The organism is Pseudomonas prosekii (genome assembly GCF_900105155.1).
Classification (GTDB): Bacteria; Pseudomonadota; Gammaproteobacteria; order Pseudomonadales; family Pseudomonadaceae; genus Aquipseudomonas; species Aquipseudomonas prosekii.
This window is the reverse complement of the sequence record NZ_LT629762.1, coordinates 2,705,001-2,817,396: the sequence shown is the minus strand read 5'-3', so window position 1 is coordinate 2,817,396 and position 112,396 is coordinate 2,705,001. Positions and strand designations below refer to the sequence as shown.

Genomic DNA, 112,396 nt, shown 5'->3' with positions numbered 1-112,396 from the left:
TCTTCGGTTACCTGATCTGGAACTGGCGGCGCCTGAGCGTGGTGCTGACCTATTTCGGCTGGGAGTTGGCGCGGCTGGATAACGAACCCAAGGTCTTTCCGGAACGTCGTCGTGCGCAATTTCCGACTGGCGACCGTTTGCAGGGCCAAGTCATGGCACTTGAACAAGCCATGAGCCGGACCCGCGATACCCGGCGCTTCATCGCCGATGGCCTGGAGTATCTGCCGGTGGCCACGCTGATCAGCGATCCCCAAGGCCGGATCCTGCTCGGCAACCGCAACGCGCGAGATTTGTTCGGCGGCGATCTGGTCGGTGATGAGGTGCTTGAGCGGTTGGCTCAACTCGGTCATCCCGAGTTGCTCAGCGGTTCACGGCCAGCGTTGGCGAACCTGGCGACAGTTGAGTTCAGAGACATTCAGGGCCGGAGCTTGCGTCTGGAACGCGCGGCATTACTGCCGGTCGATGGCGAAACGCCGATCGGCTGGCTGCTGAGCCTGACCGACCTGAGTGTCGAGCGCGATGCCGAAGAGCAACGGGGCGTGCTGCTGCGCTTTTTGTCCCACGACCTGCGTGCACCACATTCGGCGATCCTCGCCCTGCTCGACGTGCACCGTCAGCAGATGGGTGGCGACACGCCGTTGTTCGAGCAGATTGAACGCCAAGTGCGTCGGGCGCTCGACCTCACGGACGGTTTCGTGCAATTGGCCAGGGCCGAGTCTGAGGCTTATCAGTTCGTGCCCAGCCTGTTTGCGATGGTGGTGCTGGATGTCTTCGATCAAGCGCTGAGCATCGCGCAGCTGAAAAGCATCGAGCTCGTCCATGATCTGCAGGACGAGGCGCAGGAAAGCCTGATCATGGCCGATCAAGGTTTGCTGACCCGGGCGTTGTTCAACTTGGTGGAAAACGCCATCAAGTACAGCGCCAGCGGCACGCTGATCCGTTTGCAGGTTCGCTGCGTCGATGGCTGGTTGATTTGTGAGCTGATCGATCAGGGCAAAGGCATCGGCGCCGAAGAGCTGCCGGAGTTGTTCAGCCAATACCGGCGCTTCTCGTCCGCTCAGGGCATTGATGGTATTGGCCTGGGATTGTCGATGGTCAAAGCAGTGGTCGATCGCCACGGCGGTCGCATTGAGTGCGCCAGCGAGATTGGCAAAGGCACGCGTTTCAGTCTGCATTTCCCTCTGATCGAGGAGTAAATCGCGGGCATAAAAAAACCGGCTATATCAGCCGGTTTTTTTACGTCCGAAAAAACTTATGCACCTTTTCCGGCGTTTTATGAGCTTAGGAAATATGTATATAAATCATAAGCCTACAAGCATAAATGGCTGTTTTCGGAAGAAACGGTACACAGGTTATCCACAGAATCTCAGACAGCCACTTGATCGGTTTCAACCGGGGTTTGTGGCGCCGGTGGCAGCGAGCCCATGTCGCGCTGCATTTGTTCGTTCCAGGCCTGGACCCGGTCGTTCAGCGCAGCCACGGCGCGCGGCCCCGTGCCCTCGGCGTACATCGGTTCGCCGATGATCACGGTGATCACACCCTGCTTCTTTGCCCAACCGGTTTTCGGCCAAAACTTGCCGGCATTGTGTGCAATCGGCAGCACCGGAAGCGCCGCGTTGACCGCCAAAGCGCTGCCACCGCGCGAGAACTTGCCGACAGTGCCGTACGGCACGCGCGTACCTTCCGGAAAGATCAGCACCCAAACGCCGTCCTTGAGTAACTCGTCGCCCTTCTTCGCCACATGCTTGAGCGCAGCTTTCGGGTTATCGCGGTCGATGGCGATCGGTCGCAGCATCGCCATGGCCCAGCCGAAAAACGGCACGAACAGCAAAGAGCGTTTGAGCACTTGGCTCAGCGGTTCGAAATAGGCCGAGAGGAAAAACGTTTCCCAGGTGCTCTGGTGATTCGACTGAATCACGCAGGGGCGCTCGGGCACATTCTCCGCGCCTTTGATTTCGTAGCTGATGCCCAGAAAAACCTTGCTCAGCCACAGTGCGCAGCGGCACCAGTACACGTTGATAAAACGATAACGCGCCTTGAACGGCAGAAACGGCGCGATAAAAAAGCTCAGGCTGCACCAGAGCAAAGAGCTGGTGCCCAGCAACAGATAAAAGAGGAAAGTTCTGATGGCCTGCAGTATCGACATGGTGACGTTTACCGTGCGGGCTCTGCCCGTCTATATAAAGCGCAATCCCGATCAATCCTTGGTCAGGAATCTCGAAACGCTCTAATTGTGGATAAGTTCTGCGGCAATCGCCGCCAGATCGTCAAAAATCAAGGTGCCTACCGGCAGGGTCTTGCCCTGAGTCTTTTCGCCTTTTCCGGTTTTAACTAAAACTGGCTGAGAATCGACGGCTTTGGCGGCTTCCAGGTCACCGAGAGAATCGCCGACGAACCATAAGTTTGTCAGCGACACGTTGTAATGAGCGGCAATGGTTTTCAACATCCCGGGTTTTGGCTTGCGGCAATCGCAGCCATCGTCTGGCCCGTGCGGGCAATAGACGATCAGCCCGACCTCGCCGCCCTGCTCCGCTACAAGCGAGCGCAAGCGCTCGTGCATGGCGTCCAGGGTGGCGATGTCGTAATAGCCGCGAGCGATGCCCGACTGGTTGGTAGCGATGGCTACCGTCCAGCCGGCCTTGCTCAACTGCGCGATGGCTTCGATCGAGCCGGGGAGCGGAATCCACTCCTGCACCGACTTGATGTAAGCGTCGGAGTCGTAATTGATCACCCCGTCCCGATCGAGAATCAGCAGTTTCAAACAGTCTTACCCCAGCAGCGAAATGTCGGCAACGCCGAGGAACAGCCCACGCAGACGCGACAGCAAGGCATAACGGTTGGCGCGCACGTTGGCGTCGTCGGCGTTGACCATGACGGCTTCGAAGAACGCATCGACCGGCTCGCGCAAGGCCGCCAGGCGAGCCAGCGATTCGCTGTACTGACGCGCCACCGCCATTGGCTGGACAGCTTGGTCAGCCTGCTGGATCGCCGAATACAGCGAGAACTCGTTGGCGTTGTCGAAGTACTTGGCTTCGACCACCGCCGGCACCGAGCCTTCGAACTTGCTCAGCAGGTTCGAAACGCGCTTGTTCACTGCGGCCAGTGCTGCAGCTTCCGGCAACTGACGGAAAGCTTGCACCGCTTGCACGCGCTGATCGAAGTCCAGCGCCGAACCCGGCTTCAAGGCACGTACCGACAGATAAGTCGCAACATCGACGCCTTCGTCTTCGTAACGTGCACGCAGACGGTCGAAGATGAATTCCAGCACCGAATCGTTGAGGCCCGCCGCTTTGATCTTGCCGCCGAACGCCGATACCGCAAATGCGACTGCGTCGTTGAGGTCGAGCTCAAGCTTCTTCTCGATCAGGATGCGCAGCACGCCGAGGGCTGCACGGCGCAGGGCATACGGGTCTTTGCTGCCGGTTGGCAACATGCCGATACCGAAGATCCCAACCAGCGTGTCGAGTTTGTCAGCGATTGCCACGGCCGCACCGGTCAGGGTGGTCGGCAGTTCAGCGCCAGCGCCGCGCGGCATGTACTGCTCGTTCAGCGCCAGTGCGACTTCTTCCGGCTCGCCGTCATTCAGCGCGTAGTAGTAACCGGCAACACCTTGCATCTCCGGGAACTCGCCAACCATTTCGGTCGACAGGTCGCATTTCGACAGCAGGCCGGCGCGCGAGGCCCAGGCTGCGTTGCCGCCAATGCGCTGAGCGATGAACGCGGCGAGTTTGGAAACGCGTTCGGCTTTGTCGTAGACGCTGCCGAGTTTTTCCTGGAACACCACGTTCTGCAGGCGCAGGTTGAAGTCTTCGAGTTTCTGCTTCTTGTCTTGCTTGAAGAAGAACTCGGCGTCGGTCAGGCGTGGGCGAACCACTTTCTCGTTACCGGCGATGATCTGCTGCGGGTCTTTGCTTTCGATGTTGGCCACGGTAATGAAACGTGGCAGCAACTTGCCGTCGGCATCCAGCAGGCAGAAATACTTCTGGTTGTCCTGCATGGTGGTGATCAGCGCTTCTTGCGGCACGTCGAGGAAGCGTTCCTCGAACGAGCACACCAGCGGCACCGGCCATTCAACCAGCGCAGTCACTTCGTCGAGCAAGGCTGGCGGCACGATGGCCGTGCCTTCCTGCATCGTCGCCAGTTCTTCGGTGCGTTTGCTGATCAGTGCGCGACGCTCGTTGGCGTCGGCCAGCACGTAGGCGCCACGCAGGTCGGCCAGGTAGTTGGCCGGCGCGGTGATGCGCACGCTTTGCGGGTGATGGAAGCGGTGACCACGGGAATCGCGGCCGGACTTCTGTGCGAGGATCGTGCAATCGATGACCTGGTCCCCGAGCAACATCACCAGCCATTGGGTCGGACGGACGAATTCTTCTTTGCGCGCACCCCAGCGCATGCGCTTGGGGATTGGCAGGTCGTTCAGCGAATCTTCAACGATGGTCGGCAGCAGGCTCGCGGTCGGTTTGCCGGCGATGCTCTGGCTGTAACGCAGTTTCGGACCGCTCTGATCGATTTCGCTCAGGTCGACGCCGCACTTCTTGGCGAAACCCAGGGCAGCCTGGGTCGGGTTGCCGTCGGCATCGAACGCAGCCTGACGCGGCGGGCCGTCGAGGTTGATGCTGCGATCCGGTTGCTGGGTGGCCAGCGCGGTAATCAGCACAGCCAGACGACGTGGCGCGGCGTAGACAGTTTTGGCTTCGTAGCTCAGGCCAGCGGCTTGCAAGCCTTTGTCGATACCGGCGAGGAACGCGTCGGCCAGGGTGTTCAGGGCTTTAGGCGGCAGTTCTTCGGTGCCCAATTCAACCAGGAAATCCAGAGCACTCATTGTGCAGCCTCCAGCTTAGCCAACACTTCATCACGCAGATCCGGGGTCGCCATCGGGAAGCCCAGCTTGGCGCGCGCCAGCAGGTAGGCTTGCGCAACGGAACGCGCCAGAGTGCGCACGCGCAGAATGTATTGCTGACGCGCAGTCACCGAGATTGCCCGGCGCGCATCCAGCAGGTTGAAGGTGTGGGACGCCTTCAAGACCATTTCGTAGCTCGGCAACGGCAGCGGCTGGTCGAGTTCGATCAGGCGCTTGGCTTCGCTTTCGTAGAAATCGAACAGCTCGAACAGTTTCTCGACGTTGGCGTGTTCGAAGTTGTAAGTCGATTGCTCGACTTCGTTCTGGTGGAACACGTCGCCGTAGGTGACTTTGCCCATCGGGCCGTCAGCCCACACCAGGTCGTAGACCGAATCCACGCCTTGCAGGTACATCGCCAGACGTTCCAGACCGTAGGTGATCTCGCCGGTCACCGGGTAGCACTCGATGCCGCCCGCTTGCTGGAAGTAAGTGAATTGCGTCACTTCCATGCCGTTGAGCCAGACTTCCCAGCCCAGACCCCAGGCGCCCAGTGTCGGCGATTCCCAGTTGTCTTCGACGAAGCGGATGTCGTGGACCAATGGGTCCAGGCCAACGTGCTTGAGAGAGCCCAGGTACAGTTCCTGGAAGTTGTCCGGGTTCGGCTTCAGGACTACCTGAAACTGGTAGTAGTGCTGCAGACGGTTCGGGTTTTCGCCGTAGCGGCCGTCAGTCGGGCGACGACTGGGCTGCACATAAGCGGCGTTCCAGGTTTCCGGGCCGATGGCGCGCAGAAACGTGGCTGTGTGGAAAGTGCCGGCGCCTACTTCCATATCGTAGGGCTGAAGTACCACGCAACCTTGCTCGGCCCAGTATTGCTGGAGGGCGAGGATCAAGTCTTGGAAGGTACGCACGGCTGGCGTAGGCTGGCTCACGAAATTCACCTGTTTCTTGGGCTGCGATTTAAAGAGCGGGAGTATACCCGATTCGTTGCTGCGCACGCCCCCTGGAGCCTTATGCCACGCTGCTTTTGGTGTTCCGAAGATCCGCTGTACATGGCATATCACGATCAAGAGTGGGGCACGCCGCTACGCGATGCGCAGGGATTGTTCGAGTTGCTTTTGCTCGAAGGGTTCCAGGCCGGCCTCTCATGGATCACCGTGTTGCGCAAACGCGAGCGCTACCGCGAGGTGCTGTTCGGCTTCGACGTGCAGCGCGTGGCGCAGATGAGCGATGCGGAAATCGATGAATTGATGCTCGACCCCGGGATCATCCGCAACCGCCTCAAACTCAATGCCGCCCGGCGTAATGCCCAGGCCTGGCTGGCGCTGGAAGATCCGGTGGGGTTTCTCTGGTCGTTCGTCGATGGCAAGCCTGTGATCAATCATTTCAAGGATCGCAGCGAAGTGCCGGCCGTAACGCCGACTGCCGTGGAAATGAGCAAAGGCCTGAAGAAGGCCGGTTTCACGTTCGTCGGCCCGACCATTTGCTACGCGCTGATGCAGGCCTCGGGCATGGTCATGGACCACACCCAGGATTGCGATCGCTACGCGACGCTGGCGAACGGCGGTTAGAATGGCCGCCTTCGGACACCGCACAAGATCAGGAGTGACCTGTGGATAAGTTTAAAGGCGCCTTGCTGGTAGGCGCTCTGCGGCTGTTTGCCCTGCTCCCGTGGCGAGCCGTGCAGGCAGTCGGCGCAGCCATTGGCTGGATGATGTGGAAAACCCCCAACCGTTCCCGCGACGTGGTGCGGATCAACCTGGCCAAGTGCTTCCCGGACATGGACCCGGCCGAACGCGAGCGCCTGGTCGGCCAGAGTCTGAAAGACATCGGCAAGTCCCTCACCGAAAGCGCTTGCGCGTGGATCTGGCCGGCTCAGCGTTCGATTGATCTGGTGCGCGAAGTCGAAGGCCTCGATGTGTTGAAAGATGCCTTGGCGTCCGGCAAAGGCGTGGTCGGCATCACCAGCCACCTCGGCAACTGGGAAGTGTTGAACCACTTCTATTGCAGCCAGTGCAAACCGATCATTTTCTATCGTCCACCGAAGTTGAAAGCTGTCGACGATTTGCTCCGCAAGCAGCGCGTGCAGTTGGGCAACCGCGTGGCGGCCTCGACCAAGGAAGGCATCCTCAGTGTCATCAAGGAAGTGCGCAAGGGTGGTGCAGTGGGCATTCCCGCTGACCCGGAACCGGCCGAATCCGCCGGGATCTTCGTGCCGTTCTTCGCCACGCAAGCGCTGACCAGCAAGTTTGTGCCGAACATGCTCGCGGGCGGCAAAGCGGTCGGGGTGTTCCTGCATGCGCTGCGTTTGCCTGACGGCTCTGGCTACAAAGTGATTCTCGAAGCGGCGCCGGAAGCCATGTACAGCACGGATACCGAGACCTCCTGCGCGGCGATGAGCCAAGTGGTCGAGCGTTATGTGCGGGCTTATCCGAGCCAGTACATGTGGAGCATGAAGCGTTTCAAAAAACGTCCACCGGGCGAAGAACGCTGGTATTGAAGAACTTGGCACACTCTGTGGATAACCCAAACCTGTAGGAGCGAGGCTTGCCCGCGAAGGCGTCCTTATGAACGCCAACAGCTTCGCGGGCAAGCCTCGCTCCTACACGGTCCGGGTTATCCACAATTGTTCACGCAAGGGCGCAGAAGATGTCCGAACACCGCAAGTCATTCCGCATCAAGATCAGCCACGAGAGTTTCGGCGAGTGTCTGGGACAGACCCGCAATCTCTCGACCACTGGCGTTTACGTGCAGCATCCGCGCCTGTCGGCATTGCCCACCGGCGCTGTGGTTTATGGGCAGGTGCAGGATTTACCCACAGGTGCGCCGCGAGTGCGCATGGAAGTGGTGCTGGTGGATGCCGAAGGGATTGGCCTGCGGTATCTCTGATCAGAGCGCCTGACGGTCGAGTTTTTTCAGGAAAACCGTCATTTCCTTTTCCGCTTGTTTGTCGCCGTGCGCGCGGGCGGCTTCCACGCCTTGCTCCCACGCCTGCCGCGCGGCGGCGTGATCGGCGAGCGCCAAGTGTGCCTTGCCCAGCAGCTTCCACGCCGCCGAATATTTCGCATCGAAATCGACGCAACGGCGGAAATGCTCGGCAGCCTTGGCGTTCTCTCCCAAATCCAGATAACCCTTGCCGAGACCAAAGCGCAGCAATGCGTTATCCACACCCTTGGCGAGCATTTTTTCCAGTGACTCGAGCATGGTTGGCACCTTCAGGTTATGTGGAAAGGTTGAGATTGCCTTCGCGGGCAAGCCTCGCTCCTACAGGTTATGAGTCGTTCGCATAATGTGTGTACGACTCGACCTGTAGGAGCGAGGCTTGCCCGCGAAGAGGCCTTCGGGTCAGAAAAAGCTCAACCCCACATGAAACAGCTTCTCCACATCGCGAATATGCTTCTTGTCCACAAGGAACAGAATCACATGGTCGCCCGCCGCAATTACTGTGTCGTCGTGGGCGATGATCACGTGTTCATCGCGAATAATCGCGCCAATCGTGGTCCCCGGAGGCAAGCCGATATTGCCGATGGCCTTGCCAATCACCTTGCTCGACTTCGCATCGCCATGGGCAATCGCCTCGATGGCTTCCGCCGCACCGCGCCGCAGTGAGTGCACGCTGACGATATCGCCACGGCGCACGTGCGCCAGCAACGTGCCGATGGTCGCCAGTTGCGGGCTGATGGCGATATCGATGTCGCCACCCTGGATCAAATCCACGTAAGCCGGGTTGTTGATGATCGTCATCACCTTCTTCGCGCCCAGCCGTTTGGCCAGCAGCGAGGACATGATGTTGGCTTCGTCATCGTTGGTCAGTGCGAGGAAGATATCGGCGTCGGCGATGTTCTCTTCCAGCAACAAATCGCGGTCCGAAGCGCTGCCCTGCAACACCACAGTGCTGTCGAGCGTGTCCGAGAGATAACGGCAGCGCGCCGGGTTCATCTCGATGATTTTCACCTGATAACGGCTTTCGATGGCCTCGGCCAAGCGCTCGCCAATCTGCCCGCCGCCGGCAATCACAATGCGTTTGTAGGTTTCATCGAGGCGGCGCATTTCGCTCATCACCGCACGAATATTCGCCTTGGCGGCGATGAAAAATACCTCGTCGTCCGCCTCGATCACCGTATCGCCCTGCGGCAGGATCGGCCGATCGCGGCGAAAAATCGCCGCTACGCGGGTTTCGACATTCGGCATGTGCTCGCGCAATTGCCGCAGTTGCTGACCGACCAGCGGCCCGCCGTAATAGGCTTTTACCGCGACCAGTTGCGCTTTGCCTTCGGCGAAGTCGATCACCTGCAACGCGCCGGGATGCTCGATCAGGCGCTTGATGTAATTGGTCACGACTTGTTCCGGGCTGATCAGCACATCGACCGGAATCGCTTCGTTGTTGAACAGACCGCCGCGCGTCAGGTACGCCGCTTCGCGTACCCGGGCGATTTTGGTCGGGGTGTGGAACAAGGTGTGGGCGACTTGGCAGGCGACCATGTTGGTTTCGTCACTGTTGGTCACCGCGACCAGCATGTCGGCGTCGTCGGCGCCGGCCTGGCGCAGCACTGTCGGGAACGACGCGCGGCCCTGCACGGTGCGGATATCGAGACGGTCGCCGAGGTCGCGCAGGCGTTCGGCATCGGTGTCGACCACGGTAATGTCGTTGGCTTCGCTGGCCAAATGTTCCGCCAGCGAACCGCCGACCTGCCCTGCGCCAAGGATGATGATTTTCATCCGGTCACTCCCTTGAAAATCCGGTTAACCGCGCGCGGCGGCAATCTTGATCAGTTTGGCGTAGTAGAACCCGTCATGCCCGCCCTGCTGGGCCAGCAATTGGCGACCATGCGTTTGCTTGAGCCCGGCCGTGGTCGCGAGGTCCAGCTCCCGCGCGCCCGGCGTGCGGGCGAGGAAGGCTGCGATGACTTCGGTGTTTTCGGTCGGCAGCGTCGAGCACGTCGCGTAAAGCAGAATGCCGCCGACTTCGAGCGTCAGCCACATCGCGTCGAGCAATTCGCCTTGCAGCACCGCGAGCGCGGCGATGTCGTCGGGCTGGCGGGTCAACTTGATGTCCGGGTGACGCCGGATCACCCCGGTCGCCGAGCATGGCGCGTCGAGCAGGATGCGCTGGAACGGTTTGCCGTCCCACCAGGTCGCGGTGTCGCGGCCATCGGCAGCGATCAATTCGGCGCTCAGGCCCAGGCGCGCGAGGTTTTCGCGGACGCGCACCAGGCGTTTCGCTTCGAGGTCCACCGCCACCACGCCGGCCAGCGCAGGCTCGGCTTCGAGGATGTGGCAAGTCTTGCCGCCGGGCGCGCAGCAGGCGTCGAGCACGCGTTGGCCCGGCGCGAGGTCGAGCAAATCAGCGGCCAATTGCGCGGCTTCGTCCTGCACGCTGATCCAGCCTTCCGCGAAGCCCGGCAAGCTGCGCACGTCGGCGGCGGCGTCGAGGATGATGCCGTCGCGGCTATAGACGCACGGGTTGGCGCCGATGCCCGCTTCGCTGAGCAACGCGAGGTACGCGTCATGGCTCTGATGACGACGGTTAACCCGCAGAATCATCGGCGGATGCGCGTTGTTCGCCGCACAAATGGCTTCCCACTGCTCCGGCCAGAACGCTTTCAGGGATTTTTGCAGCCAGCGCGGATGCGCGGTGCGCACTACCGGATCGTGTTCCAGCTCGGCCAGCAGCGCTTCGCTTTCGCGTTGCGCGCGACGCAGCACGGCGTTGAGCAAGGCCTTGGCCCAGGGCTTTTTCAGCTTGTCGGCGCAACCCACGGTTTCGCCAATGGCGGCGTGCGCCGGGACGCGGGTGTAGAGCAATTGATAGAGCCCGACCAGCAACAACGCCTCGACATCGGCGTCCGCTGCTTTGAACGGTTTCTGCAGCAACTTGGCCGCCAGCGCCGAGAGACGTGGCTGCCAACGCGCGGTGCCAAACGCCAGGTCTTGAGTAAAGCCGCGATCGCGGTCTTCAACCTTGTCCATTTGCGTCGGCAACGAGCTGTTGAGCGAGGCTTTGCCGTTGAGGACAGCGGCGAGTGCCTTGGCGGCGGCCAGACGCGGATTCATTGAGCGTCCGCCACTTGGCCGAGCACGGTGCCGACGGCGAATTTCTCGCGGCGGCTGTTGAATAAGTCGCTGAAGTTCAGCGCCTTGCCGCCGGGCAATTGCAGACGGGTCAGGCACAGCGCCTGTTCACCGCACGCGACGATCAAACCGTCCTTGCTGGCGCTGAGGATTTGCCCCGCTGCGCCCTGCCCTTCGGCGAGTTTTGCCGCCAGTACTTTCAGCGCTTCGCCGTTCAGCGTGCTGTGGGTGATCGGCCAGGGATTGAAGGCGCGGACCAGACGTTCCAGCTCAACCGCCGGACGGCTCCAGTCGATGCGCGCTTCATCCTTGTTCAATTTGTGTGCATACGTGGCGAGGCTGTCGTCCTGCACTTCGCCTTCCAACGTACCCGCAGCGAGGCCGGCAATCGCCTGCAGCACCGCTGGCGGACCGATTTCGGCCAAACGATCGTGCAGGCTGCCGCCGGTGTCTTCGCCGGTGATCGGCGTGCTGACTTTGAGCAGCATCGGCCCGGTGTCGAGGCCCAGTTCCATGCGCATCACGGTCACGCCGCTTTCGCTGTCGCCCGCCTCAACGGCGCGCTGGATCGGCGCCGCACCGCGCCAGCGTGGCAGCAGCGAGGCGTGGCTGTTGATGCAACCGAGGCGCGGAATGTCCAGCACCACTTGCGGCAGGATCAGGCCGTAGGCGACCACCACCAGCAAATCCGGCTTCAGCGCGGCCAGTTCAGCCTGGGCGTCGGCGTTGCGCAGGGTCGGCGGTTGCAGCACCGGGATGTTGTTTTCCAGAGCCAGTTGCTTGACCGGGCTCGGCATCAGTTTTTGCCCACGGCCCGCCGGACGGTCCGGCTGGGTGTAGACCGCGACGATCTCGTAAGGGCTGGCGAGCAGGGCCTTGATGTGTTCGGCGGCGAATTCCGGGGTGCCGGCAAAGACGATGCGCAGTGGCTCAGTCATGGAAGCTCTCGATTACAAAGCAGTCTGAAAAGAAAAAGGCTTGCCGCAGCAAGCCTTTGAAAGGAGGGCATCAAGCGTTCTGGCGATGGAGCTTTTCCAGTTTCTTCTTGATTCGGTCGCGCTTGAGGTTGGACAGGTAATCGACGAACAACTTGCCGTTAAGGTGGTCGCATTCGTGCTGGATGCACACCGCGAGCAGGCCTTCGGCGATCAGTTCATACGGTTTGCCATCGCGGTCCAGGGCCTTGATTTTGACCTTCTGCGGGCGATCGACGTTTTCGTAGAAGCCTGGCACCGAGAGGCAGCCTTCCTGATATTGCTCCATCTCGTCGGTCAGGGTTTCGAACTCGGGGTTGATGAACACCCGAGGCTCGCTACGGTCTTCGGAAAGGTCCATCACGACGATACGTTTGTGCACGTTGACCTGGGTCGCGGCGAGGCCGATGCCTGGCGCTTCATACATTGTTTCAAACATGTCATCGACCAACTGACGCACTTCGTCGTCCACTACGGCCACAGGTTTGGCGATAGTGCGCAGGCGCGAGTCGGGAAATTCGAGGATGTCTAAAATGGCCATAAGCTTAATTGCTGCACATGTGAGGTAAAGTCGGGTCGATGGCCTGGCGGGTCCGAGGATGCAGGCTACCGTTGTAAAACGTAGCTTCTTTTGAAGAAGCGAGCCACGGGGGCTCTGGCGTTTTACGCGAACGCACATAATAAAGGGATTCACCGCATGAGGAAATCACTACTCGCCTTGCTCCTTCTGGCCTCGGCTGGTTTGGCGCACGGGCAAGTGCAACTCAGGGAAGGTTTTCCGCAGCAATACACAGTGGTACAGGGCGACACACTTTGGGACATCTCCGGCAAATTCCTTCGTGAACCGTGGAAATGGCCCGAACTCTGGCAGGTCAATCCACAGATCCAGAACCCCAATCTGATCTATCCCGGCGACTTGCTGACCCTGACTTACGTCGACGGCCAGCCGCGCCTGACGCTCAATCGCGGCACATCGCGCGGCACCATCAAGCTCTCGCCGCGTGTGCGCAGCAGCCCGGTGGCCGATGCGATCCCGAGCATTCCGCTGCAATCGATCAACAGTTTTCTGCTGAGCAACCGCATCGTCGACAAGGTCGAGGACTTCGACACCGCGCCTTACATCGTCGCCGGCGATGCCGAACGAGTGCTCAGCGGCACTGGCGACCGGATCTTCGCGCGCGGGCATTTCGACCCGAATCAGCCGGTTTACGGGATCTTCCGCCAAGGCAAGGTCTACACCGATCCGCAGACCAAGGAATTTCTCGGGATCAACGCCGACGACATCGGCGGCGGCGAAATTGTCGCCACCGAAGGTGATGTCGCGACGCTGGCGCTGCAACGCACTACCCAGGAAGTGCGCCTCGGCGACCGTTTGTTCAGCGGCGAAGAACGCGCGATCAATTCGACGTTCATGCCCAGCGCACCGAAAACGCCGATCGACGGCTTGATCATCGATGTGCCGCGCGGCGTCACGCAGATTGGCGCGATGGACGTGGTTACGCTGAACAAGGGCCAGCGCGACGGTTTGGCCGAAGGCAATGTGCTGGTGGTGATGAAAACCGGCGAAACCGTACGTGATCGCGTGACCGGTCAGCCGCTGAAAATTCCCGACGAACGTTCAGGTCTGCTGATGGTTTTCCGCACTTACGACAAGCTCAGTTATGGCTTGGTCCTGACCGCGTCGCGCTCGCTGGCGGTGATGGACAAGGTGCGCAATCCTTAGCAGGCTTCACAAGTTACCAACAGAGTTATCCACAGCTTATTCCCGGTTCGACGGGGCTCATAACGATCAAGGATGATCCATGACTATCGCTGTTGCTGCACCGGTTTCGCCTGCGGAACTGGAAGCTCGTCTACGCCTGCACCGCTTGCCCGATCTGGGCCCGGTGCGTTTCAAGAAACTGCTCGAAGCCTTCGGCTCGGCCTCCAAAGCCATCAGCGCACCGGCCAGTGCCTGGCGCTCGCTGGGCTTGCCGGCAAGCTGCGCCGAGGCGCGGCGCGCGGAGGATATTCGCGACGGCGCCTATCACGCATTGGCCTGGCTAGAGCGTCCGGGCCAGCATTTGCTGATGTGGGACCAACCGGACTACCCGGCGCTGCTCGCGGAAATCAGCGATGCGCCGCCGCTGCTGTTCGTCGCTGGCGACCCCGGCATCCTCGATAAACCGCAACTGGCGATGGTTGGCAGCCGCCGCGCTTCGAGACCGGGAATGGACACGGCGGCGGCGTTTTCACGAAGTCTGGCCGGTGCCGGTTTTGTCATCACCAGCGGCTTGGCGCTCGGCATCGACGCCGCCGCGCACCAAGGCGCTTTGGACGTTGGCGGGCAAACGGTAGGGGTGCTTGGCACGGGACTTGAAAAGTTTTATCCACAGCGCAATCGCCGCCTCGCCGACGCGATGATTGCCAGCGGCAGCGCGGTGCTTTCCGAATTCCCTTTGGACGCCGGCCCGACCGCCAGCAACTTCCCCCGGCGCAACCGGATCATCAGCGGTCTGTCGCTCGGCGTGCTCGTGGTCGAAGCCAGCGTCGCCAGTGGTTCGCTGATTACTGCGCGGCTGGCGGCGGAACAGGGGCGCGAGGTTTATGCGATTCCGGGCTCGATTCATCACCCCGGCGCCAAGGGTTGCCATCAACTGATCCGCGACGGCGCGATGTTGGTGGAAACCATCGAGCACATCCTCGAAGCCTTGCGCGGCTGGCAGCAATTGCCATTGGCCATCAACGCTGCGCCGGCGATTCATCCGTTGCTGATGCTGCTGCACGCGGCGCCGCACACCAGTGAAGCGCTGGCGCACAGCAGCGGTTGGGCGCTGCCGAAAGTGCTGGTGGCGCTGACCGAACTGGAAATGGATGGCCGGGCGGTGTGCGAAAGCGGTCGCTGGTTTGCGCGGGTGAGCTAGGTTTTATAAGGAGAATCGGTAAACTGCGCAGAGCCTTATTCCGGAGAGTTTTTCATGGTCAACAGTTGGCGTGTGCAGCAAGCCGCGCAAGCAATTCGCGCAGGAGCGGTAATCGCCTACCCGACCGAAGCCGTCTGGGGTCTGGGTTGCGACCCGTGGGATGAAGAAGCGGTGGCGCGTTTGTTGATGATCAAGGGGCGGGCGGTGGATAAGGGCCTGATCCTGGTGGCCGACAACATTCGCCAGTTCGACTTCCTCTTCGAAGACTTTCCCGAGCTGTGGATGGACCGCATGGCCAGCACTTGGCCGGGGCCGAACACTTGGCTGGTGCCGCACCAGAACCAGTTGCCGCAATGGATTACCGGGGTGCACGAAACCGTGGCGCTGCGCGTCAGCGATCATCCGCTGGTGCGCGATTTGTGCGCATTGGTCGGGCCGCTGGTGTCGACATCCGCCAACCCGCAGGGCCGCCCGGCAGCGCGCACGCGGATTCGCGTCGAGCAGTATTTCCGTGGGCAGATTGATGGGGTGTTGGGCGGCAATCTCGGTGGGCGCAAGAACCCGAGCGTGATCCGCGATCTGGCGACCGGGAATGTGGTACGCCCGGGCTGAGACCGCATTGAGCCTATCGCGAGCAAGCTCGCTCTCACAGGAGATTTGTGATCAACACATAATCCATGTGGGAGCGAGCTTGCTCGCGATGGCGTCCGTCAAGGCAACAAAACCGTCGAACCCGTCGTGCGCCGCGCCGACAATTCGCTCTGCGCCTTCGCCGCATCGGCCAGCGAATACTTCTGGCTGATGTCGACTTTCAGCTTGCCGCTGCTGATCATTTCGAACAGCTCATCGGCCATGCGCTGCAGGTTTTCGGCGTTGTTCGCATAAGTCGCCAGGGTCGGCCGGGTCACGTACAGCGAACCCTTCGCCGCGAGAATCCCCAGGTTGACCCCGTCCACCGCGCCCGACGCATTACCAAAACTCACCACCAGACCGCGCTGCTGCACGCTGTCCAGCGACGTCAGCCAAGTGTCCTTGCCGACGCCGTCGTAGACCACCGGGACTTTTTTCCCGTCGGTCAATTCCAGCACCCGTTGTGCGACGTTTTCGTGGCTGTAATCAATCGTTTCCCACGCGCCGTTGGCCTTCGCCAGCGCGGCTTTCTCGGCTGAACTGACCGTGCCGATCAGCTTCACGCCCAACGCCTTGGCCCACTGGCACGCGAGGGAACCGACGCCGCCCGCCGCCGCGTGGAACAGAATGGTTTCGCCGCCCTTGAGTTCATAGGTCTGGCGCAACAGGTACTGCACGGTGAGGCCCTTGAGCATCACCCCGGCGGCTTGTTCGAAGCTGATGGCGTCCGGCAACGCCACCAAGTTGGCTTCTGGCAACACGTGGATTTCACTGTAGGCGCCCAACGGACCGCTGCCGTAAGCGACGCGGTCGCCGACCTTGAAGCGGGTCACTTCGCTGCCCACCGCTTCGACAATCCCCGCGCCTTCGGAGCCCAGGCCCGACGGCAAGGCTGGCAGCGGATAGAGGCCGCTGCGGTAATAAGTGTCGATGAAGTTAAGACCAATGGCCTTGTTGGCGACGCGCACTTGCTGCGGGCCGGGCTCGGCGGGTTGGTAATCGACATACTCGAGCACTTCGGGGCCGCCATGGGCGCGGATCTGGATACGCTTAGCCATTTGCCTTCTCCATTCGTCGTCGTTGTGAAGCTGCCTATCGGACTCCTTAGCTTGATCTTCGTCAACTGCGGCGTGCCCGCGTGCAATGTTATGCTACGCGCCCATTTGCGCCGGCCCCCGCTCCCATGGAGCGCCGCGTAGTTTTGCCCGATTCAAGGTGATGACATGACGACCCGCACCGACGCCGTAAAAGCCTACCTGCTTGACCTGCAAGATCGCATTTGCGCCGCTCTGGAAACCGAGGACGGCGGCACGCGTTTCGTCGAAGACGCCTGGGCCCGCCCCGCCGGCGGTGGCGGTCGGACCCGCGTGATCGAAAACGGCACGGTGATCGAAAAGGGCGGCGTCAACTTTTCCCACGTCTTTGGCAGCGGTCTCCCACCGTCCGCCAGCGCCCATCGGCCGGAACTGGCCGGGCGCGGTTTCGAAGCCCTCGGCGTGTCGCTGGTGATTCACCCGCACAACCCGCATGTGCCGACGTCTCACGCCAACGTGCGCTTTTTCATCGCCGAAAAAGAAGGTGAAGAGGCCGTGTGGTGGTTCGGCGGCGGCTTCGACCTGACGCCGTATTACGGCAATGAAGAAGACTGCATCCACTGGCATCGCATCGCCGAACAGGCCTGCGCGCCGTTCGGGGCCGACGTCTACCCGCGCTACAAAGCCTGGTGCGACAGCTATTTCCACATCAAGCATCGCCACGAACCGCGCGGCATCGGCGGGCTGTTTTTCGACGATTTGAACGAGTGGGATTTCGACACCAGTTTCGCGTTCATGCGCGCCATCGGCGACGCGTTCATCGACGCTTATCTGCCGATCGTGCAGCGGCGCAAGCATGCTGCGTTCACCGCGCAACAGCGTGAGTTCCAGGAATTCCGCCGTGGCCGTTACGTCGAATTCAACCTGGTTTACGACCGTGGCACGCTGTTCGGTCTGCAATCGGGCGGACGCACCGAGTCGATCCTCATGTCGCTGCCGCCGCAAGTGCGCTGGGGCTACGACTGGAAAGCCGAGCCGGGCAGCGAAGAAGCGCGGCTGACCGAGTACTTCCTGCAAGATCGCGATTGGCTGGCTGAGGCCTGAACGAGGGAATCTGATGGATCGTTATGTTGTTTTCGGTAACCCGATTGGCCACAGCAAGTCGCCGATGATCCATCGTCTGTTTGCCGAGCAGACCGGCGAACAGTTGGACTACAGCACCTCACTGGCGCCGCTCGACGACTTTTCCGACTTCGCCAAGGCATTTTTCGTCGAAGGTCGTGGCGCTAATGTCACCGTGCCGTTCAAGGAAGACGCTTATCGTTTGGCCGACAGCCTGACCGCCCGCGCGCAACGGGCGGGCGCGGTGAACACGTTGAGCAAACTCGCCGACGGCTCGCTGCTCGGCGATAACACCGACGGCGCCGGGCTGGTGCGCGATCTGACGGTGAACGCCGGGTTCAGCCTCACGGGCAAACGCATTCTTGTGCTGGGTGCCGGCGGCGCGGTGCGCGGGGCGTTGGAACCGTTGCTGGCGGAACAACCGGCGTCGCTGATCATCGCCAATCGCACGGTGGAAAAAGCCGAATTGCTTGCGCAATTGTTTGCCGATCTGGGGCCGGTTTCTGCGAGTGGTTTTGATTGGTTGCAGGAGCCGGTTGACCTGATTATCAACGCGACGTCCGCCAGCCTGTCAGGCGATGTACCGCCGATTGCCGGAAGTCTGGTCGAGCCGGGTCGGACGGTGTGCTACGACATGATGTACGGCAAAGAGCCGACCTCGTTCTGCTGCTGGGCCCGGGAACAAGGCGCGGCAGTGGCGATGGACGGTTTGGGCATGCTCGCCGAACAAGCGGCGGAAGCGTTCTTCGTGTGGCGCGGCGTACGCCCCGACACCGCGCCGGTGCTGGCCGAACTGCGCCGACAACTGGCCGCATAACCCTGCCCTTGTAGGAGCGAGGCTTGCCCGCCAAGAGGCCGTGTCATTCGATAGAGATGTCGGCTGAAATATCGCCTTCGCGGGCAAGCCTCGCTCCTACAAGGAGTGGTGGTAATTCAGTCCTCAAACCGGATCGGGCATTTGTCCGGGCCTTCCAACTTGCGCAGTTCCTCCACCACCGGTGGTCGCGCCCCGCGCAGGGTCAGGCTGCGATTCTGTTTGAGCAGCCGCCGCGCTTCCTGGTGCAACATCTCCACTCCTGAATAGTCGATGAAGTTGATGTGCTGCGCCTCGATCACCACGCGGGCGCCGTGCATCCGCTGCAGGCGCACTTGCAGGTAATGGCTGGCGCCGAAGAAGATTGAACCGCCGACACGCAAAATATCTTCATCGCCATCGCGCCAGTGCTGCACGCGCGGCTGCGACGTGCGTTTGAGGTAGAAAAACAGCGACGCCAGCACCCCGGCGTAAATCGCCGTTTGCAATTCCAGCAGCAACGTCGCGACACAGGTCAGCGCCATCACCACAAATTCGGCGCGGCTGACCCGTAGCAAGGCACGAATGGCGCGGTGGTCGACCAATCCCCATGCGATCAACAGAATGCTCCCGGCCATCGCCGGGATCGGAATGTGCGCGATCAAACCCGCGCCGAAAATCGCAAACAACGCCACCCATAACGCCGAAAACACCCCGGCCAGCGGCGAGCAGGCGCCCGCCTCGTAGCTCAGACCCGAACGCGTGAATGAACCGGCGGACAGCGAGCCGGAAAAGAACGCCCCGACAATGTTCGATAAACCCTGGGCGCGGACTTCCTGATTGGCGTCGAGCAATTGCTGCGAGCGCGCCGACAACGAGCGGGCAATCGACAGGCTTGTCACCAGCCCGAGCATGCCCACCGCGACCGCGCTCGGCAGCAGACGCAGGATCAATTCCAGGTCCAGCGGCACCGCGCTGAAGGGCGGTAAACGCCCGACAAATGCGCTGACCAGATGCACGTGGCCAAACATCGACGGCCACAGCCACACCAGCAAACCGCTCAGCACCAGCGTGAGCAACAACGTCGGCCAGCGCGGCAGAAGCATTTTCAGCACGATGCCGACGCCAACTGTGGCGATCCCCAACACTAACGAAGGTTTATCCACAGCCCCAAGGTGGGTGATCAGGGTCATCAGGCTGTTGAGCGCCGTGGCTTCGTTCGGCAGGTCGAGACCGAGCAGATTCGGCATCTGCCCGATGGCAATCACCACGGCGGCGCCGAGGGTGAAACCGAGCACCACCGAATGCGACACGAAATTCACTAATGCGCCGAAGCGCAGCAGACCCAGCAACCACTGGAAAATACCCGCCAGCAGCGTCAGCAACAGGATCAGCGTGATGTAGTCCTGCGACGCGGGCACGGCCAGTGGGCTGACGCTGGCGTAGAGGACGATGGAAATCGCCGCTGTAGGACCGCAGATCAGGTGCCACGACGAGCCCCACAAACAAGCGATCAACACCGGAATGATCGCCGCGTACAAGCCGTATTCCGGTGGCAACCCGGCGATCAGGGCGTAGGCGATGGATTGTGGCAGCGCGAGAATCGCGCCACTGAGGCCAACGATCGCATCGCGGCCAACGCTGGCGCGGGTCTGGCGCGGCAGCCAGCTCAGAAAAGGAAAGAGTGAATGGCGGCTGGGGAATGCCATGGGTCCTCTCGGGTGGGAGTTTGCGCAAGGGTAGCAGGGTGAGAGGGGTATCAGTTGGACCGCCCCCTCACCCTAACCCTCTCCCCAGAGGGGCGAGGGGACTGACCGTGTTGTTCTCTGGAGCTACATCGACCTGAAAGCCTGAGTCGAACTCAGGATTCGAAAGGCGCAGCCGTATAGATCTGAATGTCCGAGCCGAACTCAGGATTTGAAAAGCGTGGAGATCTGCTCCCTTTCCCCCTCTCCCCTCTGGGGAGAGGGCTGGGGTGAGGGGGCGATCTCCAGCCATACCAAAATCCAGGATCACCCAATCAAAGCTTGGCCTTCACCGCCCCCAGCGCGTCTTTGCCATCCAGCGTTTTCACGCCGTCCAGCCACTTGTCGAGCACCGCCGGGTTGGCCTTGATCCACGCCTTGGCCGCTTCGGCGTTGCTGATTTTCTTGTTCACCACCTCAGCCATGATGCTGTTTTCCATGTCCTGGGTGAAACTCAGGTTGGTCAGCAGTTTGCCAACGTTCGGGCACGCCTGTGCATAACCTTTGCGGGTCAATGTATAAACGCTGCCGGTGTCGCCGAAGTACTTCTCGCCACCCTTCAGATAATGCATTTTCAGTTGCACGTTCATCGGGTGCGGCGTCCAGCCGAGGAAGGTCACGAACTTCTGTTTCTTAACCGCGCGGGACACTTCTGCCAGCATCGCCTGCTCGCTGGACTCGACCAGTTTCCATTGGCCGAGCTCGAAATCGTTCTTTTTGATGATGTCCTGCAGCGAAATATTCGCCGGCGCGCCAGAGCCGATGCCGTAGATCTTCTTGTCGAACTTGTCGGCGAATTTGTTCAAATCGGCGAAATCATGCACGCCGGCGTCCCAGACGTAATCCGGCACGGCCAGGGTGAACTCGGTGCCGTCGAGGTTTTTCGCCAGTTGCGTGACATCGCCATTCGCCACGAACTTGTCGTAGAAGCCCTGCTGCGCCGGCATCCAGTTACCCAAAAAAACGTCGACCTGGCCGTCCTTGAGCCCGCCAAAGGTGATCGGCACGGCGAGCGTATCGATTTTGGCCTTGTAGCCCATGCCGTCCAGCAGAAACCCGGTGATGGCGTTGGTGGCGGCGATGTCGCTCCAACCCGGGTCAGCCATTTTCACCGTCTCGCAGCTCTGATCAGCAAACGCCGAAGCGCTGCCCAGAGCCAGCAGCCCGACCGTCACGACTGTGGATAACGTTTGCATGGACTTCCCCTTCACATTATTGGTTTTGGCAGGGTTGTGGATAACGTGCTTTGCGCTCCAGATCATCGAGGTCGATGTGGTTGCGCATGTACTGCTGACTGGCGTCGACCAGCGGCTGGTGATCCCAGCTCTTCAGCTTGCCGATGGTCAGGGCCTCGGCGACGAAACGCCGGCGCCGTTGGCTCTGCAGCACTTGTTGATGAATCTGCGGAATGTTCCATTTGGCCCGCGCCTCGGCGAGAAACTCGTCGAACAACGGCCGATGCGACTGGCTGAGTTCTTCCTGTTCGCGCGGGTCGTTGTGTACGTCGAAGAGTAGGCAAGGGTCGTCTTCGCTGTAGATAAATTTGTACGCGCCGCGCCGAATCATCATCAACGGGCTGATGGTGCCTTCGGCCATATACTCGCCGAACACTTCGTCATGCCCGCCCTGCCCTTGCAGATGCGACACCAGCGAACGGCCATCGAGCGGCAAGCCCGGCTCCAGTGAACCGCCGGCCAATTCAACAAACGTCGGCAACAGGTCGGCCGTCGAAACCGCAGCGCTGACCCGGCCCGCGCCGAACTGCCCTGGCGAGCTGATCAACAGCGGCACGCGGGCGGCCATTTCGAACCAGTGCATTTTGTACCAGAGGCCACGCTCGCCAAGCATGTCGCCGTGGTCGCCGGAGAACACGATGATCGTGTCGTCGATCAGCCCGGTTTCCTCAAGCGTTTGCAGGAGTTTGCCGACGTTGCTGTCGATATAGCTGCACGCGCCGAAATACGCGCGGCGCGCATCGCGAATCTTATCCACAGGCAATGGCTTATCCCACAGGTCGTAAACCTTGAGCAGGCGCTGCGAGTGCGGGTCGAGTTCGGATTGCGGCGGCGTCGTAGGCAAAGGGATGTCGGCGTCGTCGTACATATCCCAGAACGGCTTGGGAATGGTGTACGGATCGTGTGGGTGAGTCATAGACACGGTCAGGCAAAACGGCTGATCGCCATCCTCGCGGATGTGATCGAACAAGTATTGCTGCGCTTTGAACACCACTTCTTCGTCGAAATCCAGTTGATTGGTGCGCACGCACGGCCCGGCTTGCAGCACCGAGGACATGTTGTGGAACCAGGTCGGGCGCACGTCCGGTTCGTCCCAGTTTACCGACCAACCGTAATCGGCGGGATAGATGTCACTGGTCAGGCGTTCTTCATAGCCGTGGAGTTGGTCCGGGCCGCAGAAATGCATCTTGCCCGACAGCGCCGTGCGGTAGCCGAGGCGACGCAGATAGTGCGCGTAAGTCGGGACGTCGGCGGGGAAATCGGCCGCATTGTCGTAAGCGCCGATCTTGCTCGGCAATTGACCGCTGACCAAAGTAAAACGCGACGGCGCGCACAACGGGCTGTTGCAATACGCGGCGTCGAACACCACGCCTTCGGCGGCGAGGCGGCTGAGATTCGGCAGTTTGATAGGCGAAGGACCGTAGAACGGCAACATTGGCGCGGCCATCTGATCGGCCATGATGAAAAGAATATTCTTGCGCTTCATGTGATCGCGGCATTCCATAGTGAATATTTATGCGAGAGTGCTGCCACCGAGCATGGAGGCCATGCGATTTGCGGTAAAGCCCACGCCAAGCAATGACTAGGATAAGCACAGCTTATGTATGACGCCCTCGGTGATTTGTCCCTCGACCTGCTGCGCGCCTTCGAAGCAGCGGCCCGTCAGCGCAGTTTTACCGCCGCAGCGGTGGAGCTCGGCACCACCCAACCGGCGATCAGCCAGCAGATCAAACGGTTGGAAGAGCAGCTCGGCACACGACTGTTTGATCGTATTTACCGTGGCATCGAACTGACTGAAGCCGGGACCATCCTGTTCGAGCAAGTTCAGCTCGGTTTGCAGAATATCGACGCAGGACTCACCGCGATCAGCGCGCAGCATTCCCACGAAGTGCTGCAAGTCGCCACCGATTTCGCCTTCGCCGCGTATTGGCTGATGCCGCGTCTGCACCGCTTTCACCAGGCCAATCCGCACATCGACGTCAGCCTCGTCACCAGCGAACGCAATCACAACATGCTGCGCACCGATATCGACGTCGCCGTGCTCTTCGGCGATGGCCGCTTCAAACAGGGCGAAAGTCATTGGTTGTTCAGTGAGGAAGTGTTTCCGGTGTGCAGCCCGCTGTTGCTCAAGGACCGCGCCCTGCCCTTGCCGGTGCCGGCGCTGCTGGACTTGCCGCTGCTGCATTTGCGCGGCGAGAACAGCAGTAACTGGTTCGACTGGAGCGGCGTGTTTCGCGAGTTGGGGATTACGTCTGCGCCGGCGCCGGGGCAGTTGCGTTTCGACAACTACACCTTGCTGATCCAGGCTGCGATTGGCGGACAGGGCGTCGCAATCGGTTGGCGGCACCTTGTGGATAACTTGTTGGCGCAGGGTTTGTTGTGTCGGCCAATCGCCGACACGCTGATTTCCCGATTGGGTTATTACGTGGTGTTGCCGCAACGCAAACGTCGCGGCGAGTTGATCCAGCAGTTTCTCGATTGGCTGATGGAAGAGCAGGCAACCAGCGCGCAATCGCTGACCGGCCTGCCCTTTCCTTCGATTGCGGTGTGAACGTTTCTAGTAATCTGTCGCCGCGACGAAGTTCACATGTTCGCCGACGTGCAGATTCAAACGCAGTTCATCGGCGATGCCGACCGCCACGCGATTCAAGCGCTCAAGCGGTTCGGCCAGGCCCGGTTCCAGCGAGCTGCTGACCTGGCTGAAATGCTCGATGGTCAACCCGGCCACGCCACGCGGCGCGTCCACCAGCGTCCATTGCAAACCGCTGCCCTGCAGGGCTTCGAGGATTTCTTCGGCGGCGTGCAGTTGCAGGTTGTCCTCCACTTCCGGCTCGTCGAGCTCGGCGAAATCTCCTACGACAAACACTCGGGAAATACCGGCGGCTTGCATGCCGTCGATCAGCGCATCAACCGCCAGCACTTGTTCGACCGGGCCGGGGACGATGGTTTTTTCCACATGTTCGCTGCTGATTGGCAGCCCCGGCGCGTCCAACAGGCAAATCACCGCCGAACTGCCGGCGACGCTTTGCTTGACCCGTTCGGAGTCAAACAGATCACCGTTTTTGGTGCGCAGACCGGGGCGTGGCGCGAGCGCCGTCAGGTCATCGAGAATCGCGATCACTTCATGCTGGCGCCTCAGCATTTCAGCCATCAGCGCACTGCCCAAGCTACTCATGGCACCATAGAGCACCACTTTTACCGTCGGGGTTTCGGCATTTTTCATGGCTGATCTCCTTATCCCTTCTTATAAGTTGTACGTATATGGCGTGTGACCTGTAGGAATCGGCGAGGGTTCGAACGAGTTTCCGAGAGGTGCAGATGCAACAGATCACCGGCTACCACGCCCACGTTTATTTCGACGCCAGCACCATCGATCAGGCGCGCGCCTTGTGTGAGCAAGCGGCTGCGTTGTTTGCGCTGAAAATGGGCCGCCTCCACGAACGCCCGGTCGGGCCGCACCCGGACTGGAGCTGCCAATTGGCCTTCGAGCCAGAGTTGCTTGGCCAGGTGCTGCCGTGGCTGGCGCTCAATCGCCGCGGTCTGGTGGTGTTCCTGCACCCGGACACCGGCAATGATTTGCTCGATCACACTGAACACGCGATCTGGATGGGCGCGGTCCGACCGCTGAACCTGGCTATTTTCTGATCAGATTTTTTCTTCGGCTTCGCTGGGCAAATGCTCGTCGAGGTGCAGCCACGGCAAGCGGCTGTCGCTCCAGATATGCCGCTCGGCCGGGGCGTGTTCAGGGTGATCAAGGGTGGCAATGGTCACATCGATGCTCTCGGGGCTGAGCTGCGTGATCAGCGCGACTTGCGCCCCACAGGTCGGGCAGAAATATCGCACGCAACTCGCGGACGAGTCGTAGCGCGATGGCGCCCCGCCCAGCCAGGCAAAGTCTGCTGCGGGCACGGTGATCCAAGTGGTGACGATGCCGCCGCTGACCCGCCGGCAAATCGAACAATGGCAATGTGCGATGTCGTGCAGCGGCCCGCTGAATTGATAGCGCAAGTGTCCGCAATGGCAGCCGCCGCTGTGAATCTTTGCCATGTGTTTCCCTCCTGATGCGTTTAGAAAGCAGGCTCGTTCCCGCAAAACTGTGCGCGCCGCCGATTCACTGCAGGCCTGAGCCTACGCCTTGCCGTAATTGCGCCGCCTCGGCGCAGTCCGACGACCGGTGCCACAACCGCTCAATGCTTTCATCAGCGAAAGGTAGCTGAAAGCTTGGCCGATTAGGATCGCCCCACTGCCGGCAACAGACCGGTTGGCCATGCGCATCGTTCGCACGGTCCAATTAACAACAACAATGGTGATTCTGATGTCTTTCGTTACCCGCCCCCTCGCTACACCTCCGCCCGTACGCCTCGCGCTTCCCGTTCTGCGCTGACCCGACCCGGTTCGCCCATTCCCTAGCCGCGCTACGCCTGGAGTATTCCCATGCTGACTTTCCTTGGCTTCGCCATGGTCATCACGTTCATGTTCCTGATCATGACCAAGCGCTTGTCCGCGCTGATTGCCCTGATCATCATCCCGATCCTGTTTGCGCTGTTTGGTGGTTTCGCGCCGAAAATCGGCCCGATGATGCTAGAAGGCATCACCAAACTTGCGCCGACCGGCGTCATGTTGATGTTCGCCATTCTGTATTTTGCGCTGATGATCGATTCCGGCCTGTTCGACCCGGCCGTGCGCAAGATCCTCAAACTGGTCAAGGGCGACCCGTTGAAAGTGTCGGTCGGCACCGCTGTGCTGGCGCTGGTGGTTTCCCTCGACGGTGACGGCGCGACCACTTACATGATCTGCGTGGCCGCCATGCTGCCGCTCTACAGCCGCATCGGCATGAGCCCGCGAATCATGGCGGGCCTGATCATTCTGGCGGGCGGCGTGATGAACATGACGCCGTGGGGCGGCCCGACCGCACGTGCTGCGAGTGCACTGCATGTCGACCCGTCGGACATTTTCGTGCCGATGATTCCGGCGATGCTCGCCGGCGTAGTGGCGATCCTGGCGATTGCCTATTTCTACGGCAAACGCGAGCGTGCGCGCCTCGGTGAATTGCACCTGGCGGGCGATGAAGTGGATCACAGCGAGATCAGTGTTTCGCAGTTCCCGGATGCGCGCCGTCCTAAGTTGATCTGGTTCAACGGCCTGCTGACGCTGGGCCTGATGTGCACGTTGATTGCCGGCCTGCTGCCGCTGCCAGTGCTGTTCATGGTGGCGTTCAGTATCGCGATGATCGTCAACTACCCGTGCCTGCAACAACAAAAGGACCGCGTTGCGGCCCACGCCGGCAGCGTGCTGGCGGTGGTCGGGTTGATCTTCGCGGCGGGGATCTTCACCGGCATTCTGTCGGGCACCGGCATGGTCGACGCGATGTCGAAAAGCTTGCTGGCGGTGATTCCGGAATTCCTCGGCCCGTACCTGGCGGTGATTACTGCGCTGGTGAGCATGCCGTTCACCTTCTTCATGTCCAACGACGCGTTTTACTACGGCGTATTGCCGGTGCTCGCCGAGGCCGCCAGCCACTACGGCATTACCCCGGTGGAAATGGCCCGCGCCTCGATCGTCGGTCAGCCTGTGCACTTGCTGAGCCCGCTGGTGCCATCGACCTATCTGCTGGTCGCGCTGGCCGGAATCGAATTCGGCGACCATCAGCGCTTCACCCTTAAATGGGCCGTGCTGGTGTGCCTGTGCATCATGGTTGCAGCGTTGCTGATGGGGATCTTCCCGCTGTTCAGCACCCTGTAAACAGCGCGCATCCCAGCCAACGCCCCGCCTGTAGCAGCTGCCGAAGGCTGCGTCCGGCTGCGAAGCAGTCGCCACACCTGACGATGCGGTTCTTCAGCAAGACCGCGTTGAATGGATCAGCGACTGCTGCGCAGTCGAACGCAGCCTTCGGCAGCTGCTACATGAAGCGAATCGCGGCATCCCCGGCCCCATGACCACCACCCTGTAGCAGCTGCCGAAGGCTGCGTCCGGCTGCGAAGCAGTCGCCACATCTGACGATGCGGTCTTTCAGCGAGACCGCGTTGAATGGCTCAGCGACTGCTGCGCAGTCGAACGCAGCCTTCGGCAGCTGCTACATGAGGCGAATCGCGGCATCCCCCGGTCCCATGACCACCACCACCACCCTGTAGCAGCTGCCGAAGGCTGCGTCCGGCTGCGAAGCAGTCGCCACACCTGGCGATGCGGTCTTTCAGCGAGACTGCGTTGGATGGATCAGCGACTGCTGCGCAGTCGAACGCAGCCTTCGGCAGCTGCTACATGGAGCGAATCGCGGCATCCCCCGGCCCCATGACCACCACCACCCTGTAGCAGCTGCCGAAGGCTGCGTTCGGCTGCGAAGCAGTCGTTAGACCTGACGATGCGGTCTTTCAGCAAGACCGCGTTGAATGGATCTGCGACTGCTGCGCAGTCGAACGCAGCCTTCGGCAGCTGCTACATGGAGCGAGTTGCGGCATCCCCGGCCCCATGGCCACCACCACCCTTTAGCAGCTGCGGCATCTGGGTTTGTGTCGCCGCATCAAGCTGTTTTTATGACAGTTTTGTTTCAATCGCTTATTCAGCTATGCGATGCTGGCGCCCAGACCGTTAGCCAACTACAGCTTAAGTACAGAACGTAGATCGTTGCGCGGCACCGTCAATTTGCCCCTTTGGGGCGCTACCACCACAGGGGGCCCAGCATGCTGACCCTGCTCAATTTGCTATCCGCCGTGACCTTGCTGATCTGGGGCACGCACATCGTTCGAACCGGCATCCTGCGGGTTTACGGTTCCAATCTGCGCCACGTGATTGGCCAGAACATGTCCAAACGCGGGTTGGCGTTTATCGCCGGCATCGTCGTCACCGCCATGGTCCAGAGCAGCAACGCCACGGCCATGCTCGTCACCTCCTTTGTCGGCCAGGGCCTGATGGCGCTGACCCCCGCGCTGGCGACCATGCTCGGCGCCGACGTCGGTACCGCGCTGATGGCGCGCGTGCTGACGTTTGATCTGTCGTGGCTGTCGCCGCTGCTGATCTTCCTCGGAGTGATTTTTTTCCTCTCGCGCAAACAGACGCGCATCGGCCAGATGGGCCGCGTCAGCATCGGCCTCGGGCTGATTATCCTGGCGCTGCAACTGATCGTCGAAGCCGCCGCACCGATCACCCAGGCGCAAGGTGTGAAGGTGATTTTCGCCTCGCTGACCGGCGACATCCTGCTCGACGCCCTGGTCGGCGCGCTGTTCGCGATGATTTCCTATTCCAGCCTCGCCGCCGTGCTGCTGACCGCGACCCTGGCCGGCGCCGGCGTGATCAGCTTGCCAGTGGCGATTGGCTTGGTGATCGGCGCCAACATCGGCAGCGGCATTCTGGCGTTCATGAGCACCAGCATGCAGAACGCTGCGGGTCGCCAAGTGGCGCTGGGCAGCTTGTTGTACAAACTGATCGGCCTGCTGCTGATCATTCCGGTGCTCGACCCGTTGGTGCACTGGATCGACAGTCTCGATTTCAGTCCGCAGGAAATGGTCATCGGTTTCCACCTGCTCTACAACACCGCGCGTTGCCTGATTCTGCTGCCGAGCGTCGGGCCGATGGCCAGACTCTGCGCCTGGCTGCTGCCCGAGCGGCCGGAAATCAACGGCATGGCCAAACCGCGTCATCTCGATGCGACGGCGCTGGTCACCCCCGGTCTCGCGCTGGCCAACGCCGCTCGGGAAACCCTGCGCATCGGCGACCTGATCGACAACATGCTCGAATCGATGCTCGACGTGCTGCGCGGCAAACAGACCGCCGTCACTCAGGAAATGCGTCGCCTCACCGATGATGTCGAAGCGCTCTACAGCGCGATCAAACTGTACCTGGCGCAGATGCCGCGCGAAGACCTCAGCGAGCAAGACAGTCGGCGCTGGGCGGAAATCATTGAGTTGGCGATCAACCTCAAACTCGCCAGCGACCTGATCGAACGCATGCTGCGCAAAGTGCAGCAGCAGAAGACTTCGCAACGCCGCTCGTTCTCCGAAGTCGGCCTGGAAGAGCTGGCGGGGCTGCACAGTCAGCTGATTTCCAACCTGCGATTGGGCTTGTCGGTGTTCCTCAGCAGCGATCCGGAAAGTGCCCGGCAGTTGCTGCGCGAGAAACGCCGTTTCCGCGCGCAGGAACGCCGTTTGGCCCACGCGCATGTCAGCCGTTTGCAACGCAAGATTGTGCAGAGTATCGAAACCAGTTCGCTGCACCTGGAGCTGATTGCCGACATGAAACGCCTCAATTCGCTGTTTTGCAGCAGCGCCTACGCGGTGCTGGAAACCGCCGACACCGGCGCGCTGGCGGCGGACGATTTGGCCGACATCACGCATTCGCCTTGAACGTCTGGGTGTGTGGCCAGTCAGTAACAGAGGTTCTGGTTCAAGATCATCGCGAGCAAGCTCGCTCCCACAGGTGATTGGTGTCGTTGATAAAACCAATGGGGGAGCGAGCTTGCTCGCGATGGCTGCCTGGAAAGCGACACGGATCTCCAATCAGCCGTATGGAAGCCTGTTATGCGTTGTCTGTTATTCGCCTGTCTGTTGCTCGGTTCATTTCCCGCGTTTGCCCTGGATCGTTTTCAGGTCGAAGGCTACGCGCTGCCCAATGGCCTGCAATTGCTGCTCAAACCCGGCACCGACCGTGGGCATGTAGCGATTCGCCTGGTGGTTGGCGTCGGCATCGACGACTTCCCTTGTGAGGAAAAGGAGCTGCCGCACCTGCTCGAACACTTGCTGTTCAGCGGCATCGACGCCAGCGGCGAAGGCGGTCTGGAAGAACGCATGCAGGCCTTGGGCGGTGAATGGAATGCCTTCACCAGCAACGCCGACACCACATTCGTGATCGAAGCCCCGGCGAAGAACCAGCGCAAAGTCCTCGACCTGCTGCTGGCGCTGCTGACTCAAACCCAATTCGACGACAACGCGATCAACGCCGCCAAGCAAGTGGTCGAGCGCGAGGACGGCGGCCATTATTCGCACCTGCAACGCTGGATGGACAGGCAGGACCTCGGGCACACCGCGAGCAATCAGTTGGCGGTGGAGCTGGGCCTGAAATGCCCGCAACGCGCCGAAGTCGATTACCTGACCCGCGAGCAACTGGATAAGGTGCGCAAGGCCTGGTACGCGCCGAACAACATGACCCTGATCGTCGTCGGCGACCTCGACAAATTGCTCCCGGCCTATCTGGAACGGGCCTGGGGGCCGCTGGAACCGGTCGATCCCACCGAGCATTTGGCGTTGCCGGAAGTCAACGCCAGCGCCGCGCATGAGCGCAGTCTGATTCACGGTTTTGTCGGCGGCGGGGCGAAGTTGCACTGGCTGGTGCCGGAGCCGGTGCTCGAAGATGTGCCGGACCAGACGTTCGATCTGCTCAAGGATTATCTGGATTGGGCGCTGTATCGGCAGATGCGCCTGAACCACGGTTTGTCCTACGGGCCGTGGGCCGAGCGCGAGTTGTTCGGCAGCGTCGGTTTCATGAGCCTGAACGCTGACCTTGAGCGCGAGAACATCGATGAGGCCAAGCAGGTGCTGGAGGATTTGAAGGCTGATCTGCTGAAGAACGGCCTCGATGTCGACACCTTCGACCGCCTCAAGCAAGCCGCCATCGCCCGCCAATCTTGGGCCGTGCAGGGCAACAGTGCGCTGGCCGACTACTATTGGAGCGCGCTCGGCGATTATCAGGACGGACGCTTCACCAACCCGTCCAGGGAACTGCAAGGCGTGACGCTGGCGGAAGCCAACAAAGCCATGCGCGAGTTGTTGTTGCAGCCGGGTTATCTGCGGATCGAGAAACCGCTGCTCAGCGATGATCAGTTGTTGTGGGTGCTGGGCGGGGTGTTGGGCTTGATCGTGCTGGGCTTGCTGGCATTGCGCGCCCACCGCAAACCCACCGCGCTGTAGCAGCTGCCGAAGGCTGCGTTCGGCTGCGTAGCAGTCGTCAAACCGGGCGATGCGGTTTTTCAGGAATACCGCGTTGTTTGGACCAACGACTGCTGCGCAGCCGAACGCAGGCTTCGCCAGCTGCTACAAGGGTTTTGCGGGTCGGGAAGGTTTCGCGGGTTTCGGGAGTTGCGACAAAGGTTTTGCGGGTTTGATATTTGCTCCACGCTGCTCGCAGATTGACTGGCTTGCCGGGCGCCCCTATAGCAGCTGCCGAAGGCTGCGTTCGGCTGCGAAGCAGTCGTCAAACCGGGCGATGCGGTTTTTCAGGAATACCGCGTTGTTTGGACCAACGACTGCTGCGCAGCCGAACGCAGGCTTCGCCAGCTGCTACAAGGGTCTTGCGGGTTTCGGGAAGGTTTCGCGGGTTTCGTGAGCTGCGACAAAGGTTTTGCGGGTTTGATATTTGCTCCACGCTGCTCGCAGATTGACTGGCTTGCCGGGCGCCCCTGTAGCAGCTGCCGAAGGCTGCGTTCGGCTGCGAAGCAGTCGTCAAACCGGGCGATGCGGTTTCTCGGGAAATACCGCGTTGTTTGGACCAACGACTGCTTCGCAGCCGAACGCAGGCTTCGCCAGCTGCTACAAAGGTTTCGCGGGTTTCGGGAAGGTTTTGCGGGTTTCGTGAGCTGCTACAAAGGTTTTGCGGGTTTGATATTTGCTTCAGGCTTCTCGCAGGTTATCGCCACGCTGGCCTCGCCAGCGTTACCCTGTCGAGGATTTTTTCCACGACTAATGTGAATCGCCGAATGCCGACCCTGACCGTATTTGTCCAGCGCATCATTGACTTGATGAAACGCTATCCGGGGGTCATTGCGCTCGGTGGTTTTGTCTCCGGGGTCGGCAGTTTCATGCTGGTCGATCGTCAGCAAGGGCTGGCGACGTGGATCACTATCATCATGCTGATCAGCTGGATCTGGCTGATGCTGGAAAACAGCCTGACCAAGCTCTTCGCCAGAATCTTCAAACGCGAAATCCCCCAGCCGCTGCTGCGTTACGCCACGCAGATGATTCACCAGGAAAGCCTGTTTTTTGTCCTGCCGTTCTTCTTCATCACCACGACCTGGAACAGCGGCCAACTGGTCTTCACCGGGTTGCTGAGCATCGCCGCGCTGATCTCCATCACCGATCCGCTCTACTACAAATGGCTGGCGCCGCGCCGTTGGGCGTTTCTCGCGTTGCACACGCTGACGCTGTTCGCCGCCCTGCTCACCGCCCTGCCCGTGATCCTGCACCTGACCACCTCGCAGAGTTTCAAACTGGCGCTCGGCATCGCCGTGGTCCTGTCGTTCCCGAGCCTGGCGTCGATCTTCCCGATCCGTACCGTGCGCAACGCCCTGGCCATCCTCAGCATCACGCTGGGCATCGGCGCGCTCGGCTGGGTGCTGCGCTCGTGGGTGCCGCCGGCGACGTTGTGGATGACCGACGTGGCGATCAGCACGCAAATGCAGGACCGCACGCCGGGCAAGAGCCTCGACGAAGTCAGCGCCGAGCAGATTCGCGGTGACGGGCTCTACGCTTACACCGCGATCAACGCGCCGCGCGGCTTGGACGAGCGGATTTATCACGTGTGGAAATTCAACGGCAAAGAGGTCGACCGCATTCCGCTGGATATCCACGGCGGACGCAAGGAAGGCTACCGGGCGTGGACGCACAAGCAGAACTTCCCCGGCAATCCGGCGGGCAAATGGCAGGTCCGGGTGCTGACCGAGGACGGCCAGGTCATCGGCGTGCTGCGCTTTGTGATCACGGACAGCACACCGACCAAAGAAAAGTAATCCGCTTCGTGCTATTACGTAACGCTGCGAAATCGCCGAACAAGCACGGAGCTTATGAGCAGCAGCACGATGGCCGGCAATGCCCGACTGGACACTTCCAGCACCCCCGCGAATTTGCGCGTTACGGGTGACTGGACGCTCGCCCATTACGCCGACCTCAAGCGCCTGGGCGACACCCTTCGCGGCCAATACGACGACAGCACGGCGATCGACCTCAATGGCCTCGGCGCGCTGGACACGGCCGGTGCCTCGCTGCTGGTGGAGCTGCTCGGCTCCGAACGCCTCGGCAAGTCCGCCGAACACCCTGACTGCACGTTGTCCGGCGCTGATCGCGCGTTGCTGCAAACGGTCTATTGCTCGATGACCGACTTTTGCGTGCCGATCAAGGAAGCCGAAGTCGGCGTCGGCATCCAATTGCTCACGCGCATCGGCCGGGCGGTCGACACCGTGTGGCAAGACACCCTGCAACTGCTGGGTTTCGTCGGCCTGATCCTCGAAACCATCGCGCGCGGATTGCTCCGTCCGAAGCGCTGGCGCATCACGCCGATGGTCGCGCACATCGAACAAACCGGCCTCGACGCTGCGCCCATCGTGGCGTTGCTGACGTTTCTGGTCGGCGCCGTGGTCGCGTTTCTCGGGGCAACGGTGCTCGCCAGTTTCGGCGCGAGCATTTTCACCGTGGACCTCGTGGCGTTCTCGTTCCTGCGCGAATTCGGCGTGTTGCTGACCGCGATCCTCATGGCCGGGCGCACCGCCAGTGCGTTCACCGCGCAAATCGGCTCGATGAAGGCCAACGAAGAGATCGATGCGATCCGCACCTTGGGCCTCGACCCGATGGAATTGCTGGTGGTCCCGCGCGTGTTGGCGCTTTTGGTGGCGCTGCCGATGCTGACCTTTCTGGCGATGCTTTCCGGGATTATCGGCGGCGGCGTGGTCTGCGCCGTATCGCTGGGGATTTCCCCGGCGATGTTCCTGTCGCTGCTGCAAACCGACATCGGCGTTCAGCATTTTCTGGTGGGAATGGTCAAAGCGCCGATCTTCGCGTTCCTCATCGCCGCGATTGGTTGCCTCGAAGGCTTCAAGGTCAGCGGCAGCGCGGAATCGGTCGGCGCGCACACCACGTCGAGCGTGGTTCAGTCGATTTTTGTGGTGATCGTGCTCGACGCCGTGGCCGCGTTGTTTTTCATGGAGATGGGCTGGTGAGTGGCTTACCCCGAGCGTCTGACGCGGCGATGACCGACGCGGTGATCGAAGTCCGTGGACTGTGCAACCGTTTCGGCAGCCAGAGCGTGCACGAGAACCTCGATCTGGATTTGTACAAGGGCGAAATCCTCGCGGTGGTCGGCGGTTCCGGCAGCGGTAAATCGGTGTTGCTGCGCAGCATCGTCGGTTTGCGCCAGCCCAGCGAAGGGGTGGTCAAAGTCTTCGGCAAGAACCTGCCGACGCTGTCCGAGCATGAGCGCTCGCTGGTCGAGCGGCGCTTCGGCGTGCTGTTCCAGAAAGGCGCGTTGTTCTCTTCGTTGACCGTGACCGAAAACGTCGCCCTGCCGCTGATCGAACACGCCGGCCTCAGCCGCGCCGACGCCGAGCACCTGGCAGCGGTGAAACTGGCGCTGGCCGGTTTGCCGCTGTCGGCGGCGGACAAATACCCGGCGTCGCTGTCCGGCGGCATGATCAAGCGTGCCGCACTGGCGCGGGCCCTGGCGCTGGACCCGGACATACTGTTTCTCGACGAACCCACCGCCGGCCTCGACCCGATTGGCGCGGCGGCGTTCGATCAACTGATCCTGACCCTGCGCGATGCGTTGGGCCTGAGCGTATTCCTCGTGACCCACGACCTCGACACCCTCTACACCATCACCGACCGCGTGGCAGTGCTGGCGCAGAAAAAAGTGCTGGTGGCCGATGCCATCGACGTCGTCTCGGAAACCGATGACGCGTGGATTCACGAATACTTCCATGGCCCCCGTGGCCGCGCGGCGCTGACTGCCGCTCAACAGCTAAACGAGGTCTGACATGGAAACCCGAGCCCATCATGTATTGATCGGCCTGTTCACTGTGCTGGTGGTGGCGGGCGCCCTGCTCTTCGGTTTGTGGCTGGCCAAGTCCAGCGTCGACACCGAGTTCAAGGATTACGAAATCGTCTTCAACGAGGCGGTCAGCGGTTTGTCCAAGGGCAGCGCCGTGCAGTACAGCGGGATCAAGGTCGGCGACGTCGTGACCCTGCGCCTCGACCCCAACGACCCGCGCCGGGTGCTGGCGCGCATTCGCCTCGGCGGCGAGACGCCGATCAAGGAAGACACCCGCGCGATTCTGGCGCTGACCGGGATCACCGGCACCTCGATCATCCAGCTCAGCGGTGGCACGCCGCAGAGTCCGACGCTCAAGGGCAAGGGCGGCGATCTGCCGACAATCGTCGCATCGCCCTCGCCCATCGCCCGTTTGCTCAACGACAGCGGTGACTTGATGGCCGGCGTGACCGCGCTGATGCACAACGCCAATCAGATGTTTTCGCCGGACAACGTCGAACGCATCAGCAAGACCCTCGAACACTTGGAGCAGACCACCGCGACGATTGCCGATCAGCGCGGCGATATTCGTCAGGCGATGCAGCAATTGGCCTCGGTCGGCAAACAGGCCGGCGCCATGCTCGAACAGACGTCGGCGCTGATGCGTAACGCCAACGGCCTGCTCAACGATCAGGGCAAGCAGATGTTCGGCAGCGCCGAGCAGGCGATGAAGTCGCTGGAACAGAGCAGCGCGACCATCAACACGTTGCTGACGAGCAATCAGGATTCCCTCAACAACGGCATGCAAGGCCTCAATGGCCTGGCCCCGGCGGTGCGTGAATTGCGCGAAACCCTGAGTTCACTGCGGGCCATTTCCCAACGCCTGGAAGCCAACCCCAGCGGTTACTTGCTGGGCAGCGACAAGAACAAGGAATTCACCCCATGAAACTGACTCACCTCGCCCTCCTCGCTGGTTTTGCGCTGCTCAGTGCCTGTTCGATTTTGCCCAAGTCCGAGCCGTCGGATGTTTATCGTTTGCCCTCGGCGCAGAGCGGCGCGGCGGGCAAATCCGGCGCGACGCAAGCGTGGTCGCTGCGTCTGGCCAAACCGCAGGCCAGCGAAATATTGAACAGCCCGAAAATCGCGGTGCTCCCGCAGGGTGATCTGATCAGCAGCTACAAGGCTTCGCGCTGGAGCGATCCGGCGCCGGTGCTGCTGCGCAACCGCTTGCTTGATGGTTTCCAGCGCGATGGCCGGGTGACGTTGTTGAGCACCGACGACAGCAATTTCCAGGCAGATCTGGAGTTGGGCGGCAATCTGCAGGCGTTTCAGACCGAGTATCAGGGCACTGCGGCCAGTGTGGTGATTCGTCTGGACGCGTTGCTGGTGCGCGGTTATGACCAGCGCATCCTCGCCAGTCGACGCTTCGAAGTGCGCCAGCCGCTAAACGATGTGCAAGTCCCGGCGGTAGTCACCGGGTTCGGCCAGGCCAGCGATCAACTAACCGCGCAAGTGGTGAACTGGGCGGTTGAGCAAGGGCAGAAAGCCCAACCGTAATACCGGCACACATCCCCGTGTAGGAGCGAGGCTTGCCCGCGAATGCGGAGTGTCAGCCAAGTTGATTTTGGATCTGCCTGCCCCTTCGCGGGCAAGCCTCGCTCCTACAAGGGGATCTTTGTTCGCAAGTGAATTGCTGGGGTTAACCAAAGAACCAGTAGCAAATAAAGATCGCGCCCACCACGCCAGCAAACTCCGCCAACAACGCACACCCCACCGCGTGCCGGGCGCGCTGGATGCCGACTGCGCCGAAGTACACCGCGAGCACGTAGAACGTGGTTTCGGTGCTGCCCTGAATCGTCGCCGCGACCAGTGCCGGGAAGCTGTCCACACCCGAGGTCTGCATCGTTTCAATCAGCATCGCCCGCGCGGCGCTGCCGGAGAACGGCTTGACCATCGCCGTCGGCAAGGCGTCGACGAAGCGCGTGTCCCAACCGGCCCACTCGACCAGATGCCGAATGCCGTCGAGGCCGAAATCCAGCGCGCCCGAGGCCCGCAACACGCCCACCGCACAGAGCATCGCCACCAGGTACGGCAGCAGATTCTTGGCGACGTCGAAGCCCTCCTTCGCGCCTTCGACAAATGCTTCGTAGACCTTCACTTTGCGCAGCGCGCCGATCAGCAGAAACAGCATGATCAGCCCGAACAGCGTCAGGTTGCCGAGGATCGAGGACAACCCCGCCAGCGCCGTCGCTGAGAGCGTCGCCAGCAGCGCCATGAAGCCACCCAATGCCAGCGCACCGGGAATCAGATACGCAAGCACCACCGGGTCCCACAGGCGCAGGCGTTGCATGAACGCCACCGACAGCAGACCGACCAGCGTCGAACAACTGGTGGCGAGCAGGATCGGCAGGAATACCAGCGTCGGGTCAGGCGCGCCTTGTTGCGCGCGGTACATGAAGATCGTCACCGGCAGCAGGGTCAGCGACGAGGCGTTGAGCACCAGAAACAGAATCTGTGCGTTGCTGGCGATGGTCGGGCTGGGGTTGAGCTCTTGCAGCGCCTTCATCGCTTTCAGGCCGATGGGCGTTGCGGCGTTGTCCAGACCGAGGCCGTTGGCAGCGAAGTTGAGGGTGATCAGGCCGATTGCCGGGTGACCGGCCGGGACTTCCGGCATCAGCCGCAGGAACAGCGGGCCCAAGGCCTTGGCCAGCCAGTCGACAATCCCGGCCTTCTCGGCGATCCGCAGAAAGCCCAGCCACAGGGTCAGCGTGCCGAACAGCAGGACCATGACTTCGACCGACAACTTGGCCATGGCGAAAATGCTTTCGACCATCGCCGCGAAGATCCCGGCATTGCCGCCGATCAGCCACTGCGCCATTGCCGAAACGGCTGCGACGATAAAGAAGCCAAGCCACAGGCCATTGAGCATCAGTTAAATCCCCCGAAGAATGCGGCGAATGATAGCGGGGTCGCCAGAAACGACAAACCCCGGATTTCTCCGGGGTTTGTTTTAACGCGCGCTGCTAGCACCTGAACCCTGTAGGAGCGAGGCTTGCCCGCGAAGAGGCCGGAACATTCAACATTTATGTTGATTGATACACCGCCTTCGCGGGCAAGCCTCGCTCCTACAAGGGCAAAGCATCAGTTTTTGGAAATCTCGCCGGCTGGCAATTTTTCCTTGCTGCGCCAGTGCGGCAGCGAGTTCCAGTAGCGCTCGCCCTTCGCGTCGTCGTACATGCCTTCCCAGCGCGAAATCACCAGCACTGCCAAGGCATTGCCGATCACGTTCAACGCGGTACGCGCCATGTCCATGATGCGGTCGACACCGGCGATGAACGCCAGGCCTTCCAGCGGAATCCCGACGCTGCCCAAGGTTGCCAGCAACACCACGAACGACACGCCCGGCACGCCGGCAATCCCTTTGGACGTCACCATCAACGTCAGCACCAGCAGCAATTGCTGGCTGATGGACAGGTCGATGCCGTAGAGCTGGGCAATGAAGATTGCCGCGATGCTCTGGTACAGGGTCGAACCGTCGAGGTTAAACGAGTAACCGGTCGGCACCACGAAGCTGCAAATGGCTTTCGGTGCGCCGTAGGCTTCCATTTTCTCGATCACACGCGGCAGCACGGTTTCCGAACTGGCGGTGGAGTAAGCCAGCACCAGCTCATCCTTGAAGATGCGCATCAGCTTGATCACCGAGAAACCGAACAGCTTGGCGATCAAACCCAACACCACAAAAGCAAAGAACGCGATGGCGAAGTACACCAGCACTACCAGCTTGGCCAGCGGCAGCAGCGAGGCAAAACCGAAGTTGGCCACGGTCACCGCGATCAGCGCGAATACGCCGATCGGGGCGTAGTTCATGATCATGTGGGTGACTTTGAACATGCTCTCGGAAACGCCCTGGAACATCTTCACCAGCGGCTCGCGCAGGTCCGATTGCAGGCTCGACAAACCGAGACCGAACAACACGGAGAAGAAGATGATCGGCAGCATTTCGCCGCGGGCCATGGCCGCGAAGATGTTCGACGGGATCAGGTTGAGGATGGTTTCGATGAACGCGTGTTCATGCTGAACTTCGGCGGCAGTCGCCTGGTACTTGGAAATATCCACCGTACCCAGCGTGCTCATGTCGATGCCGGTGCCCGGATGGACCACGTTGGCCAACACCAGACCGACCAGAATGGCGATGGTGGTGACGACTTCGAAGTAAAGGATGGTTTTGAGGCCGATACGACCGAGTTTCTTCGCATCACCGACGCCAGCGATACCGACGATCAGCGAGGAAATCACAATCGGGATCACGATCATCTTGATCAGACGGATGAAGATGTCGCCCGCCGGTTGCAGGACGTTAGTGATCCACCAGGCTTTTTCGGCGCTGAAATGGTTCAGCAGCGCACCGATTGCTATCCCCAATACCAGACCGATGAGGATCTGCCAGGCGAGGCTAAGCTTTGCCTTCTTCATATCATTACCCTTACTTCAGTTTGACTCGGGCAGGTGCGCGAACTGGAACGCTCAGTGGCGGAAAAGTCTGTGCATCTGCCCCCGTATAAGGTGCCCCGAAAGCGCTGGTTTACGGCTCTTCGGCAGGCGAAAAAAGGCGCAACTATTCCGATGCAAGGAAGCGACGTCTAATGCCGTAAACGCCTACCCTATGCCGAATCGGCATGAGCTTTTTTAAATGAAACCAGCGTCCCAACCGGTTCGAATACGACATTTCGGCAGGCATAAGTGCCGTGAACCGGCCATTTCAGAGCAGGTTGGTTGTTTTTTGAACAGGTGATTTCGAGGTGAAACTTGGGAAATTGCCTACGAATGCCTCGGAAAATTCCTCAACAAAAACAAAGTGCTTTCTCGATATACGGTCGCGACGAAACACCGCGAAACGTTTTTGCGGGGAATATGCAGCAGAGGGGATTCAGCGAAGTGCTCTGGATCAACGTTTTGCACGTTGAGGCATTAGCAGGAGATGCGCTTCTTGAGAGGAAGCTCTTCGCAAGTCCGTCGAGCCGCTATGGATCGGCGAACTTGCGTCGCAGCTTTTTACCTACCTGACCCGGCCCTTGCGCAAGCACTCCATGTGCCCGTAGGTCACTCCGACTCTGAAGCAGTCAGAACGTCCCGACCCCTTGGTCATGCGCCGGCCCTCCTCGAGTGGCGCACTGGAAAGGAGCAAGGCTGCTCCTTTCTTGTTTCAAACTCATGTCTTCGGTCCAGCTAATGCCTGCGGTCCAGCTAAGGAACCGAGTACCGCTTTTAACCTAGTACCAATTTGGATCTTTTTTCAGCGTTTCCATCAGCAGCTTTTGCATGCCTTCATCAGGCTTGCCGAGGAAACGGTAGTCAGCGTGGCGCGTCGGTGACTTGTCGGCGGGCAGACCCGCTGGCACTTGCACCCACATCGCGTACGCGTCTTCCTTGTCGAAACTGAAAGCCACGATCAAGCGATTGTTCAGGCAGGTGTCCTGTTTTTCGCACAGTGGCCCGACCAAATACTTGTCGCCATCTTCAGTCACAGCAGTCATTTGCTCGGAAGTGCCGCTCAGGTTCATCACCCATTCCGGCAATCGCTCTTCCTTTTTGACGACTTGAGTCCATGTTTCACGATACTGCGGGTCAGCGTTAAGCAACTCGCTGGCCCGCGCCTGGCCATCATTGGCCGCCATCGCCGTGGCACTGCCGCCCAGAAGCAGGGCGGCTGCCAGTGTCTTGCACAGAACGTTCATGGTCAGCCTCGACCGCGACGGCCGAAGAAGAACGAAGCAATGAACATCACCAGGAACACGACAAAGAGAATCTTGGCGATACCCGTGGCGGTGCCCGCGATACCACCGAAGCCCAGAACGGCGGCAATGATGGCAATGATCAAGAAAGTGATTGCCCAACTCAACATGGTGATTCTCCTTACTTCTATTTAGGGGTTCGTATCCGTGGTGCTTTTCCCGGCGCAGTAAACGCGCCAAGTCTGGTGTTACAAGTGTGATGCTTTAAAACACCCAACGTTCCTGACGTGGCATCTGATCCACAGGCTGAGCCTGGTCGACGTCCATCATGCGCATTGGGGCGCTGTCAGCGAAGTTGCTGCTGACGGCACTGAAATGGGTCTGGGTGGCGTGTTGAATCGACAGGCGCGGCGCTTCCGGCTGCTGGCTCTGTTCCCAACGTGCATATTGCTGCCCGCCGATCAAAGTGATCGAAAGAGCGAGCATGGCGAACAAACCTTGCTGGATGTGCAGAGGCGAGATACGCAGTTGTGCGGCACGTTGACGATTCATCCTGTAGCTCCTCCACCTGGGTGGTCATCTTGTTGAGGACGCTCATTCCATGAGTGCCCTGCGTTAACAAGACTATTGCAGCCTGCGTGCCAGCTTTTTCGAAGAAAAAAAACCAATAAGATCAATAGGTTGCGCATGCGATGAAAATCGTTTCGGACGCATCCTGCACGATGGGTCTCTGATCGTCGTGCGTAATGCACGATAATTTCGTAGGAAATTTCAAACTTTTTGAATTGAGTTGCGGTCGCGGATGTCAGACATTCACGTAGGCAAGCGCCGAAATGTTGTATTTTTTGTAAAAAACCAACTAAATCAGTCCATTAGCGGACAGGTCAGTAGATAACTACCCGGCCGGCGCTGGAATGGACCAGAATAAACCATGCAACTTGCCCGATTTATCCGGGACTAACCTAATATCTTTCAGTAAGGAGCGTAGGAAAATGGAATCAGCCACTGAGCAACAAGGCCGAATTCTGCTGGTGGACGACGAATCCGCCATCCTTCGTACCTTCCGCTATTGCCTCGAAGACGAGGGCTACACCGTCGCCACTGCCAACAGCGCTGCCCAGGCTGATGCATTGTTGCAGCGTCAGGTGTTCGACCTGTGCTTCCTGGATTTGCGTCTGGGCGAAGACAATGGCCTCGATGTACTGGCGCAAATGCGCATTCAGGCGCCGTGGATGCGTGTAGTCATAGTCACCGCGCATTCGGCCGTGGACACCGCCGTCGATGCGATCCAGGCCGGCGCCGCCGATTACCTGGTCAAACCGTGCAGCCCCGATCAATTGCGTCTGGCCACCGCCAAGCAACTGGAAGTGCGCCAACTCTCGGCGCGTCTGGAAGCGCTCGAAGGTGAAGTGCGCAAACCCAAGGATGGCTTGGACTCGCACAGCCCGGCGATGAAAGTCGTGCTCGAAACCGCCCGCCAGGTCGCCGGCACTGACGCCAACATCTTGATTCTCGGCGAGTCCGGTACCGGTAAAGGTGAGCTGGCGCGGGCCATTCACGGCTGGAGCAAGCGTGAGAAGAAATCCTGCGTCACGATCAACTGCCCGTCGCTGACCGCCGAATTGATGGAAAGCGAATTGTTCGGCCACAGCCGCGGCGCGTTCACCGGCGCCAGCGAAAGCACTTTGGGCCGAGTCAATCAGGCCGATGGCGGCACGCTGTTTCTCGACGAGATCGGCGACTTCCCCCTGACGTTGCAGCCGAAGTTGCTGCGCTTTATTCAGGACAAGGAATACGAACGCGTCGGCGACCCGGTCACGCGCCGCGCGGATGTGCGTATTTTGGCTGCGACCAACCTTAACCTTGAAGACATGGTCCGCGACGGCCGCTTCCGTGAAGATTTGCTCTATCGCCTCAACGTCATCACTTTGCACCTGCCGCCATTGCGCGAACGCACCGAAGACATTCTGACCCTCGCAGATCGTTTCCTCGCGCGCTTCGTCAAGGAATACGCACGACCGGCACGCGGTTTCAGCGACGAGGCGCGCGAAGCGCTGCTCAGCTATCGATGGCCGGGCAACATTCGCGAACTGCGCAACGTGGTCGAGCGGGCGAGCATTATCTGCCCGCAGGAACGCGTGGAAATCAGCCACTTGGGCATGGCCGAACAACCGGCCAACAATTCGCCACGGGTCGGCGCTGCACTGAGTCTGGACGAGTTGGAAAAAGCCCACATTGGCGCGGTGCTGGCCACCGCGGGCACGCTTGATCAGGCCGCCAAAACGCTAGGCATCGACGCTTCGACGCTGTACCGCAAACGCAAGCAGTACAACCTGTGAGCGATCTCCGATGAAATTGGCGATGAAGTTGCGGACCCGGCTGTTTCTGAGCATTTCCGCACTCATCACTGTGGCGCTGCTCGGGTTGTTGTTGGGTTTGGTCAGCGTGATGCAGATGGCCGGCAGCCAGGACGCCGTGGTTCGCAGCAACTTCGTCAGCCTCGACCTCGGCCTCAAGCTGCGCCAGACCCTGGGCGATCAGCTGGTCCTCATGCTCAGTGAAAAGCCTGATCCGGCTGCGTTCGAGGCGTCCAAGCAGCATTATTTCCAATTGCTCGACGAAGGTATCGCTCATGAACAAGTGGGCGACGCCGTGCAATACGGTTTCAGTCAGGCGAAAAAGGATTACCTGAGTTTCCTCCAGGCGTTCAGCGACTCACGCGGGCCGACGCATGTGTTGAGCGGCAATCAGGTGCTGACGGAGAAATTCAACGCGCTGCGCAACGGTTTGATTACCGAACACAAACGCGCACTCGACAACATCAACAACACTCAGCGCAAGGCTCGGGATCGCGCGTTGCTGATCGCCGGTTTGCTCGGATTTGTCGGGCTGGCGGTGTTGATCATCGGTTTCATCACGGCGCACGGGATTGCCCGGCGCTTCGGCGCGCCGATCGAGGCGCTGGCGCAAGCGGCGGATAACATCGGTCAGGGCAATTTCGAAGTGACGCTGCCGATTTCCTCCGCCGCAGAAATGAACCTGTTGACCCGACGCTTCGGCATCATGGCCGAAGCCTTGCGCGAGCATCAGGCGACCAACGTCGACGAGTTGCTCGCCGGCCAGCAACGCCTGCAAGCGGTGCTCGACAGCATCGACGACGGTTTGCTGATGATCGATCGCCAAGGTCATCTGGAACACCTTAACCCGGTGGCGCAACGGCAATTGGGTTGGGACAGCGACCGGCTCGGCCAAGGGCTGGGCAGCGCGCTCGAACGCCCGGAACTCGATGAACAGCTGCAACTGGTGCTGCGCGGCGGCACGCTGGAGCGCGCGCCGGAAGACCTGGCCATCGAAGTCGATGGCGAATCGCGGTTGCTCACGTACAGCCTGACCCCGGTCAGCCACACGCAGGGGCATATCCTCGGCGCAGTGATGGTGTTGCACGACGTTACCGAACAACGCGCGTTCGAGCGGGTGCGCAGCGAGTTTGTGTTGCGTGCCTCCCACGAATTGCGCACGCCGGTCACCGGCATGCACATGGCGTTCGGCTTGTTCCGCGAACGGGCGAAGTTTCCCGAAGATTCGCGCGAAGCCGATCTGCTCGACACGGTTAATGAAGAAATGCAGCGCTTGATGCAGTTGATCAACGACCTGCTGAATTTCTCGCGTTACCAGAACGGCCTGCAAAAACTCACGTTGGCGCCGTGCTCCATCGAAGATTTGTTAGCGCAAGCCAAGGACCGATTTGCCGCAACGGCGGCCGAGAAGGGCATCGACTTGCTGGTCGAAGTGCAGGGGCCATTGCCGCGCTTGCAGGCAGACCAGGCGCAATTGGATCGCGTGCTCGACAACCTGATCGACAACGCCATGCGCCATACCGCCGCGGACGGGCAGATTCGCTTGCAGGCGCGACGTCACGGCGAGCGGGTGATTATCAGCGTCGAGGACAATGGCGAAGGCATCGCCTATGGCCAGCAAGGGCGGATTTTCGAGCCGTTTGTGCAGGTCGGGCGCAAGAAGGGCGGTGCCGGGCTGGGCTTGGCGTTGTGCAAGGAAATCGTGCAACTGCACGGCGGGCGGATGGGCGTTTATTCGCGGCCGGGGCAGGGCACGCAGTTCTACATGGCGCTGGCGGTCTGAGCGGATTTACGCTTCGTCATCGATGCGGCGGCCATTTTGTCGTCGACCACGGGTGATCAGTTCAATGAACTGCACCGCGCTCAGCGCATGGGCGAACAGCCAGCCCTGACCGTACTTGACGCCTTCGCTGCTGAGAAACTGCGCCTGCGCTTCATGCTCAATACCTTCGGCGATCACCTTCAGTTGCAGGGCCTGGGCCATGTGAATGATGTGCGGTGCGACCCCGCTGCTGGCGGCGTCATGGCCCAGCGCATCGATAAACGCCTTGTCGATTTTCAGGCAATCCACCGGCAGGGTCTGCAGGTAGGCGAGGCTGCAATAGCCGGTGCCAAAATCGTCGATCAGCACCTGATGGCCAACATTGCGCAGCGCTTGCAGGTTTTCCCGCGCCACCACCACGTCAATCAATCCGCGTTCAGTCACTTCAAAAGCAATCTGCTTGGCCGCGACCCGGTGCACCGTCAGCAGGCGCGCCATCACTTGGCCGATGCGCGGCACCATGACGTCGCACGCGGCCAGATTCACCGAAATGTACAGTTGCGGATTCGCCCGGAGCAATTGGCCCAGTTGCTCAAGCAGCCGTTGCAGGACGAAGTCGGTCATTTGGCGGATTTGCCCGGTGTTCTCGGCCATCGGGATAAACAGGTCCGGACTGGTCAGCGTGCCGTCCGGCCTTCGCCAGCGCAGCAGGGCTTCGGCACCCACGCAATTACGGCTGTCGAGGTCGAAGATCGGTTGATACAACACCTGCAACTCGCCACGGCGGATCGCGCCTTGCAGTTCCGCGTCCAGCGACTGGCGCTGGCGCACCAGCAGAAACACCAGGAAACCGACGAAAATACCCAGCACCAGACTGCCCGGCAGCAGCCACCACCAGACGGCGGGCACATGCGTGCCGTTGCGCGGGGTGATCAGCACCAGTTGATATTCCGGGTTATCGGTCGGCATGCGGTAGATCAAGCGGCTTTGCGTGACTTGCAGCGCGTCGCGGCTTTTCGGTGGCCAGGGTTCAGTGGGCGGCCAGACTTGTTCCAGGCCCAGCACCGGAATCGCCCGTTGCCCGTGGTCGAGCACCACCAGCAGGCTGCTGCCGGGCGAGAGGTCGACCATGTCGGTCAAATGCCCGCGCGACGTCGCCACGCGAAAATTGCCGCGGCCGAGCATCAACGCGGCGCGGTTTTCATCCGGTTCGGTGGTGGTGTTCAGCCAATAACTGTAGGTCGGGCCTTTGATGTCCGGCGGGCGAACCAGCGATAAGCCTTCCTGGCGCGGCCGGTTGGAGCAAATGCGGCTGGCGTCCATATAAGCGGCTTCATAAACGAAGCGATAGCTGAAGCTGACTTGCTGCAACGTCGCGATCATTTCGTCATCGCAACCGCGCAACGGCTGCGCTTCCAGATCGTCGAGGCTTTCGCGTAACTGGCCAAAGAGTTGTTCGAGGCGGGCGAGGAAGCGTTCACCCTGAGCGTTCATTTCGCGGCTTTCGTTCTGCTCAACCTGATGCAGCGCGATAAACAGACTGGCGACCATCAGCAGCGTTGCACTGAAGACAGCAGCGAGCATCGCCAAAAACCAAGGGCGATAGAACCAACTTCGCAACCTCTCGCGCGTAGCAGCCATTTGGGAACATCCGAAGAATTACCAATGAGTTATAGCTGCTGTTTGAGAAAAAGCGCGACCGTCGGGCGGGCGTCATTATTTTGTCTGATTGAGCACCAGCAGCATCGCTGCTGTCTGCGCGTCCGGCGTGCCGTCGAAACGGCTAGGGCGGTAATGCATCTGGAAAGCCGCGATTACGTGGCGAGTGGCGACATCCAGTTCACCGGTCTGCGGCGTTGCGTAACCGAGGCGCGCAAGCTGTTCCTGGAACCAGCCGACGGTGGGCAGGTGCTCGGTGTATTGCGCTTGCCGGGCGGCGACCGCCTGTTCGTTGGGCCACACGCCCAGGCCTGCGGCGGCCAGGCGTTTCCACGGGAACAGCGGGCCGGGATCGAGTTTGCGCAACGGCGCGATGTCGCTATGGCCGATGATGTGTCGAGGGCTGATGCCGTGGCGTTTGCTGATGTCCTTGAGCAGCACGATCAGCGCTTGAATCTGATCTTCGCTGTACGGATACCAGAGGCGCCCGGTGGGCGTGTCGCGGAAACCCGGATTGACGATTTCGATGCCGATTGAGCTGGAGTTCAGCCAGGTCCGGCCTTGCCATTCGCTTTCACCGGCGTGCCAGGCGCGCATATTTTCATCGACCAGTTTGTAGATGGTCGCGCCTTTGTCGTCACCGATCAGGTAATGGCTGCTGACCTCGCCGTGGGTCAACAATTGCAGCGAGCGCTCCAGCGACGCCGAGGTGTAATGCAACACCACAAACGGCGTACGGCTGTCGAAATTGGCGGAAGGATGGCTGGTGTCGAAACGCGGACCGCTGGCGCAACCGGCCAGCAGCAAAAAAGAGGCAACAAAGGCGAGATATTTCATGGCAGATGGCAATACACGATGGACGATAATGCAACAGTGTAACGTATTCGCCCGAATGATGACGGCGACGGAGCTGGATTAAACAAAAGGGAACAATTGGCTTTCAGGCCAATTCCACCCGGTTTCGCCCTGCATGTTTGGCTCGATATAACGCCTGATCGGCTCTTTTAAGCACCATATCGCTGTGTTCTCCGGGTTTGAACGCCGCCAGTCCCATGGACACGGTGATCGTCACGCGTTCGCCCTTGAAGTGGAAAGGGCAGGCCTCGATCGCCGCGCGCAGGGTTTCCAGCAGTTTCGCCCCGACGGCCGGCACGGTGGCAGGCATCAGCAGCACAAATTCTTCGCCACCAAATCGAGCGATGAAGTCCGAGCCGCGCAGGCGTTTGCGCAACACGCTGGCGATGATCTTCAGCACTTTGTCGCCGGCGAGGTGGCCGTAGTTATCGTTGATCCGTTTGAAATGGTCGAGATCGAGCATGGCCAGCATCAGCGTGTTGCCGTGTTGCTGCCACTCGCTGATCTCCTGTTCCAGCCGTTCGCTCCAGGCTGCGCGGTTTGGCAGGCCGGTCAGCGGATCGATCAGGGCTTTCTGGCGTTGTTCTTCAAGGTGCTCGCGATAGCCCATGGCTTCCTGCTCCATGTGCGCGACCCGTTCGGCCAGGCTGTGCAGGCGCGCGGCGACTTCCTGTTCACGTTCGTCGCGTTGCTTTTGGTGCTGGTCCATGGTCCCGAGCAAGCCTTCGAGATGGTTTTCGAGGACGTGCTTGAGGTCGTCGAGATCGGCGGCGTCCTGCATGCTGGTTTGCAGACCGTCGACCTGCTCGCGGATTTGCGTGTCCATCTCGCGCGCGGCGGAGCGGTTGTCCGCGTGCCCGGCGCTGGCGGCTTGCAGGTTGCTCTGGAACGACTCGAGACGTTCATTGAGCTGCTGCAAGTACGCTTCAAACTCATGCTGGCCGCTGTCGGTGATCGCCAGCATCAACGTCGCCAGATCGTCGAGGATCGGCAGCAGTTCGTACCAGTTCAAACCATTCTTCAGGCGTTCGCGCATGGCCTCGGCTTGCGGGCGATGGCGTTCCGGTAGGGTCAGATCATCAAGCAAGCCGAGCAGCGTTTGTTCGATGTGCGTGGCGACCGAGCTGTAGGACGGCTCGGGTGAGTCCGGTAGCGCGTAGAGAATGTCTTGCTCGGGGTGTTCCGGATCGATGGCCGCCAGTGCCTGGGCCATGACGGCGGGCAAGGGCAGGGTGTCGAGGAATATTGGCGTTTCGGGAGGCGGCGCCGGGATCAGTTCATCTGGATTGAAGAGGGGTTGGGCGGGCGGCTCGGGCGCGATGACTTGCGCTTGCGGTGGTTCGGGGGCGGATTGCGCGATGGGGGCGCTTTCGACTTGCGGCTCCAGTACCGGTGGGGCGAATGCCACGACTTCCGGGAGCGGTGCTGCATGAACGGGTGTTTCAGGGACTGGTGCTTGCGGAATGGGTGTTTCAATAGCCGGTTGCTCAATTACCGGTGCAATGGCTTGCGGCGCGACCGGTGCTGGTTTTTCAACCTGGGCAATTGGCGCCTCGACCACTGGCGCGGGCGCTGGTTGTATCGGTGCCTGCACTGCCTGCACTGCCGGCGCAACGTCTTGTGCTGCCGATTCCTCTGCCTCGCGGCTACCAAACAACCGCTGCAACAAACCCGGACGCCCAGGTTCGGTGGGGTTTTCCAGTTGGTGCAGGGCTTTGCCTTGCAGGCCGCTCAGTTCGCTGAGCAGCAAGGGAATCTCACGGGCCTGGCCGACGCGTCCATCGAGTTGTTTGGCGAAGGCCTTGAGCGGTTTGCTGACTTCTCGCGGCAATGGCAATGCCTGCAACTGCGAGACCAGCGCATTCAGCGCAGCGCTGACTTGATCGACCCGGGTTTCGCGGCGCTGCTCGGAGTCGAGCACGGCTTTTTCCAGGCGTGGCAGAAGGGCGGCGAGGCCTGCGTCCATGTCATCGGTGCGCACCACCTCGCGCATTTCCTTCATGCACAAGTCGACAGCGCGGTCGGTACCCTCGGCAGCCAATGTGCTGCGCACCAGCCCACGGCGCAACAGGTCGAGTCGGGCGTCCCAGCGACGCTCGAGTTTTTCCTGTTGTTCGATGCTCTTGAGGTATTTCTCTTTCCAGCGCTGTGCTTCGTCGCTCATTCATCGGGTCCGCGAGGGTCAGGTCTCAACGCGGGTAATGAATCGGCCGTGAGCGAACCCGGCAAACGAATCTCTACCGCGACGGGCAGGTGATCGGAAATCGGTTGTGCCAGCACTTCGACTCTTTCAAGGGTCAGGGTCGGGCTTAGCAGGATGTGGTCCAGGCAGCGTTGCGGACGCCAGCTGGGGAAGGTCGCTTCGAGTTGCGGCGCCAACAGGCCGAGGTCACGCAGCGGTGAGTTTTGCAGCAAGTCGCTGGCGTGGGTGTTCATGTCGCCCATCAGAATCTGGTGTTTGTAGCCGCCGATCAATTCGCGGATATAGGCCAATTGCATGCTGCGGGTACGAGCGCCGAGCGCCAGGTGCATCATCACCACAATCAGCGCTTCCGGACCTTCGCCAAAGCGCACCAGAATTGCCCCGCGACCCTTGGGCCCCGGCAGCGGATGATCTTCAATCGCCCACGGGCGCAGGCGGCTGAGCACGCCATTGCTGTGCTGGCCGAGGCGACCGAGGTTGCGATTGAGTTGTTGATACCAGTACGGGAAGGCCCCGAGCTGGGCCAGGTGTTCGACTTGATTGACGTAGCCTGAACGCAGGCTGCCGCCATCGGCTTCCTGCAAGGCGACCAGATCGAAGTCGCCGAGCAGATTGCCGATCTTTTGCAGGTTGTCGGCACGCCCGGTGTGCGGCAACAGGTGTTGCCAGCCACGGGTCAGGTAGTGCCGATACCGCTCGGTACTGATGCCGACCTGGATATTGAAGCTGAGCAAACGCAGACGACTGTCTGCGGGCAAGCCCGTTGATTCCAGATGATGCGTATTGACCCGCGGCTCGTGCAGGCCAACAACGCGTTCAGTACCCCAGCGGCGCATGGCGAGGCCCGGCCTTAGTTGGCGGCAGCCTTGGTAGCCGCTCGCTCTTGGTCGACCAGTTTATCGGCCAGTTTCAGAGCGTTTTCGGCACCGCCGGCGGAGCCGACGTCAAAGCGGTACTTGCCGTTGACGATCAGCGTTGGAACGCCGCTGATTTCGTATTTCTTCGCCAATTCTTTCGCTTTGGTCATCTGACCTTTGATTGCGAAGGAATTGAAGGTCGCGAGGAACTTGTCCTTGTCGATGCCCTGAGTGGCGAGGAATTCTGCCATTTCTTCAGGCGTGACCAATTTTTTGTGTTGTTTCTGGATCGCTTCGAACACGGCGGCGTGAACCTTGTGCTCGACACCCATGCTTTGCAGGGTCAGGAACATTTGACCGTGGGCATCCCATGGGCCGCCAAACAGGGCAGGAATGCGCACGAAGTTCACGTCGGAAGGCAGTTTCTCAACCCATGGATTGATCACCGGTTCAAAAGCATAGCAATGCGGGCAGCCATACCAGAACAGCTCCACGACTTCGATCTTGCCAGGGACCGCAACCGGAACAGCGTTGGTCAGTTCGACGTAAGGTGCGGCGGGTGCTTCAGCGGCTTGAGCAGTCACGCCGAACAGGCTGGCAGCGACGAGTGCGGCGCTGATGATCAGATTACGCATGCTTTACTCCTGGACAAATGAGGTCGCCTCGCGCGACCTGTTTTCAGACAGGCCATGGCGGGCTTGAGTTCTGTAGTGTAACGGCAGCGGCCACAAAAAAGGGCGGCCAAAGCCACCCTTTTTATGCTTGCAGCGTCGGATTAATCGAGCGTTAACGTTGCAGGGGATGTCCGTCCCCTGCAATGCTCGATCCGCAACGCCTGAGCCAGCGCTTAGTGCAGACCCTGAATGTAGCTGGAGACGGCGGCGATATCTTCGTCGCTCAGCCGTTTGGCGATGGTCTGCATGGTTTTGGTATCGCCGTCGTTGGCGCGGCCACCTTCTTCCTTGCGGAAATCGGTCAGCTGCTTGGCGATGTATTGAGCGTGCTGGCCACCCAGATGCGGGAAACCGGCGGCGGCGTTGCCCGAGCCGTTTGGCGAGTGGCAACCGGTACAGGCCGGCAGGCCCTTGGCCAGGTCGCCACCACGGAACAACGCTTCACCGCGAGCCACGACTTTCGGGTCGGCGGCGCCGACGCTGCCTTTCTGGCTGGCGAAGTAGGCGGCGATATCGGCCAGGTCCTGATCGCTCAGGTTGGTCAGCAGGCCGGTCATTTCCAGTACCGTGCGCTTGCCGGACTTGATGTCGTGCAACTGCTTGTTCAGATAACGCTCGCCCTGACCTGCCAGTTTCGGAAAGTTTGGCGCCATGCTGTTGCCATCCGGGCCATGACAGGCGCCACAGACTGCGGCTTTCGCCTGGCCAGCTGTTGCGTCACCTGCAGCATGGGCTACGCCGGAGATCCCCACGGTCAACAGCAGACTCACGATCAATTTGTTCATCAGCTAATCCAACTACGGCTAAGGGTTAAAGAGTTATGGGCCGGGCTTACTCGCTCATCCAAAGGATGATGGCTTGGTAATCCTCGGCACTGCAGTCCATGCACAAACCACGCGGCGGCATCGCCTTGAAACCCTGGGTCACGTGTTGCACCAGCGTCTCCATACCTTTCGCCAACCTCGGCGTCCAAGCTTCCTGATCGCCCTTTTTCGGCGCCATCGGGAGTTGGCCGGAATGACAGGCTCCACAAACACGGTTGTACACAGCTTCCGGATCCTGTGTAGCCTGAGCGCTGTAAAGCGGCATCAAGACACCGGCAGCTAGCAGCCATTTCGTCATAAAACGACCTTTTCAGGGTAGAGAGCGTTCTGCGTTCTAATGCGCAATCAAGGTCAATCGCTCTCGTGAACTTCATCCTACGCTGGGACAAAGCGCACACAAAATCTGCGGCATTATATACTGGCGCTACTGAAACGGAAACGACACCGCTTGCCGCGTCCATTCCCGGCGCCGCCCACATCGGAAATCCCATGCAACTCAAGAACCCCATCCTTGGCCTGTGCCAACAGTCCACCTTCATGCTCAGCGCTGCCAAAGTCGACCAATGCCCGGACGACGAAGGCTTTGAAGTCGCCTTCGCCGGTCGTTCCAACGCCGGTAAATCCAGCGCGCTGAACACTTTGACTCACGCCAGCCTGGCGCGGACCTCGAAAACTCCAGGTCGCACGCAACTCTTGAACTTCTTCAAGCTAGACGATGATCGTCGTCTGGTCGACCTTCCGGGTTACGGTTACGCGAAAGTACCGATCCCGTTGAAGCTGCACTGGCAGCGTCACCTGGAAGCTTATCTGGGTGGTCGCGAGAGTTTGAAAGGTCTGATCCTGATGATGGACATCCGTCATCCAATGACCGATTTCGACCTGCTGATGCTCGATTGGGCAGTCGCCAGCGGCATGCCGATGCACATTCTGCTGACCAAGGCTGACAAGCTGACCTACGGCGCAGCGAAAAATGTCCTGCTCAAGGTTCAGGCCGATATCCGTAAAGGTTGGGGCGATACCATCACCATCCAGCTGTTCTCCGCGCCGAAACGCCTGGGCCTGGAAGACGCCTACACTGTACTGGCGGGCTGGATGGAATTGGCGGACAAGGGCGCCGAGATTGCCGAGTAAGGCTTTCTCGCGGGCAAAAAAAACCCCGGACTTCGTATGGGGAGGGGGAAGTTCCGGGGTTCAAGTTCTGGACCGTTAGGGCGGGGTCCAGATATCTGCCAACACTTAACACAACATAGGAGCATCGAAGGGCTTCACCAGCCATTCAGAATCTCTGAGTGGCAATTTGGCAGATTAGTTCAGAATTTTTTTCAATGCCTTTGGAATAACCGGACACACTTTTTGAGCTAAGCCCCATTTAACGAGCGCCCTTCGATGACCTTTCTGCCGCGGCACTATGCCGCAGCAGAAATCCCCCTGTTCAAACGGCTCAGTGAGCCTCATCCCAGTTATTGCCGACTCCGACTTCGACCAGCAGTGGCACGTCCAGCTTCACCGCGTCGCTCATGTGCGCGCGGATCTCGTCGCGCACCTGATCCACCAGGTCTTCGCGCACCTCAAGCACCAATTCATCGTGCACTTGCAGGATTACCTTGGCGTCCAGGCCCGAGGCCGTCAGCCAGTTATCCACCGCCACCATGGCTTTCTTGATGATATCCGCCGCAGTGCCTTGCATCGGCGCATTGATCGCCGTGCGCTCGGCGCCTTTGCGCAGCGACGGGTTCTTCGCGTTGATGTCCGGCAGGTATAGACGCCGACCGAAAATGGTTTCGACGAAACCCTGCTCGGCTGCCTGATTGCGCGTGCGCTCCATGTACGCCAGCACACCCGGATAACGCGCGAAATAACGGTCGATGTACGCTTGGGACTGCTTGCGATCGACGCCAATCTGCTTGGCCAGGCCAAACGCGCTCATGCCGTAGATCAGGCCGAAGTTGATCGCTTTGGCGCTGCGCCGCTGGTCGGTGGTGACATCGGCCAGCTCAACGCCAAACACTTCCGCCGCCGTGGCTTTGTGCACGTCCAGGTCGTTGCGGAAGGCGTGCAGCAAGCCTTCGTCCTTGGCCAGGTGCGCCATGATTCGCAGTTCAATTTGCGAATAGTCCGCCGCCAGCAGTTTGTAGCCTTTCGGTGCGACGAACGCCTGACGAATCCGCCGACCTTCGGCGGTTCGGATCGGGATGTTCTGCAGGTTCGGATCGCTGGACGACAAACGCCCGGTGGCCGCCACGGCTTGATGATACGAAGTGTGCACGCGCTGGGTGCGCGCGTTGATCTGCTCAGGCAAGCGGTCGGTGTAGGTGCTTTTCAGCTTGCTCATCGAGCGGTAGTGCATCAGCACTTTTGGCAGCTGGAAATCCTGCTCGGCCAATTCCGCGAGCACGGCTTCAGCGGTCGATGCCTGGCCCTTGGCGGTTTTGCTGAGGATCGGCAGGCCCAGTTTGTCGTACAGAATCGCGCCCAGTTGCTTCGGCGAACCGAGGTTGAATTCTTCACCGGCGAGGACATAAGCCTCGCGCTCCAGCTCGACCATTTTCTTCCCGAGCTCAATGCTCTGGATGCCCAGCAGGTCGGCATCGACCAGCGCACCCTGGCGCTCGATCCGCGCCAGCACCGGCACCAGCGGCATTTCGATGTCGCTGAGGACTTTGCTCAAACTCGGGATCGCGTTGAGTTTGGCTTGCAGGGTCTGGTGCAGACGCAGCGTGATGTCGGCATCTTCGGCGGCGTACGGCCCGGCCAGCTCCAACGGAATCTGATCGAAGGTCAGCTGCTTCGCGCCTTTGCCGGCGATGTCGGTGAACCCGGTGGTGGTGTGATTCAGGTACTTGAGCGCCAGGCTGTCCATGTCGTGGCGGGTCGCGGTGGAATCCAGCACGTAGGATTCGAGCATGGTGTCGAAGGCGATGCCTTGCACGCTGATGCCACAGCTCTGATCGCCGCCGATTGCGCAGTTGGCGAGGATGTTCATGTCGAACTTGGCGTGCTGGCCGACCTTGAGTTTGCTTGGGTCTTCAAGGACCGGTTTCAGCGCGCGCAACACCGTGTCGCGATCCAACTGTTCCGGCGCGCCCATGTAGGAATGCGTCAGCGGAATGTAGGCCGCTTCGTAGGCCTGGACGGCAAACGACAACCCGACCAATTGCGCTTTTTGCGCGTCGATGCCGGTGGTTTCGGTGTCGAAGGCGAACAGTTTGGCGTCTTGCAGCTTCTTCAGCCAAAGGTCGAAATCGGCCTGGGTGAGAATGGTCGTGTAGTTGATTTCGGCAGCGGCGGCGGCAGGTTCTTCCAGCGCAACCGGCGCGGCGACTTGCTGGCCGGAGCGCTTGGCGTCGCGCTGGTTGTCTTCGAACCAGCTCTTGAACTCCAGCAGCGTGTACAGCTCGGCGAGTTTGTCGTGATCCGGTTCGCCCATTTGCAGGTCATCGAGGCCGATGTCGAGCGGCACATCGATCTTGATGGTTGCCAGACGATAGGAGAGAAACGCCATCTCCTTGTGCTCTTCAAGCTTGGCGGCCAAGGTTTTGGCGCCGCGAATCGGCAGGGTCGGGACGATGTCGAGCTGCGCGTAGAGCTCGGTCAGGCCGCCGTTGACCCCGACCAGCAGGCCGGAAGCGGTTTTCGGGCCGATGCCCGGAACGCCCGGAATGTTGTCGGACGAATCGCCCATCAGCGCCAGATAATCGATGATCTGCTCGGGAGCGACGCCGAATTTCTCCTTCACGCCCTCCACGTCCAGCGCGCTACCGGTCATGGTGTTGACCAAGGTAATGTGCCCGTCGACCAGTTGCGCCATGTCCTTGTCGCCAGTGGAAATCACCACCGGGCGGTCGGCGGCCGCGCTGCTGCGGGCCAGCGTGCCGATCACGTCATCGGCCTCGACGCCTTCGACGCACAGCAACGGGAAACCGAGGGCCATCACGCTTTGGTGCAGCGGCTCGATTTGCACGCGCATGTCGTCGGGCATGCTTGGGCGGTTGGCCTTGTATTCGGCGAACATTTCGTCACGAAACGTCCCGCCCTTGGCGTCGAAAACCACCGCGAACGGGCTTTCCGGGTACTGCTTGCGCAGACTCTTGAGCATGTTCAGCACACCTTTGACCGCGCCGGTTGGCAGGCCTCGGGAGGTGGTCAGCGGTGGCAGCGCGTGAAAGGCGCGATAGAGGTAAGAAGAACCGTCCACCAGGACGAGGGGGGCTTGGCTCATGAGCACGATCAACCTTTTCGGCGGGTCCGGCGCTAGAATAGCGGGACCATTGACGACAAAGGGACAAGGTTATCATGCGCACACTAAATCGCCTGTTGCTGGCTGGGTTGTTTGCGACCGTTCCGCTGGCCGTTATGGCGGCGGATGATGCGCCGACCTCGGAGCCGGAAGTTACCATCAGCACACACACGGAAGGTGACAAGGTCATTCAGGAATACAAGAAAGGTGGGTTTACCTACGCCATCAAGGTGACGCCGAGCGTTGGCAAACCGTATTTCCTGGTGCGCGCGGACGGCACGGACGCGAACTACATCCGTTCGGACCAGCCGGATATGCTGATTCCCGCGTGGGAAATCTTTACCTGGAAGTAGTTTCTTAACTTTAATCGGCGCCGTTTTGATAGCGGCGCCCGAACTGAGCAGTTTTTAACCATGTCTGTGTTTACTCCCCTGGCTCGGCCCGAGCTGGAAACCTTTCTCGCCCCATACGGGCTCGGCCGCCTGCTTGATTTCCAGGGGATTGCCGCCGGTAGCGAAAACACCAATTTCTTTATCAGTCTGGAGCAGGGCGAGTTTGTCCTGACCCTGGTAGAGCGCGGTCCGGTTCAGGAAATGCCGTTTTTCATTGAATTGCTCGACGTGCTGCACGACGCCGACCTGCCAGTGCCGTATGCGCTGCGCACCAAGGACGGCGTGGCGTTGCGCGAACTGGCCGGCAAACCGGCGTTGCTCCAGCCGCGCCTGGCCGGCAAACACATCAAGCAAGCCAATGCCCAGCATTGCGCGCAGGTCGGCGAGTTGCTCGGCCATCTGCACTTGGCGACTCAGGCCAACATGGTCAAGCGCAAGACCGATCGCGGCCTCGACTGGATGCTGGAGGAGGGCACGCAACTGCTCTCGCACCTGAACGCCGAGCAAAGCGATCTGCTGCAACGAGCGTTGGAAGAAATCACCGAGAAAAAACAGAAAATTCTCGCACTGCCACGCGCCAACATCCACGCCGACCTGTTCCGCGACAATGCGATGTTTGAAGGCACGCACCTGACCGGCTTGATCGACTTCTACAATGCCTGTTCCGGGCCGATGTTGTACGACGTGGCGATTGCCTTGAACGACTGGTGTTCGGACGACGATGGGGTGATCGACGGGCCGCGTGCCCGAGCCCTGTTGGGCGCTTATGCGGGGTTGCGCCCGTTCACGGCAGCGGAAGCCGAGTTGTGGGCGACCATGCTGCGTGTGGCGTGCGTGCGCTTCTGGCTGTCGCGGTTGATTGCTGCAGAGTCGTTTGCCGGGCAGGACGTGTTGATTCACGATCCGCTGGAGTTCCAGCAGCGCTTGGCGCAACGGCAGAAAATCAGTACACCGTTGCCTTTCGCGCTTTAAAAGCTTCGCGGGCAAGCCTCGCTCCTAGAGGAAATTGCACCATCCCTGTAGGAGCAAGGCTTGCCCGCGATAGCGCCGGTTCAGTCAGCATTGATGCTGGATGTGATGCCGCCATCGCGAGCAAGCTCGCTCCCACAGGTTGCAGATCGGGTTACAACGCCTCCAGGCACCCGGCCAGGTCATTGCCCAATTTCTCCAACACCTGTTCATAACCCTGAGCAGTCGCGGGTGTGTAACCGCCCAGCGCATCCAGTTCGGCCAGTTTCACCGGCAAACCCGCCACCAGGGTTTCCGCCAGTCGCGGCCGCAACGGCGGTTCACTGAACACGCAGGTCTTGCCGACTTCCTGCAAACGCGTGCGCATCGCCGCCACATGCTGGGCGCCGGGCTGCACTTCCGCGGCAACGCTGAACACGCCCGCATGCTTGAGCCCGTAAGCGTCTTCGAAATAATCGAACGCTTCGTGGAACACAAAATAAGGTTTGCCCGAGATACCCGCCAGCCGTGCCTTCAGGCGCTGGTCGAGCGCATCCAGCCGCTCATCGAAGGCCTTGAGGTTGCTCTGATAACGTGGCGCGTTGGCCGGATCGGCAGCGCTCAAGTCTGCGGCCATTTTCGTCGCGATCACCCGTGCGTTGACTGGCGAGAGCCACAAATGCGCGTCCAGCGTGCCGGGACGATGATCGTGGTCATGTTCGTCGGGCTGCTCGGCTTCTTCGGCGTGGGAATGGCTGTCTTCGGCGAAGTGCCGCAGTTTCAGCCCCGGCAGATCCTGCACGGCGACGCTTGGCGATGTGCGACTTTTCAGCACGCGCGGCAGGAAACCTTCCATGTCCGGACCGATCCAGTACAGCAGATCGACCGATTGCACCTTCCGTACGTCGGACGGGCGCAGCGCGTAGTTATGTGGCGAGGCGCCCGGTGGCAGCAACACTTCCGGGACCGCCACACCGTCCTGCACGGCAGCGGCAATCAGCTGTAGCGGCTTGATGCTGGTGAGCACGTTGACCTCGGCGTGAGCCGAACTCATCAGCAGGAAAGTTGTGAAAAATGCGACATACATTGAAAAAAGTCGGGACACGATGACCACTCGAAGAGGCGAGAACGGGTAACATAATAACGTCTCTCACAAAAATCGTCGCCGCTCATGCCTATTACACCGATTGCCAGCCGTCCCCATGACCACTCTCATTGCGTGCACAGCGCATTGACCGAGGCCGATGCCTTGTGCGCCCGTCAAGGCTTGCGCCTGACCCAATTGCGCCGGCGGGTGCTGGAACTGGTGTGGCAAAGCCACAAACCGCTGGGCGCCTACGACATTCTGGCGGTGCTCAGCGAGCAGGACGGCCGCCGCGCCGCGCCGCCGACTGTGTACCGCGCGCTGGATTTCCTCCTGGAAAACGGCCTGGTGCACCGCATCTCCTCGCTCAACGCCTTCGTCGGCTGCAATCACCCGGAGCACGCGCACCAGGGCCAGTTCCTGATTTGCCGCGAATGCCACGCCGCCATCGAGCTCGAACAAAAATCCATCAGCGACGCGATTGTCTTCAGCGCCAAAGACGTTGGATTTATCGTCGAGGCCCAGACTGTTGAAGTGGTCGGGCTCTGCTCGGGTTGCCAGGGGGCTTGATGAGCAACGCGCTGATCCGTCTTGAGCAAGTGGCCGTGACGTTTGCCGGGCAAAACGTGCTGGAAAGCATCGACCTCAGCGTCGAGCCCGGGCAAATCGTCACCCTGATCGGCCCGAATGGCGCCGGCAAAACCACGCTGGTGCGCGCCGTGCTCGGTTTGTTGAAGCCGGACAGCGGCACCGTTTGGCGTAAACCGAAACTGCGCGTCGGTTACATGCCGCAAAAACTTCACGTCGATCCGACCTTGCCGCTTTCGGTGCTGCGCTTCCTGCGGCTGGTGCCGGGCGTTGACCGTGCGCGAGCATTGGCGGCGCTCAAGGAAGTCGGTGCCGAACAGGTGATCGACAGCCCGGTACAAAGTGTTTCCGGCGGCGAAATGCAGCGCGTTTTGCTTGCTCGCGCGTTGTTGCGCGAGCCGCAATTGCTGGTGCTCGACGAGCCGGTGCAGGGCGTCGATGTCGCTGGCCAAGCCGAGCTGTACAGCCTGATCACCCGCCTGCGCGACCGCCATGGTTGCGGCGTATTGATGGTTTCCCACGATTTACATTTGGTGATGAGCACCACCGATCAAGTGGTTTGCCTGAACCGCCACGTCTGCTGCTCCGGGCACCCGGAACAGGTCAGCAGCGATCCGGCGTTCGTCGAGCTGTTCGGCAAAAACGCGCAGAGCCTGGCGATTTATCACCACCACCACGACCACGCCCATGACCTGCATGGCTCCGTGGTCGCCGCCGCCCCGTCGGCACAACCTCACGTTCATGGAGATGGCTGCAAGCATGGCTGATTTTCTGCTTTACGCCCTGCTTGCAGGTCTGGCCCTGGCAGTGGTCGCGGGCCCGCTGGGTTCGTTTGTGGTGTGGCGGCGCATGGCCTACTTCGGCGACACCTTGTCCCACGCCGCGTTGCTCGGCGTGGCGCTGGGCTTTTTGCTGGATGTCAGCCCGACCGTGGCGGTCACCGTTGGCTGCCTGCTGCTGGCGGTGTTGCTGGTGACGTTGCAACAGCGCCAGCCGCTGGCGTCCGACACGCTGTTGGGAATTCTCGCGCCGAGCACGCTCTCGTTGGGCCTGGTGGTACTAAGCTTCATGCACGAAGTGCGGATCGACCTGATGGCGTATCTGTTCGGCGACCTGCTGGCGATCAGCCCGACCGATCTGGCGTGGATCCTCGGCGGCAGCGCGGCGGTGCTGGCGTTGCTGGTGACGTTGTGGCGGCCACTGCTGGCGATCACCGTGCACGAAGAATTGGCCAGGGTCGAAGGGTTGCCGGTGGCGGCGTTGCGCCTGACCCTGATGTTGCTGATCGCCGTGGTCATCGCCGTGGCAATGAAAATCGTCGGTGTGTTGCTGATTACGTCACTGTTGATCATCCCGGCGGCTGCGGCACAGCGTCACGCCCGCTCGCCCGAGCAGATGGCACTGGGCGCGAGCCTGCTGGGCATGCTTGCGGTGTGTGGCGGGCTGGCGTTGTCATGGTTCAAGGACACCCCGGCGGGCCCATCGATTGTGGTGGCGGCCGCCGCGCTGTTTCTGCTGAGTTTTGTCCTGCCCCGTCGAGGGGTGTAGACTTGCTCGTTTTTTGCGCAAATAGAGAGTCGCAGGAATGAAGCCGTTCGCCTCCCGTTATCTGCTCCTTGTCGCATTTTCTCTGCTGCTCGGCGCTTGCCAAAGTACGCCACCGGCAGCCACTCAGGCTCCCGACGGTCGGGCTGCGGCGATTGCACAGCTTGAACAAAACCTGGCCAGCAGCGAGCTGGCCACCGCTGAAGATCAACTGGCAACCTTGCAGGCCCAGTCGCCTGACGATCCAACGCTGGTGCAATACCAACGGCAATTGGCCGAAGCCTATCTGCAACGCAGCCAAATCGTGTTGCAGAAAGGTGATGTCAACGCCGCCGCCACTGCGCTCAGCCGTGCGCGGGCGCTGATGCCGAAAGCGCCGGCGCTGACCGGTGGCGTCAACAATGCCATCGTCAATGCGCGCAAGGCTGAGCTGGACAAGGCCGAAGCTGCGTTGCTGGCGGCTGAAGCCCGGCCAAAAGCCAAAGTGATTGATCCGGCGGCGGAAAGCACCACGGTCGCGTTGAACCTCACCGATATGAGCAAACTTCGTCATCAACTGGATGCGATTGCCTTCGATGTGGTGAATTACGACTGTGCGGTGGTTATCCAGGCACCGCGCACGCAGGATTACCCATGGCTGGCCACATTGCTGACCAAACGGGTGAAGAAACTCGATTCGGGTTTTGAGCTGAAATTGCACAAACAGATCGTGCGCCACGTCCCGGCGCAGGTGGTTTTGAGCCCGCGTAAGCCTTGAAAACCTTGTAAGACCTTAAAAGCATCGCGAGCAAGCTCGCTCCCACATTTGGAATGCATTTCCAATGTGGGAGCGAGCTTGCTCGCGATAGCGTCCTAACTATCGAGACAAACCTTAAGCCGGGATCGCCTTGGCTTTAGGCTCGCGATCCCAAACCCGATGCTGTCCAATCGCCGCGAAGAACGGCTTGATCAGCGTCTTGTCGGTACCGACGATCAACCCCGCATCAGCCTCCAGCTTCAGCACGTCCAGCAACTGCTTGGCTTCGCCGTGCAGCGCGATTGCCTTCAGGTGCTTGTACGCTTCGAGCACGTAATGCAGGGCCACGCCGTCACCGCTCAACGCTTTGATCGACGCCGCGCCACCCGGCACGAACACCGCATCGAAAGCGACGGACGGCAAGCCTTCCATCGACGCATCGACGGGCAGCGATTTGCCGTCAGCAGTGGTCACGGGTGCCGAAGTCGGGCCGAGCAACTTAGCGTGTGCGCCTTCAGCCGCCAGCGCCGCTTTCATTGCATCAATCGCTTTGCCGTCGACGCCGTTCGCCGCCAGGATCGCGACTTTACGAGTCTTGATGTTTTCCGGCAGCAGGTTGGCCTGGCTCAGCGCTGGCGAACGATCCAGCGACGTTTTCGGCACGTCTACGGTGCCAGCCTTCGGTGCTGGCAGACCCAGGTTTGCCGCGACGCGCGCAGCCAGTTCCAGATCGATGTTGGCGAGGATCTCATTGACCTGACGCTCACGAATCCACAACCGCTCAACCTTGCCCAGCTCGAAGCTGTACGCGGCGATGATGTGTTCCTGCTCGTGCTTGCTCATGCTGTTGAAGAACAAGCGCGCCTGCGAGAAGTGATCACCGAACGACTCGCTGCGCTGACGAATCTTGTTCGCGTCGATGCGTTCCGGGTAAGTCTCGAAGCCACCGTCCTGCGCGGCGGGCGGAGTTTCTTTCGGCCAGCCACCGTCAATCGAGTTCGGCTCGTAGGAGGCGCGGCCCTTGTCGATGGTCATGCGGTGAATGCCATCGCGCTGACCATTGTGGTACGGCGCTACCGGACGGTTGATCGGGATTTCGTGGAAGTTCGGCCCGCCGAGTCGGCTGATCTGCGTGTCGGTGTAGGAAAACAGCCGACCTTGCAGCAGCGGATCGTTGGAGAAGTCGATGCCAGGAACGATGTGGCCGGGGCAGAACGCGACTTGCTCGGTTTCGGCGAAGAAGTTGTCCGGGTTACGGTTCAGGGTCATTTTGCCCAGTGGCGTAATCGGCACGATTTCTTCAGGAATGATCTTGGTCGGGTCGAGCAGGTCGAAATCGAAGTCGTGTTCGTTTTCTTCCTCGACGATCTGCACGCCCAATTCCCATTCCGGGTAGTCGCCCATCTCGATCGATTCCCACAGGTCACGACGATGGTAATCGGTGTCTTTACCGGCGAGTTTCTGCGCTTCATCCCACACCAGCGAGCAGGTGCCGGCGGTTGGGCGCCAGTGGAACTTGACGAAGCGCGACTTGCCTTCGGCATTCACCAGACGGAACGTGTGCACGCCGAAACCTTGCATGCTGCGCAAGCTTTTCGGGATCGCGCGGTCGGACATCGCCCAGATCACCATGTGCGCCGATTCAGGCTGCAGCGAGACGAAGTCCCAAAAGGTATCGTGCGCCGAGCCGCCGGTAGGGATTTCGTTGTGCGGCTCCGGTTTCACCGCGTGGACGAAATCGGGAAACTTGATTGCGTCCTGGATGAAGAACACCGGCATGTTGTTGCCGACCAGGTCGAAGTTGCCTTCGTCGGTGAAGAACTTCACGGCAAACCCGCGCACGTCACGCACGGTATCGCCCGAGCCGCGTGGCCCCTGCACCGTGGAGAAACGCACGAATACCGGGGTTTGTTTGCCCGGATCCTGCAGGAAACCGGCCTTGGTCAGCGCGGCATGGTTCTCGTAAGTCTGGAAGAAACCGTGAGCGCCAGTGCCGCGCGCATGGACGATGCGCTCCGGGATGCGTTCGTGGTCAAAGTGCGTGATTTTCTCACGCATGATGAAGTCTTCCAGCAGCGACGGCCCGCGGGCGCCGACTTTCAGGGTGTTCTGGTTGTCCGACACCTTGACGCCCTGGTTGGTGCGCAGGGCTTGTTCGGTGGCGTCGGAGCGGAATTTTTCCAGGCTTTCGAGCTTGGTATTGGTGTTGCCACGGTCCAGGGTGTCAGTCCCGGCCAGTGCGCTTTTGGGGGCGACAGGTTTCTTGGTACTCATCAGTCGTAAACTCCTCGTTGCGATCTCGTCCTAGCCGGACTTGTGAGCAATTTTCCAGGCACGGCACCTGGCGGTAATTACGTTGCTTAAATAGTGACTAATGAGGTTTTCAGCCGTTCCTTTTTTATGACCTTTGATCGCGTTATTGCCAAATCAAAGGTTGCATGCCGAATAAATGCTAATACCCTCTATACGGACAGGCTAAAATGCGCGCCCGGCTAAACGCTGACCCTTTTCCAACGCGCCCCACAAGGTTCGCTACGTGATCGAGTTTCAAAACGTCCATAAGACTTACCGCGTCGCCGGTAAGGACATTCCCGCCCTGCATCCGACCAGTCTGACGATTGAGAACGGTCAGGTCTTCGGCCTGATCGGCCATTCTGGCGCGGGAAAAAGTACCCTGCTGCGTCTGATCAATCGCCTGGAGGAATCCAGTGGCGGCAAGATCTTCGTCGATGGCGAAGAAGTCACCGCGCTCGATGCCAGCAGCCTGCGGCGCTTCCGCCAGCAGGTCGGGATGATCTTCCAGCACTTCAACCTGCTGGCCTCCAAGACTGTCGCCGACAACGTGGCGCTGCCGCTGACCCTTGCCGGTGAGCTGTCGCGCAGTGAAATCGACCAGCGCGTCGCGGAACTGCTGGCGCGGGTGGGTTTGTCCGACCACGCCAAAAAGTATCCGGCGCAATTGTCCGGTGGCCAGAAGCAGCGTGTCGGCATTGCCCGCGCCCTGGCGACCAAGCCGAAAATCCTCCTGTGTGACGAAGCCACCAGCGCGCTGGACCCGCAGACCACTGCGTCGGTCCTGCAATTGCTCGCCGAGATCAACCGCGAGCTGAAGCTGACCATCGTGCTGATCACCCACGAAATGGACGTGATCCGCCGCGTTTGCGATCAGGTCGCGGTGATGGACGCCGGGGTGATCGTCGAGCAAGGCTCAGTGGCCGATGTGTTCCTGCATCCCAAGCACCCGACCACCAAGCGCTTCGTCCAGGAAGACGAGCAGATCGACGAAAGCGAACAGCGTGATGATTTTGCTCACGTGCCGGGGCGTATCGTGCGTCTGACGTTCCAGGGCGAAGCGACCTACGCGCCATTGCTCGGCACCGTCGCGCGGGAAACCGGCGTCGACTACAGCATCCTTGCCGGTCGCATCGATCGCATCAAAGACACGCCGTACGGCCAACTGACCCTGGCGGTCACCGGCGGCGACATGGAGGCGGCGTTTGCCCGCTTCACCGCAGCTGACGTCCACATGGAGGTGCTGCGCTGATGGAGGCCCTGATGAGTTTCTTCGCCAATATCGACTGGTTCGAAATCTGGCTCGCTACCGGCGACACCCTGCTGATGCTCGGCGGTTCGCTGCTGTTCACGATTTTGCTCGGCCTGCCGCTGGGCGTGCTGTTGTTCCTGTGCAGCCCGCGCCAGTTGTTGGAATCGCGCGGCGTTTATGCGGTGCTGTCGCTGGTGGTGAACATTCTGCGTTCGCTGCCGTTCATCATTCTGCTGATCGTGATGATCCCGTTCACCGTGTTGATCACCGGCACTTCGCTCGGCGTCGCCGGCGCGATCCCGCCATTGGTGGTGGGCGCCACGCCGTTCTTCGGGCGTCTGGTGGAAACCGCGTTGCGCGAAGTCGATCGCGGCATCATCGAAGCGACCCAGGCGATGGGCGCGACGACCAAGCAGATCATCATCAATGCGTTGCTGCCGGAAGCCCGTCCGGGCATCTATGCAGCGATTACGGTGACGGCGATTACACTGGTTTCCTACACGGCAATGGCCGGTGTGGTCGGCGCCGGTGGTTTGGGTGACCTGGCGATCCGTTTCGGCTACCAGCGTTTCCAGACCGATGTGATGATCGTCACCGTCGTGCTGTTACTGGTGCTGGTGCAAGTGCTGCAAATGGTTGGCGACAAACTGGTCGTACACTTTTCCAGAAAATAAATGTTTCGCGTAGCCCGGCGCTGAGCCGGCCATTCGCTGGCAGGCGCCAAACGGGCGCCTCATGCGGGTAAACACAAGGAGTTAGCTGAATGAAAAAACTACTCGTCGCATTGGCCGCTGTTGCGGCGTTCTCCGCCCAGGCTGATGAAACCCTGACCGTCGCCGCGTCGCCGGTGCCACATGCGGAAATTCTCGAATTCGTGAAGCCGACCCTGGCCAAAGAAGGCGTGACCCTGAACGTCAAGGTGTTCACCGACTACATCCAGCCGAACGTGCAGGTTGCCGAAAAACGTCTGGACGCCAACTTCTTCCAGCACCAGCCGTACCTGGATGAGTTCAACAAGGCGCGCACTACCAATCTGGTTGCTGTGGCCGGCGTGCATCTGGAACCGCTGGGCGCGTACTCGAGCAAGTACAAAGCCCTGGCCGAATTGCCGGGCGGTGCCAACGTGGTGATTCCGAACGACGCTACCAATGGCGGTCGTGCGTTGTTGCTGCTGCAGAAGGCTGGGCTGATCACGCTGAAGGATCCAACCAGCATTCTGTCGACGGTCAAGGACATCGCACAGAATCCGAAGGACCTGAAAATCCGTGAACTGGAAGCCGCGACCATTCCGCGTGTGCTGACTCAGGTTGACCTGGCGCTGATCAACACCAACTACGCGCTGGAAGCCAAGCTTGATCCGTCCAAGGACGCGCTGGTGATCGAAGGCAACGACTCGCCTTACGTGAACATCCTCGTCGCGCGCCCGGACGACAAGGACAGCGACGCGATGAAGAAACTCGTCGCCGCGCTGCACAGCCCGGAAGTCAAAGCGTTCATTCTCGAGAAGTACAAAGGCGCGGTATTGCCGGCGTTCTGATCTTGTCCGCTGGACTGAAAGGGGCGCATTCGATGCGCCCCTTTTTTATGCCTGAAACACCGGCCTTGTAGAAGCCAGGCTTGCCGGCGAAGGCGTCAGTGAAATCGCCTTCGCCGGCAAGCCTGGCTCCTACAGGGAGGTGTGGTGATTCATTTGCGCTTGAGCATCACCGGCAATTGCGCGATCAGTTTGGCGTTGTTCAGCGGTGCGCGGATGAACCCGCGTTGCGTGCCGTCCGGGCCGATGACCGCGAGGTTACCGCTGTGGTCGACTGTGTAATTGGGCTTGCTGGTGTCCGCCGGAATAAACGGAATGCTCACCGCGTTCGCCAGTTTCTGAATGTCTTCGACCGACGACGCGGTCAAACCCTGAAACTGCGGATCGAAATAACCCAAATATTGTTTCAGCTGCTTCGGCGAATCGCGGTTCGGGTCGACGCTGACCAGAATCACCTGCAACCTCGCCGCTGCTTCCGGCGGCAACTCACTCTTGATCTGCCGCAGCTGCGCGAGGGTGGTCGGGCAGATGTCCGGGCAGAAGGTGTAACCGAAGAACAGCAGACTCCACTTGTCTTTCAGCTCATTGACCGCGACCGGTTTGCCATCCTGATCGGTCATCGTCACGTCTGGCAGATTGCGGCTTTGCGGCAACAGGATGATCCCGGCGTCGATCAACGCAGTCGGGTCGCCCTGACCTTTGCCGGACAGCACTTTGTTGACGGTCAGGCCCAGAATCAACGCAATCAGGGCAACGAGGATAAAGACGGTTTTCTGAGTTCGAGTCATAGGTTCATTTTGGTCAAAGATTTAACAGCAGGTAGTGGTCTACGAGCAGCGCGATAAACAGCAGGAACAAGTACCAAATAGAGTACTTGAACGTATTGATCGCCGCGTGCGGCCGAGTGCCACGGTACAGCACCACGGCCCATTGCAGAAACCTCGCGCCCAGCACCAGCGCACAAACCAGGTAAAGCACGCCGCTCATGTGAATCACGTAAGGCATCAGGCTGACGGCCAGCAGTGCGAAGGTGTAAAGCAGGATGTGGATTTTGGTGTAGTGCTCGCCGTGGGTCACCGGCAACATCGGGATATCTGCCTTGGCGTATTCCTCTTTGCGATGAATCGCCAACGCCCAGAAGTGCGGCGGGGTCCAGGCAAAAATGATCAGCACCAGCAGCAATGGCTCAGCGCTGACATGCCCGGTGGCCGCGACCCAACCGAGCAGCGGCGGGGCAGCGCCGGCCAGTCCGCCGATGACGATATTCTGCGGCGTCGCGCGTTTGAGGAAACCGGTGTAGACCACCGCGTAACCGAGCAACGAAGCGAGGGTCAGCCACGCGGTCAGCGGGTTGGTGAAGGCCAGCAGCAGGGCTTGCCCGAGCGCCGCCAGCACCAGCGCAAAGGTCAGCGCCGCCGTCGGCGACACCCTGCCCTCGGCCAGTGGCCGCTTGTGGGTCCGCGCCATCACCGCATCAATGCGCCGATCCACCACATGATTAACCGCCGCCGCGCCGCCGGCACACAGCGCGATCCCCAGGTTGCCAAACACCAGCACCGTCCACGGCACTCCGGCGCGGGTCGCGAGGAACATCCCGACCAGCGAGGTTATCAGCATCAGCACCACCACTTTCGGTTTGGTCAGCTCCAGATAATCGCGCCAGATCGCCTGACTGTGACGTTCGCCGATCAGAGTCGCCATGGCATTTCTCCTTTTATTGTTATGGGCCCGGCGGAATGTTTACGCGGGCTGAAACGCCAGCGCGCAGGGGATTGCTGCTTGACCCGAACCAGACTGGTCCGCGCGTGATAATTGACCAGCACCAACGTCAGCAACAGCGCCGCGCCGCCAGCGTTATGGGCGACGGCGACCGGCAGCGGCAAGTGAAACAGCACGTTGCTGATGCCCAGGGTGATTTGCGCGGCGAGGGCGATCAGTACCAGGCCGGCGAGGCGGGTCATGCCGACCACTTTCAATTGCCACGCGAGCCCGAGCAGCACCAGCGTCACCATGAGCGCGCCGATACGATGGGTCAGGTGAATCGCCGTGCGTGCGTCGCTGTCCAGTTGGCCACCGAGGTAATTGGGGCCGATGTGCTGGGTGAGGTGAAAGCCGTTGGCGAAATCGGCGGGCGGCAGCCATTGGCCGTGGCAGGTCGGGAAGTCGATGCACGCCACCGCTGCATAGTTGGAGCTGACCCAGCCACCGAGGGCGATTTGCCCGATCACCAGCAGCAAACCGGCAGTGGCCCAGTACTGCAAACGTCGCGGCACAGTCAGCGCCGGCAATACGCCGGACAATCGCAACGTCAGCAAAAACAACAAACTCAAGGTCGCAAAACCGCCGAGCAAATGCCCGGTGACCACTTGCGGCCAGAGCTTGAGCGTCACCGTCCACATACCGAACGCCGCTTGCGCAATCACCACCGCCAAGAGGAACAGCGGCAACTTCACCGGTTGCCCCGGATGCCGACGATGCACCCAGGCGCGCCCGGCCAACACCGCGATCAGCAACCCGAGCGTGCCGGCGAAATAGCGGTGAATCATCTCGTTCCAGCCTTTGTGGGCCTCGACCGGGGTGTCGGGGAAATGCAATTCGGCATGCGCCAGTTGGGCTTCGCTTTTCGGCACGCTGATAAACCCGTAGCAGCCCGGCCAGTCCGGGCAGCCGAGGCCGGCGTGGGTCAGGCGCGTGTAGGCGCCGAGCAACACCACAATCAGTGCCAGCAACGTGGCAAACAGCGCGAGGCGAAATCCAGGTTTGGCCATGACGATGCCCTTATCCGATGTTCGACAGTTTCAGCAAATGCCGCAGATCGTTGAGCAAATCCTTGCCCTTGACCGCCGGGTCGTAGCGCAGCACCAGATTGCCGTGCGGGTCGATGATCCACAGCTGCGGCGCGGTGTTGTCGCCCGTGGTCTTTTTGAACGTGGTCAGGTCCATGGGGTAGCGTTGCAGCTGCGGATATTCACGATTGAGCTTGGCCTCGTAATCGCTGCCCAGCGGTTGCGCAGCCGCCAATGCGTGGCTGGCGCGGGACGCTTCGCGGCCGAGGCCGATCTGGATCTGCCGCGCCAGATACACCAGTTGCTGACAGTCCACCGAACAATCCTTCGGCGCGGTCACCAGCATTTGCCAACGCTGCTCCTGGGCCTGCACGCCGAGGTCGGCGCGGGTCTGGCCGTTGCCGATCAGTTCGCCGTGATAGCTGCGCCCGTCCGGCACCCAGAACTGCAATTTGTACATGCCGGTGGCGAGGATCATCGGGCCGATCACCCCCAACACGATCAGCAGCAGTTGCAAACGCCCCTTGCGCCGACTGGCCGGGGTTTTCGCCTCAGACATGCTGGGTGGATTCATGGCCGCTCCCATGGTGTTTCTCCTTTGCGTTGTGCCAGCCGAGGTAGATAAAGAGGCCGAGCAGGGCGATCGCCATGGCGAACCACTGCACGGCGTAAGCGATGTGTTTTTCTGCGCCCATGGCGACTATCGGCCAATCGGCCTGATACGAAGCGGGGCCGTTTTCGAGGCGTAATTCGTAAGCGAAACCGTCGCGCTCGAGCGCCGTCCACAGCCGCGCCGGTTCGACCGCGGTCACCAGTTGCGGCCAAGCCGTGGCGCTCGGGTCGGCGTGCAACTGGAACGTCGCGCCGGGCGCCACATAGACCCACGCCTCGACGCTCAACGGCTGTTTCGGCGTGGTGAATTGCGGCGGCGTGCGCCGATCCGGCCACGGCAGCCAGCCGCGATTGACCAGCAGCCACAACCCGCTCGCCTGATCCTGAAACGGTTGCAGCAACTCGACGCCGACCTTGCCGTCGCGCTGACGGTTGTCCAGCAACACGCTGTGCTCGGGGTCGAATTGGCCGTGCAGGCGCACGCGGCGAAACGCCGGCTCCTGGGTGTTTTGCAGCTCGGTGCTGGCCATCGGCTCGGCGCTGCGGCGTTCGGCATAACTGTTGAGCAGCGCGCTTTTCTCCGCGCCCCGGCTCAACTGCCAGAACCCCAGTGACACCAGCATCGGCAACAGCAGCGCGACCACCAGGGTCGGCACGATGCCCGGCCGGAAGCGCTTCATGGCGTGGCCAGAAAGTCGCTGGACGCGATAGCTATACTCATGTGCATTCGCCTTCCCCCGGAGTCTTCCCATGCTCAAAGCAGCCATCGTCCTGATGCTGATTGCCACGGTTGTCAGCCTGTTCAGCGGCCTGTTTTTTCTGGTCAAGGACGACAGCAGCTCAAACCGCCTGGTCATTGCCTTGAGCGTTCGCGTGGCCCTGGCCGCCACCACCGTCGGCCTGATCGCCTGGGGTTTTTACAGCGGCCAATTGGTTGCCCACGTTCCGTGGGAGCTATAAGCGCCAAGCTTCAAGCTTCAAGCTCGGCGCTGCTTCAGAGCACGTAGACGAAGACAAACAGACCCAGCCACACCACATCGACAAAGTGCCAATACCAACTCGCCGCTTCGAAGGCGAACTGGTGCTCGTTGTCGAAATGCCCGCGCATGATCCGCATCAGCATCACAAACAGGATGATCGTGCCGATGGTCACGTGCGCACCGTGGAAACCGGTGAGCATGAAGAACGTCGCGCCGTAGATGCCCGAGCCCAGGGTCAGGCCCAGTTCCTGGTAGGCGTGGATGTATTCCTCAGCCTGAAAACCGAGGAACGCGCAGCCCAGCAGCACGGTGATCGCCAGCCAGATTTTCAGCGCGCCGCGATGGCCTTTTTTCAGCGCATGGTGGGCGATGGTCACGGTCACGCTGGAACTGACCAGCAGCACCGTATTGAGCAGCGGCAGGCCCCAGGGGCTGATCACGTCCTTGGGCGCCGGATAGAGTTTCGGGTCAGGGTTGTTCAGCAGCGGCCAGGTGAATTCGAACGTTGGCCAGAGCATGTGCGCCAGACCTTTCGGCCCCTCGCCGCCGAGCGCCGGGCCGGACACGTGGCGCACATAAAACAGCGCGCCGAAGAACGCGATGAAGAACATCACTTCCGAGAAAATGAACCAGCTCATGCCCCAGCGGAACGAGCGATCCATCTGCGCGCTGTACAGCCCTTGGCGACTTTCCTTGATCACCGTGCCGAACCAGCCGAACAGCATGTACGCGACCATCAGGCCGCCGACGAAAAAGATCAGCGGGCCGTGGGATTCCGGGCGCGCGGCTTTCAGGTCGTTGAACCAGGTGGCCAGGCCGAATACCGTGACCAGCATGCCGACCGTGGCGATGATCGGCCATTTGCTCTGGGCCGGGACGTAATAGTGTTCATGAGTTGCCATTTATTGTTCTCCTTATCGGGCACGCTCAACCGCCAGTGTTTACAGCGACCGGTGGATGTCGGGCGGTGATATCGAACAGCGTGTAGGACAGCGTCAGGTGCTTCACTTCCTTGGGCATGTCGCGGTCAACGATGAAACGTACCGGCATCTCGATCCGTTGACCGGGCTGCAGCACTTGCTGGGTAAAGCAGAAACATTCGGTCTTGTGGAAGTACGCGGCGGCAGCGCTGGGCGCGATGCTCGGCACGGCTTGCGCGCTCATCGGCCGATCGGTCGGGTTGTGCGCGATGAAGATCATTTCGTTGACCGCGCCGGGATTGGCGGTCAGTTCATCGCTCTTCGGATAGAAATCCCAAGACATGTCCGCCGAATTGGTCGAAAGAAACTGCACGCGCACCTGCCGCGAGGTATCGACGGTTTGCTCGCCCTCGTACTGCCCGGACGTCTTGCCGTTGATGCCGAACGCCTTGCACATCACGTCGTAGATCGGCACCAGGGCAAAGCCGAAAACAAACATCGCCACCACCACCAGCAACAGGCGCGTGACCAGCTTCTTCAGCGAAATCGAATCAGCCATGGCACGAATCCTCAACACCCACCCGCGCATCACCTGGACCTGTGGCGAGGGGGTTTACCCCCGTTCGGCTGCGCAGCAGTCGCAAAACCAGCAAGTGCGATCCACCTGATAAATCCCGATCACAGCCTTCGGGGCCGCTGCGCGACCCAACGGGGGTAAACCCCCTCACCACAGGGGTTTGGCCATTGCCCACAACTGGCTGGGTGTTCATTTCACTTCCGGTGGCGTGGTGAAGGTGTGATACGGCGCTGGCGACGGAATGCTCCACTCCAGCCCTTCGGCGCCATCCCACGGTTTGGCCGGGGCCGGCTCGCCGCCGCGAATGGTCTTGATGACGATGAACAGGAAGAAAATCTGCGTGGCGCCGAACATGAATGCGCCGATCGACGACACCATGTTGAAGTCGGCGAATTGCAGGTTGTAGTCCGGAATCCGTCGCGGCATGCCTGCCAACCCGACGAAGTGCATCGGGAAGAACGCCATGTTCATGCCGATGAACGAGAGCCAGAAGTGCAGCTTGCCGAGGGTTTCGTCGTACATGTGGCCGGTCCACTTCGGCAGCCAGTAATACGCTGAAGCGAAGATCCCGAAGATCGCCCCCGGCACCAATACATAGTGGAAGTGCGCGACCACAAAGTAGGTGTCCTGGTACTGGAAGTCCGCTGGCGCGATGGCCAGCATCAGCCCGGAAAAACCGCCGATGGAGAACAGGATCACGAACGCCACCGCAAACAGCATCGGCGTTTCGAAGGTCAGCGAGCCTTGCCACATGGTGCTGGCCCAGTTGAACACTTTGACCCCGGTCGGCACCGCGATCAGCAGTGTCGCGTACATGAAGAACAACTCGCCCACCAGCGGAATGCCGACCACGAACATGTGGTGCGCCCAGACGATAAACGACAGGAACGCGATGCTCGCCGTCGCGTAAACCATCGACGTATAGCCGAACAGCGGCTTGCGCGAGAAGGTCGGGATGATCGAGCTGACGGCGCCGAAGGCCGGCAGGATCATGATGTACACCTCGGGGTGGCCGAAGAACCAGAACACATGCTGGAACAACACCGGGTCACCGCCACCGGCAGCGCTGAAGAAACTGGTGCCGAAGTGGATGTCCATCAGCATCATCGTCACGCACCCGGCCAGCACCGGCATTACCGCGATCAGCAGGAACGCGGTGATCAGCCAGGTCCAGACGAACAGCGGCATTTTCATCAACGTCATGCCGGGTGCGCGCAGGTTGAGAATGGTCGCGATCACGTTGATCGCGCCCATGATCGAGCTGATGCCCATCAAGTGAATGGCGAAGATAAAAAACGTCACGCTTTCCGGCGCGTAAGTCGTCGACAGCGGCGCGTAGAAGGTCCAGCCAAAGTTCGGCCCGCCACCCGGCGTGAACAGTGTCGAAACCAACAGCAGGAATGCCGCCGGCAGCAGCCAGAAACTGAAGTTGTTCATCCGTGGCAGGGCCATGTCCGGCGCGCCGATCATCAACGGGATCATCCAGTTGGCGAGGCCGACGAACGCCGGCATCACCGCGCCGAACACCATCACCAGACCATGCATGGTGGTCATCTGGTTGAAGAACGCCGGTTCGACGATTTGCAGGCCTGGCTGGAACAGCTCGGCGCGAATCACCATCGCAAACGAACCGCCGAGCAGGAACATGCAGAACGCAAACCACAGGTACAGCGTGCCGATGTCTTTGTGGTTGGTGGTCAGCACCCAACGCATCAGGCCTTTGGCGGGGCCGTGGGCGTGGTCGGCATGACCATGGTCATCGATGACGGCGCTCATGGCTGGTCTCCTGCAAACAGGTGGGCTGGGCAGGCCGGGGCGTGTTGCCCCGACCGGTGGCTTGGGTGCGCAATAGACCGGCTCATTTGCTTTCCGCCTGTTTCAGCTCCAGCACTTCTTTGGGAGTGACCATGTCGCCCTTGTTGTTGCCCCAGGCGTTACGTTCGTAGGTCACGACCGCCGCGATATCGACTTCCGACAGCTGCTTGCCGAACGCCGCCATGGCGGTGCCGGGTTTGCCGTGGAAGACAATACTCAGGTGATCCTTGATCGGGCCGGTGGCGATTTTCGAGCCTTTGAGCGCCGGGAACATCGGCGGCAGGCCCTGGCCTTCAGCCTGGTGACAGGCCACGCACGTGGTGTGGTAAACCTTGTCGCCGCGCTCTTTGAGTTCGTCGAGGGTCCATTCCTTGCTGGTCAGCTCTTTGAGCTGCAGCGCCTCGGCTTTGCGTTCGCCGAGCCAGGTGGCGTAATCGGCCTGGGTTTTGACCTCGACCACAATCGGCATGAAACCGTGGTCCTTGCCGCACAGCTCGGCGCACTGGCCACGGTAGATGCCGGGCTTGTCGATGCGCGTCCAGGCTTCGTTGACGAACCCCGGAATGGCATCGCGCTTGACCGCGAAGGCCGGCACCCACCACGAGTGAATGACGTCGGCGGAGGTCACGAGGAAGCGCACCTTCGCGCCGATCGGCAGCACCAGCGGCTTGTCGACCTCCAGCAAGTAATGCTCGCCTTTGGTTTCCTTGTTGTGGATCTGGTCGGCGGGGGTGGCCAGGTTGCTGAAGAACTCGACGTCCTGGCCCAGGTATTTGTAGTGCCACTTCCACTGATAACCGGTGATCTGCACATCGATGTCCGGCTCACTGGCGTCGTACATCTTGATCAGGGTCGCCGTCGCAGGCACCGCCATCGCCACCAGGATGATGAACGGCACGATGGTCCAGAGGATTTCGACGGTGGTGCTTTCGTGAAATTTGGCGGCCACCTGTCCGGTCGAGCGACGGTGGACCATCATCGACCAGAACATGGCGCCGAAGACGATGATGCCGATCACCACACAGATCCAGAAAATGGTCATGTGCAGGTCAAATACTGCGTGACTGATTTCAGTCGCTCCCGGCGCCATGTTCACAGTCCAGGCGGCTTGCGCCTGGCTGAAAAATGACCACAACAGGAGGCCCATCCAGACGTGTGGATGTCGCATCATTGCGGGTTCCCCTTATCGTTCTTGTTATCCCGCCGGCTAACACCAGCGGCAAGGGAGCGGCTTTTTCAGACTACGAACTTGAATTGCCGAGCCTTGCTGCACAGGCAGTCGGGCGTCATCAGCTAACTCCATTCAAAACCGAGTATAGACAGCGACTGGCACCTCGCAACGCGATGGCGTAAATGAGCTGAAACAGCGAGTACTTGCGTGCAAGACCACGAATGGAGAACGATGCGCACCCTTCGGTGGCTGGCCGATATAACTTTGATGTCTCACGGATGAAACATTTATGACAAATGCGTCTTAGCAATTTTCATAAGCCAGCTAACTTATGTCTTCCTATTTCATTGCCTTGTTTCCTGGAGTTTTCATGAACACCGCCGCATTGCGCGAGCAGATCCAAAAAGCCCTGCAGCATGAGGCCGAAACTGGCCTGCTGACTCGTCAACTGGAAACCCAATTACCGCACTTGCACCCTGCCATCCAATTGCCGGAGGCTGATGCCAACGGCGTGCTGACTCGTTTTGTCACGGCTTACATCGAAGAAGTGCCTGATCTGCTGGAAGCAGCCAACGACGTCGCGAGGGAAGCGGGTATCGAATCGCAGATCAAACCGGTGCTGAAAATCGCCGAGCAGTACTTCCTGCAACCGCCAGCGATCATGGCCGGGCACATCGGCCTCGACGGCCTGCTGGACGAAGCGTATCTGGCGCATCGGTTTGTGGAAGAGGTCAACGACCTGTACATCAAGCATTTCGGCCAGCCATTGATCCCTCTGGACATGACGGTCGCCAACCTGATCGCCCATCAATTGATCGGCGAAGCGTTTGCCAATCAGCTGGATGCGGCCGTGCATCACGCCGTCGACGAGATGCTCAACGAAGAAAGCTTCGCCCTGGAATCGGTCGAAGCCTACCGCGACAAACTCAACAGCCCGGACACCGGTGCTGCCTGGAAACGCTGGCCCTGCATGTCCCGCCGCCTCGGCGTGGGCCTGGAACTGGACCAGCCAGCAGCCTGACCGCCACCCATTTTGGGTACGGCGCAAATCCTGTAGGAGCTGAGCTTGCTCGCGAAAGCGGTCTATCAGCTGACATCTGCATCAACTGACATGGCCTCATCGCGGGCAAGCCTCGCTCCCACAGTTTTGCTATGCGGCGGAGCCGATGCCGGTGGTGGTGCGCAGGCGCCCTTCCAATCGGCGTTTCAAGCCGCGCGGTTCAATCACCAACTTCGAACCTTTCGCCGCATTCGCCCGACCCCACTCTTCAAGCAGTTCCAGACACGAATGGTCGATGTAGCTGAGGTTATTCAGCGGCACATGCACGGTCACGCCCGGTGGAATGGTCGCCAGCACTTGGGTCAGCGCCGGCACCTTGAGGAAGGTCCCCGCGCCGATCAGACGCAACTCCATCTCGCCGTCCTGCGGCAGGTCGATCAGGCTGATCTTCAGGCGCGAGGCTTTCCACGCCAGTTTCGCCAGGGTCAAACCGAAGCCGATCAGCACGCCGGTCAGCAGGTCAGTGAAGATGATCGCCAGCGCGGTGGCCGCGTAGGTGAACATCGGCATCCGCCCGTAACGGCCCAAACCGCGAAAGGCCTTGAGATCGACCAGTTTGAAACCGGTGTAGACCAGCACGCCCGCGAGGCTCGCCACCGGAATGCTTTGCAACACACTGGACAGCAATAGGACAAAACCGAGCAGCCACAAGCCGTGGAAGATCGTCGACATGCGCGTGGTGGCGCCAGCCTGAACGTTGGCCGAGCTGCGCACGATCACGCCGGTCATCGGCAATGCGCCGAGCAAACCACAGAGCATGTTGCCTACACCTTGCGCCGACAATTCGCGGTCGAAATCGGAACGTTCGCCGCTGTGCATGCGATCCACGGCGGCGGCGGACAGCAAGGTTTCGGCGCTGGCGATAAACGCCACGGCAAATGCCGCGATCAACAGCGTCGGGTCGGCCAAGTTGAGCAGGTCCGCCGGTTTCAGCCAATCAATCGCTTCGGCCAGATTGGCCGGGACTTCCACGCGTTTTACCTGCAACGCCAGCATCAAACTGGCAACAGTCGCCAAACCAACGCCGAGCAATGCACCCGGGATAAAGCGCAGCGAATGCGGGCGGAATTTTTCCCACAGCCACATCACCGCAATCGTCGACAAGCCGAGCAAACCAGCCTGCCAACCCAACGATGGCAAAGCCTGCATGACCGCCGCCGGGAACGCCGCGAGATTGTCCAGCCCTGACGGTTTGGGCACTGCGTCGAGCATCACGTGCACTTGCGACAAGATGATCAACACGCCGATCCCGGCGAGCATGCCGTAGACCACCGCCGGGGCCGTGACGCGAAACCAGCAGCCGAGTTTCAGTCGCCCGGCGACCAGTTGCAGAAACCCTGCGAGCAGCAGGATCGGCCCGAGCATGGCGATCCCGTGTTGGCGCACCAACTCGAACACCAACACCGCCAGACCCGCCGCCGGGCCGCTGACTTGCAGCGGCGAACCGGCAATCCAGCCGACCACCAGACCACCGATGATCCCGGTAATCAGGCCTTTGGCCGGTGGCAATCCCGACGCGATGGCGATGCCCATGCACAACGGCAGGGCCACCAGAAACACCACCACGGAAGCCAATAGCTCCCGTGGCAGAACAGCTTTCATTTGTGCAGCACGCATGGGAGTTCTCCCCAATTTTCTTCAGGCGTGACAAAGCCAGGCTGCTTGAACAGCAGCCTCGGCTAAATCACACAGGGATTGTCAGGAGGACTTAGAAACGCGCTTTGGGCGTCGCCACCGGAATCGGATGACTGCCATCCAGGGGCAGGAAACAGCCCTGATCGGCGTCGTAAGCTCTGATTTCGCTGGTTTCGATGCTGTACACCCAGCCATGGATAAACAGCTGACCGTTGGCCATGCGCGAGGCCACCGATGGATGTGTGCGTAGATGTTGCAGCTGAGCGATCACATTCTCTTCGGTGAGGATGTGCATGCTTTCGCCTTCGTCAGCGCAATTGCAGTTTTCCTGGACCATGGTTTTCGCCACTTCGGCGTGCCGCAGCCAGGCTTTGACCGTGGGCATTTTTTCCAGGCTTTGCGGGTTCAGCACTGCGCGCATGGCGCCGCAGTCGGAGTGTCCGCAGATGATGATGTGCTGCACGCCCAGAGCGAGCACCGCGTATTCGATCGCGGTGGAAACGCCGCCGTTCATTTGCCCATAAGGTGGCACAACGTTGCCGACGTTACGGGTCACGAACAGATCGCCGGGGGAGCTTTGGGTGATCAGTTCAGGAACGATGCGCGAATCAGCGCAGGTAATGAACATCGCCCGCGGGTTTTGCGCCGTGGCGAGTTTTTTGAAGAGCTCTTCCTGCTGCGGGAAAATCTCATGATGAAAGTGCAAAAAGCCGTCAACGATATGCTTCAGCGCTGCATCGGCGGATTCCGCATCAGCGTGGGGTGCAGAAGCCGACGCAGCCAACGGCTGTTTATCCTTGTCACTCATAATTCATCCTCTCTGACGGAGCCGGGGAATGTTCCCGTTAAGTCCGATATGAAGCCAGTGGCTGTTTAAAAAACGTCCAGGTCGAGGAAGCCGACCCGTCAGTCACTCGATGAACAAGGTAACCGTCGAAACTTAACTCAAACTGAATCAAAGGCTCTAGAGCGTGTGTTTCAGGTCACAAAATTTGTGACCGCGTAGTGGCCTAATGATTTTTAGCCTACCCAATATTGGGCTGATTGTCCCTAAATCAAAGACATTTGGCGACCCGGCGGACAGAAGGCATCGCAGTCCAGATCAAATCCGTCGCGATGATTGAGCCCGAGGCGCTTGATGGCTTTGGCAAAACGTTGCGCCAACAGGTCGGCGAACGGCCCTTCGCCACGCATTCGCGCACCGAAGCGGCTGTCGTAGAGCTCGCCGCCACGGCTCTGGCGGATCAGGCTCAGCACATGCGCGGCACGCTGCGGATAGTGCGCGGCCAGCCACTCCTCGAACAGCGGCGCGACCTCCAGCGGCAAGCGCAACATCATGTACGCCGCACTCTGCGCGCCAGCCGCGTGGGCCTCGGTCAGCAGGCTTTCGATTTCGCTGTCATTGATCATCGGGATCATCGGCGAACACAACACGCCGACCGGAATACCTGCCTCGCGCATCACCCGGATCGCCCGCAGCCGTGCTTTCGGCGCCGCGGCGCGGGGTTCGAGGATGCGTTTGAGTTCGTCGTCCAGCGTGGTCAGGCTGATCATCACCGCCACCAGCCGCTGCTCGGCCAGCTCGGTGAGCAAGTCGAGGTCACGCAGAATCAGCGAACCCTTGGTAATGATGGTCACCGGGTGCCGATAGCGCAGCAGCACTTCGAGGGTTTGCCGGGTGATTTTGTGCTCGCGCTCGATCGGCTGGTACGGGTCGGTGTTGGAGCCAAGGTTGATCGGCGCACATTGATAGCCGCGTTTCGACAGTTGCTCTTCGAGCATGTCTGCGGCGTTGGTCTTGGCGATCAGTTTGGTCTCGAAATCCAGCCCCGGCGACATGTCCCAATACGCGTGGCTGGGCCGCGCATAACAATAAATGCAGCCATGCTCGCAGCCGCGATAGGGATTGATCGAGCGGTCGAACGGCAGGTCGGGTGAATTGTTGCGGGTGATGATGGTTTTCGCCGTCTCGATCCGCACTTCCGTGCCCTGGGTGACCGGCACTTCCTGATACCAGCCATCGTCCTCCGCCACCGAGCGGTTCGGCGCAAAGCGGTTGTGCGGATTGGCAGCGGTGCCACGGCCGCGTGGCGGGAGAGGGGTGGACATGAAAACGCCTCGATACTGGTTTTATGTACAGTAGCGAGGCGTTGCTCATCTGGCTAGTGCCGCTGGGCGATCAGTTCTTTTCGGTAACCTGGCCCAAATCGTCACCCGAGGTGGTTTTCATATCGTCGCCACGCAATTCGGCAACGTCGCTGGCCTTGACCGGCGCGCCGGTGTTGCCCCAGCTGCCACGGATGAAACTGACCACGTCCGCGACTTCCTGATCCGACAGACGCCAGGCAAAACCCGGCATGGTGAAGGTCGAGGGCGCGGTGTGCGTGGCGGGCAGCGTGCCGCCCTTGAGCACGATGTGAATCAGCGAGGTCGGGTCGTCCGTTTGCAGTACCGGGTTGCCCGCCAGCGCCGGGAACACGCGGGTATAGCCGTGGCCATCGGTGCGGTGGCACGCCGCGCAGTTATCGATGTAGACCGCTGCGCCAAGTTTGCTGTCGTCACCGTTCCACAGCGCTTGCGCTACTTGTTTGTCGTACTGGTGCGGCTGGTCGTTGGGGTCGTTGGCCGGTAACGATTTGAGGTAGCGCGCAATCGCCGTCAGGTCGTTGTCGGTCATGTATTGCATGCTGTGGGTGACCACATCGCTCATCCCGCCGAAGACTGCGCTGCGGTCGCTGCGCCCGGTCTTGAGGAATTGCACCAATTGCGCTTCGCTCCAACTGCCGAGACCGTCCTTGTGGTCGCCACGCAGGCTTTTCGCGATCCAGCCTTCGAGCGGCGCACTGCCTGACAGAAAACTACTGCCTTCGCCGGCATTCAGCGATTTTTCCTGCATGGTCAAGGCACGCGGCGTATGGCACGCGCCGCAATGTCCGAGGCCTTCGACCAGATAAGCCCCACGACTGACCACCGCATCTTCGCCCGGTTTTGCCTGGTAATCCGCCACGTCCGGGGCAAACATCCAGCGCCAACCCATCAGCGGCCAACGCATGCTCAATGGCCACGGAATGTCGCTGGCGCGGTTTTCCTGCGCGACCGGCGCTACGCCGTGCATGAAGTAGGCGTACAGGGCTTGCATGTCAGCCTGAGTGACACTGGCGTAGGACGGATACGGCATCGCCGGGTACAACGTGCTGCCATTTTTCGCGACGCCGTGGCGCACGGCTTTATCGAAGTCTTCGAAGCTGTAGTCACCGAGGCCGGTTTTGTCCGGGGTGATGTTGGTGGAATAGATGGTGCCGATCGGCGTTTCCATCGGCAGGCCACCGGCGAACGGCTTGCCGTTTTTGGCGGTGTGACAAGCGACACAGTCGCCGGCCCGGGCCAAGTATTCGCCTTGTTTGATCAGATGCTGATCAACTTCTGCCGCGCTGATTGAACTGCTGCCGAGCAGGACCAACGTCGCGATAACGAGTGCTTTCATGGTCATCGCTCCTTAAGCCTGAACCAGCGGGCCGGGGTTTTTAAGGTATTGCTCGCGGATCGCCCGGGCCGACCAATACGTCAGCGCGGCGACCAGGCCTGTAGGGTTGTAGCCCAGGCCTTGTGGGAAAGCAGACGCGCCAGGCACGAAGACGTTGTGCACGTCCCAGCTTTGCAAATAACGGTTCAGCGCGCTGGTTTTCGGGTCGGTGCCCATGATCGCGCCACCGTTGAGGTGGGTGGTCTGATAGGAAGCGGTGTTGAAGTGATCGCCGACCTTTTTGCCAATCACGGCGATGGCTTTGGGGCCCATCGCTTCGGCGATCTTGCCCATTTTCTCGACCATGAAGCGGTTCATCTTGATGTCGTTTTCCTGCCAGTCGAACGTCATGCGCAGCAGCGGCAAGCCGTAGGCATCGCGGTAAACCGGGTCGAGATCGAGGTAGTTGCCGCGATAAGACTGATGCGCGCCGTGGGCGTCCATCGACACCTGGTGGGTGTAGTAATCGGCGGTCGCGCGTTTCCACGCACTGCCCCACGCCGGTGTGCCGGGCGGGTTCGAGGTCCCGGCAATCGGCCGGCTGCCGGCCTGGTTGACCCACATCGGCGAGCCACCGACGAAACCGTGCGGCCCGTGGTCGAAGTTGTCGGCATTGAAATCATCAATCGCCACGCCATTGCCGCCGGCACCGATGAAGTTGTTGGTGTGGGTGTCTTTGTCGAAGAACGCCTTGATCGTGGCCATGTTCTGGTAGGCGAAGTTTTTGCCGACCACGCCTTCGCCGCTGATCGGGTCGTAAGGCTTGCCGATGCCCGAGAGCAACATCAATCGCACGTTATGAAACTGGAACGCGCCGAGGATCACCAGGTCGGCCGGCTGCTCGATCTCGCGGCCCTGACCGTCGATATACGTCACGCCAGTGGCTTTGCTTTTAGTGCTGTCGAGGTTGACCCGCAGCACATGGGAGTTGGGCCGCAATTCGAAATTCGGCAGAGGCTTGAGCGCCGGCAGAATGTTCACGTTCGGCGAAGCCTTGGAATACATGTAGCAAACGTAACCGCTGCAAAAACCGCAGAAGTTGCACGGGCCCATTTGTGCGCCGTAGGGATTGGTGTACGGGCCTGAAGTATTGGCTGACGGCAGGTTGTAGGGTCTGTAACCGACGGCTGTAGCGGCTTTCTGAAACAGCTGTGCGGAAACCGTGTTCTTCTGCGATTCCAGTGGAAACGGGTTCGAGCGATCCGGCGCGTAAGGGTTGCCGCCCTTGCCTTCGCCGACCAGTTGACCGTTTACCGTCCACGCCTGACCGGAAGTGCCGAAGACTTTTTCGGCGTAATCGAAAAACGGTTCCAGCTCTTCATAGCTGACGCCGAAGTCCTGAATGGTCATGTCTTTGGGGATGAAGTTTTTGCCGTAGCGTTCTTCGTAATGGCTGCGCATCCGCAATTCGATCGGATCAACCCGAAAATGCACGCCGGACCAGTGCAGGCCCGCGCCGCCGACACCATTGCCGGGCAGGAACGCGCCGAGTTGGCGATTCGGCAGGGCGATGTCATTGACGCTGTGACGGATGGTCACGGTCTCTTTGGAGATGTCCTGAAAGAGTTTTTTCCGCACGCTGTAGGTCAGTTCGTCAATCACCTGCGGATAGTTGCCGTCGGGGTAAGTGTCCTGCATCGGCCCGCGCTCCAGCGCCAGCACGTTGAGGCCCGCTTCTGTCAGCTCTTTGGCCATGATCGCGCCCGTCCAGCCGAAACCGACGATGACCGCATCAACCTTCTTCATTACCGTTGCCATGCTCAAGCCCTCTCGCCGCGAATCGACACTGCCGGGAAGGGGTATTGCTCGTTGCGTTCCACCCAATCCATGAAATCGGCGCGGGCGCCGGGGAAACCGATCATGGTCCAGCCGACCATGCCTTTATTGCCGCCGTGGATCGGGTCGCAGAAGAACCCTTCCTTGGTGTTTTGCAGCAGCAGATTGAAGAAAATCTTCGCTGGGACAGTGTCGAACTGAGGTTTGCCGGCTTCGAGTTGCTTGAGCAAATCGTCTCGGGTAGCGCTGTCTTGCTCAGCAAATGTTTTGCCGTTGAGCGTTTTCGACCAGGCATCAGTGGCGGCGATGCCCAGGCGATAGATCTCTTTGGGCACCAATTTGCTCTGCCAGCCCATTTCCGCAGGGGCGTCGGCGTTGAACGGGCCTTGCATGAACCACAAGGCGCCGGCGGCGTACGGGGTGTTCATCTGGCGGTCGATGTATTCCGGAACGCCGGCCTCGAGCGCGCCCGGCCCTTGGGCATCGCTCGGGATCAATTGCGCGACGGCGGCGTTGATGAACGTCCATTCTTCGGCGGTGAAGTAGTTGGGTTCATACACGCTGCTGCTGACCGGGGTTTTTGCCGGGGCGGGCGCCGCGGGTGCCGGCTCTGGGGCGGCGCGCAGGACAGTGCTGCCCAGCGCGGTGCTGGCCACGGTGACCACCGGGATCAAGGTCAGGGATTTGCGCAAAAACTCACGCCGGGGGTTGTCTCGATCTTGATCAGACATGGGGTGCACCTCATCAGGCATTGACGGTTTGTGAGCCGTTTCATCGAACGACTTTTCGTTTTGGCAGCGATGCATGGGGGCGGGCAATCGGTGAAAAAACCGCGCATCGGCAAACTTTGGTAACAAATGGTAGCAGGCTAAGCATCCGCAAAAATCGATTCAGCCCAAATAAATCGGCTTTTACGACGAAAGCAGTAGTCCTGCGGGCGGATTCACGATTCTTTGACGACCGGCTCACAAGCCGTTGACCGCCCCGGCGGCACGCTTGGCTGACTTCCCGCACGGTCGCTCAGCATGTCCAAAATCTTTTCTTCGATTTGCCTGTCATTGGTCGCGTTGTTCATGGTTCCACTGGCGCTGGCCGACGACATCGCGTCCACCAGGCCGGCGCAATGGGCGCAGTCGGTGGACCGCCAATACAACCTCTTTCAAATGTCGCCGAATCTCTACCGCAGCGCTTTGCCCGACAGCGGCGTGGTGCCGCTGCTGGACAGGCTCCAGGTCAAAACCGTGATCAATTTCCTGCCGGAAACGGATGCGCGCTGGTTGTCGGCGCCGGGCATCGAAAAGGTGCAATTGCCTTACCGCACCAGCCACGTCGATGACGCGCAGATCATCGCCGCCCTGCGCGCCATTCAAACCGCCGAGGCCAAGGGGCCGGTGTTGATGCACTGCAAGCACGGCTCTGATCGCACCGGCCTGATCGCCGCGATGTACCGCGTGGTGCTGCAGGGTTGGAGCAAGGAAGACGCGTTGAATGAAATGACCACCGGCGGTTTCGGCGACAGCAGCCATTTCAAGGACAGCGTTCGTTACATGATGCAGGCCGATACCGACCGACTGCGCACCGCGCTGGCCAACGGTGAATGCAGCACCAGTGCGTTTGCCGTGTGTTCGATGAAGAACTGGTTCCAGTCGGCCAATCTCGAGTCCGTCACGCAACCGGCGAAGTGACGCCGGTCGGAAACAGATCATCACCCAGCGCTCGCCCGAGGAATTCCTCCAGCGAAACCATCAAGGAACGCGCATCCCCCGGGCCAAAAACCGCCTCGCGAAACGCCCGGCCGGTTTGCGCATTGAACACCCAGTCTCTGTCGAAACGTTTGAACGCTTCGCTGGCCAACACGCCCGACCATTTATAGGCGTAAACCGACGCTTCATACCCGGTGGCCAAGTAGTCGAAACCGTTGGCGAAGCGTGCGTAGACCGGCATTTTCAAGTGCGGCAAGCGGCGCTGCACGTCGGCGAAAACCTGCTGCGCGCTGCGCCCGTCGCCCTGGCAACAGTGCAACTCGAAATCGAAAGAAGCGCTCAGCAACAAGTACGCGGTGTCCCAACTGCTGTGCTTCTGAATGGCGCTCATCGCCGCGTTGACCCGAGCTTCGCTCAGGCGCTCACCGGTTTGATGGTGGGCCGCCAGCCACAGCAGAAACGCCGGGGACTGGCACCACAGCTCAAAGAATTGCCCGGCAAACTCCGCCGTATCGCGCCCGAGTTCGCTCACTCCTGACAGGTTGTAGTGCGTCGAACGGGTCAGCACTTGGTGCAGGCAATGCCCAAATTCGTGGAACAACACCCGCAGGTCCAGATGATTCAGCAAGCGCGGTTGACCTTCGGCGACCGCGGCGAAGTTGGCGTGAAGAATGGCGATCGGCAACGTCTGTCGACCTTCGGCGTCGATTCGACGATTGCGCGGGGTGGCGGTCCAGGCAAAATCCGGCGCGGGCTGGCGGTGATAGGGATCAAGATAAATGTGCCCGATCACTTGCCCGTGCTCACTGACCTCAAACAATCGAACCTCGTCGTGCCAGCGCTCGAACAGGTTTTGCTCGACGATTTGAATGCCGAACATGCGTTCGCTGAACAGGCACAGTCGGCGCAGGGTGCCGTCGAACGGAAAATAGCTGCGCAGGTTTTTCAGCGCGGTTCCGAGATTGCGTTGGCGCAGTTTCTCGGCAAGAAATAAGTGATCCCAGGCCTGCACATCGGCCAATCCGAACTCGGCGGCAAGGGTCGCTATCGCCCGTGCATCGGCTTCGAAATGCGGCATTTCCAGCGCCACTTGCTGGCGCAGAAAAGCGCTGACGCGTTCGGTCGAATCGGCCATGCGGTTGGCCAGACTCAATTGCGCGAAGTTTTCATAGCCGAGCAGCAGCGCTTTGCGATGCCGCTGAGCCAGCAACAGGGCCAGCACCGGTTCGTTGTCGAACTGCCCGGCGTGCGGGCCTTGATCGGAGGCGCGGGTGAAATACGCCGCGAAATACTCTTCGCGCAGGGCGCGGTTCTCGGCGTAGGTCAGCACTTGATGACACGTGGCGCGGTCCAGCGGCAACAGCCAACCTGAGTGGCCGGCCTGCCGCGCATTCTCGGCGAGGCGATCCTGAGCGGCCTGGTTCAATCCTTTGAGGTGTTCGGCGTCAGCGATGCGCTTGCTCCACGCCGCGTTGGCGTTGTCGAGGTTGTTCAGAAACAGACTTTGCAGCAGGCCGATGTCGTGATTCAGCTTCGCCAGGTTGCCCTGCTGTTCAGCGGACAACTCGATGCCCGACAAGCGAAACCCGCGGAGGATTTTTTCCAGCACCGCTTTGCGCGGTGCGTCGAAATTCACCGCAATAGCGCTTTGCGCCAGCGTTTGATACGCGCGGTACAACGCCAGATTGCTCGATTTATCCGCCAGGTAACGGTTCTGCGCCTCGGCACACACGGCGCTCGCCCGACGCCATGCATCGCCTTCGTGCTGCACGGTGTCGAGGGTGGCGATGATGGCCATCACTTCATCCAGCCGCGCATCGGTTTCAGCCACGGCCAGCACCAGATCGTCCCAGGTCGGGACGGCCGATTGCGTGGCGATCACGTCGGCGATGACCTGACGGTTGTCAGCAATGATTTGTTCGACGGCGGGGATCAGATGTTCAGCGCGAATGGACGACCAGGGCGGCAGGTCCCAGCGCTGCAATAACGGATTGATATCAGGCATGGCATCTTCCTTGATGAGCGATTCAATCGGCTCAGCTTAAAAAGGAAGCGCAGGGCAGAGGTGGTAAACAGATACCACCTTGCACCCGTTCCGGTGTGCAAGGTGGGGGATGACTCAGTGCTGCTCGTCGGGCTTTTTCTTGAGCTTCGGGTTCGGGAAGAATTGCACTGCCTGAACCTTGGCGTCCGGCACTTTCAGCGCCGAAACGTTGACCCGCGTGCCCAATTCCTTGGGCACCGACAGGCCTTGCTCATTGAGCGTGTCGGAATAACCGCAAGCCACGCATTCGCGATGCGGGACCTCGTCTTCGTTCCACATCATCAATTTGTCCGGCTCGCTGCACGCCGGGCAGACCGCCCCGGCGATAAAGCGTTTCTTGGTGATCACAGGCCCGTCACTCATGCTGCCGCGTCCTCACTCAGGCCGCTGTGACGCAAGAGTGCGTCAATTGATGGCGCACGGCCACGGAAGTCGACGAACAGCACCATCGGCGCCTGCGAACCGCCGCGCGCCAGGATCGCCTCACGGAAAGCGCGCCCGGTTTCAGCATTGAGCACGCCGTCCTCTTCAAACTTCGAGAAGGCATCGGCGGACAGCACTTCCGCCCACTTGTAGCTGTAATAACCCGCCGCATAACCGCCGGCGAAGATGTGCGCAAAGCTGTTCGGGAAGCGGTTGTAGGCCGGCGGACGCATCACCGAGACTTCGTCGCGCACGCCTTCGAGCACTTGCAGCACACTGCGGCCGTCGCCGTGGGTGGCGTGCAATTCGAAGTCGAACAGCGAGAATTCCAGTTGGCGGACCATCATCAGGCCGGACTGGAAGTTCTTCGCCGCGAGCATTTTGCCCAACAAGTCTTGCGGCAGCGGTTCGCCGGTTTCGTAGTGACCGGAGATCAGCGCCAGTCCTTCCGGCTCCCAGCACCAGTTTTCCATGAACTGGCTTGGCAGCTCGACCGCGTCCCACGCCACGCCGTTGATGCCGGACACGCCAGCGTGCTCGACGCGGGTCAGCAGGTGATGCAAACCGTGACCGAATTCGTGGAACAGCGTGGTCACTTCATCGTGGGTCAGCAGCGCAGGTTTGCCGCTGTCGGCCGGGGTGAAGTTGCACACCAGATTGGCCACCGGGCTCTGCAACACGCCGTCAACCGTGCGACGACGGTCGCGAGCGCCGTCCATCCAGGCGCCGCCGCGCTTGTTGGCGCGCGCATAGAGGTCGAAGAAGAAGCGGCCGACGTGCTGGCCGTTTTCCTTGATTTCGAACAGGCGCACGTCCGGGTGCCAAGTGTCGAAGCCTTTTTGCTCGGCGATTTCGATGCCGTACAGGCGCTGGACGATGGCAAACAAGCCGCCGAGCACTTTGTCGATCGGGAAGTACGCGCGAAGGGCTTCCTGGGCAACGCTGTAACGTTGTTCGCGAAGTTTTTCACCGTAGAAACCGCTGTCCCAACTTTGCAGGTCCGGGCAGCCCTGTTCGGCGGCGTAAGCCTTGAGTTGTTGCAGATCCTGCGCAGCGAACGGCTTGCTGCGCTTGGCCAGGTCACGCAGGAAGCTCAGGACCTGGTCGCTGGATTCGGCCATTTTGGTGGCAAGACTCAGTTCCGAGAAACTGGCGAAACCGAGCAACCTGGCCAATTCCTGACGCAGGTCGAGGATTTCTTCCATCACCGGGCCGTTATCGTTCTGGCCGGCATTCGGGCCTTGGTCCGACGCGCGGGTGCAGTAGGCGGCGTAGACTTCTTCGCGCAGGGCGCGGTCGTGGGCGTAGGTCATCACCGCGTAATAGCTGGGGAATTCCAGGGTGATCAGGAAGCCTTCTAGGCCTTTGGCCTGCGCGGCGGCGGCCATTTGCGCCTTGGCCGAATCGGTCAGGCCGGCGAGGGTGGCTTCGTCGGTAACGTGTTTGGTCCAGGCTTGCGTGGCGTCGAGCAGTTGGTTGGAGAAGCGGCTGCCCAGTTCCGACAGCTTGCTTTGCACTTCGGCGTAGCGCTTTTGCTCGGCTTCCGGCAAGTCGATACCCGACAGACGGAAGTCGCGCAGGGCGTGTTCGAGGATAGTTTTCTGCGCCACATCGAAACCGGCGGCTTCGGGGCTGTTGGCCAGCGCTTCGAAGGCCTGGAACAATTCGCGGTTCTGGCCCATCTCGGTGGAGTAGGCGCTCAGGGCTGGCAAGCAGGATTCGAAGGCTTCGCGCAATTCGGCGCTGTTGCACACGGCATTCAGGTGGCTGACCGGGCTCCAGGCTGCGCCGAGGCGGTCATTGAGTTCGTCCATCGCCAGCACCAGGCCGGCCCAGGTCGGTTGTTTGCCCTGGGTTTTGAGGATCTCGATAATGGCGGCGCGGTTGTCAGCCAGGATCTGTTCAATGGCCGGTTGCACGTGTTCGGCACGAATTGCCGAGAACGGCGGCAGGTCGTAGGACTGCAAAAGAGGGTTGTTCACGCTCACGGTTGGCACCTTGGCTGGAAGAAACATGCGGCCATCTTAATTACAATCGACGTTCACCGCAGCTATCAGCGACAGAGAGAGAACCTATCGTGACCCTTCGCAAGTATCTCAACCACACGCCGCTGCTGGGCAAAGGCGCTTTTGTCGACCGTTCGGCGGTGGTCATCGGCGACGTCGAAATCGGCGCGGACAGTTCCGTGTGGCCGCTGACGGTGATCCGCGGCGACATGCACCGCATCCGCATCGGCGCGCGCACCAGTGTTCAGGATGGCTGCGTGTTGCACATCACCCACGCCGGGCCGTTCAATCCCGCGGGTTTTCCCTGCCTGATCGGCGACGATGTGACCATCGCGCATAAAGTCATGCTGCACGGTTGCTCGATCGGCAGCCGCGTTCTGATCGGCATGGGCAGCATTGTCATGGACGGTGCGGTGGTCGAGGACGACGTGATCATCGGCGCCGGGAGCCTGGTGCCGCCGGGCAAACGCCTGGAAAGCGGCTTTCTCTACGTCGGCAGCCCGGTGAAACAAATCCGCCCACTGTCCGACAAGGAAAACTCCTTTTTCACCTACAGCGCGGCGAACTACGTGAAGCTCAAAGACCTGCATCTGGCCGAAGGTTACGACCAGATCTGATCGCTCTCGATTAAACCGACCCGCTACTGCCCAGGAATTTTCATGCATCACCAAACAGTTTTATTCGACCTCGACGGCACCCTTACCGACCCGCGAGAGGGGATTACCCGCTCGATTCAATTTGCCCTGGCCAATCTGGGTATCGACGAGCCGGACCTGAGCAAACTCGAACACTTCATCGGCCCGCCGCTGTTGCAGGCGTTTATGCAGTTCTACGGTTTCGACGAAGCCAAGGCCTGGCAAGCGGTGAATTTTTACCGCGAACGTTTCAAAGTCACCGGGCTCTACGAAAACCGTGTGTTCGACGGTGTTACGCCATTGCTGGAAACCCTGATCGGGCAGGGCCGGCAGTTGTATATCGCGACGTCGAAACCGTGGATATTCGCCCGGGAAATCGCCCGGCATTTTGATTTCGCCAAACATTTCAAAGTGATTTACGGCAGCGAGCTGGATGGCACGCGGACCAATAAAGTCGAGTTGATCGCTCATCTGATCGCCGAAGAAGGCCTCGACCCGGCGAACACCCTGATGATCGGCGACCGCAAACACGACCTGATCGGCGCCCGAAGCAATGGCTTGGCGGCCGTCGCAGTAGGCTACGGTTTCGGCAGCCACGCAGAACTCACCGCCGAAGCCCCGGCCTATCACTTTGAGACGCTGGATGAGATGCACCAAGCGTTTTTGCGCGGTTAGTCAGACCGCCATCGCGAGCAAGCTTTGCTCCCACGGTTTGTCAGCCTCAGGAGGCTGGGTTCGCTTCTATGGTTTTGTCGCGAACGCAACATCATCCCTTGCGCCGACTCTGTGGGAGCAAGGCTTGCCCGCGATGGCTCCCTCACAGACACATCCTGAGCAACTGTTTAACCCCCGCAGACTCCTTGTCGCCTAGCCTGATAATTCAGCTCACGATCAAGGACGATCATCTATGCCTAGCCAGAATTACTCTCACCGTTTGCGCACCGGCCGCTATTCGGAATCCGGACAAATCTATCTGGTGACCGTTGTCGCGTTAGAACGCCAGCCAGTTTTTACCACCTATAAAACAGGCCGGTTGGTCGTCGAAGCATTCCGAAAGGCGCAAGAAGAGCAGTTCGCCAACTCTCTTGCCTGGGTGGTCATGCCGGATCACTTTCATTGGCTGATTGAACTTCAAAACCTTTCACTGCCTAAATTGATGGCGCGCACCAAGTCGCGGACGACGGTGGCATTAAACCGTGCGACGCAGCGCCAAGGTCCGCTTTGGCAACAGGGTTACCACGATCGAGCGATTCGCAAGGAAGAGGATTTGTTGGCGGTTGCCCGGTATATCGTTACCAATCCTGTGCGTGCGGGTTTGGTTAAAAAAACCGGTGATTATTCTTTGTGGGATGCAATTTGGGTGTGAGCCATTTCTGATGTGATTTTGCGGGCCTCATCGCGGGCGAGCCATGCTCCTACAGATTGGGGCAACACATCCCAGTGGGAGCATGGCTTGCCCGCGATGAGGCCCGCCAAACCGCTGCAAATCTTAACTCCCGGCCAACGCTTTCAACGCCGCTTTGCGCTCATCAACTGGCAACTGGCCCAACTTCTGTACCTCGGCGTAAAACCTCAGCCAATCGCCATCAACCTGGCGGAATAACGCCGCGAACGCCGGCACCCATTGGTCGTACAGGCCGAATGGCAGTAGCCGTGCGTTGTTCAGCGGTTGGTTGATCCAGGCGTCGTAGCGTTTGTCTCCGGCCCATTGGCCGTCGCGCAGTGCGCGGTAGTCGCTGCGTAACCGTTCGAATTCGGCGGCTTTGCGTTGGCGCATCTGCTCGGCGGCCAGCGGTTGGGCGTAGAGCTGTTCCAGGCGCGTGCGGGTGTCGAGGATCAGTTGGATGAACTGGTCGCGCTGGCGCGTCTGCGCGCCGATGTCGGGTGCGAGACCACGGCTGGCGCGCCATTGGCGGGTGCCTTCCTGCTCGACGAAGGTGGCGAAGGATTCATTGAATTCAGTGTCGTCCTGTACATAAAACTGCTGATGCGCCAGTTCGTGGAAGATCAGCGTCGACAGGCGTTCATCGCCCCAATGCATCATCGAGCTGATGATCGGATCGTTGAACCAGCCCAGCGTCGAATACGCCTCGACGCCGCCAATCGCCACGTCCATGCCTTGCAAACGCTGAATGGCCGCCTCGCCTCGCGCGGCGCTTTGGCTGTAATAGCCGCGATAGGCCACGCAACCGGCGATCGGAAAACAATGATTGTGCGGCGTCAGGGAAAATTCCGCCGTGGCGAACACATTCCACACCACATACGGCCGGCCAATATCGGCGTACAAGCGATAGCTCTGGTTATCCGGCAGGTGCAAATGCGCGCTGGCGAACGCTCGGGCCTTTTGCGATTGCGCCAGGTGCGCGCGCAATTGGCCATCGCGCTGAGGGTCGGCAACCACCTCGGCAACCGGCTCGCGGGCGCGCAGCAACTGCAACTGACCCGACGCCAATTGCCCGTAATAGCTGACGCTGGCGCAACCGTTGAGCAACAAAAACAACACACCCGGAAACAAAACGCGCAAAACGCGATCAAGTAACCCAAGGCTTGGACACGGCCTGATCAAAATAAAAACATCCCTGGAAGTCTGCCGACAAGACTATCCCGCTTGACTGGAGCTCCGCTATGCGCAAGTTGATGCTGACCGCAAGCCTGCTGACACTGGCTGGTTGTGCCGGTTTTGGAATGCCCGACCCTGATCCGGCGCAAGCCTGGATCGACCTCGATTCGAAACAGGATGACGCCGCGTTACAAGCGCTGAAAGTCGACGACAAAGCGGCCACCGACCGACGTTATTTTGAAGTGCAGCCCGGCAGCCATGAGCTGAAGGTGCGTTACCAGTTCGCGGTGCAGCCGACCAATATCGGCCCGACCAGCGAACCGCTGTGGCGCGATTGTCAGTTGAGTGTGAAATTCAAGGAATTCAACGCCGGCCAGCGCTATCAGCTGCAAGCGGGGAATATCGGCTTCCGGCCATGGGCGAAGCTCTACGACCAGCAGCAGAAGGTCATTGGCCAAGGCACACCGGCGGGCTGCCAGAGCACTTGATCGGCGCTATGCTGAATGACTGATCTTCGGGAAATTCATCATGCGCAGGTTTTTGTTGCTGCTCGTTGCAGGCGTTGTATCCGGTTGCGCGAGCCCGTTGCCTGCGGTCGATCCGCAAATGGCCTGGATCGACCTCGCCACGCCAACGCCGGGTGGCAAGCTGCTGATGGCCGAACGCCTGGATAAACAGCGTTTAGCCGATGGCCGTTACTTCCAGGTAACGCCCGGCAGCCACGAATTGATCGTGCGCTTCGACTTCGAGATCTTTGGCGGCGGGCTGGGGATTTTCAGCGATCCCCAGGAGCGGCTGTGCTACATGATCGTGCAATACGACCATTTCGAGGCCGGCCAACGTTATCGTCTTGAAGGCCGATCCCTTTCCTTTACCCCTAGCGCGCGATTGCTCGATGCAAGGGGTGAAATTGTTGCCGAAGAACGACAGATCAACTGCGTGCCTTAGGCTGGCCAACATCAGCGGGCTGATCAACGCCAGCAGGTGGCTGAGTGCCAATAGGCTGATCATCGCCATTTTTTTGATAAATGATGGCTTTGGTACCGTTCTCGCAGCTGCCGACGACCATGGCGATGTCGTGCTTTTCAGCTTCTTCCTTGGTGATAATCTCCAGCGTGTAGGACGGCACGGCCCTTGCCTGGATCTTCACTTCAATCTCATTTTTGAGTTCTTCACAATTTTTGATCTCGGCGAAGGCCGAGGTCGCCAGCGAACAGCAGAAAATCGCCAGGGCAAAACGTTTCATGGTTGAAGCTCCTTGAGGCAGCGCGCAGGTTGCTGCGCTTTAGCTGCTGTCGCCAATTCGACCACAGTTTTGCCGAACGCGTGCTGACTTCGCTCACAAACCGGGGTTTTAGCTGTTGGTATTCAAGCGTTTGCAAAGTTGCCATCGCGAACAGGCTCGCTCCCGCCAGTGGAAATGCATTCCAGGGGGGAGCGAGCCTGCTTGCGAAAGCGTCGGCGCCATCAGCGCCGACTCAAGCCTTGTCGATCAGCTGACCAGCGTTGCATCCAGGCTGATTTTCGCATTCAGCACTTTGGAAACCGGGCAGCCTTCTTTGGCCTTGTTGCTCAATTCTTCGAACTGAGCCTGGCTCGCGCCAGGAATTTTAGCCTTGAGGATCAGCTTCACCGCGGTGATCGCGAATCCGCCTTCCACCTGGTCCAGAGTCACTTCGGCGTTGGTGTCGATGCTTTCAGCCGTCAGGCCGGCATCGCCGAGTATCATCGAGAACGCCATGGAGAAACAGCCTGCGTGGGCTGCGCCAATCAGTTCTTCAGGATTGGTGCCTTTGCCGCCCTCGAAACGGGCCTTGAAGCCGTAGGGCGCTTCTCTGAGTACACCGGTTTCAGTGGAAATAGAGCCGATGCCGGTTTTCAGGTCACCTTCCCAATGAGCCGATGCTTTCTTCGTGATAGCCATGTCTGCCTCCTCAAGATCCGGCGCGAGCGTCGCGCCTTCGTGGTTTTCGGTTGCTAGGGTTCTGAGGATAGAAGACTGGGCAAAGTTCATCTTGTCGGAACAAACCGCTTATCTGGTAGGCAAATTCGTCGCTGCTATTGAAACTCGGGTATATGCCCTCATTGCATAGGGAACGCTTTAAGACTCGGCAGGTTTTCGTTCGTGAAAAACCTGCGACCCCATTGGAGAAGCAGGTTTATGAAACGACTGTCCGATATCAAATACTCGACCCTCGATCTGGTGCCGGTGCGCGAAAATGGCAGCGCTGGCGAGTCGCTGCGCAATTCCCTGGACCTGGCGCAACACGTTGAAAAGTTCGGCTACACGCGATTCTGGGTGGCCGAACACCACAACATGGACGGCATCGCCAGTTCGGCGACCTCGGTGTTGCTCGGTTATCTGGCGGGCGGCACTTCGACCATTCGTGTCGGCTCCGGTGGGGTGATGCTGCCCAATCATGCGCCGTTGGTCATCGCCGAACAGTTCGGCACCCTCGAAAGTCTTTATCCCGGCCGGATCGACCTGGGCCTGGGCCGCGCGCCCGGTTCAGATCAGATGACCGCCCGCGCGCTGCGCCGTGAACGCTCCGGCAGCGCTGATGAATTTCCACAAGATGTTGCAGAATTGATGCGTTACCTCGGCCCGCGCACGCCGGATCAACGGATCATCGCGATGCCGGGCACGGGCACCAATGTGCCGGTGTGGTTGCTTGGTTCCAGTCTGTTCAGTGCGCAATTGGCCGGCGAGCGCGGTTTGCCCTACGCCTTCGCCTCACATTTCGCCCCGCGTTTCATGCACGAGGCGATTCGCGTCTACCGCAATCACTTCAAGCCGTCGGCGACGTTGGACAAACCTTACGTGATGCTCGGCGTGCCACTGGTGGCGGCGGATACCGACGAACAGGCCGATTACCTGGCGACCTCGGTCTACCAGCGAATTCTCGCGTTGATGCGTGGCCAGAGCCTGGTGCAACGTCCGCCGGTGAAAACCATGGACGGCTTATGGTTGCCGCACGAGAAGGAAGCGGTCGGCGATTTCCTCGGTCTGGCGATGGTCGGCAGCCCGCAGAAAATCCGCGCGAAGCTGGAAGTGCTGGTCGAGCAGACCCAGGCTGATGAGCTGATCTTTACCAGCGACCTCTACGAACATGCCGATCGCGTGCGCTCGTACGAGTTGCTGGCGCAGGCAATGAAGGGCTAAGGCCCAGATCGCGCGCAGAAAAAAGCCGACTTGTTTAAGTCGGCTTTTTCATTTCACACAAGCGAAATCAGCCTCGTTTGTAGACGATTTCCTTGCTGCCGCCTTCACAGGTGCCGACAACTTTGCCGTCAGCCGCCGTGCCCTTATCGACGATATCCAATGTGTAGCTTGATGCACCTTTGGCATCGATCTTCGCAGCGATTTCCGCTTTCAGCTCTTCACATGGCTTGCCGGCAGCCAACGCTGTACCGGCAAGGCTCAACAAACCTACTGCCAAAATAAACTTCTTCATCGGTCGCATTCCCTGGTCGGATCAATAGGGGCACCCGGCGATTAGCCAGGTGCACATGTAGCGCTTTGCCATTCCCTATGGCACTCGGCCAGCGCGCAAGTTCAGAAGACTAGCCCAAACTCAGCTGCTGGCAATCCTGAACCCGACTTTGAGTGTTACTTGAAAATGCGCAGCCTTGCCGTTCTCGATGTGGCCGCGGGTTTCGGTCACTTCAAACCATTCGAGGTGTTTCAGGCTCTTGCTGGCTTCGGCCAGCGCATTGTTGATTGCGTCTTCGATGCTGGTGGGGGACGAGCCGACCAGCTCGACTTTTTTGTACGTGTGATGGTCAGTCATAGCGTTCTCCTTGGGGTATGAAATACAGCCTAGCAGTGATTTTTCGTATTACTTCTGTCGGCTATTCCCACAGCAAAGTTCAGAATTAATGCACTTTCTCAGAAGGCTGAAGTCCCAACCAACACACGCTACTCATCACCAATGAAGGAGAGCCAACATGGCCAACACCTCTTTACGTAAAGCCTCATTGCAAAGCATGGAAGCCGAGATCGAGAGTCTTCTCAAGTCGCTGGAAAGCCTGAAGGACGACGCTTCGGACGAGTCGCGCAAAACTCTCAAGGTATTGAAAAGCAACGCCGAGAGCGCGCTGAAGCACTCGCGCCACCTGCTCGCCGATGCTTATGAAGAAGTCAAAGTGAAGACCCGCGAAACCGGGATCGCCACTCGTGATTACGCTCAGGAACACCCTTGGACGACAGCGGGTGTCGCTGTTGGCGCCCTGGGCCTGCTTGCAGCCTACTTGCTGTGCAAACGCGGTGACTGATCCGCTTGGCGCAGCTCGTTTTTCAGCCACTGCGCCAATTGCCGAGCGCGCCCGTCTGCGGCGCGCTTAGGTAGCCACAACGCCAGTTGCGCCGGTGTTTCACTGAAACCCCACGGCGCAACCAGGCGACCGGCCTTCAAGTCCTCGGCCACCAGCGGCTCCGGGGCGATCGCGACACCCAGCCCGGCGACCGCCGCTTCCAGCAAATAATACAAATGCTCAAAACCCTGCCCGAACTTCAACGCCTTGGCGTCGAGGCCGCTTTGCTGTGCCCAGCTCGGCCAGGCTTGCGGGCGCGAAGTGGTGTGCAACAGCGGTTCATTCAGCAGCGCCTCTGGTGCAGCGTCCTGCAAATTGGCGTAACCGGCGTAGCGCGGGCTCATGACCGGGCCGATGCGCTCGCTGGCCAATTCGTAAACTTGTATGTCGGCGGGCCACGGGGGCTCGGCGAATACCAGCAGAGCGTCGAGCCCCGGCCGCCGAGGGTCGAGGTCGCCTTCACCGGCCGACAGGTGCAGGCGCAAGTCCGGCAGGTCCGCGTTGAGTCGGCCGAGGCGCGGAATAAACCAGCGCGCGAGCAAGCTGCCGGATAAACCCAGGACGAACGGCGCGTCGGCGGTGCTCTGGGTCAATTCGGCGCAAACCGTGCGCAAGCGCTCGAACGCTTCGCCGCTCGCATCGCGTAACCGCACACCGGCATCTGTGAGTTTAAGGCCTCGACCTTCCTTGACGAAAAGGCTGACGCCGAGGTGTTCTTCAAGCACTTTAAGCTGCCGACTGACGGCGCCATGGGTGACGTGCAGCTGCTCGGCGGCTTGACTGACGCTGTTTAGGCGGGCGGTCGCTTCGAAGGCGCGAAGGGCGTTCAGCGGAGGAAGGTCGTGGCTCATGGTATCTGTGAGTTTTCCTGACAGGTTGCGGCGATCTTATCGGTTTTCAGTCCAGGACGTCAGGGGTAGAGTGGGCGTCATTGTCATTTCACGAATTCCTTTGGAGCAGCGCTCATGACCCAGACTAATCTGCGCAACGGCCCCGACGCCAACGGCCTGTTTGGCGCGTTCGGCGGCCGTTATGTCGCCGAAACCCTGATGCCGTTGATCCTCGAATTGGCCCGTGAGTATGAGCTGGCTCAGGAAGATCCTGCCTTCAAAGAGGAATTGGCCTACTTCCAGCGCGACTACGTCGGCCGTCCAAGCCCGCTGTATTACGCGGAACGCCTGACTGAATTCTGCGGTGGCGCGAAAATCTACCTCAAGCGCGAAGAGCTGAACCACACCGGCGCGCACAAGATCAACAACTGCATCGGCCAGATCCTGCTGGCGCGGCGCATGGGCAAAAAACGCATCATCGCCGAAACCGGCGCCGGCATGCACGGCGTGGCAACCGCCACCGTGGCCGCGCGTTTTGGTCTCGATTGCGTCATCTATATGGGCACCACTGACATCGAACGTCAGCAGGCCAACGTCTTTCGCATGAAGCTGCTGGGCGCCGAAGTGATTCCGGTGGTTGCCGGCACCGGCACGTTGAAAGACGCGATGAACGAAGCCCTGCGTGACTGGGTGACCAACGTCGACAGCACGTTCTACCTGATCGGCACCGTTGCTGGCCCGCATCCTTATCCGGCAATGGTGCGTGATTTCCAAGCGGTGATCGGCAAGGAAACCCGCGACCAGTTGCAAGCTCAGGAAGGTCGTCTGCCGGACAGCCTGGTGGCGTGCATTGGCGGTGGCTCGAATGCCATGGGCCTGTTTCACCCGTTCCTGGATGACACCAGCGTCGAGATCATCGGCGTTGAAGCGTCCGGCCACGGCATCGAAACCGGCAAGCACGCGGCGAGCCTCAACGGCGGCGTGCCGGGTGTGTTGCACGGCAACCGGACGTTCCTGTTGCAGGACGACGATGGCCAGATCATCGACGCGCACTCGATTTCCGCCGGCCTCGACTATCCGGGCATCGGCCCTGAACACGCGTGGTTGCATGACATCGGCCGCGTCCAGTACACCTCGGTGACCGACGACGAAGCCCTCGATGCGTTTCACAAATGCTGCCGTCTGGAAGGGATTATTCCGGCACTGGAAAGTGCGCATGCCCTGGCCGAAGTATTCAAACGCGCACCGAACCTGCCAAGCGATCACCTGATGGTGGTCAACCTGTCCGGCCGTGGCGACAAAGACATGCAAACCGTGATGCACCACATGGAGCAGTCACAAAAAGCGCAATCCCAGCAGGAGAAACACTGATGAGCCGCCTGCAAACGCGTTTTGCCGAACTCAAGGAACAAAACCGCGCGGCCCTGGTGACCTTCGTCACTGCCGGCGACCCGAGCTATGACACTTCGCTGGCGATCCTCAAAGGCTTGCCCGCTGCTGGTGCCGATGTGATCGAGTTGGGCATGCCCTTCACCGATCCGATGGCCGATGGCCCGGCGATCCAGTTGGCGAACATTCGCGCACTGGCCGCCAAGCAGAACCTGGCGAAAACCCTGCAAATGGTTCGCGAATTCCGCGAGGGCAACAGCGATACGCCGCTGGTGCTGATGGGTTATTTCAACCCGATTCATATGTATGGCGTCGAGCGCTTCATCGGCGATGCCAAAGAGGCCGGGGTTGACGGTCTGATCGTGGTCGATCTGCCGCCGGAGCATAACGGCGAGCTGTGTGACCCAGCGCAGGCTGCCGGGCTGGATTTCATCCGCCTGACCACGCCGACTACAGACGATGTGCGTCTGCCGACGGTTTTGAATGGCAGCTCGGGTTTCGTCTATTACGTTTCGGTGGCCGGCGTGACCGGCGCTGGCGCAGCGACGCTGGAGCATGTCGAAGAAGCGGTTGCGCGTCTGCGTCGCCACACCGATCTGCCGATCAGCATTGGTTTCGGCATTCGTACGCCGGAGCAGGCTGCGGCGATTGCGCGTCTGGCCGACGGTGTGGTGGTGGGTTCGGCATTGATCGATCACATCGCCAATGCGTCGACGCCGGATCAGGCGATCGACGGTGTCCTGAGCCTTTGCGCAGCGCTGGCCGATGGCGTGCGTAAGGCCCGCGTCAGCTGAAGGTAAAGTTCCTGATACAGAGGAATTAGCGCCTCGCGACACAGACTAATCAGCAAGATCGAGGGATTCAGGACACCGTTCTGAATCCCTTTTTGCTGTAAGTGCAGTGAGGAAATCCCGATGAAAATGCCGAAACGTCTGATTGCCAGCCTGGGCGTACTGATGCTGAGTGCGACCCCGTTGCTGCACGCCAGCGCCGATCAGCGCGACGATCACGACCGCGGCGGTCCGCAGCAGGGCCAGCACGATAATCGCGGTGGCCAGCCTGGTAATCAGCCGGGTAACCCGCCCGGGAATAATCGTGGTGACGATCATCGTGGCCAGCCGGACAATCGTCGCGGTGGCCCGCCGCCACGGGACTTTGGCCCGGTGCGCCAGAGCATTCATGACAATCACGGTTATTTCGTGCGCGGTGCGCCGCCACCGCCGGGTATTCACCTGGAACGCGGCCGGCCGCTGCCGCATGGCTATTACGGCGAGCGCCTGGACAACCGCGCGTTGTCGCGGCTGCCGTATTACCAAGGTTACGAATGGCGCCGCGCCGGGACCGACATTGTGTTGATCGCGGTGGGAACGGGGATTGTTTATGAAATTCTGGACGGTGTGCTGAACTGATTTACCGACCCCGTAGGAGCGAGGCTTGCCCGCGAAGAACGATGACGGGGTGTACCCGATACACCGCAGTGTGGCCTTCGCGAGCAAGCTTTGCTCCTACACGATCAAGGGCGAAATGCTGTGGCAGATTTCGCTTTAAGGTAGCTCCAACCCGCCCGCCGCTTTATGCAATGCCCGCAAATGTTCGCCAACCTGTTTCAGGTTGGCCTCATTGGCGGCAATCTCCGCCGCACGGCTTGGTTCGAGCAACGCGCGCACTTCCTTGTCCAGATCCCCGGTCAGCGATTGCAACTGTTTCTGGCGCAGGCTGCTTTCCGCTTCCAGCCGCGCCGATTCGCTCGGTTGCGGCAATCCATAACCACCGGAACCGAGCAATTCGGCCGGGCGACTGAGGAAGCCGCTGTTGGCGAGGATCTGCTGCAATGTTGCGTTGGCCTTGTCCATGCCGCCGTTCTGCAGCTCGCGGGCGCCGAGATAACGTTGTTTCACTTCGTCCTGCGCCAATTGCAATTGCCGACGGAAACTCGCCTGTTCCAGCAGCAGCAACGCCGCGCTGGTGCGCAAATCCGCCTGAGCGATCCACTGTCGACGCTCCTCGGCGGATAACGACAACCAGTCTTCGACCGTGGCTTGCTTGATCGGCAGATTCTTCTTCAGCACTGCAAACATCGCTTGATAGCGATCGCGGAACGAGTCAAAACGATATCCCAGGCGCAGCGCTTCACGCGGGTCGTCGAGGACGCTGGTGTCAGCCAATCCGCGACCCTTGAGCACTTCCAGCAAGCCGTTGGGCATGATGCTGTCGAGCCCGGTGAGTTGCGCGTTGTTGCTGCCGCTGCGGAGCAATTTCAGGCTTTCCACCGCGCAGTTGTTGGAGAGGAAGAAGTAGTTGCCGTCGTAGCTCCAGTGCATCTCGGCGGCGTGTTCCACGACTTCCTCGATTTCCTTGCGCGACAGCGTCAGCGGCACCGAAGCGAGGCTGCGCAATTCGGTTTTGGTGTATTCGTCGATCACTTGCGCGAGCGGCAAGACAAACAACCGCGAAGGGTATTTGCCGACCAGACCGTCCCAACTCGACAACTGCACGTCACCGACGAAGGCGCGGTAGGACAGCACCAGATGCTGATCCAGGTCCAGCCGGCAATCCGGCCCACGTGGCCGGCCCGGCGCGCAAATCACCAGGCGCAACATGCTGTGGCCCCAACGGCTGACCCAGTTCTGGTTGGCCTCGGCGAGCAAATAATCGACGGCGTAAACGCGCTCGGGGTCGACGTGGCCGAGTGGCGTTTTGGCGAAATCGTTGCCGGCATTGAGGAACGCGAAGGATTTGTCGCAGGTGTCCTTGGCGGCGGGTGCCCAGCCGAAATGTTCTTTGTAATAGCGATACAGCGCGGGACGACGGCAGGCGTAGCTCGGGTCGAGGAGGAAATACTCCATGTTGACCGCTACGAACTCCTTGGGATTGCTCGTTTCGTAGATGTCCGGGCTGCGGACGACCTGCCGGTTGTGCTGCTCACGTTCGCCACGGCGGCCGACGTATTGCGGCCAACCGGCGAGGTCGAGCAGGCGCGGGTCATCGCTGAGGGTGAAGCGGCGTTCGGTCTGCCCGCGGCATTGGTCGGGAATGCCGATCAGCCCGGAGCTGTTGTTGCGCTGGATGCAACGCTGGATCAGCGTGCGCTCGGCGTCTGGCCACAGGCGCGCGCGGTCGTAAATGTGGGTGAGTTCATGCACCACCGTGGCGAGCATTTCGCGGCGCACGGTGCCGTGTGGGCGGTAAGTCTTTTTGCTCGCGGCACTGCCATCGGTGAGGCTGTCGAGCAGATTGCGATTCAGATCCAGTTCGGACACCAGCGACGCTTGGCCGTAGGCGTTGGCGGGCATGTCGTCGGTCCAGCCGACATCGATGCGCCGGTCCAGTTGCTCAATGAAACGCGGCGGCAATGCCTGCATGGCTTCATCGAGCAGCGCCTGGCTGGCCTGCTGTTGCGCGGGACTCAGACCGTCGGTCTTGAGGCGTAATTGCAGGCTGGCCTGGGCGGTGTTGCCAAGCAGCAACACCACCCCGGCCAGGAGCCAGGCGCTTAGCCGCCTCACAATGCGAGGATGGCTTCGGCGAGAACCTGATCGCTGGCGTCACGCGCTTCCGGCACGCGGGTGCGCAAGGTGTCGAACGCGGCTTGCAGGTGCGCGCCACGAATATCGCCGTCGCTGGCGATGAAACTGGCGGCATCGTCATGCGCTTCGCGAACGATTTTCGAATCGCGAATCGACGTGGTGGTATCGGAAGTGAAATCGATGGTGCGCTGGGAGGCACGAACGATGATGTTACTGGTGGCTACCAGGGTGTGCGCCTGGGCCACGTCGGCCAACAACAGCAGGCCAAGGGTGGCAGCAATCAGCGGGCTACGCATGGAACGACTCCGGAGGAACAAAGATAACTATTGGACGAGAATTGCCTGCGCCAGTTCAAGGTCGCTGGCATGAAGTTTTGGCTGGGCTCGACGCAGATAATCCAGCGCGGATTCCAGCTGTGCTCCTCGCAGTTGGCCGTCACTGGCAATGAATGCCGCAGCATCATCCTGAGCGGCGACCAGCAGTTTATGGTCGAAGGGCGCGGAGGTCACCATGCTGGTGGCATAACCGCTGACCACAACACCTTGGGTGGACAGATTAAAAGCATCAAAGGCGTCCGCCGAACCCGTCCAGCAGGCCAGCGCAACACCGGGAATGAGTAAACAATTTGAAAGAAAACGCATGAGACTCGTTAGCTGAAAGCGAGTCCCAAGGCTAGCGCAATGCCCGGACTAGAGCCAGCGTTGCAACATCGGGACACGACTTGCGTGCCCCGTCTGCAAACACAGGTCAGATGGCCAGGATGGCCTGAGCCAACTGGGCGTCGCTGGCATTCAACTGAGGCGCCTGATGGCGGATTTCGTCGAACGCGCTTTCCAGTTTCACGCCACGAATGTCGCCGTTGCTCGCGACAAAACTGGCGGCGTCGTCACGCGCGGCGCGCACGATTTTGTTGTCGCGCAGTGAGGAAGAAAGGTTGGAGGTAGCGTCGGAGCTGGATTTGAGTGCACCGACAACGGCATCGGTGGTCACGATGAAACTCGAAGCGTGCGCACTGGCGGCAACGGCGAACAAGGCTGCAGCGCTCAACAGACGAAGACGGGACATGGGGGTAACTCCTGTGGATGAAACCGATTGAGAGGTGACGCAGCGTCTGAACAGTCAGACGCCAGTGATGCCGCGTTCGCCACGTTCTGACGGGATATTAGGCTGGGGAGTATGGATTCGAACAGCGTGGCGAGACGAAATGGTTATGTGTGAGGCTTCACCGATGCAGTCTGTCGAAGTGTACCGGTCACTATCAGAATTATTGAAACTGTACTGACTGCGCTTTTTAAAGCCCTGAAACGACAAAACCCGTCGTGGTTTCCCACGACGGGTATTGTTTGTTCAATTCGGGTTGCTGGCGGTGGACCCTTCAGGTCAGAGCCAGCGACGCTAACTTAGCGCCAGAACGGCTTGCTCAGCTCTTCGTAGCGTTGTGCTTCGCTAATCCCGGCATCAGCCAGCAGACGCGAATCCAGGCGAGCCAATTGATGGCGGCTGGTAATGCGGCGCTGCCACAACATCAGGTTGGCGAAAACGCGAAGAGGCATGGAAGCCTGGGTTTTTGCAGCGGTATCTTCGAAGAACAGTTCGGAACTGAGTGTACGTTCCATGGTTGACATCCTTCCGCTTGTGGCGGGATTAGGTAGTGGTTTAACTGATGCCAATGATCCTCTCGTTTCGCCAGTCTCCCTAGATACAGTTCACTTGTATTGTGAGAGACCAGTTAACTGTTTATAGGGGGTGTACTGGTCGAAATTGAGGCAACTGTACCTGTAAGCACTGTTAAGGTGCATTTTTGCCTGGAGCGGTAGGAAGTGTAGGTAAATTCCTAAGGAAATGACCGGTACAGCAGTACAGTTTTTGTCAGGATGGCGAGTGACAAGAACCCGCTGACGCAACTGTGTGTGCGTCAGCTGTTCTTGAGCTGTATCAGACCACCAGCATCCGCCCGGTTTCTTCCAGGTTGATGTGCCAGCGCAGGGCATCGCGCAAGATGTGCGGCGTGTGCCCGCCGATGGCGCAAGCAGCTGTGAAGTAGTCGTCCAGCGCCTGGCGATAGTCCGGGTGCACACAGTTGTCGATCACCGCCCGCGCCCGTTCGCGCGGCGCCAAGCCTCGCAAGTCAGCCAAACCGATCTCGGTGACGAGGATGTCGACGTCATGCTCGGTGTGGTCAACGTGGCTGACCATCGGCACCACGCTGGAAATCGCGCCGCCCTTGGCAATCGACTTGGTCACAAAGATCGCCAAGTGCGCATTGCGCGCGAAATCGCCCGAGCCGCCGATGCCGTTCATCATCCGTGTGCCGCAGACGTGGGTGGAATTGACGTTGCCGTACAGGTCGAATTCCAGCGCGGTGTTAATCCCGATAATGCCCAGGCGCCGAACCACTTCCGGGTGATTGGAGATTTCCTGCGGGCGCAGCACCAGTTTGTCTTTGTAATGTTCGAGGTTGCCGAACACATCGGCATTGCGCCGCGCCGACAGGGTGATCGAGCTGCCCGAGGCGAAACTCAGCTTGCCGGCGTCGATCAGGTCGAATGTCGAGTCCTGCAACACTTCGGAATACATGGTCAGGTCTTCGAACGGCGAATCGATCAAGCCGCACATCACCGAGTTGGCGATGGTGCCGATCCCGGCCTGCAGCGGCCCGAGCTTGTTGGTCATTCGCCCCGCAGCGACTTCTTCTTTAAAGAAGTCGATCAGGTGATCGGCGATCGCCTGAGTATCGACGTCCGGTGGCAGCACGGTGGACGGCGAGTCGGATTGATTGGTGATGACGATCGCCACGATCTTCTCCGGCGGAATCGGAATCGCGGTACTGCCAATCCGATCATCGACTTTCACCAAAGGAATCGGCGTGCGGGTCGGGCGGTAGGTCGGGATATAGATGTCGTGCAAACCCTCGAGATTCGGGTTGTGCGCCATGTTGATCTCGACGATGACGTGCTTGGCGAAGATCGCGAAACTCGCCGAGTTGCCCACCGAGGTGGTCGGCACAATATGGCCCTGCTCGGTGATCGCCACGGCTTCAATCACCGCGATATCCGGCCGCGTCAGTTGCTGGTTGCGCAGCATCTCGACGGTTTCCGACAGGTGCTGGTCGATGAACATGACTTCGCCGGCATTGATCGCCTTGCGCAACGTGCTGTCGACCTGGAACGGCATGCGCCGCGACAGGACGCCGGCCTCGGTCAGTTGTTTGTCGAGGTCGTTGCCCAGGCTCGCGCCGGTCATCAGGGTGATTTTCAACGGAGTGATCTTGGCGCGTTCGGCCAATGCGTGGGGCACGGCTTTGGCTTCGCCGGCGCGGGTAAAGCCGCTCATGCCGACGGTCATGCCGTCCTCGATCAGAGCGGCAGCGTCGGCGGCGCTCATCACCTTATCCAACAACGAAGGCAAGCGAATACGGTCACGGTACATGGATTGTTATCTCGGGCAACGAAAGCAAGGTACGCAGTCTAGTGATTTGAAGAAAATCCGTCCCGCTACCATGGTCGAATGCCAAGCCCTGATTTAGAGCCTTTGGTCGGGTTCGCGGGGGAATTGGGCAGCAATAAAAAAACCCCAGCCTACTGAAGGCTGAGGTTTTTGGTGTTGCGCTGAGGCAGGTTTTACTCGACGGCTTTGACCATGTCTTCAATGACTTTCTTCGCGTCGCCGAAGACCATCATGGTTTTGTCGAGGTAGAACAGTTCGTTGTCCAGGCCGGCATAACCGCTGGCCATCGAACGCTTGTTGACGATGATCGTCTTGGCTTTGAACGCTTCCAGAATCGGCATGCCGGCAATCGGCGATTTCGGATCGTTCTTCGCCGCCGGGTTGACCACGTCGTTGGCGCCCAACACCAGCACCACGTCGGCCTGGCCGAACTCGGAGTTGATGTCTTCCATCTCGAACACCTGGTCGTAAGGCACTTCGGCCTCGGCCAGCAAGACGTTCATGTGGCCGGGCATCCGACCGGCCACCGGGTGGATCGCGTACTTCACGGTCACGCCGCGGTGGGTCAGCTTCTCGGTCAGCTCTTTCAACGCGTGCTGCGCGCGTGCCACCGCCAGGCCATAGCCCGGAACGATGATCACGGTGTCGGCGTTGGTCAGCAGGAAGGTTGCGTCATCAGCCGAACCGGATTTCACCGGCCGCGCTTCTTTCGAACCCGCCGGGCCAGCCGCGTCTGCGGTGTTGCCGAAACCACCGAGCAGCACGTTGAAGAACGAACGGTTCATCGCCTTGCACATGATGTAGGAGAGGATCGCGCCGGACGAACCGACCAGCGAACCGGCGATGATCAGCATCGAGTTGTTCAGCGAGAAGCCGATACCCGCCGCCGCCCAGCCGGAATAGCTATTAAGCATCGACACCACAACCGGCATGTCCGCGCCGCCAATCGGGATGATGATCAGCACGCCAAGCACGAACGCCAGGGCCAGCATCAGCGCGAAGGCGCTGAGGTTGCCGGTAAGCATGAAGGTGATGCCAAGCGCCAATGTCGCCAGGCCCAGCACCAGGTTCAGTTTGTGCTGACCGCCGAACTGTACGGGCGCGCCCTGGAACAGACGAAACTTGTACTTGCCCGAGAGCTTGCCGAAAGCGATGACCGAACCGGAGAAGGTGATCGCACCGATGGCTGCGCCGAGGAACAGCTCCAGACGGTTGCCCGCCGGAATCGCGTCGCCCAACTGTTTGACGATGCCCAGCGATTGCGGCTCGACAACCGCAGCAATGGCGATGAACACCGCAGCCATGCCGATCATGCTGTGCATGAAAGCGACCAGTTCCGGCATCTTGGTCATTTCAACGCGTTTGGCCATGATCGAGCCGGCGGTGCCGCCGACCAGCAAACCAACGATGACATAACCGATGCCGGCCGTAGCCAGCTCCGCGCCGAGCTTATAGATGAGGCCGACGGTGGTGAGGATCGCCAGCGCCATGCCGAGCATGCCGTAGACGTTGCCGCGCCGCGAGGTAGTCGGGTGCGACAGGCCTTTGAGGGCCTGGATAAAGCAGATCGACGCGATCAAGTAGAGCGTCGTGACAAGGTTCATGCTCATTACTTGGGCGCCTCTTCTTTTACGACTTTCGGGGCTTTTTTCTTGAACATCTCAAGCATTCTGCGGGTGACCAGAAAGCCACCGAAGACGTTGACCGCCGCCAGCGCCACCGCCAGGGTGCCCATGGTTTTGCCCAGTGGCGTCACGGTCAAAGCGGCGGCCAGCATGGCGCCGACGATGACGATCGCCGAAATGGCATTGGTCACCGCCATCAGTGGCGTATGCAGCGCAGGTGTAACGTTCCAGACCACGTGATAACCGACATAAATCGCCAGCACGAAGATGATCAGGTTGTAGATACCGGGGGAGATAAGCTCTTCCATCGTCTGAATCCCTGCTTAGGCGTTTTTGCGGATGACTTGGCCGTCGCGGCACATCAGGCACGCAGCGACGATGTCGTCTTCGAGGTTTACTTCAAACTGGCCTTCCTTGTTGAAAACCAGCTTGAGGAAGTCCAGCAAGTTACGGGCGTACAGCGCCGAAGCATCTGCGGCGACTGCACCGGCGAGGTTGGTCGGGCCGCAAATGGTCACGCCATTTTCGACGACCACCTGATCGGCCACGGTCAGCGGGCAGTTGCCGCCCTGAGCCGCCGCGAGGTCGATCACCACTGAACCGGGTTTCATCTGCGCCACGGTGTCCGCGCTCAGCAGCGTCGGCGCCTTGCGGCCGGGGATCAGCGCGGTGGTGATGACGATGTCAGCCTGCTTGGCGCGTTCGTGCACGGCCAGGGCCTGACGCTGCATCCAGCTCGCCGGCATCGGCCGCGCATAACCGCCGACACCGACCGCGCATTCGCGCTCTTCATCGGTCTCGTAAGGCACGTCGACGAACTTGGCGCCGAGGGATTCGATCTGCTCCTTCACGGCCGGACGCACGTCCGACGCTTCGATCACCGCACCCAGGCGTTTCGCTGTAGCGATCGCCTGCAAACCGGCAACACCGGCGCCGAGAATCAGCACGCGCGCCGCTTTCACGGTGCCCGCAGCAGTCATCAGCATCGGCATGAAGCGCGGATAGTGGTGCGCGGCGAGCAACACGGCTTTGTAACCGGCGATGTTCGCTTGCGACGACAGCACATCCAGACTTTGTGCGCGGGAGGTGCGCGGCGCGGCTTCCAGAGCAAACGCGGTGATTCCGCATTCAGCCAGTTTGGCGATGGTTTCATTGCTGAACGGATTGAGCATGCCCACCACAACGGTGCCGCTCTTGATCAGCGCCAGCTCGCTGTCGCTGGGGGCGACCACCTTGAGAATCAGCTCGGCACCAAACGCATCGTTGGCGCTGCCAATGGTTGCGCCTGCCGCTTCATAAGCACTGTCGACAACACTGGCTTTAACGCCGGCGCCGCTCTGCACAGTGACCTTATGACCCTGGCCGATCAGTTTCTTGATGGTTTCCGGGGTTGCAGCAACCCGTGTTTCACCCGTTTGGGTTTCGAGAGGAACACCAATGTGCACGTCAAATCTCCTGCGTGATCTTATTGAGTAAACCCAGGCACTTCGGATGGTGCGACTGGGGCGGCCGATCAGCACGATCCCGCCAAATCAGGGCGGGGCGCGGCATTTTGCAGGCGAACTTTGTGCCCATCAAGGGATTATGACGGGTGACGGAAAATTAACTACAAGTCACCCCGTGACCGAATGTCGCAACTGACCGGCGCAATCCCTTGCAGGCTGTGCCCTGTAAGGATTCTGGTCGAAATTAAAGAATTTACACATTGGCGCGGTGAATGAGCTGGCATTGCTGGCCAATAGAGGCTGAAAGCCACGTCCACAGGCGCTTGTGGGACGTTTGTACTGCTTGCAAGTACAGTCTATGAATATGCGACAAATACTTATATCTGTAGGGTTTTGATTTTACTGACTACGGGGTCAGCTAATTGGCGATAGCCTTTATCCTTCGAGGCTGTAGCCGTGTGCCTGATTTACCAGCCAGTCGCGAAAAGCCCTTAAAGAAGCGGATTCGACCTTTCGCTCGGGAATCATCAGGTAATACGCCTTGATGCTCGACAGGGCCTGCGGGTTGGCAATCACCAGGCGTTTCTCGGCCAGCTCACGCTGAATCAGGAATGGCGGAATCAGCGCGATGCCCATGTCATGCATGGCCGCTTGCGCAAGCATGGAGAATAGCTCGTAACGCGGACCTGTCATGTCGCGGGGGATGTTGAGGTTTTGCGAGTTGAACCACTGGCGCCAGGCGTAGGGCCGGGTGGTTTGTTGCAACAGTGGCAGTTCAGCGATTTCGCTGGGTGTCAGAAGAGTCTTCTTCCCCAGTAGGGCGGGGCTGCACACCGGCATCGGATTTTCGCCCATCAGCCTGTGGGATTCAGTACCCGACCAATCGGCGTCACCGAAATAAATCGCCGCGTCGAACTCAGTGTCGGCGAACAGGAAAGGCCGGGTGCGGTTGGTCAGATTGACCGTCACTTCCGGGTGTTGCTGCTGAAAATCCTTGAGCCGTGGCAGCAGCCATTGAGTGCCGAAGGTTGGCACTACCGCCAACTCGATAACGTTGGCGCCTTGCTGGCCCATGACCGACAAGGTGTCGCGCTCCACGGCATCCAGTTGCGTGGCGACGCGGCGGCTGTAGGAAAGTCCCGCTTCGGTCAGTTTTACCCCGCGCCGCGAGCGTCGGAACAGTTCGACGCTGAGGAAGTCCTCAAGGCTGGCGATCTGTCGGCAAATCGCCCCTTGGGTGAGGGAAAGTTCCTGCGCAGCCTTGGTAAAGCTCTCGTGGCGTGCGGCCGCTTCGAAGCTGATCAGCGCCGTGGTGCTGGGGATTTTCCTGCGCATGTACCTGAACCTCACTCATACATCGCATTAATGAGCTTTCGCGATGTTTCGGAGTGAGAAATTAGCACAACAGTATGCAAAATCCTCGTTTGCCGGAATGCTGAGCCGGGCCTAGGATCAGTCCACGTTATTTGACCCGATTCGAGAGGACTCACTCATGGCCGGTAAAGCTAGCTTCAACTGGATCGATCCACTGCTGCTGGATCAACAGCTCACCGAAGAAGAACGCATGATTCGCGACACCGCCGAGCAATTCGCTCAGCAGAAGCTCGCGCCGCGTGTGCTCGAAGCTTTCCGCCATGAAAAGACCGACATCGCAATTTTCCGCGAGATGGGTGATGTGGGCCTGCTGGGCGCGACCATTCCCGAGGAATACGGTGGCAGCGGCCTGAACTACGTCAGCTACGGCTTGATTGCCCGTGAAGTCGAGCGCGTCGACTCCGGTTATCGTTCGATGATGAGCGTGCAATCTTCGCTGGTCATGGTGCCCATCAACGAATTCGGCACCGAAGCGCAAAAACAGAAGTATCTGCCGAAACTGGCTTCCGGCGAGTGGATCGGTTGCTTCGGTCTGACAGAGCCGAACCACGGCTCCGACCCGGGCGCGATGATTACTCGAGCGCGCAAAGTCGACGGCGGCTACAGCCTGACCGGCAGCAAAATGTGGATCACCAACAGCCCGATCGCCGATGTGTTCGTGGTCTGGGGCAAGGACGATGCCGGCGATATCCGTGGTTTCGTGTTGGAGAAAGGCTGGAAAGGCCTGAGCGCTCCGGCGATTCACGGCAAGGTTGGTTTGCGCGCATCGATCACTGGCGAAATCGTCATGGACAACGTGTTTGTCCCTGAAGAGAACATCTTCCCGGATGTGCGCGGTCTGAAAGGCCCGTTCACGTGCCTCAATTCCGCGCGTTATGGCATCTCGTGGGGCGCACTGGGTGCTGCCGAATTCTGCTGGCACACCGCGCGCCAATACACATTGGATCGTCAACAGTTCGGTCGGCCGCTGGCGGCCACTCAACTGATCCAGAAGAAACTGGCCGACATGCAGACCGAAATCACCATGGCGCTGCAAGGCTGCCTGCGTCTCGGCCGTATGAAGGATGAGGGCACTGCGGCGGTCGAAATCACTTCGATGATGAAACGCAACTCCTGCGGCAAGTCCCTGGACATCGCGCGCATGGCTCGCGACATGCTGGGCGGTAACGGCATCTCCGATGAATTCGGCGTCGCTCGTCATCTGGTCAATCTGGAAGTGGTGAATACCTACGAAGGTACGCACGACGTGCACGCGCTGATCCTTGGTCGCGCGCAGACCGGCATCCAGGCGTTCTATTAACAGGAGAACGGCCATGGGCGCGCTTTCGCATCTACGGGTACTGGATTTATCGCGGGTGCTGGCCGGGCCATGGTCCGGGCAGATCCTCGCCGACCTCGGCGCCGAAGTAATCAAGGTCGAGCGCCCGGGCAATGGCGACGACACGCGCGCCTGGGGGCCACCTTTTCTGAAAGACGCCTATGGCGAGAACACCAGCGAGGCCGCCTATTACTTGTCGGCCAATCGCAACAAACAATCGGTAACCATCGATTTCACTCGTCCTGAAGGGCAGAAGTTGGTGCGTGAGCTGGCGGCGAAGTCAGACATTCTGATCGAGAACTT

109 protein-coding genes and 1 pseudogene (2 of these 110 only partly in view) are annotated in these 112,396 nt (G+C 60.2%); 46 read left to right on the top strand and 64 right to left on the bottom strand.

Annotated features, from left to right (window positions below; genetic code table 11):
- Positions 1-1,196, top strand: partial view of a sensor histidine kinase gene (locus BLU01_RS12725; protein WP_092275680.1) — the 3' portion only. It extends 328 nt beyond the left edge of the window; only the last 1,196 of its 1,524 coding nucleotides appear in the window; the start codon falls outside the window, past its left edge; the stop codon is at positions 1,194-1,196.
- A 170-nt stretch (positions 1,197-1,366) separates the two neighbouring features.
- On the opposite strand, the gene BLU01_RS12720 is transcribed toward BLU01_RS12725, so the two are convergent.
- From BLU01_RS12720 to glyQ, 4 genes are all read right to left on the bottom strand, one after another.
- Entirely contained in the window at positions 1,367-2,146 is a 780-nt protein-coding gene (locus tag BLU01_RS12720; RefSeq protein WP_092275677.1) for a lysophospholipid acyltransferase family protein, read from the bottom strand.
- An 81-nt stretch (positions 2,147-2,227) separates the two neighbouring features.
- Entirely contained in the window at positions 2,228-2,761 is a 534-nt protein-coding gene (gene gmhB / locus BLU01_RS12715; protein ID WP_092275674.1) for a D-glycero-beta-D-manno-heptose 1,7-bisphosphate 7-phosphatase, read from the bottom strand.
- Positions 2,762-2,767: 6 nt separating this feature from the next.
- Positions 2,768-4,822: a glycine--tRNA ligase subunit beta gene (gene glyS, locus BLU01_RS12710; RefSeq protein WP_092275671.1), complete on the bottom strand. Its 2,055-nt coding sequence runs from the start codon at positions 4,820-4,822 to the stop codon at positions 2,768-2,770.
- The gene (gene glyQ / locus BLU01_RS12705; RefSeq protein WP_008155694.1) at positions 4,819-5,772 is read right to left on the bottom strand and encodes a glycine--tRNA ligase subunit alpha; all 954 of its coding nucleotides are present in this window, start codon (positions 5,770-5,772) and stop codon (positions 4,819-4,821) included. The genes glyS and glyQ overlap by 4 nt, the downstream gene beginning before the upstream one ends.
- A gap of 81 nt (positions 5,773-5,853) precedes the next feature.
- Between glyQ and tag the strand changes: the two genes are divergently transcribed.
- From tag to BLU01_RS12690, 3 genes are all read left to right on the top strand, one after another.
- Entirely contained in the window at positions 5,854-6,411 is a 558-nt protein-coding gene (tag, locus tag BLU01_RS12700; protein WP_092275668.1) for a DNA-3-methyladenine glycosylase I, read from the top strand.
- 41 nt (positions 6,412-6,452) lie between these two features.
- Positions 6,453-7,340: a lysophospholipid acyltransferase gene (locus BLU01_RS12695; RefSeq protein WP_092275665.1), complete on the top strand. Its 888-nt coding sequence runs from the start codon at positions 6,453-6,455 to the stop codon at positions 7,338-7,340.
- Between the two features lie 149 nt (positions 7,341-7,489).
- Positions 7,490-7,729: a pilus assembly protein PilZ gene (locus BLU01_RS12690; RefSeq protein WP_092275662.1), complete on the top strand. Its 240-nt coding sequence runs from the start codon at positions 7,490-7,492 to the stop codon at positions 7,727-7,729.
- Here BLU01_RS12690 and BLU01_RS12685 read toward each other — a convergent pair whose 3' ends face one another.
- From BLU01_RS12685 to def, 5 genes are all read right to left on the bottom strand, one after another.
- The gene (locus BLU01_RS12685) at positions 7,730-8,044 is read right to left on the bottom strand and encodes a hypothetical protein (RefSeq protein WP_092275659.1); all 315 of its coding nucleotides are present in this window, start codon (positions 8,042-8,044) and stop codon (positions 7,730-7,732) included. It abuts the gene before it with no gap.
- Between the two features lie 141 nt (positions 8,045-8,185).
- Positions 8,186-9,559, bottom strand: coding sequence for a Trk system potassium transporter TrkA (gene trkA, locus BLU01_RS12680; RefSeq protein WP_092275656.1), 1,374 nt, complete (start codon positions 9,557-9,559; stop codon positions 8,186-8,188).
- 24 nt (positions 9,560-9,583) lie between these two features.
- Positions 9,584-10,894 (bottom strand): 16S rRNA (cytosine(967)-C(5))-methyltransferase RsmB, encoded by a 1,311-nt coding sequence (gene rsmB, locus BLU01_RS12675; protein WP_092275653.1) that lies wholly within the window; start codon positions 10,892-10,894, stop codon positions 9,584-9,586.
- A complete protein-coding gene (gene fmt / locus BLU01_RS12670) occupies positions 10,891-11,850 on the bottom strand; it encodes a methionyl-tRNA formyltransferase (protein ID WP_092275650.1) in 960 nt (319 codons plus the stop codon). The genes rsmB and fmt overlap by 4 nt, the downstream gene beginning before the upstream one ends.
- Positions 11,851-11,920: 70 nt before the next feature.
- On the bottom strand, positions 11,921-12,427 hold the full coding sequence (def, locus tag BLU01_RS12665) for a peptide deformylase (RefSeq protein WP_092275647.1): 507 nt from the start codon (positions 12,425-12,427) through the stop codon (positions 11,921-11,923).
- Between the two features lie 156 nt (positions 12,428-12,583).
- Here def and BLU01_RS12660 point away from each other — a divergent pair, with 156 nt between their 5' ends.
- The 3 genes from BLU01_RS12660 to BLU01_RS12650 all read left to right on the top strand — a co-directional run bounded on the left by BLU01_RS12660 (position 12,584) and on the right by BLU01_RS12650 (position 15,401).
- Positions 12,584-13,609: a LysM peptidoglycan-binding domain-containing protein gene (locus tag BLU01_RS12660; RefSeq protein WP_092275644.1), complete on the top strand. Its 1,026-nt coding sequence runs from the start codon at positions 12,584-12,586 to the stop codon at positions 13,607-13,609.
- Positions 13,610-13,688: 79 nt separating this feature from the next.
- Positions 13,689-14,789, top strand: a complete 1,101-nt coding sequence (dprA, locus tag BLU01_RS12655; RefSeq protein ID WP_092275641.1) for a DNA-processing protein DprA — start codon at positions 13,689-13,691, stop codon at positions 14,787-14,789.
- 54 nt (positions 14,790-14,843) lie between these two features.
- On the top strand, positions 14,844-15,401 hold the full coding sequence (locus BLU01_RS12650) for an L-threonylcarbamoyladenylate synthase (RefSeq protein ID WP_092275638.1): 558 nt from the start codon (positions 14,844-14,846) through the stop codon (positions 15,399-15,401).
- Positions 15,402-15,499: 98 nt separating this feature from the next.
- On the opposite strand, the gene BLU01_RS12645 is transcribed toward BLU01_RS12650, so the two are convergent.
- Positions 15,500-16,477, bottom strand: coding sequence for an NADPH:quinone reductase (locus BLU01_RS12645; RefSeq protein ID WP_092275635.1), 978 nt, complete (start codon positions 16,475-16,477; stop codon positions 15,500-15,502).
- 165 nt (positions 16,478-16,642) lie between these two features.
- Here BLU01_RS12645 and hemF point away from each other — a divergent pair, with 165 nt between their 5' ends.
- Positions 16,643-17,557 carry an oxygen-dependent coproporphyrinogen oxidase gene (gene hemF / locus BLU01_RS12640; RefSeq protein ID WP_092275632.1) on the top strand — a complete coding sequence of 305 codons (915 nt, stop codon included), beginning with the start codon at positions 16,643-16,645 and terminating at the stop codon, positions 17,555-17,557.
- 13 nt (positions 17,558-17,570) lie between these two features.
- Entirely contained in the window at positions 17,571-18,392 is an 822-nt protein-coding gene (aroE, locus tag BLU01_RS12635) for a shikimate dehydrogenase (protein WP_092275628.1), read from the top strand.
- Between the two features lie 116 nt (positions 18,393-18,508).
- Here aroE and BLU01_RS12630 read toward each other — a convergent pair whose 3' ends face one another.
- From BLU01_RS12630 to betC, 3 genes are all read right to left on the bottom strand, one after another.
- On the bottom strand, positions 18,509-20,077 hold the full coding sequence (locus BLU01_RS12630) for a SulP family inorganic anion transporter (protein WP_092275625.1): 1,569 nt from the start codon (positions 20,075-20,077) through the stop codon (positions 18,509-18,511).
- Positions 20,078-20,388: 311 nt separating this feature from the next.
- A complete protein-coding gene (gene choX / locus BLU01_RS12625) occupies positions 20,389-21,309 on the bottom strand; it encodes a choline ABC transporter substrate-binding protein (protein WP_092275622.1) in 921 nt (306 codons plus the stop codon).
- A gap of 16 nt (positions 21,310-21,325) precedes the next feature.
- A complete protein-coding gene (gene betC, locus BLU01_RS12620) occupies positions 21,326-22,834 on the bottom strand; it encodes a choline-sulfatase (RefSeq protein ID WP_092275619.1) in 1,509 nt (502 codons plus the stop codon).
- 114 nt (positions 22,835-22,948) lie between these two features.
- Here betC and BLU01_RS12615 point away from each other — a divergent pair, with 114 nt between their 5' ends.
- Positions 22,949-23,899 carry a choline sulfate utilization transcriptional regulator gene (locus BLU01_RS12615; protein ID WP_092275616.1) on the top strand — a complete coding sequence of 317 codons (951 nt, stop codon included), beginning with the start codon at positions 22,949-22,951 and terminating at the stop codon, positions 23,897-23,899.
- 6 nt (positions 23,900-23,905) lie between these two features.
- Here the strand turns inward: BLU01_RS12615 and BLU01_RS12610 are convergent, their stop codons facing one another.
- The gene (locus BLU01_RS12610; RefSeq protein ID WP_092275612.1) at positions 23,906-24,571 is read right to left on the bottom strand and encodes an NAD(P)-dependent oxidoreductase; all 666 of its coding nucleotides are present in this window, start codon (positions 24,569-24,571) and stop codon (positions 23,906-23,908) included.
- A gap of 95 nt (positions 24,572-24,666) precedes the next feature.
- Between BLU01_RS12610 and BLU01_RS12605 the strand changes: the two genes are divergently transcribed.
- Positions 24,667-24,993: a DOPA 4,5-dioxygenase family protein gene (locus BLU01_RS12605; protein ID WP_092275609.1), complete on the top strand. Its 327-nt coding sequence runs from the start codon at positions 24,667-24,669 to the stop codon at positions 24,991-24,993.
- Here BLU01_RS12605 and BLU01_RS12600 read toward each other — a convergent pair whose 3' ends face one another.
- On the bottom strand, positions 24,994-25,395 hold the full coding sequence (locus BLU01_RS12600; protein WP_092275606.1) for a GFA family protein: 402 nt from the start codon (positions 25,393-25,395) through the stop codon (positions 24,994-24,996).
- A 387-nt stretch (positions 25,396-25,782) separates the two neighbouring features.
- On the opposite strand from BLU01_RS12600, the gene BLU01_RS12595 reads away from it, so the two are divergent.
- The 8 genes from BLU01_RS12595 (at position 25,783) to BLU01_RS12560 (ending at position 36,624) form a co-directional block, all read left to right on the top strand.
- Positions 25,783-27,090, top strand: a complete 1,308-nt coding sequence (locus BLU01_RS12595; protein ID WP_092275603.1) for a CitMHS family transporter — start codon at positions 25,783-25,785, stop codon at positions 27,088-27,090.
- A 935-nt stretch (positions 27,091-28,025) separates the two neighbouring features.
- Entirely contained in the window at positions 28,026-29,684 is a 1,659-nt protein-coding gene (locus BLU01_RS12590) for a Na/Pi cotransporter family protein (protein ID WP_092275600.1), read from the top strand.
- 174 nt (positions 29,685-29,858) lie between these two features.
- Positions 29,859-31,244 (top strand): M16 family metallopeptidase, encoded by a 1,386-nt coding sequence (locus BLU01_RS12585; protein ID WP_092275596.1) that lies wholly within the window; start codon positions 29,859-29,861, stop codon positions 31,242-31,244.
- 785 nt (positions 31,245-32,029) lie between these two features.
- Entirely contained in the window at positions 32,030-33,058 is a 1,029-nt protein-coding gene (locus tag BLU01_RS12580; protein WP_092275593.1) for a DUF5924 family protein, read from the top strand.
- Between the two features lie 54 nt (positions 33,059-33,112).
- Positions 33,113-34,261, top strand: a complete 1,149-nt coding sequence (locus BLU01_RS12575) for an ABC transporter permease (RefSeq protein WP_092275590.1) — start codon at positions 33,113-33,115, stop codon at positions 34,259-34,261.
- Between the two features lie 29 nt (positions 34,262-34,290).
- Positions 34,291-35,073 (top strand): ABC transporter ATP-binding protein, encoded by a 783-nt coding sequence (locus BLU01_RS12570; RefSeq protein ID WP_092275587.1) that lies wholly within the window; start codon positions 34,291-34,293, stop codon positions 35,071-35,073.
- A 1-nt stretch (position 35,074) separates the two neighbouring features.
- Entirely contained in the window at positions 35,075-36,013 is a 939-nt protein-coding gene (locus tag BLU01_RS12565; RefSeq protein WP_092275584.1) for an MlaD family protein, read from the top strand.
- Complete coding sequence (locus BLU01_RS12560) at positions 36,010-36,624, top strand: ABC-type transport auxiliary lipoprotein family protein (RefSeq protein WP_092275581.1); 615 nt, start codon at positions 36,010-36,012, stop codon at positions 36,622-36,624. The genes BLU01_RS12565 and BLU01_RS12560 overlap by 4 nt, the downstream gene beginning before the upstream one ends.
- A gap of 142 nt (positions 36,625-36,766) precedes the next feature.
- Here BLU01_RS12560 and BLU01_RS12555 read toward each other — a convergent pair whose 3' ends face one another.
- From BLU01_RS12555 to BLU01_RS12530, 5 genes are all read right to left on the bottom strand, one after another.
- Positions 36,767-37,996 (bottom strand): nucleoside recognition domain-containing protein, encoded by a 1,230-nt coding sequence (locus BLU01_RS12555; RefSeq protein WP_092275578.1) that lies wholly within the window; start codon positions 37,994-37,996, stop codon positions 36,767-36,769.
- A 212-nt stretch (positions 37,997-38,208) separates the two neighbouring features.
- Positions 38,209-39,540: a glutamate/aspartate:proton symporter GltP gene (gltP, locus tag BLU01_RS12550; protein ID WP_092275575.1), complete on the bottom strand. Its 1,332-nt coding sequence runs from the start codon at positions 39,538-39,540 to the stop codon at positions 38,209-38,211.
- A 797-nt stretch (positions 39,541-40,337) separates the two neighbouring features.
- Positions 40,338-40,802 carry an inhibitor of vertebrate lysozyme family protein gene (locus BLU01_RS12540; protein WP_092275572.1) on the bottom strand — a complete coding sequence of 155 codons (465 nt, stop codon included), beginning with the start codon at positions 40,800-40,802 and terminating at the stop codon, positions 40,338-40,340.
- 2 nt (positions 40,803-40,804) lie between these two features.
- Positions 40,805-40,969 (bottom strand): DUF1328 domain-containing protein, encoded by a 165-nt coding sequence (locus BLU01_RS12535; protein WP_003177151.1) that lies wholly within the window; start codon positions 40,967-40,969, stop codon positions 40,805-40,807.
- A 94-nt stretch (positions 40,970-41,063) separates the two neighbouring features.
- Complete coding sequence (locus BLU01_RS12530; RefSeq protein ID WP_092275569.1) at positions 41,064-41,351, bottom strand: hypothetical protein; 288 nt, start codon at positions 41,349-41,351, stop codon at positions 41,064-41,066.
- Positions 41,352-41,791: 440 nt separating this feature from the next.
- Here BLU01_RS12530 and algB point away from each other — a divergent pair, with 440 nt between their 5' ends.
- Both algB and BLU01_RS12520 read left to right on the top strand, forming a co-directional pair.
- The gene (algB, locus tag BLU01_RS12525; RefSeq protein WP_092275566.1) at positions 41,792-43,138 is read left to right on the top strand and encodes a sigma-54-dependent response regulator transcription factor AlgB; all 1,347 of its coding nucleotides are present in this window, start codon (positions 41,792-41,794) and stop codon (positions 43,136-43,138) included.
- A 10-nt stretch (positions 43,139-43,148) separates the two neighbouring features.
- Complete coding sequence (locus tag BLU01_RS12520; protein WP_092275563.1) at positions 43,149-44,939, top strand: ATP-binding protein; 1,791 nt, start codon at positions 43,149-43,151, stop codon at positions 44,937-44,939.
- 6 nt (positions 44,940-44,945) lie between these two features.
- On the opposite strand, the gene BLU01_RS12515 is transcribed toward BLU01_RS12520, so the two are convergent.
- The 7 genes from BLU01_RS12515 to BLU01_RS12480 all read right to left on the bottom strand — a co-directional run bounded on the left by BLU01_RS12515 (position 44,946) and on the right by BLU01_RS12480 (position 52,288).
- Positions 44,946-46,559, bottom strand: a complete 1,614-nt coding sequence (locus BLU01_RS12515; RefSeq protein WP_092275560.1) for an EAL domain-containing protein — start codon at positions 46,557-46,559, stop codon at positions 44,946-44,948.
- Between the two features lie 75 nt (positions 46,560-46,634).
- Positions 46,635-47,414 (bottom strand): N-acetylmuramoyl-L-alanine amidase, encoded by a 780-nt coding sequence (locus tag BLU01_RS12510; RefSeq protein ID WP_092275557.1) that lies wholly within the window; start codon positions 47,412-47,414, stop codon positions 46,635-46,637.
- 103 nt (positions 47,415-47,517) lie between these two features.
- On the bottom strand, positions 47,518-49,596 hold the full coding sequence (locus BLU01_RS12505; RefSeq protein ID WP_092275554.1) for a diguanylate cyclase: 2,079 nt from the start codon (positions 49,594-49,596) through the stop codon (positions 47,518-47,520).
- Entirely contained in the window at positions 49,593-50,471 is an 879-nt protein-coding gene (locus BLU01_RS12500) for an endonuclease/exonuclease/phosphatase family protein (RefSeq protein ID WP_092275551.1), read from the bottom strand. Before BLU01_RS12500 ends, BLU01_RS12505 begins: the two co-directional genes overlap by 4 nt.
- Before the next feature lie 14 nt (positions 50,472-50,485).
- Positions 50,486-51,127, bottom strand: coding sequence for a thiol:disulfide interchange protein DsbA/DsbL (locus tag BLU01_RS12495; RefSeq protein WP_092275548.1), 642 nt, complete (start codon positions 51,125-51,127; stop codon positions 50,486-50,488).
- 212 nt (positions 51,128-51,339) lie between these two features.
- Entirely contained in the window at positions 51,340-51,951 is a 612-nt protein-coding gene (locus tag BLU01_RS12485; protein WP_092275541.1) for a c-type cytochrome, read from the bottom strand.
- 46 nt (positions 51,952-51,997) lie between these two features.
- On the bottom strand, positions 51,998-52,288 hold the full coding sequence (locus BLU01_RS12480) for a c-type cytochrome (RefSeq protein ID WP_008002190.1): 291 nt from the start codon (positions 52,286-52,288) through the stop codon (positions 51,998-52,000).
- A gap of 191 nt (positions 52,289-52,479) precedes the next feature.
- On the opposite strand from BLU01_RS12480, the gene yihA reads away from it, so the two are divergent.
- Positions 52,480-53,121 carry a ribosome biogenesis GTP-binding protein YihA/YsxC gene (gene yihA, locus BLU01_RS12475; protein WP_092275538.1) on the top strand — a complete coding sequence of 214 codons (642 nt, stop codon included), beginning with the start codon at positions 52,480-52,482 and terminating at the stop codon, positions 53,119-53,121.
- Positions 53,122-53,431: 310 nt separating this feature from the next.
- On the opposite strand, the gene polA is transcribed toward yihA, so the two are convergent.
- Entirely contained in the window at positions 53,432-56,209 is a 2,778-nt protein-coding gene (gene polA, locus BLU01_RS12470) for a DNA polymerase I (RefSeq protein ID WP_092275535.1), read from the bottom strand.
- A gap of 74 nt (positions 56,210-56,283) precedes the next feature.
- Here polA and BLU01_RS12465 point away from each other — a divergent pair, with 74 nt between their 5' ends.
- Together BLU01_RS12465 and BLU01_RS12460 are read left to right on the top strand one after the other, a co-directional pair.
- Positions 56,284-56,580 (top strand): DUF2782 domain-containing protein, encoded by a 297-nt coding sequence (locus BLU01_RS12465; protein ID WP_092275532.1) that lies wholly within the window; start codon positions 56,284-56,286, stop codon positions 56,578-56,580.
- 60 nt (positions 56,581-56,640) lie between these two features.
- Positions 56,641-57,591 (top strand): homoserine kinase, encoded by a 951-nt coding sequence (locus BLU01_RS12460; protein WP_092275529.1) that lies wholly within the window; start codon positions 56,641-56,643, stop codon positions 57,589-57,591.
- Between the two features lie 151 nt (positions 57,592-57,742).
- On the opposite strand, the gene znuA is transcribed toward BLU01_RS12460, so the two are convergent.
- On the bottom strand, positions 57,743-58,672 hold the full coding sequence (znuA, locus tag BLU01_RS12455) for a zinc ABC transporter substrate-binding protein ZnuA (protein ID WP_092281592.1): 930 nt from the start codon (positions 58,670-58,672) through the stop codon (positions 57,743-57,745).
- Positions 58,673-58,738: 66 nt separating this feature from the next.
- Here znuA and zur point away from each other — a divergent pair, with 66 nt between their 5' ends.
- Genes zur through BLU01_RS12435 form a run of 4 tightly spaced genes read left to right on the top strand, consistent with a single transcriptional unit; the run spans position 58,739 to position 61,541 of the window.
- Entirely contained in the window at positions 58,739-59,221 is a 483-nt protein-coding gene (gene zur / locus BLU01_RS12450) for a zinc uptake transcriptional repressor Zur (RefSeq protein WP_092275526.1), read from the top strand.
- On the top strand, positions 59,221-60,006 hold the full coding sequence (gene znuC / locus BLU01_RS12445; protein WP_092275523.1) for a zinc ABC transporter ATP-binding protein ZnuC: 786 nt from the start codon (positions 59,221-59,223) through the stop codon (positions 60,004-60,006). Before zur ends, znuC begins: the two co-directional genes overlap by 1 nt.
- A complete protein-coding gene (gene znuB / locus BLU01_RS12440) occupies positions 59,999-60,787 on the top strand; it encodes a zinc ABC transporter permease subunit ZnuB (protein WP_092275520.1) in 789 nt (262 codons plus the stop codon). Before znuC ends, znuB begins: the two co-directional genes overlap by 8 nt.
- A 37-nt stretch (positions 60,788-60,824) precedes the next feature.
- Complete coding sequence (locus tag BLU01_RS12435; protein WP_092275517.1) at positions 60,825-61,541, top strand: PA5502 family lipoprotein; 717 nt, start codon at positions 60,825-60,827, stop codon at positions 61,539-61,541.
- Between the two features lie 114 nt (positions 61,542-61,655).
- Here the strand turns inward: BLU01_RS12435 and katE are convergent, their stop codons facing one another.
- The gene (gene katE, locus BLU01_RS12430; RefSeq protein WP_092275514.1) at positions 61,656-63,794 is read right to left on the bottom strand and encodes a catalase HPII; all 2,139 of its coding nucleotides are present in this window, start codon (positions 63,792-63,794) and stop codon (positions 61,656-61,658) included.
- Between the two features lie 262 nt (positions 63,795-64,056).
- Here katE and BLU01_RS12425 point away from each other — a divergent pair, with 262 nt between their 5' ends.
- The 3 genes from BLU01_RS12425 to BLU01_RS12415 all read left to right on the top strand — a co-directional run bounded on the left by BLU01_RS12425 (position 64,057) and on the right by BLU01_RS12415 (position 66,601).
- A complete protein-coding gene (locus BLU01_RS12425; RefSeq protein ID WP_092275511.1) occupies positions 64,057-65,064 on the top strand; it encodes a methionine ABC transporter ATP-binding protein in 1,008 nt (335 codons plus the stop codon).
- On the top strand, positions 65,064-65,738 hold the full coding sequence (locus BLU01_RS12420; protein ID WP_092275508.1) for a methionine ABC transporter permease: 675 nt from the start codon (positions 65,064-65,066) through the stop codon (positions 65,736-65,738). Before BLU01_RS12425 ends, BLU01_RS12420 begins: the two co-directional genes overlap by 1 nt.
- Before the next feature lie 89 nt (positions 65,739-65,827).
- Positions 65,828-66,601, top strand: coding sequence for a MetQ/NlpA family ABC transporter substrate-binding protein (locus BLU01_RS12415; protein WP_092275505.1), 774 nt, complete (start codon positions 65,828-65,830; stop codon positions 66,599-66,601).
- 149 nt (positions 66,602-66,750) lie between these two features.
- On the opposite strand, the gene BLU01_RS12410 is transcribed toward BLU01_RS12415, so the two are convergent.
- Genes BLU01_RS12410 through BLU01_RS12390 form a run of 5 tightly spaced genes read right to left on the bottom strand, consistent with a single transcriptional unit; the run spans position 66,751 to position 70,676 of the window.
- Complete coding sequence (locus BLU01_RS12410) at positions 66,751-67,386, bottom strand: SCO family protein (RefSeq protein ID WP_092275502.1); 636 nt, start codon at positions 67,384-67,386, stop codon at positions 66,751-66,753.
- A gap of 13 nt (positions 67,387-67,399) precedes the next feature.
- Positions 67,400-68,299, bottom strand: a complete 900-nt coding sequence (gene cyoE, locus BLU01_RS12405) for a heme o synthase (RefSeq protein WP_092275499.1) — start codon at positions 68,297-68,299, stop codon at positions 67,400-67,402.
- The gene (locus BLU01_RS12400; protein ID WP_092275496.1) at positions 68,287-69,366 is read right to left on the bottom strand and encodes a COX15/CtaA family protein; all 1,080 of its coding nucleotides are present in this window, start codon (positions 69,364-69,366) and stop codon (positions 68,287-68,289) included. The genes cyoE and BLU01_RS12400 overlap by 13 nt, the downstream gene beginning before the upstream one ends.
- A 10-nt stretch (positions 69,367-69,376) precedes the next feature.
- Positions 69,377-69,970, bottom strand: a complete 594-nt coding sequence (locus BLU01_RS12395; protein ID WP_092275493.1) for a hypothetical protein — start codon at positions 69,968-69,970, stop codon at positions 69,377-69,379.
- Positions 69,936-70,676 (bottom strand): SURF1 family protein, encoded by a 741-nt coding sequence (locus BLU01_RS12390; RefSeq protein WP_092281590.1) that lies wholly within the window; start codon positions 70,674-70,676, stop codon positions 69,936-69,938. The genes BLU01_RS12395 and BLU01_RS12390 overlap by 35 nt, the downstream gene beginning before the upstream one ends.
- A 70-nt stretch (positions 70,677-70,746) precedes the next feature.
- Here BLU01_RS12390 and BLU01_RS12385 point away from each other — a divergent pair, with 70 nt between their 5' ends.
- Complete coding sequence (locus tag BLU01_RS12385) at positions 70,747-70,956, top strand: twin transmembrane helix small protein (protein WP_092275490.1); 210 nt, start codon at positions 70,747-70,749, stop codon at positions 70,954-70,956.
- 34 nt (positions 70,957-70,990) lie between these two features.
- Here BLU01_RS12385 and BLU01_RS12380 read toward each other — a convergent pair whose 3' ends face one another.
- From BLU01_RS12380 to coxB, 4 genes are all read right to left on the bottom strand, one after another.
- Positions 70,991-71,878 carry a cytochrome c oxidase subunit 3 gene (locus tag BLU01_RS12380; RefSeq protein ID WP_092275487.1) on the bottom strand — a complete coding sequence of 296 codons (888 nt, stop codon included), beginning with the start codon at positions 71,876-71,878 and terminating at the stop codon, positions 70,991-70,993.
- A gap of 25 nt (positions 71,879-71,903) precedes the next feature.
- Positions 71,904-72,455, bottom strand: coding sequence for a cytochrome c oxidase assembly protein (locus tag BLU01_RS12375; RefSeq protein WP_092275484.1), 552 nt, complete (start codon positions 72,453-72,455; stop codon positions 71,904-71,906).
- Positions 72,456-72,662: 207 nt separating this feature from the next.
- Entirely contained in the window at positions 72,663-74,249 is a 1,587-nt protein-coding gene (gene ctaD / locus BLU01_RS12370) for a cytochrome c oxidase subunit I (RefSeq protein WP_092275481.1), read from the bottom strand.
- Between the two features lie 82 nt (positions 74,250-74,331).
- The gene (coxB, locus tag BLU01_RS12365; RefSeq protein ID WP_092275478.1) at positions 74,332-75,459 is read right to left on the bottom strand and encodes a cytochrome c oxidase subunit II; all 1,128 of its coding nucleotides are present in this window, start codon (positions 75,457-75,459) and stop codon (positions 74,332-74,334) included.
- A 370-nt stretch (positions 75,460-75,829) separates the two neighbouring features.
- Here coxB and BLU01_RS12360 point away from each other — a divergent pair, with 370 nt between their 5' ends.
- Positions 75,830-76,480 (top strand): hypothetical protein, encoded by a 651-nt coding sequence (locus BLU01_RS12360; protein ID WP_092275476.1) that lies wholly within the window; start codon positions 75,830-75,832, stop codon positions 76,478-76,480.
- A gap of 129 nt (positions 76,481-76,609) precedes the next feature.
- On the opposite strand, the gene BLU01_RS12355 is transcribed toward BLU01_RS12360, so the two are convergent.
- The 6 genes from BLU01_RS12355 to BLU01_RS12330 form a co-directional block, all read right to left on the bottom strand.
- A complete protein-coding gene (locus BLU01_RS12355; RefSeq protein WP_092275473.1) occupies positions 76,610-78,136 on the bottom strand; it encodes a SulP family inorganic anion transporter in 1,527 nt (508 codons plus the stop codon).
- A gap of 91 nt (positions 78,137-78,227) precedes the next feature.
- Positions 78,228-78,962: a carbonic anhydrase gene (locus tag BLU01_RS12350; protein ID WP_092275470.1), complete on the bottom strand. Its 735-nt coding sequence runs from the start codon at positions 78,960-78,962 to the stop codon at positions 78,228-78,230.
- Positions 78,963-79,204: 242 nt separating this feature from the next.
- Positions 79,205-80,263: a PA0069 family radical SAM protein gene (locus BLU01_RS12345; RefSeq protein WP_092275467.1), complete on the bottom strand. Its 1,059-nt coding sequence runs from the start codon at positions 80,261-80,263 to the stop codon at positions 79,205-79,207.
- A 70-nt stretch (positions 80,264-80,333) separates the two neighbouring features.
- Positions 80,334-81,638 carry a c-type cytochrome gene (locus BLU01_RS12340; RefSeq protein WP_092275464.1) on the bottom strand — a complete coding sequence of 435 codons (1,305 nt, stop codon included), beginning with the start codon at positions 81,636-81,638 and terminating at the stop codon, positions 80,334-80,336.
- Between the two features lie 12 nt (positions 81,639-81,650).
- On the bottom strand, positions 81,651-83,435 hold the full coding sequence (locus BLU01_RS12335) for a GMC family oxidoreductase (protein ID WP_092275461.1): 1,785 nt from the start codon (positions 83,433-83,435) through the stop codon (positions 81,651-81,653).
- Positions 83,436-83,437: 2 nt separating this feature from the next.
- Entirely contained in the window at positions 83,438-84,184 is a 747-nt protein-coding gene (locus tag BLU01_RS12330; RefSeq protein ID WP_092281588.1) for a gluconate 2-dehydrogenase subunit 3 family protein, read from the bottom strand.
- Positions 84,185-84,478: 294 nt separating this feature from the next.
- On the opposite strand from BLU01_RS12330, the gene BLU01_RS12325 reads away from it, so the two are divergent.
- On the top strand, positions 84,479-85,138 hold the full coding sequence (locus BLU01_RS12325; protein WP_092275458.1) for a dual specificity protein phosphatase family protein: 660 nt from the start codon (positions 84,479-84,481) through the stop codon (positions 85,136-85,138).
- Here BLU01_RS12325 and BLU01_RS12320 read toward each other — a convergent pair.
- The 3 genes from BLU01_RS12320 to prlC all read right to left on the bottom strand — a co-directional run bounded on the left by BLU01_RS12320 (position 85,119) and on the right by prlC (position 89,638).
- Complete coding sequence (locus tag BLU01_RS12320; protein ID WP_092275455.1) at positions 85,119-87,161, bottom strand: M3 family metallopeptidase; 2,043 nt, start codon at positions 87,159-87,161, stop codon at positions 85,119-85,121. The genes BLU01_RS12325 and BLU01_RS12320 overlap by 20 nt on opposite strands.
- Before the next feature lie 114 nt (positions 87,162-87,275).
- Positions 87,276-87,563, bottom strand: a complete 288-nt coding sequence (locus BLU01_RS12315; protein WP_092275451.1) for a YheV family putative zinc ribbon protein — start codon at positions 87,561-87,563, stop codon at positions 87,276-87,278.
- On the bottom strand, positions 87,560-89,638 hold the full coding sequence (prlC, locus tag BLU01_RS12310; RefSeq protein ID WP_167370427.1) for an oligopeptidase A: 2,079 nt from the start codon (positions 89,636-89,638) through the stop codon (positions 87,560-87,562). Before prlC ends, BLU01_RS12315 begins: the two co-directional genes overlap by 4 nt.
- A 62-nt stretch (positions 89,639-89,700) precedes the next feature.
- Between prlC and BLU01_RS12305 the strand changes: the two genes are divergently transcribed.
- The 3 genes from BLU01_RS12305 to BLU01_RS12295 all read left to right on the top strand — a co-directional run bounded on the left by BLU01_RS12305 (position 89,701) and on the right by BLU01_RS12295 (position 91,630).
- On the top strand, positions 89,701-90,246 hold the full coding sequence (locus tag BLU01_RS12305; RefSeq protein WP_092275448.1) for a gamma carbonic anhydrase family protein: 546 nt from the start codon (positions 89,701-89,703) through the stop codon (positions 90,244-90,246).
- Positions 90,247-90,288: 42 nt separating this feature from the next.
- The gene (locus BLU01_RS12300; RefSeq protein ID WP_092275444.1) at positions 90,289-90,939 is read left to right on the top strand and encodes an HAD family hydrolase; all 651 of its coding nucleotides are present in this window, start codon (positions 90,289-90,291) and stop codon (positions 90,937-90,939) included.
- Between the two features lie 232 nt (positions 90,940-91,171).
- Positions 91,172-91,630 carry an REP-associated tyrosine transposase gene (locus BLU01_RS12295; RefSeq protein ID WP_092275441.1) on the top strand — a complete coding sequence of 153 codons (459 nt, stop codon included), beginning with the start codon at positions 91,172-91,174 and terminating at the stop codon, positions 91,628-91,630.
- A gap of 123 nt (positions 91,631-91,753) precedes the next feature.
- Here the strand turns inward: BLU01_RS12295 and BLU01_RS12290 are convergent, their stop codons facing one another.
- Entirely contained in the window at positions 91,754-92,830 is a 1,077-nt protein-coding gene (locus tag BLU01_RS12290; protein WP_092275438.1) for an aminopeptidase, read from the bottom strand.
- 59 nt (positions 92,831-92,889) lie between these two features.
- Here BLU01_RS12290 and BLU01_RS12285 point away from each other — a divergent pair, with 59 nt between their 5' ends.
- Both BLU01_RS12285 and BLU01_RS12280 read left to right on the top strand, forming a co-directional pair.
- Entirely contained in the window at positions 92,890-93,312 is a 423-nt protein-coding gene (locus BLU01_RS12285; protein ID WP_092275435.1) for a PA0061/PA0062 family lipoprotein, read from the top strand.
- A 40-nt stretch (positions 93,313-93,352) separates the two neighbouring features.
- Positions 93,353-93,772 (top strand): PA0061/PA0062 family lipoprotein, encoded by a 420-nt coding sequence (locus tag BLU01_RS12280; RefSeq protein ID WP_092275432.1) that lies wholly within the window; start codon positions 93,353-93,355, stop codon positions 93,770-93,772.
- A gap of 67 nt (positions 93,773-93,839) precedes the next feature.
- Here BLU01_RS12280 and BLU01_RS12275 read toward each other — a convergent pair.
- Together BLU01_RS12275 and BLU01_RS12270 are read right to left on the bottom strand one after the other, a co-directional pair.
- A pseudogene (locus BLU01_RS12275) lies at positions 93,840-94,070 on the bottom strand (DUF1161 domain-containing protein); the annotation flags it as partial.
- Between the two features lie 246 nt (positions 94,071-94,316).
- Positions 94,317-94,748 (bottom strand): OsmC family protein, encoded by a 432-nt coding sequence (locus BLU01_RS12270; protein WP_092275426.1) that lies wholly within the window; start codon positions 94,746-94,748, stop codon positions 94,317-94,319.
- Between the two features lie 237 nt (positions 94,749-94,985).
- On the opposite strand from BLU01_RS12270, the gene BLU01_RS12265 reads away from it, so the two are divergent.
- Positions 94,986-95,987, top strand: coding sequence for an LLM class flavin-dependent oxidoreductase (locus BLU01_RS12265; RefSeq protein ID WP_092275422.1), 1,002 nt, complete (start codon positions 94,986-94,988; stop codon positions 95,985-95,987).
- 67 nt (positions 95,988-96,054) lie between these two features.
- Here the strand turns inward: BLU01_RS12265 and BLU01_RS12260 are convergent, their stop codons facing one another.
- Positions 96,055-96,279 (bottom strand): DUF1161 domain-containing protein, encoded by a 225-nt coding sequence (locus BLU01_RS12260; protein WP_092275419.1) that lies wholly within the window; start codon positions 96,277-96,279, stop codon positions 96,055-96,057.
- A 120-nt stretch (positions 96,280-96,399) separates the two neighbouring features.
- Positions 96,400-96,615, bottom strand: coding sequence for a dodecin (locus BLU01_RS12255; protein ID WP_092275415.1), 216 nt, complete (start codon positions 96,613-96,615; stop codon positions 96,400-96,402).
- A 157-nt stretch (positions 96,616-96,772) separates the two neighbouring features.
- Between BLU01_RS12255 and BLU01_RS12250 the strand changes: the two genes are divergently transcribed.
- A complete protein-coding gene (locus BLU01_RS12250; RefSeq protein WP_092275412.1) occupies positions 96,773-97,099 on the top strand; it encodes a DUF883 family protein in 327 nt (108 codons plus the stop codon).
- On the opposite strand, the gene BLU01_RS12245 is transcribed toward BLU01_RS12250, so the two are convergent.
- Complete coding sequence (locus tag BLU01_RS12245; protein WP_092275409.1) at positions 97,072-97,989, bottom strand: LysR family transcriptional regulator; 918 nt, start codon at positions 97,987-97,989, stop codon at positions 97,072-97,074. The genes BLU01_RS12250 and BLU01_RS12245 overlap by 28 nt on opposite strands.
- A gap of 114 nt (positions 97,990-98,103) precedes the next feature.
- Between BLU01_RS12245 and trpB the strand changes: the two genes are divergently transcribed.
- From trpB to BLU01_RS12230, 3 genes are all read left to right on the top strand, one after another.
- Positions 98,104-99,339, top strand: a complete 1,236-nt coding sequence (gene trpB / locus BLU01_RS12240; protein WP_092275406.1) for a tryptophan synthase subunit beta — start codon at positions 98,104-98,106, stop codon at positions 99,337-99,339.
- Positions 99,339-100,151, top strand: a complete 813-nt coding sequence (gene trpA, locus BLU01_RS12235) for a tryptophan synthase subunit alpha (protein ID WP_092275403.1) — start codon at positions 99,339-99,341, stop codon at positions 100,149-100,151. Before trpB ends, trpA begins: the two co-directional genes overlap by 1 nt.
- A gap of 120 nt (positions 100,152-100,271) precedes the next feature.
- Positions 100,272-100,766, top strand: a complete 495-nt coding sequence (locus tag BLU01_RS12230) for an anti-virulence regulator CigR family protein (RefSeq protein ID WP_092275400.1) — start codon at positions 100,272-100,274, stop codon at positions 100,764-100,766.
- Between the two features lie 135 nt (positions 100,767-100,901).
- Here the strand turns inward: BLU01_RS12230 and BLU01_RS12225 are convergent, their stop codons facing one another.
- The 10 genes from BLU01_RS12225 to BLU01_RS12180 form a co-directional block, all read right to left on the bottom strand.
- Entirely contained in the window at positions 100,902-102,863 is a 1,962-nt protein-coding gene (locus tag BLU01_RS12225; RefSeq protein WP_092275397.1) for a DUF7844 domain-containing protein, read from the bottom strand.
- Entirely contained in the window at positions 102,860-103,180 is a 321-nt protein-coding gene (locus tag BLU01_RS12220) for a DUF2388 domain-containing protein (RefSeq protein WP_092275394.1), read from the bottom strand. The genes BLU01_RS12225 and BLU01_RS12220 overlap by 4 nt, the downstream gene beginning before the upstream one ends.
- Before the next feature lie 27 nt (positions 103,181-103,207).
- Positions 103,208-103,525: a DUF2388 domain-containing protein gene (locus BLU01_RS12215; RefSeq protein ID WP_092275391.1), complete on the bottom strand. Its 318-nt coding sequence runs from the start codon at positions 103,523-103,525 to the stop codon at positions 103,208-103,210.
- A 106-nt stretch (positions 103,526-103,631) separates the two neighbouring features.
- Positions 103,632-103,949 carry a DUF2388 domain-containing protein gene (locus BLU01_RS12210; RefSeq protein ID WP_092275388.1) on the bottom strand — a complete coding sequence of 106 codons (318 nt, stop codon included), beginning with the start codon at positions 103,947-103,949 and terminating at the stop codon, positions 103,632-103,634.
- 335 nt (positions 103,950-104,284) lie between these two features.
- Positions 104,285-104,500 (bottom strand): DUF1127 domain-containing protein, encoded by a 216-nt coding sequence (locus BLU01_RS12205; RefSeq protein ID WP_092275385.1) that lies wholly within the window; start codon positions 104,498-104,500, stop codon positions 104,285-104,287.
- Between the two features lie 319 nt (positions 104,501-104,819).
- Complete coding sequence (locus BLU01_RS12200; protein ID WP_092275382.1) at positions 104,820-106,313, bottom strand: acetyl-CoA hydrolase/transferase family protein; 1,494 nt, start codon at positions 106,311-106,313, stop codon at positions 104,820-104,822.
- Between the two features lie 191 nt (positions 106,314-106,504).
- Entirely contained in the window at positions 106,505-107,941 is a 1,437-nt protein-coding gene (locus BLU01_RS12195; protein ID WP_092275379.1) for an NAD(P)(+) transhydrogenase (Re/Si-specific) subunit beta, read from the bottom strand.
- Positions 107,941-108,264: an NAD(P) transhydrogenase subunit alpha gene (locus BLU01_RS12190; RefSeq protein ID WP_007947884.1), complete on the bottom strand. Its 324-nt coding sequence runs from the start codon at positions 108,262-108,264 to the stop codon at positions 107,941-107,943. The genes BLU01_RS12195 and BLU01_RS12190 overlap by 1 nt, the downstream gene beginning before the upstream one ends.
- 15 nt (positions 108,265-108,279) lie before the next feature.
- Positions 108,280-109,401 carry a Re/Si-specific NAD(P)(+) transhydrogenase subunit alpha gene (locus BLU01_RS12185; RefSeq protein ID WP_092275375.1) on the bottom strand — a complete coding sequence of 374 codons (1,122 nt, stop codon included), beginning with the start codon at positions 109,399-109,401 and terminating at the stop codon, positions 108,280-108,282.
- A 435-nt stretch (positions 109,402-109,836) separates the two neighbouring features.
- Complete coding sequence (locus BLU01_RS12180) at positions 109,837-110,736, bottom strand: LysR family transcriptional regulator (protein ID WP_092275372.1); 900 nt, start codon at positions 110,734-110,736, stop codon at positions 109,837-109,839.
- 157 nt (positions 110,737-110,893) lie between these two features.
- Between BLU01_RS12180 and BLU01_RS12175 the strand changes: the two genes are divergently transcribed.
- Positions 110,894-112,075, top strand: a complete 1,182-nt coding sequence (locus BLU01_RS12175) for an acyl-CoA dehydrogenase (RefSeq protein WP_092275370.1) — start codon at positions 110,894-110,896, stop codon at positions 112,073-112,075.
- A 13-nt stretch (positions 112,076-112,088) separates the two neighbouring features.
- Positions 112,089-112,396, top strand: partial view of a CaiB/BaiF CoA transferase family protein gene (locus tag BLU01_RS12170; RefSeq protein WP_092275367.1) — the start only. The gene runs 913 nt beyond the window's last position; 308 of the gene's 1,221 nt are visible here — the first part of the coding sequence; it begins with the start codon at positions 112,089-112,091; its stop codon lies beyond the right edge, outside the window.

Excerpts from the sequence above, each read along its gene's own strand:
- BLU01_RS12560 (WP_092275581.1), top strand. The coding sequence starts at position 36,010 with ATGAAACTGACTCACCTCGCCCTCCTCGCTGGTTTTGCGCTGCTCAGT.
- BLU01_RS12500 (WP_092275551.1), bottom strand. The coding sequence starts at position 50,471 with ATGCGCCGCTGGGGTACTGAACGCGTTGTTGGCCTGCACGAGCCGCGG.
- fmt (WP_092275650.1), bottom strand. The coding sequence starts at position 11,850 with ATGACTGAGCCACTGCGCATCGTCTTTGCCGGCACCCCGGAATTCGCC.
- BLU01_RS12415 (WP_092275505.1), top strand. The coding sequence starts at position 65,828 with ATGAAAAAACTACTCGTCGCATTGGCCGCTGTTGCGGCGTTCTCCGCC.
- BLU01_RS12565 (WP_092275584.1), top strand. The coding sequence starts at position 35,075 with ATGGAAACCCGAGCCCATCATGTATTGATCGGCCTGTTCACTGTGCTG.
- BLU01_RS12325 (WP_092275458.1), top strand. The coding sequence starts at position 84,479 with ATGTCCAAAATCTTTTCTTCGATTTGCCTGTCATTGGTCGCGTTGTTC.
- choX (WP_092275622.1), bottom strand. The coding sequence starts at position 21,309 with ATGCAAACGTTATCCACAGTCGTGACGGTCGGGCTGCTGGCTCTGGGC.
- BLU01_RS12690 (WP_092275662.1), top strand. The coding sequence starts at position 7,490 with ATGTCCGAACACCGCAAGTCATTCCGCATCAAGATCAGCCACGAGAGT.
- gltP (WP_092275575.1), bottom strand. The coding sequence starts at position 39,540 with ATGAAGAAGGCAAAGCTTAGCCTCGCCTGGCAGATCCTCATCGGTCTG.
- BLU01_RS12555 (WP_092275578.1), bottom strand. The coding sequence starts at position 37,996 with ATGCTCAATGGCCTGTGGCTTGGCTTCTTTATCGTCGCAGCCGTTTCG.
- katE (WP_092275514.1), bottom strand. The coding sequence starts at position 63,794 with ATGAGTACCAAGAAACCTGTCGCCCCCAAAAGCGCACTGGCCGGGACT.
- BLU01_RS12350 (WP_092275470.1), bottom strand. The coding sequence starts at position 78,962 with ATGAGTGACAAGGATAAACAGCCGTTGGCTGCGTCGGCTTCTGCACCC.
- BLU01_RS12390 (WP_092281590.1), bottom strand. The coding sequence starts at position 70,676 with ATGAAGCGCTTCCGGCCGGGCATCGTGCCGACCCTGGTGGTCGCGCTG.
- BLU01_RS12605 (WP_092275609.1), top strand. The coding sequence starts at position 24,667 with ATGCAACAGATCACCGGCTACCACGCCCACGTTTATTTCGACGCCAGC.
- BLU01_RS12575 (WP_092275590.1), top strand. The coding sequence starts at position 33,113 with ATGAGCAGCAGCACGATGGCCGGCAATGCCCGACTGGACACTTCCAGC.
- BLU01_RS12395 (WP_092275493.1), bottom strand. The coding sequence starts at position 69,970 with ATGGGAGCGGCCATGAATCCACCCAGCATGTCTGAGGCGAAAACCCCG.
- BLU01_RS12465 (WP_092275532.1), top strand. The coding sequence starts at position 56,284 with ATGCGCACACTAAATCGCCTGTTGCTGGCTGGGTTGTTTGCGACCGTT.
- BLU01_RS12180 (WP_092275372.1), bottom strand. The coding sequence starts at position 110,736 with ATGCGCAGGAAAATCCCCAGCACCACGGCGCTGATCAGCTTCGAAGCG.
- BLU01_RS12660 (WP_092275644.1), top strand. The coding sequence starts at position 12,584 with ATGAGGAAATCACTACTCGCCTTGCTCCTTCTGGCCTCGGCTGGTTTG.
- BLU01_RS12380 (WP_092275487.1), bottom strand. The coding sequence starts at position 71,878 with ATGGCAACTCATGAACACTATTACGTCCCGGCCCAGAGCAAATGGCCG.
- BLU01_RS12630 (WP_092275625.1), bottom strand. The coding sequence starts at position 20,077 with ATGGCATTCCCCAGCCGCCATTCACTCTTTCCTTTTCTGAGCTGGCTG.
- BLU01_RS12315 (WP_092275451.1), bottom strand. The coding sequence starts at position 87,563 with ATGAGTGACGGGCCTGTGATCACCAAGAAACGCTTTATCGCCGGGGCG.
- BLU01_RS12375 (WP_092275484.1), bottom strand. The coding sequence starts at position 72,455 with ATGGCTGATTCGATTTCGCTGAAGAAGCTGGTCACGCGCCTGTTGCTG.
- yihA (WP_092275538.1), top strand. The coding sequence starts at position 52,480 with ATGCAACTCAAGAACCCCATCCTTGGCCTGTGCCAACAGTCCACCTTC.
- def (WP_092275647.1), bottom strand. The coding sequence starts at position 12,427 with ATGGCCATTTTAGACATCCTCGAATTTCCCGACTCGCGCCTGCGCACT.
- dprA (WP_092275641.1), top strand. The coding sequence starts at position 13,689 with ATGACTATCGCTGTTGCTGCACCGGTTTCGCCTGCGGAACTGGAAGCT.
- BLU01_RS12520 (WP_092275563.1), top strand. The coding sequence starts at position 43,149 with ATGAAATTGGCGATGAAGTTGCGGACCCGGCTGTTTCTGAGCATTTCC.
- BLU01_RS12420 (WP_092275508.1), top strand. The coding sequence starts at position 65,064 with ATGGAGGCCCTGATGAGTTTCTTCGCCAATATCGACTGGTTCGAAATC.
- glyS (WP_092275671.1), bottom strand. The coding sequence starts at position 4,822 with ATGAGTGCTCTGGATTTCCTGGTTGAATTGGGCACCGAAGAACTGCCG.
- BLU01_RS12210 (WP_092275388.1), bottom strand. The coding sequence starts at position 103,949 with ATGTCCCGTCTTCGTCTGTTGAGCGCTGCAGCCTTGTTCGCCGTTGCC.
- BLU01_RS12320 (WP_092275455.1), bottom strand. The coding sequence starts at position 87,161 with ATGCCTGATATCAATCCGTTATTGCAGCGCTGGGACCTGCCGCCCTGG.
- tag (WP_092275668.1), top strand. The coding sequence starts at position 5,854 with ATGCCACGCTGCTTTTGGTGTTCCGAAGATCCGCTGTACATGGCATAT.
- BLU01_RS12255 (WP_092275415.1), bottom strand. The coding sequence starts at position 96,615 with ATGACTGACCATCACACGTACAAAAAAGTCGAGCTGGTCGGCTCGTCC.
- BLU01_RS12610 (WP_092275612.1), bottom strand. The coding sequence starts at position 24,571 with ATGAAAAATGCCGAAACCCCGACGGTAAAAGTGGTGCTCTATGGTGCC.
- BLU01_RS12205 (WP_092275385.1), bottom strand. The coding sequence starts at position 104,500 with ATGGAACGTACACTCAGTTCCGAACTGTTCTTCGAAGATACCGCTGCA.
- BLU01_RS12510 (WP_092275557.1), bottom strand. The coding sequence starts at position 47,414 with ATGAAATATCTCGCCTTTGTTGCCTCTTTTTTGCTGCTGGCCGGTTGC.
- prlC (WP_167370427.1), bottom strand. The coding sequence starts at position 89,638 with ATGTTTCTTCCAGCCAAGGTGCCAACCGTGAGCGTGAACAACCCTCTT.
- BLU01_RS12600 (WP_092275606.1), bottom strand. The coding sequence starts at position 25,395 with ATGGCAAAGATTCACAGCGGCGGCTGCCATTGCGGACACTTGCGCTAT.
- BLU01_RS12435 (WP_092275517.1), top strand. The coding sequence starts at position 60,825 with ATGAAGCCGTTCGCCTCCCGTTATCTGCTCCTTGTCGCATTTTCTCTG.
- BLU01_RS12300 (WP_092275444.1), top strand. The coding sequence starts at position 90,289 with ATGCATCACCAAACAGTTTTATTCGACCTCGACGGCACCCTTACCGAC.
- BLU01_RS12280 (WP_092275432.1), top strand. The coding sequence starts at position 93,353 with ATGCGCAGGTTTTTGTTGCTGCTCGTTGCAGGCGTTGTATCCGGTTGC.
- BLU01_RS12410 (WP_092275502.1), bottom strand. The coding sequence starts at position 67,386 with ATGACTCGAACTCAGAAAACCGTCTTTATCCTCGTTGCCCTGATTGCG.
- ctaD (WP_092275481.1), bottom strand. The coding sequence starts at position 74,249 with ATGAGCGCCGTCATCGATGACCATGGTCATGCCGACCACGCCCACGGC.
- BLU01_RS12570 (WP_092275587.1), top strand. The coding sequence starts at position 34,291 with ATGACCGACGCGGTGATCGAAGTCCGTGGACTGTGCAACCGTTTCGGC.
- BLU01_RS12590 (WP_092275600.1), top strand. The coding sequence starts at position 28,026 with ATGCTGACCCTGCTCAATTTGCTATCCGCCGTGACCTTGCTGATCTGG.
- BLU01_RS12615 (WP_092275616.1), top strand. The coding sequence starts at position 22,949 with ATGTATGACGCCCTCGGTGATTTGTCCCTCGACCTGCTGCGCGCCTTC.
- znuB (WP_092275520.1), top strand. The coding sequence starts at position 59,999 with ATGGCTGATTTTCTGCTTTACGCCCTGCTTGCAGGTCTGGCCCTGGCA.
- BLU01_RS12215 (WP_092275391.1), bottom strand. The coding sequence starts at position 103,525 with ATGCGTTTTCTTTCAAATTGTTTACTCATTCCCGGTGTTGCGCTGGCC.
- BLU01_RS12260 (WP_092275419.1), bottom strand. The coding sequence starts at position 96,279 with ATGAAGAAGTTTATTTTGGCAGTAGGTTTGTTGAGCCTTGCCGGTACA.
- BLU01_RS12540 (WP_092275572.1), bottom strand. The coding sequence starts at position 40,802 with ATGAACGTTCTGTGCAAGACACTGGCAGCCGCCCTGCTTCTGGGCGGC.
- rsmB (WP_092275653.1), bottom strand. The coding sequence starts at position 10,894 with ATGAATCCGCGTCTGGCCGCCGCCAAGGCACTCGCCGCTGTCCTCAAC.
- cyoE (WP_092275499.1), bottom strand. The coding sequence starts at position 68,299 with ATGGCGACTCTGATCGGCGAACGTCACAGTCAGGCGATCTGGCGCGAT.
- BLU01_RS12200 (WP_092275382.1), bottom strand. The coding sequence starts at position 106,313 with ATGTACCGTGACCGTATTCGCTTGCCTTCGTTGTTGGATAAGGTGATG.
- zur (WP_092275526.1), top strand. The coding sequence starts at position 58,739 with ATGCCTATTACACCGATTGCCAGCCGTCCCCATGACCACTCTCATTGC.
- BLU01_RS12495 (WP_092275548.1), bottom strand. The coding sequence starts at position 51,127 with ATGCGTAATCTGATCATCAGCGCCGCACTCGTCGCTGCCAGCCTGTTC.
- BLU01_RS12505 (WP_092275554.1), bottom strand. The coding sequence starts at position 49,596 with ATGAGCGACGAAGCACAGCGCTGGAAAGAGAAATACCTCAAGAGCATC.
- BLU01_RS12530 (WP_092275569.1), bottom strand. The coding sequence starts at position 41,351 with ATGAATCGTCAACGTGCCGCACAACTGCGTATCTCGCCTCTGCACATC.
- BLU01_RS12460 (WP_092275529.1), top strand. The coding sequence starts at position 56,641 with ATGTCTGTGTTTACTCCCCTGGCTCGGCCCGAGCTGGAAACCTTTCTC.
- trpA (WP_092275403.1), top strand. The coding sequence starts at position 99,339 with ATGAGCCGCCTGCAAACGCGTTTTGCCGAACTCAAGGAACAAAACCGC.
- BLU01_RS12345 (WP_092275467.1), bottom strand. The coding sequence starts at position 80,263 with ATGTCCACCCCTCTCCCGCCACGCGGCCGTGGCACCGCTGCCAATCCG.
- BLU01_RS12340 (WP_092275464.1), bottom strand. The coding sequence starts at position 81,638 with ATGAAAGCACTCGTTATCGCGACGTTGGTCCTGCTCGGCAGCAGTTCA.
- BLU01_RS12650 (WP_092275638.1), top strand. The coding sequence starts at position 14,844 with ATGGTCAACAGTTGGCGTGTGCAGCAAGCCGCGCAAGCAATTCGCGCA.
- BLU01_RS12265 (WP_092275422.1), top strand. The coding sequence starts at position 94,986 with ATGAAACGACTGTCCGATATCAAATACTCGACCCTCGATCTGGTGCCG.
- BLU01_RS12330 (WP_092281588.1), bottom strand. The coding sequence starts at position 84,184 with ATGTCTGATCAAGATCGAGACAACCCCCGGCGTGAGTTTTTGCGCAAA.
- BLU01_RS12385 (WP_092275490.1), top strand. The coding sequence starts at position 70,747 with ATGCTCAAAGCAGCCATCGTCCTGATGCTGATTGCCACGGTTGTCAGC.
- BLU01_RS12220 (WP_092275394.1), bottom strand. The coding sequence starts at position 103,180 with ATGCGTAGCCCGCTGATTGCTGCCACCCTTGGCCTGCTGTTGTTGGCC.
- BLU01_RS12250 (WP_092275412.1), top strand. The coding sequence starts at position 96,773 with ATGGCCAACACCTCTTTACGTAAAGCCTCATTGCAAAGCATGGAAGCC.
- BLU01_RS12685 (WP_092275659.1), bottom strand. The coding sequence starts at position 8,044 with ATGCTCGAGTCACTGGAAAAAATGCTCGCCAAGGGTGTGGATAACGCA.
- BLU01_RS12720 (WP_092275677.1), bottom strand. The coding sequence starts at position 2,146 with ATGTCGATACTGCAGGCCATCAGAACTTTCCTCTTTTATCTGTTGCTG.
- BLU01_RS12230 (WP_092275400.1), top strand. The coding sequence starts at position 100,272 with ATGAAAATGCCGAAACGTCTGATTGCCAGCCTGGGCGTACTGATGCTG.
- znuC (WP_092275523.1), top strand. The coding sequence starts at position 59,221 with ATGAGCAACGCGCTGATCCGTCTTGAGCAAGTGGCCGTGACGTTTGCC.
- BLU01_RS12335 (WP_092275461.1), bottom strand. The coding sequence starts at position 83,435 with ATGGCAACGGTAATGAAGAAGGTTGATGCGGTCATCGTCGGTTTCGGC.
- hemF (WP_092275632.1), top strand. The coding sequence starts at position 16,643 with ATGACGACCCGCACCGACGCCGTAAAAGCCTACCTGCTTGACCTGCAA.
- coxB (WP_092275478.1), bottom strand. The coding sequence starts at position 75,459 with ATGATGCGACATCCACACGTCTGGATGGGCCTCCTGTTGTGGTCATTT.
- BLU01_RS12175 (WP_092275370.1), top strand. The coding sequence starts at position 110,894 with ATGGCCGGTAAAGCTAGCTTCAACTGGATCGATCCACTGCTGCTGGAT.
- BLU01_RS12245 (WP_092275409.1), bottom strand. The coding sequence starts at position 97,989 with ATGAGCCACGACCTTCCTCCGCTGAACGCCCTTCGCGCCTTCGAAGCG.
- BLU01_RS12480 (WP_008002190.1), bottom strand. The coding sequence starts at position 52,288 with ATGACGAAATGGCTGCTAGCTGCCGGTGTCTTGATGCCGCTTTACAGC.
- BLU01_RS12485 (WP_092275541.1), bottom strand. The coding sequence starts at position 51,951 with ATGAACAAATTGATCGTGAGTCTGCTGTTGACCGTGGGGATCTCCGGC.
- algB (WP_092275566.1), top strand. The coding sequence starts at position 41,792 with ATGGAATCAGCCACTGAGCAACAAGGCCGAATTCTGCTGGTGGACGAC.
- BLU01_RS12295 (WP_092275441.1), top strand. The coding sequence starts at position 91,172 with ATGCCTAGCCAGAATTACTCTCACCGTTTGCGCACCGGCCGCTATTCG.
- trpB (WP_092275406.1), top strand. The coding sequence starts at position 98,104 with ATGACCCAGACTAATCTGCGCAACGGCCCCGACGCCAACGGCCTGTTT.
- betC (WP_092275619.1), bottom strand. The coding sequence starts at position 22,834 with ATGAAGCGCAAGAATATTCTTTTCATCATGGCCGATCAGATGGCCGCG.
- BLU01_RS12595 (WP_092275603.1), top strand. The coding sequence starts at position 25,783 with ATGCTGACTTTCCTTGGCTTCGCCATGGTCATCACGTTCATGTTCCTG.
- trkA (WP_092275656.1), bottom strand. The coding sequence starts at position 9,559 with ATGAAAATCATCATCCTTGGCGCAGGGCAGGTCGGCGGTTCGCTGGCG.
- BLU01_RS12585 (WP_092275596.1), top strand. The coding sequence starts at position 29,859 with ATGCGTTGTCTGTTATTCGCCTGTCTGTTGCTCGGTTCATTTCCCGCG.
- polA (WP_092275535.1), bottom strand. The coding sequence starts at position 56,209 with ATGAGCCAAGCCCCCCTCGTCCTGGTGGACGGTTCTTCTTACCTCTAT.
- BLU01_RS12535 (WP_003177151.1), bottom strand. The coding sequence starts at position 40,969 with ATGTTGAGTTGGGCAATCACTTTCTTGATCATTGCCATCATTGCCGCC.
- BLU01_RS12645 (WP_092275635.1), bottom strand. The coding sequence starts at position 16,477 with ATGGCTAAGCGTATCCAGATCCGCGCCCATGGCGGCCCCGAAGTGCTC.
- BLU01_RS12355 (WP_092275473.1), bottom strand. The coding sequence starts at position 78,136 with ATGCGTGCTGCACAAATGAAAGCTGTTCTGCCACGGGAGCTATTGGCT.
- aroE (WP_092275628.1), top strand. The coding sequence starts at position 17,571 with ATGGATCGTTATGTTGTTTTCGGTAACCCGATTGGCCACAGCAAGTCG.
- BLU01_RS12195 (WP_092275379.1), bottom strand. The coding sequence starts at position 107,941 with ATGAGCATGAACCTTGTCACGACGCTCTACTTGATCGCGTCGATCTGC.
- BLU01_RS12270 (WP_092275426.1), bottom strand. The coding sequence starts at position 94,748 with ATGGCTATCACGAAGAAAGCATCGGCTCATTGGGAAGGTGACCTGAAA.
- BLU01_RS12190 (WP_007947884.1), bottom strand. The coding sequence starts at position 108,264 with ATGGAAGAGCTTATCTCCCCCGGTATCTACAACCTGATCATCTTCGTG.
- BLU01_RS12285 (WP_092275435.1), top strand. The coding sequence starts at position 92,890 with ATGCGCAAGTTGATGCTGACCGCAAGCCTGCTGACACTGGCTGGTTGT.
- BLU01_RS12400 (WP_092275496.1), bottom strand. The coding sequence starts at position 69,366 with ATGGCCAAACCTGGATTTCGCCTCGCGCTGTTTGCCACGTTGCTGGCA.
- BLU01_RS12580 (WP_092275593.1), top strand. The coding sequence starts at position 32,030 with ATGCCGACCCTGACCGTATTTGTCCAGCGCATCATTGACTTGATGAAA.
- BLU01_RS12515 (WP_092275560.1), bottom strand. The coding sequence starts at position 46,559 with ATGGCTGCTACGCGCGAGAGGTTGCGAAGTTGGTTCTATCGCCCTTGG.
- BLU01_RS12360 (WP_092275476.1), top strand. The coding sequence starts at position 75,830 with ATGAACACCGCCGCATTGCGCGAGCAGATCCAAAAAGCCCTGCAGCAT.